This window comes from Paenibacillus sp. JJ-100, assembly GCF_948329825.1.
Lineage (GTDB): Bacteria > Bacillota > Bacilli > Paenibacillales > Paenibacillaceae > Paenibacillus.
The window spans coordinates 1,323,507-1,438,849 of sequence record NZ_CAOJCM010000001.1; the positions used below are offsets into that span (position 1 = coordinate 1,323,507).

The 115,343-nt window shown below is 44.2% G+C and carries 74 protein-coding genes and 1 pseudogene (2 of these 75 cut by a window edge); 52 read left to right on the plus strand and 23 right to left on the minus strand.

Annotated features, from left to right (window positions below; all coding sequences use genetic code 11):
• The 4 genes from PQG66_RS06150 to map all read left to right on the plus strand — a co-directional run.
• A protein-coding gene (locus tag PQG66_RS06150) for a beta-glucoside-specific PTS transporter subunit IIABC (protein ID WP_272036166.1) crosses the window boundary here: on the plus strand, window positions 1-561 show its 3' portion. The gene continues 1,356 nt to the left of window position 1, outside the view; 561 of the gene's 1,917 nt are visible here — the last part of the coding sequence; the start codon falls outside the window, past its left edge; the stop codon is at window positions 559-561.
• Between the two features lie 43 nt (window positions 562-604).
• Window positions 605-1,444: a BglG family transcription antiterminator LicT gene (licT, locus tag PQG66_RS06155; RefSeq protein ID WP_272036168.1), complete on the plus strand. Its 840-nt coding sequence runs from the start codon at window positions 605-607 to the stop codon at window positions 1,442-1,444.
• Window positions 1,445-1,459: 15 nt separating this feature from the next.
• Window positions 1,460-2,914: a glycoside hydrolase family 1 protein gene (locus PQG66_RS06160; protein WP_272036171.1), complete on the plus strand. Its 1,455-nt coding sequence runs from the start codon at window positions 1,460-1,462 to the stop codon at window positions 2,912-2,914.
• A 155-nt stretch (window positions 2,915-3,069) separates the two neighbouring features.
• Window positions 3,070-3,810 carry a type I methionyl aminopeptidase gene (map, locus tag PQG66_RS06165; RefSeq protein WP_272036173.1) on the plus strand — a complete coding sequence of 247 codons (741 nt, stop codon included), beginning with the start codon at window positions 3,070-3,072 and terminating at the stop codon, window positions 3,808-3,810.
• 163 nt (window positions 3,811-3,973) lie between these two features.
• Here the strand turns inward: map and PQG66_RS06170 are convergent, their stop codons facing one another.
• Window positions 3,974-5,185, minus strand: a complete 1,212-nt coding sequence (locus PQG66_RS06170) for an NAD(P)/FAD-dependent oxidoreductase (protein ID WP_272036175.1) — start codon at window positions 5,183-5,185, stop codon at window positions 3,974-3,976.
• A 150-nt stretch (window positions 5,186-5,335) separates the two neighbouring features.
• Entirely contained in the window at window positions 5,336-6,628 is a 1,293-nt protein-coding gene (locus PQG66_RS06175; RefSeq protein WP_442955041.1) for an alkaline phosphatase, read from the minus strand.
• A 498-nt stretch (window positions 6,629-7,126) separates the two neighbouring features.
• On the opposite strand from PQG66_RS06175, the gene PQG66_RS06180 reads away from it, so the two are divergent.
• The 9 genes from PQG66_RS06180 (at window position 7,127) to PQG66_RS06220 (ending at window position 20,994) form a co-directional block, all read left to right on the plus strand.
• Window positions 7,127-8,425, plus strand: a complete 1,299-nt coding sequence (locus PQG66_RS06180; RefSeq protein WP_272036177.1) for an NCS2 family permease — start codon at window positions 7,127-7,129, stop codon at window positions 8,423-8,425.
• Between the two features lie 365 nt (window positions 8,426-8,790).
• Window positions 8,791-11,169 (plus strand): glycoside hydrolase family 95 protein, encoded by a 2,379-nt coding sequence (locus PQG66_RS06185; protein WP_272036179.1) that lies wholly within the window; start codon window positions 8,791-8,793, stop codon window positions 11,167-11,169.
• A gap of 149 nt (window positions 11,170-11,318) precedes the next feature.
• Window positions 11,319-12,341 carry a LacI family DNA-binding transcriptional regulator gene (locus PQG66_RS06190; protein WP_272036182.1) on the plus strand — a complete coding sequence of 341 codons (1,023 nt, stop codon included), beginning with the start codon at window positions 11,319-11,321 and terminating at the stop codon, window positions 12,339-12,341.
• A 245-nt stretch (window positions 12,342-12,586) separates the two neighbouring features.
• Window positions 12,587-13,450, plus strand: a complete 864-nt coding sequence (locus tag PQG66_RS06195; RefSeq protein WP_272036523.1) for an ABC transporter permease — start codon at window positions 12,587-12,589, stop codon at window positions 13,448-13,450.
• A gap of 15 nt (window positions 13,451-13,465) precedes the next feature.
• Entirely contained in the window at window positions 13,466-14,353 is an 888-nt protein-coding gene (locus tag PQG66_RS06200; protein ID WP_272036185.1) for a carbohydrate ABC transporter permease, read from the plus strand.
• A gap of 53 nt (window positions 14,354-14,406) precedes the next feature.
• On the plus strand, window positions 14,407-16,050 hold the full coding sequence (locus PQG66_RS06205; RefSeq protein WP_272036187.1) for an extracellular solute-binding protein: 1,644 nt from the start codon (window positions 14,407-14,409) through the stop codon (window positions 16,048-16,050).
• A 16-nt stretch (window positions 16,051-16,066) separates the two neighbouring features.
• A complete protein-coding gene (locus tag PQG66_RS06210; protein WP_272036189.1) occupies window positions 16,067-17,425 on the plus strand; it encodes a glycoside hydrolase family 30 protein in 1,359 nt (452 codons plus the stop codon).
• A 168-nt stretch (window positions 17,426-17,593) separates the two neighbouring features.
• On the plus strand, window positions 17,594-19,228 hold the full coding sequence (locus PQG66_RS06215) for a response regulator (protein WP_272036191.1): 1,635 nt from the start codon (window positions 17,594-17,596) through the stop codon (window positions 19,226-19,228).
• 14 nt (window positions 19,229-19,242) lie between these two features.
• Window positions 19,243-20,994, plus strand: coding sequence for a cache domain-containing sensor histidine kinase (locus tag PQG66_RS06220; RefSeq protein ID WP_272036194.1), 1,752 nt, complete (start codon window positions 19,243-19,245; stop codon window positions 20,992-20,994).
• 188 nt (window positions 20,995-21,182) lie between these two features.
• On the opposite strand, the gene PQG66_RS06225 is transcribed toward PQG66_RS06220, so the two are convergent.
• From PQG66_RS06225 to PQG66_RS06235, 3 genes are all read right to left on the minus strand, one after another.
• The gene (locus PQG66_RS06225) at window positions 21,183-22,073 is read right to left on the minus strand and encodes a carbohydrate ABC transporter permease (RefSeq protein WP_272036197.1); all 891 of its coding nucleotides are present in this window, start codon (window positions 22,071-22,073) and stop codon (window positions 21,183-21,185) included.
• Between the two features lie 15 nt (window positions 22,074-22,088).
• Entirely contained in the window at window positions 22,089-22,979 is an 891-nt protein-coding gene (locus PQG66_RS06230; protein ID WP_272036200.1) for an ABC transporter permease, read from the minus strand.
• 72 nt (window positions 22,980-23,051) lie between these two features.
• Complete coding sequence (locus PQG66_RS06235; RefSeq protein ID WP_272036202.1) at window positions 23,052-24,647, minus strand: extracellular solute-binding protein; 1,596 nt, start codon at window positions 24,645-24,647, stop codon at window positions 23,052-23,054.
• A 409-nt stretch (window positions 24,648-25,056) separates the two neighbouring features.
• Here PQG66_RS06235 and PQG66_RS06240 point away from each other — a divergent pair, with 409 nt between their 5' ends.
• The 4 genes from PQG66_RS06240 (at window position 25,057) to PQG66_RS06255 (ending at window position 32,927) form a co-directional block, all read left to right on the plus strand.
• Window positions 25,057-30,975, plus strand: a complete 5,919-nt coding sequence (locus PQG66_RS06240; RefSeq protein ID WP_272036204.1) for an S-layer homology domain-containing protein — start codon at window positions 25,057-25,059, stop codon at window positions 30,973-30,975.
• Between the two features lie 196 nt (window positions 30,976-31,171).
• Entirely contained in the window at window positions 31,172-31,792 is a 621-nt protein-coding gene (locus tag PQG66_RS06245) for an NAD(P)-dependent oxidoreductase (RefSeq protein ID WP_272036206.1), read from the plus strand.
• Between the two features lie 121 nt (window positions 31,793-31,913).
• A complete protein-coding gene (locus PQG66_RS06250; protein WP_272036208.1) occupies window positions 31,914-32,669 on the plus strand; it encodes an SDR family oxidoreductase in 756 nt (251 codons plus the stop codon).
• Window positions 32,670-32,717: 48 nt separating this feature from the next.
• Window positions 32,718-32,927, plus strand: a complete 210-nt coding sequence (locus PQG66_RS06255; protein WP_272036210.1) for a hypothetical protein — start codon at window positions 32,718-32,720, stop codon at window positions 32,925-32,927.
• Window positions 32,928-33,001: 74 nt separating this feature from the next.
• On the opposite strand, the gene PQG66_RS06260 is transcribed toward PQG66_RS06255, so the two are convergent.
• From PQG66_RS06260 to PQG66_RS06270, 3 genes are all read right to left on the minus strand, one after another.
• Window positions 33,002-33,736, minus strand: coding sequence for an AAA family ATPase (locus tag PQG66_RS06260; protein ID WP_272036525.1), 735 nt, complete (start codon window positions 33,734-33,736; stop codon window positions 33,002-33,004).
• 90 nt (window positions 33,737-33,826) lie between these two features.
• Window positions 33,827-34,348 carry a DinB family protein gene (locus PQG66_RS06265; protein ID WP_272036214.1) on the minus strand — a complete coding sequence of 174 codons (522 nt, stop codon included), beginning with the start codon at window positions 34,346-34,348 and terminating at the stop codon, window positions 33,827-33,829.
• A gap of 243 nt (window positions 34,349-34,591) precedes the next feature.
• On the minus strand, window positions 34,592-35,365 hold the full coding sequence (locus PQG66_RS06270; RefSeq protein WP_272036221.1) for a helix-turn-helix transcriptional regulator: 774 nt from the start codon (window positions 35,363-35,365) through the stop codon (window positions 34,592-34,594).
• A 145-nt stretch (window positions 35,366-35,510) separates the two neighbouring features.
• Here PQG66_RS06270 and PQG66_RS06275 point away from each other — a divergent pair, with 145 nt between their 5' ends.
• Complete coding sequence (locus PQG66_RS06275; RefSeq protein WP_272036223.1) at window positions 35,511-36,932, plus strand: family 43 glycosylhydrolase; 1,422 nt, start codon at window positions 35,511-35,513, stop codon at window positions 36,930-36,932.
• A 97-nt stretch (window positions 36,933-37,029) separates the two neighbouring features.
• On the opposite strand, the gene PQG66_RS06280 is transcribed toward PQG66_RS06275, so the two are convergent.
• Window positions 37,030-37,932 carry a helix-turn-helix domain-containing protein gene (locus PQG66_RS06280; RefSeq protein ID WP_272036225.1) on the minus strand — a complete coding sequence of 301 codons (903 nt, stop codon included), beginning with the start codon at window positions 37,930-37,932 and terminating at the stop codon, window positions 37,030-37,032.
• A 183-nt stretch (window positions 37,933-38,115) separates the two neighbouring features.
• Between PQG66_RS06280 and PQG66_RS06285 the strand changes: the two genes are divergently transcribed.
• The 4 genes from PQG66_RS06285 (at window position 38,116) to PQG66_RS06300 (ending at window position 44,257) form a co-directional block, all read left to right on the plus strand.
• Entirely contained in the window at window positions 38,116-38,991 is an 876-nt protein-coding gene (locus PQG66_RS06285; RefSeq protein ID WP_272036227.1) for a fumarylacetoacetate hydrolase family protein, read from the plus strand.
• Window positions 38,992-39,053: 62 nt separating this feature from the next.
• Window positions 39,054-40,520 (plus strand): alpha-ketoglutaric semialdehyde dehydrogenase GucD, encoded by a 1,467-nt coding sequence (gucD, locus tag PQG66_RS06290; RefSeq protein WP_272036229.1) that lies wholly within the window; start codon window positions 39,054-39,056, stop codon window positions 40,518-40,520.
• A gap of 17 nt (window positions 40,521-40,537) precedes the next feature.
• Window positions 40,538-42,577: a YjhG/YagF family D-xylonate dehydratase gene (locus tag PQG66_RS06295; protein WP_272036231.1), complete on the plus strand. Its 2,040-nt coding sequence runs from the start codon at window positions 40,538-40,540 to the stop codon at window positions 42,575-42,577.
• 87 nt (window positions 42,578-42,664) lie between these two features.
• Window positions 42,665-44,257 (plus strand): glycoside hydrolase family 43 protein, encoded by a 1,593-nt coding sequence (locus PQG66_RS06300; RefSeq protein WP_272036233.1) that lies wholly within the window; start codon window positions 42,665-42,667, stop codon window positions 44,255-44,257.
• Between the two features lie 84 nt (window positions 44,258-44,341).
• Here PQG66_RS06300 and PQG66_RS06305 read toward each other — a convergent pair whose 3' ends face one another.
• Entirely contained in the window at window positions 44,342-45,910 is a 1,569-nt protein-coding gene (locus PQG66_RS06305) for an FAD-dependent monooxygenase (RefSeq protein ID WP_272036236.1), read from the minus strand.
• A gap of 121 nt (window positions 45,911-46,031) precedes the next feature.
• Here PQG66_RS06305 and PQG66_RS06310 point away from each other — a divergent pair, with 121 nt between their 5' ends.
• Window positions 46,032-46,694, plus strand: coding sequence for a TetR/AcrR family transcriptional regulator (locus tag PQG66_RS06310; protein ID WP_272036238.1), 663 nt, complete (start codon window positions 46,032-46,034; stop codon window positions 46,692-46,694).
• Window positions 46,695-46,914: 220 nt separating this feature from the next.
• Here the strand turns inward: PQG66_RS06310 and PQG66_RS06315 are convergent, their stop codons facing one another.
• The gene (locus tag PQG66_RS06315; RefSeq protein ID WP_272036240.1) at window positions 46,915-47,805 is read right to left on the minus strand and encodes a LysR family transcriptional regulator; all 891 of its coding nucleotides are present in this window, start codon (window positions 47,803-47,805) and stop codon (window positions 46,915-46,917) included.
• A gap of 119 nt (window positions 47,806-47,924) precedes the next feature.
• Here PQG66_RS06315 and PQG66_RS06320 point away from each other — a divergent pair, with 119 nt between their 5' ends.
• On the plus strand, window positions 47,925-49,082 hold the full coding sequence (locus tag PQG66_RS06320) for an MFS transporter (protein WP_272036242.1): 1,158 nt from the start codon (window positions 47,925-47,927) through the stop codon (window positions 49,080-49,082).
• A 214-nt stretch (window positions 49,083-49,296) separates the two neighbouring features.
• Here PQG66_RS06320 and PQG66_RS06325 read toward each other — a convergent pair whose 3' ends face one another.
• Together PQG66_RS06325 and PQG66_RS06330 are read right to left on the minus strand one after the other, a co-directional pair.
• Window positions 49,297-49,521 (minus strand): hypothetical protein, encoded by a 225-nt coding sequence (locus PQG66_RS06325; RefSeq protein WP_272036244.1) that lies wholly within the window; start codon window positions 49,519-49,521, stop codon window positions 49,297-49,299.
• A gap of 548 nt (window positions 49,522-50,069) precedes the next feature.
• Window positions 50,070-50,621 (minus strand): TetR/AcrR family transcriptional regulator, encoded by a 552-nt coding sequence (locus PQG66_RS06330; protein WP_272036246.1) that lies wholly within the window; start codon window positions 50,619-50,621, stop codon window positions 50,070-50,072.
• A gap of 162 nt (window positions 50,622-50,783) precedes the next feature.
• Between PQG66_RS06330 and PQG66_RS06335 the strand changes: the two genes are divergently transcribed.
• From PQG66_RS06335 to PQG66_RS06345, 3 genes are all read left to right on the plus strand, one after another.
• A complete protein-coding gene (locus PQG66_RS06335; protein WP_272036248.1) occupies window positions 50,784-51,713 on the plus strand; it encodes a ketopantoate reductase family protein in 930 nt (309 codons plus the stop codon).
• Window positions 51,714-51,862: 149 nt separating this feature from the next.
• Window positions 51,863-52,867, plus strand: coding sequence for an ornithine cyclodeaminase family protein (locus tag PQG66_RS06340; RefSeq protein ID WP_272036250.1), 1,005 nt, complete (start codon window positions 51,863-51,865; stop codon window positions 52,865-52,867).
• Between the two features lie 161 nt (window positions 52,868-53,028).
• On the plus strand, window positions 53,029-53,319 hold the full coding sequence (locus tag PQG66_RS06345; RefSeq protein ID WP_272036252.1) for a YfzA family protein: 291 nt from the start codon (window positions 53,029-53,031) through the stop codon (window positions 53,317-53,319).
• 218 nt (window positions 53,320-53,537) lie between these two features.
• On the opposite strand, the gene PQG66_RS06350 is transcribed toward PQG66_RS06345, so the two are convergent.
• The gene (locus PQG66_RS06350) at window positions 53,538-55,844 is read right to left on the minus strand and encodes a helix-turn-helix domain-containing protein (RefSeq protein WP_272036254.1); all 2,307 of its coding nucleotides are present in this window, start codon (window positions 55,842-55,844) and stop codon (window positions 53,538-53,540) included.
• A 345-nt stretch (window positions 55,845-56,189) separates the two neighbouring features.
• On the opposite strand from PQG66_RS06350, the gene PQG66_RS06355 reads away from it, so the two are divergent.
• From PQG66_RS06355 to PQG66_RS06380, 6 genes are all read left to right on the plus strand, one after another.
• Entirely contained in the window at window positions 56,190-57,104 is a 915-nt protein-coding gene (locus tag PQG66_RS06355) for an ABC transporter permease (RefSeq protein WP_272036527.1), read from the plus strand.
• Window positions 57,105-57,117: 13 nt separating this feature from the next.
• A complete protein-coding gene (locus PQG66_RS06360; protein WP_272036256.1) occupies window positions 57,118-57,999 on the plus strand; it encodes a carbohydrate ABC transporter permease in 882 nt (293 codons plus the stop codon).
• 34 nt (window positions 58,000-58,033) lie between these two features.
• Window positions 58,034-59,647, plus strand: a complete 1,614-nt coding sequence (locus PQG66_RS06365; RefSeq protein ID WP_272036257.1) for an extracellular solute-binding protein — start codon at window positions 58,034-58,036, stop codon at window positions 59,645-59,647.
• A 35-nt stretch (window positions 59,648-59,682) separates the two neighbouring features.
• Window positions 59,683-60,726 carry a Gfo/Idh/MocA family protein gene (locus tag PQG66_RS06370; protein ID WP_272036259.1) on the plus strand — a complete coding sequence of 348 codons (1,044 nt, stop codon included), beginning with the start codon at window positions 59,683-59,685 and terminating at the stop codon, window positions 60,724-60,726.
• A complete protein-coding gene (locus PQG66_RS06375) occupies window positions 60,723-61,715 on the plus strand; it encodes a Gfo/Idh/MocA family protein (protein WP_272036261.1) in 993 nt (330 codons plus the stop codon). The genes PQG66_RS06370 and PQG66_RS06375 overlap by 4 nt, the downstream gene beginning before the upstream one ends.
• 273 nt (window positions 61,716-61,988) lie before the next feature.
• Entirely contained in the window at window positions 61,989-62,876 is an 888-nt protein-coding gene (locus PQG66_RS06380; protein WP_272036263.1) for a methyltransferase domain-containing protein, read from the plus strand.
• Window positions 62,877-62,878: 2 nt separating this feature from the next.
• Here PQG66_RS06380 and PQG66_RS06385 read toward each other — a convergent pair whose 3' ends face one another.
• Window positions 62,879-70,507, minus strand: coding sequence for an Ig-like domain-containing protein (locus PQG66_RS06385; protein WP_272036266.1), 7,629 nt, complete (start codon window positions 70,505-70,507; stop codon window positions 62,879-62,881).
• Window positions 70,508-70,875: 368 nt separating this feature from the next.
• Here PQG66_RS06385 and PQG66_RS06390 point away from each other — a divergent pair, with 368 nt between their 5' ends.
• Together PQG66_RS06390 and PQG66_RS06395 are read left to right on the plus strand one after the other, a co-directional pair.
• The gene (locus PQG66_RS06390; RefSeq protein WP_272036268.1) at window positions 70,876-71,037 is read left to right on the plus strand and encodes a hypothetical protein; all 162 of its coding nucleotides are present in this window, start codon (window positions 70,876-70,878) and stop codon (window positions 71,035-71,037) included.
• Window positions 71,038-71,378: 341 nt separating this feature from the next.
• Window positions 71,379-72,824, plus strand: a complete 1,446-nt coding sequence (locus PQG66_RS06395; RefSeq protein WP_272036269.1) for a stalk domain-containing protein — start codon at window positions 71,379-71,381, stop codon at window positions 72,822-72,824.
• A 209-nt stretch (window positions 72,825-73,033) separates the two neighbouring features.
• Here PQG66_RS06395 and PQG66_RS06400 read toward each other — a convergent pair whose 3' ends face one another.
• On the minus strand, window positions 73,034-74,593 hold the full coding sequence (locus PQG66_RS06400; RefSeq protein WP_272036271.1) for a glycine betaine uptake BCCT transporter: 1,560 nt from the start codon (window positions 74,591-74,593) through the stop codon (window positions 73,034-73,036).
• A 295-nt stretch (window positions 74,594-74,888) separates the two neighbouring features.
• On the opposite strand from PQG66_RS06400, the gene PQG66_RS06405 reads away from it, so the two are divergent.
• A complete protein-coding gene (locus PQG66_RS06405) occupies window positions 74,889-76,118 on the plus strand; it encodes an MFS transporter (RefSeq protein ID WP_272036273.1) in 1,230 nt (409 codons plus the stop codon).
• A 222-nt stretch (window positions 76,119-76,340) separates the two neighbouring features.
• Here the strand turns inward: PQG66_RS06405 and PQG66_RS06410 are convergent, their stop codons facing one another.
• Window positions 76,341-76,898 (minus strand): TetR/AcrR family transcriptional regulator, encoded by a 558-nt coding sequence (locus PQG66_RS06410; protein WP_272036275.1) that lies wholly within the window; start codon window positions 76,896-76,898, stop codon window positions 76,341-76,343.
• A 283-nt stretch (window positions 76,899-77,181) separates the two neighbouring features.
• Complete coding sequence (locus tag PQG66_RS06415; protein WP_272036277.1) at window positions 77,182-78,384, minus strand: multidrug effflux MFS transporter; 1,203 nt, start codon at window positions 78,382-78,384, stop codon at window positions 77,182-77,184.
• 729 nt (window positions 78,385-79,113) lie between these two features.
• Between PQG66_RS06415 and PQG66_RS06420 the strand changes: the two genes are divergently transcribed.
• The 3 genes from PQG66_RS06420 to PQG66_RS06430 all read left to right on the plus strand — a co-directional run bounded on the left by PQG66_RS06420 (window position 79,114) and on the right by PQG66_RS06430 (window position 82,432).
• Window positions 79,114-80,358, plus strand: a complete 1,245-nt coding sequence (locus PQG66_RS06420) for a DUF418 domain-containing protein (protein WP_272036279.1) — start codon at window positions 79,114-79,116, stop codon at window positions 80,356-80,358.
• A 450-nt stretch (window positions 80,359-80,808) separates the two neighbouring features.
• Window positions 80,809-81,759, plus strand: coding sequence for a DMT family transporter (locus PQG66_RS06425; protein WP_272036281.1), 951 nt, complete (start codon window positions 80,809-80,811; stop codon window positions 81,757-81,759).
• A gap of 277 nt (window positions 81,760-82,036) precedes the next feature.
• The gene (locus PQG66_RS06430; RefSeq protein ID WP_272036283.1) at window positions 82,037-82,432 is read left to right on the plus strand and encodes a hypothetical protein; all 396 of its coding nucleotides are present in this window, start codon (window positions 82,037-82,039) and stop codon (window positions 82,430-82,432) included.
• 148 nt (window positions 82,433-82,580) lie between these two features.
• Here PQG66_RS06430 and PQG66_RS06435 read toward each other — a convergent pair whose 3' ends face one another.
• The 3 genes from PQG66_RS06435 to garR form a co-directional block, all read right to left on the minus strand.
• The gene (locus PQG66_RS06435) at window positions 82,581-83,900 is read right to left on the minus strand and encodes a gluconate:H+ symporter (RefSeq protein WP_272036285.1); all 1,320 of its coding nucleotides are present in this window, start codon (window positions 83,898-83,900) and stop codon (window positions 82,581-82,583) included.
• 125 nt (window positions 83,901-84,025) lie between these two features.
• Window positions 84,026-85,462: a four-carbon acid sugar kinase family protein gene (locus PQG66_RS06440; protein ID WP_272036287.1), complete on the minus strand. Its 1,437-nt coding sequence runs from the start codon at window positions 85,460-85,462 to the stop codon at window positions 84,026-84,028.
• Window positions 85,452-86,357, minus strand: a complete 906-nt coding sequence (gene garR, locus PQG66_RS06445; protein ID WP_272036289.1) for a 2-hydroxy-3-oxopropionate reductase — start codon at window positions 86,355-86,357, stop codon at window positions 85,452-85,454. Before garR ends, PQG66_RS06440 begins: the two co-directional genes overlap by 11 nt.
• A gap of 265 nt (window positions 86,358-86,622) precedes the next feature.
• On the opposite strand from garR, the gene PQG66_RS06450 reads away from it, so the two are divergent.
• The 3 genes from PQG66_RS06450 (at window position 86,623) to PQG66_RS06460 (ending at window position 94,956) form a co-directional block, all read left to right on the plus strand.
• Window positions 86,623-87,300, plus strand: a complete 678-nt coding sequence (locus PQG66_RS06450) for a GntR family transcriptional regulator (RefSeq protein WP_272036291.1) — start codon at window positions 86,623-86,625, stop codon at window positions 87,298-87,300.
• Between the two features lie 354 nt (window positions 87,301-87,654).
• Window positions 87,655-88,206 carry a DUF2569 domain-containing protein gene (locus PQG66_RS06455; protein ID WP_272036293.1) on the plus strand — a complete coding sequence of 184 codons (552 nt, stop codon included), beginning with the start codon at window positions 87,655-87,657 and terminating at the stop codon, window positions 88,204-88,206.
• A 327-nt stretch (window positions 88,207-88,533) separates the two neighbouring features.
• Complete coding sequence (locus PQG66_RS06460; RefSeq protein WP_272036295.1) at window positions 88,534-94,956, plus strand: fibronectin type III domain-containing protein; 6,423 nt, start codon at window positions 88,534-88,536, stop codon at window positions 94,954-94,956.
• A gap of 181 nt (window positions 94,957-95,137) precedes the next feature.
• Here the strand turns inward: PQG66_RS06460 and PQG66_RS25355 are convergent.
• Window positions 95,138-95,284 (minus strand): annotated as a pseudogene (locus tag PQG66_RS25355) (GlsB/YeaQ/YmgE family stress response membrane protein); the annotation flags it as partial.
• Window positions 95,285-95,493: 209 nt separating this feature from the next.
• Here PQG66_RS25355 and PQG66_RS06470 point away from each other — a divergent pair.
• From PQG66_RS06470 to PQG66_RS06490, 5 genes are all read left to right on the plus strand, one after another.
• Window positions 95,494-97,146: an extracellular solute-binding protein gene (locus PQG66_RS06470; protein WP_272036529.1), complete on the plus strand. Its 1,653-nt coding sequence runs from the start codon at window positions 95,494-95,496 to the stop codon at window positions 97,144-97,146.
• Window positions 97,147-97,220: 74 nt separating this feature from the next.
• Window positions 97,221-99,059, plus strand: a complete 1,839-nt coding sequence (locus PQG66_RS06475; protein ID WP_272036297.1) for a sensor histidine kinase — start codon at window positions 97,221-97,223, stop codon at window positions 99,057-99,059.
• A 21-nt stretch (window positions 99,060-99,080) separates the two neighbouring features.
• Window positions 99,081-100,634: a helix-turn-helix domain-containing protein gene (locus PQG66_RS06480; RefSeq protein WP_272036300.1), complete on the plus strand. Its 1,554-nt coding sequence runs from the start codon at window positions 99,081-99,083 to the stop codon at window positions 100,632-100,634.
• A 200-nt stretch (window positions 100,635-100,834) separates the two neighbouring features.
• Complete coding sequence (locus tag PQG66_RS06485; RefSeq protein WP_272036302.1) at window positions 100,835-102,883, plus strand: glycoside hydrolase family 16 protein; 2,049 nt, start codon at window positions 100,835-100,837, stop codon at window positions 102,881-102,883.
• Window positions 102,884-103,413: 530 nt separating this feature from the next.
• Entirely contained in the window at window positions 103,414-105,660 is a 2,247-nt protein-coding gene (locus tag PQG66_RS06490; protein ID WP_272036304.1) for a glycoside hydrolase family 3 C-terminal domain-containing protein, read from the plus strand.
• A 35-nt stretch (window positions 105,661-105,695) separates the two neighbouring features.
• Here PQG66_RS06490 and PQG66_RS06495 read toward each other — a convergent pair whose 3' ends face one another.
• Complete coding sequence (locus PQG66_RS06495) at window positions 105,696-106,919, minus strand: helix-turn-helix domain-containing protein (protein WP_272036306.1); 1,224 nt, start codon at window positions 106,917-106,919, stop codon at window positions 105,696-105,698.
• A gap of 149 nt (window positions 106,920-107,068) precedes the next feature.
• On the opposite strand from PQG66_RS06495, the gene PQG66_RS06500 reads away from it, so the two are divergent.
• From PQG66_RS06500 to PQG66_RS06520, 5 genes are all read left to right on the plus strand, one after another.
• Window positions 107,069-109,798 (plus strand): glycoside hydrolase family 78 protein, encoded by a 2,730-nt coding sequence (locus tag PQG66_RS06500; RefSeq protein ID WP_272036308.1) that lies wholly within the window; start codon window positions 107,069-107,071, stop codon window positions 109,796-109,798.
• Window positions 109,799-110,029: 231 nt separating this feature from the next.
• Window positions 110,030-111,457 (plus strand): MFS transporter, encoded by a 1,428-nt coding sequence (locus PQG66_RS06505; protein ID WP_272036311.1) that lies wholly within the window; start codon window positions 110,030-110,032, stop codon window positions 111,455-111,457.
• A 117-nt stretch (window positions 111,458-111,574) separates the two neighbouring features.
• On the plus strand, window positions 111,575-112,807 hold the full coding sequence (locus PQG66_RS06510; protein WP_272036313.1) for a cytochrome P450 family protein: 1,233 nt from the start codon (window positions 111,575-111,577) through the stop codon (window positions 112,805-112,807).
• 389 nt (window positions 112,808-113,196) lie between these two features.
• Window positions 113,197-113,955 carry an SDR family NAD(P)-dependent oxidoreductase gene (locus PQG66_RS06515; RefSeq protein WP_272036531.1) on the plus strand — a complete coding sequence of 253 codons (759 nt, stop codon included), beginning with the start codon at window positions 113,197-113,199 and terminating at the stop codon, window positions 113,953-113,955.
• Between the two features lie 191 nt (window positions 113,956-114,146).
• Window positions 114,147-115,343, plus strand: partial view of a sensor histidine kinase gene (locus PQG66_RS06520; RefSeq protein ID WP_272036316.1) — the 5' portion only. It continues 15 nt past the right edge of the window; 1,197 of the gene's 1,212 nt are visible here — the first part of the coding sequence; its start codon is at window positions 114,147-114,149; the stop codon falls past the right edge of the window.

The following is a 115,343-nucleotide window of genomic DNA, read 5'->3' on the forward strand; positions in this document are numbered from 1 at the left end:
GCAACAGCAGATACGGCAATCGATCCATCTGGTAAACATCCTGAATCTGGTGATTCTAATAAAGTAGAGACTATATTAGCAGCGCCAAAGAAAGAGAAACTTCATTCAAGACGGGTTGTTTTCTCCCCGATTGAAGGAGAGGTGATACCGTTAAAAGCGGTGAACGATGAAGCGTTTTCCCAAGAAGCGATGGGGAAAGGTATGGCGATTAAACCTGCCAAGGGGCAAGTCGTTGCTCCCTTCGATGGAACAGTGCAAACCGTATTTCGAACAAAACATTCCATCGGCTTGAAATCACTAGATGGCATTGAACTTCTAATTCACATCGGAATTGATACCGTCAAATTAAAAGGGCAACATTTCAATGTTATTGTCGAAGAAGGAGACACTGTGAAACATGGTCAACTTCTGATTGAATTCGATATGGAAGCCATTGAAAAAGCAGGCTTTGACACAACAACACCGATTATTGTAACAAACAGTGGTGATTATCTTGAAATCCTTGGACATGAGAAATCCGAACAAATAGGACATGAGACGCCACTTATAACCATTTTGTAATAATATGGGGTGAAATTCACCCTGAACGTAGAGGAGCATGGATATGAGAGTAGTTAAGGTTCTCAATACTAGTATTGTTTTGGCCAAACGTAATGACAGTAAAGAGGTTATTGCCATGGGCAAGGGAATCGGATTCAGGAGCAGGCCAGGGGACATCATTAACGAAAGTGAAATTGAAAAAGTTTACGTCGTTGAGAATGAAGGGATGTCCTCCGATATGACTGCGCTGATGAAAGAGACGCCGAAAGAGTATTTAATTTTGGCAGACGAAATCATATCCTATGCGAAACAAGTATTATCGCGGGATCTCAGTGATAATCTATACTTTTCGTTAACAGACCACCTTCATATGGCTGCCAAACGTTTCAAATCGAATATTACGATACAAAATCGAATGTTATGGGAAGTGCAGAAATTTTACCCACAAGAATTTCTCATTGGGAAGCAGGCACTGAAATTTATAAAAGATAGACTGGAACTTGATCTTCCTGAAGAAGAGGCAGCTAACATCGCCTTCCACCTGGTCAATGCACAGCAGACGGAGCAGAACATGAGCCAGGTCATGATGATGACAAACACCGTGAAGGATATTCTTAACATTATTCGTATTCATTATGGAATTGAACTGGACACCTTAAGCATTAACTATTCTCGCTTTTTAACCCATTTACAGTTTTTTGTTCAGCGATTACTGGAGAACACGATGCTTGAATCCAAAGATGATGAATTGCTTGAGCGAATCTCTAACAAATATCCAGAAGAAAGTAACTGTGTTTCCAAGATCAATAATTATATCGGCGCGAAATTTGAACGCTATATGTCTAAGGAAGAGAGATTGTATCTCATCATTCACATTAGCCGTGTGATGGACAGAGCGCATTAACAGGAGGATAATGATATGAAGACCACCAGAACTTTTCCCGAAGGATTTCTATGGGGCGGAGCTATAGCAGCGAATCAGGCTGAAGGTGCCTGGAACTTAGCAGGGAAAGGTGTTTCCACAGCTGATCTCGCTATGAATAAGAAGAATATAAGCAAGGGTGACTATAAAAAGCAAAACGCTGTGAGTTCTGAGGAGTTGGAAGTCGCTCTTCAGGATCAGTCTACCGTGAATTATCCGAAACGAAGAGGAATTGACTTCTATCATCGTTATCCAGAGGATCTTGCTTTAATGGGTGAGATGGGCATTAAAACGTTACGCACGTCCATTGCGTGGACACGGATTTTCCCGAATGGCAATGAAACGAATGCAAACGAAGAAGGTTTGCTTTTCTACGATCGCCTTTTTGATGAGATGATTAAAAATGGCATTGAACCTCTGGTTACCTTGTCTCACTATGAGATGCCGATGTATCTGGTCGATCATTATGGTGGATGGACATCCAGAGAGGTTGTTGATTTCTTTGTACGCTTCAGTACAACAGTATTCAATCGTTATAAAGATAAAGTAAAATATTGGATCACTTTTAATGAAATTGATGGCATCGTGCGTCATCCGTTTACCAATGGTGGTATTGTTCCAGATCGGTTCGAGAATGTTGAGCAAGCAGTATACCAATCGCTGCATCACCAATTCATTGCGAGTGCTTATGCGGTAAAGCTATGTCATGAGATAATTCCAGATGCCCAAATCGGTTGTATGCTGACAAGCCTGTTGCACTATCCTCACACATGTAATCCGCTGGATGTACTGGCTGCACATAAAAATAATCAATTTAATCTGTTCTTTACCGATGTGCAGGTGCGTGGTGCTTACCCAGGTTACATCGAGAGATATTTTAGAGAGCAAGGAATCATTATTGAAAAAGCTGAAGGCGACAGTGAGTTGCTAAAAGAGTATACCGCTGACTTCATATCATTCAGTTACTATAACTCCTTTGTGGCGAGTGCAGATAGTGAGGGGCTGGAAACGGTTAGCGGCAATACGATGGGCGGAGTGAAAAACCCTTACCTGCCTGTCAGTGATTGGGGATGGCAGATCGATCCGATTGGTCTAAGACTTGTGCTTAACAATCTGTACAGCCGTTATCAGATACCTTTGTTTATCGTTGAAAATGGCATTGGTGCTTATGATACCATTGAAGAGGACGGTACAATCAGCGATCCTTATCGCATTGAATACCTGCGTTCTCATATCGAACAAATGCATGAGGCTTTACTGGACGGTGTTGAAATTATGGGGTATACCGTCTGGGGAATCATCGATCTGATCAGCTATTCCTCTTCCGAAATGGAAAAACGCTACGGTCTGATCTACGTCGACCAGGATAATGACGGAAACGGCACGCTGGAGCGAAGACGGAAAGAAAGTTTCTTCTGGTACCAAAATTTGATTTCTAATAACGGATTATAACTAACGACAGAAGGGTGAACAACGGTTCACCCTTTTTATTAATAAATAATAGAATGTATGATTGCTTTTTCGACGCAAAATGTTGCAAAGTGAATGTATTTATGTTGGAATGAGATGAACGTTGACAATGAAGAAGGATCGTGAGGTAACTAGTTATGATTGCAAAAACTGAAGAAGATTTTAATGGGTTGAAAGAAATTGGAAGAATTGTAGCTTATATTCGAGATACGTTGGTTGAACGTACGGTTCCGGGTGTAACGACGAAAGAGCTGGATGATTTGGCTGGAGAACTGTTTGAGAAGGAGGGTGCAGTATCTGCTCCCATAAGTGAATATAACTTTCCTGGTTATACGTGCATTAGTGTGAATGAAGAAGTCGCTCACGGGATTCCGGGGGATCGGGTAATCCAGGAAGGGGATATCGTCAACATCGACGTTTCGGGCTCCAAAAACGATTACTTCGCGGATACAGGTATCTCATTTGTTGTTGGTCAAGGGGAGGAAATATTGACCAAAGTATGCAACGTAGCGAAACTGGCTTTTGAAGCAGGACTGAAAAAGGCTAATCCCGGCTCCAAAAAAAGTGGTATCGGCAAAGCCGTTTTCTTGACAGCTCGCCAGCACGGGTTGACGGTTATTCGCAATCTTACAGGCCACGGAGTAGGTCGTGCAATTCACGAAGCACCGGACCACATCTACAATTACAATGATACTTCGGATGATGAGTTGCTCAAAGAAGGCATGGTCATTGCCTTCGAACCCTTCATTTCTACTTCTGAAGAAGAAGTGTATCAAAAGGGAGATGGATGGACGTTTGCTACTAAAAACAGCCATGTCGCTCAGATTGAACATACGATCATCCTGTCGAAACAAGGGCCGATCATCATTACGCTGTAATTTCATGGTCCGATAAATAATTGAAAAGATTAACTGAAAAGCCGATTCCACATCAGGAATCGGCTTTTGACTTGTAGAACCGTTAAGCATAATACCACTTTGGTGCAAACTCTTTGCATTATTAAAGTTTCCATATTCGTGAAACGAATTAAGAAGTAGTTTTTTATACAAGCGGTCTGGTCTGCAAATACATATCCATATCCGGGCTGGAGCCGTGCAATATGTGATCCGTTACAATCTTGGCCAGCACGCCGTTATATACTGTTCCGTTGTCACCGTATGCCATAATCACATAACAATGCGGATATGACTCATATTGACCAATTACCGGCAGGCCGTCATGTGTCCCACCGTAGAATGCACCTAAGTAATATTCTGGTTCCACTTGAATCGTCGGAAATAGCTTGGTAAACTCGTTAATCAGTTTATCTTTACTTGCCAGAATTTTGGAATCCCTTGTTTCGGCGTAGGCTGTATCTTTATCCATGCCACCTATGATAATACGGTTATCTGGGGTCGTGCGCATGTAAACATATGGACGTGCTGTTTCCCATATTAATGTACGTTGGTACCACTGATCCAAGTCGGATACGGGTTTGGTAATAACAGCATAGGAGCTGGATAGTGTCGCATTTTTCTCCACCTTAAAATCTTGATCTTCGTACCCTGCGGCGATAATGACATGTTTGGCACGAATTTCTCTGCGTTCTTTCGTGTAGAAAATAGCTGAATCTGGTTCAAAACGTTTACCCGATATTTCAGTTTCCTCGTAGATTCGTACGCCTTCTGCTTTGGCTTTTTCCAAAAGTCCATATACAAATTTTAACGGGTTCATCTCCGCATCATTATAATAATAAAGCGCAGCTGATTTAGAGAAGGGGTATGCTCTAGATATACGCTGTTCATCCCACAATTCTACGTTAAATCCATGTTTCTGTAGAAGCGCATATTCTTCCTGTAATGATGGGATATCTTCTTTGTAACTAGCATAGTACAGACTGTCACGCCGAATAAAATCAGGTTCAATCGGAAGTTGACTGCTTATTTGCTCAATATGATTGATCGATTGCTCACACAGCTTCAGATGACGGGCGGCTATATCTTCACCGAATGTATGTTTCAAAGATACAAAGCTTTTCTCTCCAGCATACTGAATTAATGCAGTATTAGAGCTTGTGCTGCCTTCTCCAACCTTGCGCTTGTCCACCACAACAACGGATAATCCTTGATTACATAAAAAATGAGCACACTGTGCACCCGAACTGCCCGCACCGATAATCAGAACATCACAGACAATATTCTCCTCCAGCTTCGGGTAAGAAGGAGGGGATGCTACTGTGGTTGGCCAATATAATTTTCCGCTCTGCAGATCCATCTCGATCTCTCCTTAGATATATTCGGTACGTAGTATGGGCACTTTACTGGAAGTCAATACAATAAACCCCCTTTCTTTCAATTGAAAGAATAGGGGGCTGCATGAAAATAGATGAGATTTGATGAGTTATTTCACACATCTATTTATCTTTTACTTTGCTTTTTTCAAAATGTCGAAAATGACTTTAGCGTTATCCGTATTATCAATCAATCCAGAGAAGCGGTCACTTCCCGGACCATAAGCGTACACAGGTACATCTTCACCTGTATGGCCGCCCGTTGTCCACCCTGTGAAAGAACGGTTATTAATAATAGCTTCGATTGCATTGTCAATTTCGGTAACATCTGTACTTTGAGCAGCATCCTTCACGGATTGGATCTCTTCAGTTGTCAACTTGAGTTTGAGATATTTTTTCAGAGTTTCTTCAACAGAAGCTCCTTTGGCAATCTGAGCAGCCATGAAGTCAGGGGTACGTGTTGCGGCCTTGATTGGATCAACGAAGAAATTATATTCACCATCTTTGCCGAGTGTAAGGCCACCAGTAGAGTGGTCAGCAGTAGCTACTACAAGGGTATGACCATCTTTTTTCGCGAAGTCGATCGCTGCCTTGAAAGCTTTGGCGAAATCCTCCATTTCACTCATAGCTCCAACGATATCATTATCATGACCTGCCCAGTCAATCTGACTACCTTCTACCATAAGGAAGAAACCATTTTTGTTTGTTTTCAGGCGATCGATAGCCGAATTCGTCATCTCTGCTAGGGAAGGCGTTGCATTCGTACGATCAATATATTTATCCAGACCGCCATCTGCAAACAGACCGAGGACTTGTTTGTTTTTGTTCGCAAGCAAAGATGCACGGTCGGTTACATAACTATAACCTGCTTTTTGGAACTCTTTTGTAAGATCACGGTCTTTGCGAACAAAATTGGTTTTTCCTCCGCCCAAAAGGACATCAACCTTGTGTTTTCCATTAATCATTTCGTCGAAATAGTCGTTTGCAATAGCATCCATGTTTTTGCGGCTGATATCATGAGCACCAAAGGCAGCTGGGGTTGCGTGAGTGATCTCCGACGTGGCTACCAGACCTGTGGATTTACCGATTTGTTTAGCTTGCTCCAATACCGTTTTCACGGACTTTTGATGCGTGTCCACTGCGATTGCTGCATTATATGTTTTCACACCAGATGACATGGCAGTTGCTGCAGAAGCGGAATCGGTAACATTTTGCTTGTCATCATCAGGGTAGGTCATTTGAGCACCTACTAGATAAGGGTCAAACACCGTTTTTTCCATCATTTTGGTCGAAGGGTTATCTTTCATGTAACGGTAAGCAGAGGTATATGTAGTTCCCATACCATCTCCGATCAGAAAAATAATATTTTTGATTTCTTTTTTCTCTGGGCCTGCGGCATAAGCGGTACTTGCTTGTCCAACAGACAAGAGGGAAGAGGCTGATACAGCCAAGGTAAGGGCTAATGCTGGCCATGCTTTTTTGGTTAATTTCAAAATAATTCCTCCTTAGAATATATCAATATGAATGCATGAAGCTTTATTCATTTGTTGGTCCTTATGAAGATTAGCATCCATCTGTAAAAAAAAACCACTACAATTGTAAGATAATTGTAAAATAACATATGTCATAAATAGAGTATAATCACAAAATAAACGAATAAAATTAGTATTCAATCCGTAAATAGTTCGTAAATAATGTGAACAAGGACGTATTTTCATTGACAATGGGGCTCATATTTAATAAAATTCGAAATGGACATCAGGTTAGAAATAGAAAAGGTTATCCTATCTTTAATTCGGAGTTATACAGATCCTAATGACGAATATAGGAGCTTTAGAGATCAATTCCTATATGTGATTGGGATTTTTTGTTTTTCCTTTAAGGATTCGGGAAGAAAACTATGAAAGTTGGAGGCTGGCTTTAAGATGGACAACTGGTTCAAGCTCAAAGAAAGAGGCACCACCGTATCAACCGAAATTATTGCAGGTATTACTACATTTTTCACGATGGTATACATTGTAATTGTGAATCCTGGTATTCTCAGTGGCACAGGAATGAGCTTTAACGGGGTGTTTATTGCTACCATTCTGGCCAGTATCGTCGCAACACTAATTATGGGACTGTGGTCGAACTACCCGATTGTCATCGCACCGGGTATGGGGTTAAATGCGTTTTTCGCTTTTAGTGTCGTTCAGGGGTATGGGGTAACCTGGCAAACGGCATTGGGGGCTGTATTTATTGCCGGTATTTTGTTTATCATTCTTTCTCTCACTTCATTTCGTTACATGCTGCTTGATGCCATTCCTGCAAGCCTCAAACATGCGATCACAGCTGGGATTGGTTTGTTTATTACGACAGTAGGGTTGCAGAACGCAGGAATTATTGCAGATTCCGAATCGAATCTGATTACACTCGGAGATCTGTCCCAGCCTATGACTTATCTCACGATTATCGGTTTAATTATAACGGTTACACTTATGGCCTACAATGTGAAAGGGTATTTGTTCATAGGCATGGTGATTACCGCAATCATTGCCTGGTTCATGGGACTATTTGAAATGCCAGCATCGATCGTAGCTATGCCGTCAGGACTTGGTGAAACGGCGTTCCAGATGGATTTGGCGAGTGTCTTCTCCAATGGACTGTACACCATTATTTTCACATTTTTATTAATTACACTGTTTGATACAACAGGCACCATGCTTGGTGTAGCGGAGCAAGCGGGACTATTGAAAGATGGGAGATTTCCTCGTTCCCGCGGTGCACTCCTGGCAGATGCTGTCGGTACTACGACTGGTGCAATGCTTGGTACAAGCCCAACGTCGGCTTATATTGAGTCCAGTACGGGTGTTGCAGCAGGGGGAAGAACAGGATTGACGGCGGTAACGGTAAGTATACTGCTCGCAGTAACGTTGTTCTTCAGTCCGATCGTGAGTGTGATTTCGAGTATCCCGGCAATTACATCTCCGGCTTTGATTATTGTAGGTTTCTTCATGATCAGTGTGATCGGCAAGATGAACTGGAGCGATCTTGAGGAGGCATTCCCAGCTTTCCTGATTATTATTCTGATGCCGCTGACGCACAGTATTGCAACAGGAATCGGAATTGGTTTTATCTTCTACCCGGTGCTGAAGCTGCTTCGGGGTAAAGGAAAAGATGTTCATCCGATATTTTATATTTTTGCGATACTGTTCTTCATTCAACTTGTATTCCTTGACCACTAAGAGATGAGTTGGGGTAGCTGAACTATTGGCAAAGAGAACGGCTTCTTAAGAAGCGGTTCTCTTTTTTAAATGGTCTTACGAATTGAACGAAGATAATTCACCATACAAGTACCCCAGGCCTAGAAAACCCTCTAAATAGATAGACAGATAGATAGACACCCTCATTTTAGAAGAATGTTGAAAAGATATTTCGGCATAAAGAGAATGATATGGAATATTATGGATTACATGTCATTCGTTCAACCTTTTCAAATCATTTTTTGTTAAATATATATCTTCCCTTCACATTGAAAGATATAATGATTTTTGAACAAGTAAAACTAAAGTTTTTCTAAAAAATGAGTGCATTCGGAGGTAACGATCGCATGAATATTCAGTTTGGCTCTCCAGCCACCTATTGGGTTGAAGCACTGCCTATCGGCAACGGCAAGTTGGGCGGAATGGTCTTTGGCGGTATTGAAAAAGAACGGATTGCATTAAATGAAGATACGTTATGGTCTGGTTATGCCCAGGACTGGAACAATCCAGAAGCACGAGAAGTATTGCCTCAAATTAGGGAACTAATCGCCCGTAAACAATATGTAGAGGCAGATCTGCTCAGTAAAAAAATGATGGGGCCGTTCACACAGTCTTACCTGCCGTTTGGTGATCTAGAGCTTGTGATGGAGCATGGGCAGTCATATGAACGCAAATCTTATCAGCGTAAGCTCGATTTGTCCACTGGTATTGTAAGCGTTTCCTATGTGGTTGGCGGCGTGCGTTATGATCGAGAGATGTTTGCTTCCCACCCGGATCAAGCTATCGTCATTCGTTTGACTTCTAGCAAGGAGGGAAGATTGAACTTTCGCACTCGACTGAGCAGTCCGTTGAGACACGACACCGTAGCTGCGAATGATCAATACGAACTTTTTGGAACGGCTCCTGAGTATGTATCGCCCAATTATCATGATGTTGAAGTGCCAGTCCGGTACGGAGACGCCGCATCTAATCGTGGAATGTCTTTCCATGGCAGACTGGCTGTATCACATACGGGAGGTACGCTGCATACAGGCAACAGTGGACTGCAAATCATCGGTGCAACGGAAGCGGTCATTTATTTTACGGGAGCTACAAGCTATATTTCAACGCCGCAAGCCAGCGATACGATCATCTCGCCTGAAGCTAAAACTGTGGACGTCATTCAACAGATCACAGCACACAAGTATGCTGACTTGCGTAACCGTCATGTGCAAGATCATCAGGCGTTATTCAATCGTATGCAATTGCATCTCGGCGACAGTGTTGCTCCTCAGGACATGCCTACGGATGAGCGCATCGAGAAGTACGGCAGCAGTGATCCAGGCCTGGTCGAGCTTTTGTTCAACTACGGCCGTTATTTGATGATCGCTAGCTCCAGACCTGGCTCACTGCCAGCCAACTTGCAGGGCATTTGGAACCAGGAGATACGCGCACCGTGGAGTAGCAATTATACATTGAATATTAATGCTGAGATGAATTATTGGCCTGCAGAGACATGTAATATGGCTGAATTACACGAACCATTGCTTGATTTTATTGGCAAACTTGCAGAGAACGGACGGAAAACAGCTGAAGTGAACTATGGCGCTCGAGGTTGGGTAGCTCATCATAATGCGGATATCTGGGGACAAACAGCTCCGGTTGGTGATTATGGTGCTGGTGATCCGGTATGGGCACTGTGGATGATGGGCGGCGTATGGCTGACGCAGCATCTGTGGGAGCATTATGCTTTCTCAGAAGATAAAGATTTTTTGCAAGAAACGGGTTATCCACTGATGAAGGAGGCCGCTTTGTTCTGCTTGGACTGGCTCATTGAGAATAAAGAAGGCTATTTGATCACTTCACCATCCACATCACCGGAGATGAAATTTGTTGTGAACGGTGAACATGCGGCTGTCAGTGAGGCGACTACGATGGATCTATCACTCATTGCCGAGCTATTTGATAACTGCATCGAAGCAGCAGAAGTGTTGCAGACGGATGCCGAATTCGCAGAACTTCTTCGAGCGAAGAGAGAGCAGATTCTTCCTCTCCAGGTTGACGCAAAAGGGCGCCTTCAGGAGTGGAGCGAGGATTTCACGGAGGAAGACCCGCAGCACCGCCATGTATCTCACCTCGTAGGTGTATTCCCGGGACGACTGATTACACACAAAAAATCGCCTGATCTGATGAAGGCTGCTCGCACGTCACTGGAGATTCGCGGCGATGGGGGCACAGGTTGGAGTCTTGGCTGGAAAATTGGTTTATGGGCTCGTTTTGGAGAGGGCAATCGTGCAGAGCAGCTCATCTCTAATCTGCTAACCCTCGTTAAAGCCTCTGAGCCGGGCAAACATGAGCAAGGCGGCGTATATGCCAACCTGTTTGATGCTCATCCACCGTTCCAGATCGATGGGAACTTTGCAGCAACTGCGGGGATCGCCGAGATGCTGCTGCAATCTCATCAGGGATATCTGGAGTTCCTTCCAGCATTACCTGAACGTTGGTCTACAGGTTCGGTCAAAGGATTGAGAGCAAGAGGCGGATTCGAAGTCAGCCTACGCTGGGAGAACGGCAAGCTGATCGAAGCAGAAATCCTCTCGCATACAGGCAAGACATGTTATTTGCAGTCTGAACCTGGTCTAATAGTTCACCAAGGCGATACAGTTGTGCAAACCACCCCGGAAAAAGACGATCAAGTAAGCCTGTCCACACAAAAAGGACAAACGTATACCCTTCAATATGATTAGACTGGATAAAAACCCTGTACCACCGCTGATCTTTATGGGTCAGCGGTTTTCATTTTTAAAGGTGGAGCAGATAAGTGTTGTGTTGAAAACGGTTTTATGGTATTTTGAATTTACAATAAAAACGTTTTAATAGTAAAGGAATCTGATCAATGGGAAAAATCACAATCAAAGATGTAGCAAGAGAAGCTGGTGTTTCGATCTCTACTGTTTCAAACGCCTTAAACGGTGTCGATGTCCTGAATCCAGAAACGAAGTCTCATGTGCTCAAGGTGGCGCAGCGTTTGAATTACATTCCGAATCTGAATGGCAAACTGTTGAAATCAGGTCAGACGAAAATGCTTGGTTTTTTCACTACGAGTGTGTCAGGTCCTTATTTCTACAAGCTGGTTGAAGCCATGTCGCGTGAATGTGACCGTCTAGGTTATGGGCTGAATGTGTTTGTGACAAAAGATAAACATGTCATTATGAGCAATATTCTCGGTAGACGAGTCGATGGAGTGATCATCTATGAAGAGCTCCGAATAGATGAACAGGACATTCTATCGATGAAAAAAGACAAGATTAAAGCGGTCTTTCTGGACCGCATCTACGAGAGTGAAGGGATGGGAAGTATCATCTTTGACTCTTATGTAGCGAGCTATGAAGCAACGAAATATCTGATTGGGCTCGGTCACCAAAAGATTGCCTATATATCCGGCGTAGATGAGATGTTTGACAGCGCACAGCGTAGAGAAGGGTATCTGGCCGCCCTGCGTGAATATGAGCTTCCAATGGATGAAGACTACATCATCCAGGGATATTTCGAGGAAGAGGCTACCTACAACGCAATCAAATCATTCATTCATCTGCATGCAGGCAAGCTCCCTGATGCTTTTCTAGCTGGTAATGACCTGAGTGCAATAGGATGTATTCAAGCATTGAAATCCCACGGGTATGAGGTGCCAAGTGACATTAGTGTGGTCGGATTTGACGATATTGATATCGCAGCATATTATTCTCCACCGCTAACAACGGTACGCAATCAAATCGCTAGACAAGGTATTTTAGCGGTGACACAATTAGTCAATATGATTAAGGGAGAGGAACGGGGATCAGCGCATAAGCTGGCAGGAGAACTTGTCGTGCGTGGTTCAAGTCATGTGAGAATCAACCGGAGAGAGGCCCGCAAATAATGAATGAAGGACACTACTCCTCGGTTTATTTTTAATTCAGAGACAAGAGAAGGGAGTTTTTGGTCAGAAATAAAAACGTTTTTATGATTTTGAACCTAATCAGAGAGGAGCAACGCAATATGAGTCAGCTCACGACCAGTGCATCCCGTGAACAGAAGCCTCCTACGCCCGGCAGCAAAAAGTCATTCAAACTTCGTTTCAGAACGTTTTGGCTCGATTTCGCCAGACAGTGGGAGATTCAGTCCATGGTTCTACCTGGGATCCTGTTCATGATTGTTTTCTGTTACATACCGATCTACGGATTAACGATTGCGTTCAAAAATTACACCGTCATTGATACCTTGTCTAGTGCCCCTTGGGTGGGTCTGGATAACTTCAGAATCATCATGTCAGATAAATACTTCTGGGATGCTGTGGTGAATACACTTGGCATCAGCTTTTTGAAACTGGGGATCGGCTTTGTTATTCCGATTATTCTAGCGATCATGATCTATGAGTTAAACAGCGGACGATTCAAGAAATTCGTGCAAACGGTTTCATATTTGCCTCACTTTCTCTCTTGGATTGTACTAGGTGGCATGCTGATCACCTGGTTCTCCACAACCGGATTGTTCAACGAATTGCTCCTTGGGCTAGGAATCATTTCACAGCCGCAAAATATTTTACTGGATGCAGGGAAATACTGGTGGATCGCCACGTTATCCGATATCTGGAAAGAAGCCGGCTGGGGAACGATCTTGTACCTCGCCATCATGTCAAAGATCGATCCTACGTATTACGAGGCCGCCAAAATCGATGGAGCCAGCCGGATACGTCAGATATGGAACATAACCTTACCGAATATGAAATCGATCATCAGCCTGAATCTAATCCTGACCGTTAGTGGACTGCTCGGCTCCAATCTCGACCAGACACTTGTACTGATGAACTCGCAGAACCGTGAAAAGGCTGAAGTCATTAATTCCTATGTCTATCGTATGGGGATGTCACAGGGTGACTTTTCGTATGCTACAGCGGTAGGTCTGGGTGTTTCTATCGTCTCTGTAATCCTGCTCGTCACAGCAAACAAAATTACGAGCAAACTGAATGATAACCAGTCTGTGCTGTAGAAGGAGGTCTCCCTTGTGAATGGAAAAGTAGCCAAAGAAGATCTGGACAGCCGGATCTTTGATACTGTCAATATGATCCTGTTGCTGATCTGTACCATCGTCATTGTTGTGCCGCTCTGGAATGTAATCATCTCCTCCTTTAGCTCTGGCAAAGCACTTGCAGAAGGTGGATTCATCTTCTGGTCACCGGAGTTCTCACTAGAAAACTATCGGGCCGTATTCAATGATTCAAACATCTGGCAGGCATTCTTCATCTCTGTCTCCAAAACCACGATCGGTGTCGTAACACACGTATTCTTCTGTGCTATGGTCGGATATGGTTTGAGTAAAAAGTACTTGAAAGGCCGTAAGTTGTACGTAGCTATGGGCGTTATTACGATGTTTTTCTCCGGGGGGATGATTCCAACCTATCTCCTGATCAAGTCACTAGGTCTTTTGAACAGCTTTTGGGTGTACATTATTCCGGCTTTGTTCAGCTTTTTCGATGTTGTTATCCTGATGAATTTCTTTCGAAATGTACCAGAATCACTCGAAGAGTCCGCCAAGATAGACGGGGCTGGGGACTGGCATATTTTTCTCAAAATCTTCATTCCGCTGTCTATGCCGGCGATGGCAACGATCGCTTTGTTTAACGGGGTAGGACAGTGGAACGACTTTATGACAACCAAGCTTTATATTACAGACCAGTCTCTATACCCATTACAGATGATGTTATATGAAATTATCGTGCAATCCCAGACACAGTCCATGCAAAATATTGGCGGGTCTGTTGTGATCGAAACGACAACCAAAGGAGTGCAGCTTGCCACTATTGTGATTACGACATTGCCAATTGTGCTGATCTATCCTTTGCTACAACGATATTTCATTTCAGGAATGATGCTTGGGGCCGTTAAGGAATAACATGATGCTTATTGAAATCAACCATTTTCAACCCATGACAAGGAGGAGATTACATGTTTAATGTTCGCAGGCTGTTAGGCAAAAAAGGAGTTAAAGGATGTGCAGCTTTACTATGTGCTGTATTAATGGTTACGGGATGCAGTGGAGGTTCAGATGGTTCAGGGGAAGGAAACTGGGTTTCTATTGAGAACCGCTATACCGTTGATCCGGAGAAACCCGCATGGCAACTGGATCAGAAAGAAGAAGTGACGGATCTGACCTGGTATGTTAATGCAGATTGGTGGAATACCGATTTTGGCAAAGACGTCGTCACGAAAAAGATCAAGGAAGATCTAAATATTAACATCAAATTCATCACAGGAGATGATACCAAATTAAATACGTTTTTCGCCGGTGGAGATATGCCTGACATGCTGACAGTGTTTGATTCTAATTCCCCGGTTGTGAACAAGGCGTCTACCTGGGCAATGCCTCTGAATGATTTGGCTGAAAAGTATGATCCCTACTTTAACAAGGTTGCTGCTGCCGACACGATGAAATGGTTCCAACAGGCGGATGGCAAAACCTATGGATATCCTAATTATTCGAACACACAAGATGATTATGATAGCGGTAACATCCCAGCCAAAACAGCTTTTATCATCCGTAAGGATGTGTATGAAACATTGGGTAGCCCGGACGTGGGAACTCCGGAGCAATTCCAAAGTGTGATGAAGCAGATCAAAGATAAATTCCCGTCGCTCATTCCGTTTGGCTTCAACGCCATCGGTGAGGGCACAGGTTCACTTGGGGATGCATTACAGGATTTCATTGGCGTTCCACTCGAAACGGAAAACGGTGAATTCTATGATCGTAATCTGGATGAAGATTATCTGACTTGGTTGAAGACGTTAAACGCTGTGTACAGGGATGGCAACATTAGTGATGACAGTTTTGCAGATGACGGTACAGCTTTTGAGGAAAAAGTGAAATCAGGTAAATATGCTACATTGCTGCTGGACGGTACTCCTCAACAGGGCGGTAACCTACAAATTTTCATGAGTGACAATGAAGGCAAAGAGTACATGGCCATTGATGGGCCGCAGAGTACGAAAGGGAATGCACCAACGCTGAATCAGTCCGGCATTACAGGCTGGATGATTAATTTTATTTCCAAAGATGCTAAAGACCCGGCCAAAGCGATGCAGCTTTTCACCTATTTGCTCAGCGAAGAAGGGCAGATACTGATGAACTACGGTATTGAAGGAGAGACGTTTAAGAAAAAAGCTGACGGAACCGTGCAATTGCTTCCTGAGGTAAAAGACATGCAATTGCATAACGCGGATCAATTCAAGAAGGATTATCGTCTAGGCGAGTTTATGTTCTTCGGTCATGACCGTCATAAAGCGCTGAGTGCGGATGCCTTCCCGGAATCCATCAAACAGATGCAGGAGTGGGGCAAAGGCAAGCTGACACCTCATTTTATACTCGAAAATGTGAATCCGAACTTGGGCACACCGGAAGCTCGTGCGTTGTCCGCGATTAATACGAAATGGAACTCAACCCTGGTGAGCATGTTACGTTCGAAGGATGATGCTTCGTTTGATAACGCTCTTGCAGCATATCAATCATTCCTAGAAGAAAACCGCTGGTCTGACATTGTAAAGATCCGTAGTGAGAAGATGAAGCAGAACAAAGAGAAGCTAAGCATTGAATAAATAGGAGGCCCTCGCGATGAAAACCTTTACCATATTTAAAACAACGGGTGAGAATGAATTATTCCAGTCCATAAGTCTGGATCAATGCCGTCCAATCTCATCTACGAATACAGACCCTTTAACCGTAACTGTGCGATTGGATGATCGCCAAACGTACCAGGAGATGGATGGGTTTGGAGCATCGTTTACAGATGCTTCAGCATATCTCATGCATCAGAAGTTAACAGAGGAACAGCGTACGGAAGCGATGACACGTCTATTTCATCCTACAGAAGGCATTGGATTGTCGGTGATTCGCAACCCGATGGGTGCTTCTGATTACGCCCGTACGGTTTATAGTTACAATGATCTGCCTGACGATCTTACAGATCCGGAACTAGCCAAATTTAGCATTGCGCATGATGAAGCGGATATCATTCCGTTAACTCAGCAGGCACTTGAACTCAATCCCGAGTTGAAACTGTTCGCTTCCCCATGGAGTGCACCTGGCTGGATGAAAACCAGTGGCTCCATGATGACTGGAGAACTAAAGCCTGAATGGTATTCGGTATATGCTCATTATTTTGTAAAATATATTCAGTCATACGCAGCACATGGTCTACCAATCTATGCGATTACACCGCAGAATGAGGCTTTGTACGAACCTACGCATTATCCCAGCATGTTGATGCCAGCTGAAGCACAAGCTGATTTTATTCTGCATCATCTCAAGCCAGCATTCGTGCGTAACAACGTGTTCACGAAAATTCTCTGTTATGACCATAACTGGGATCGTCCAGATTATCCACTAACGGTGCTTGAGAAAGCTGGTGAAGCAGTAGATGGAGTAGCCTGGCATTGGTATGGAGGCGATGCGTCAGCGCAATCGACCGTATACGAGGCTTTTGCTGGAAAAGAAGTTCATTTCACTGAAGGTTCCGGCGGAGAGTGGATTCCACCCTTTGAACAGGCATTCTCCAATGTCATCCGAACCGGGATTCAGATCCTGCGTAACTATAGTAAGTCGATGATTCTGTGGAATATGGCGCTGGATGAACACAATGGCCCTACTGTACCCGGATTTGGTCGGAGCACCTGTCGCGGTATTGTACAGATTAATCAGCAGACAGGAGAACTCATCTACACGCTGGATTATTACGCGCTGGCCCATTTCAGTGCAGTAATTCGTCCAAGAGCAGTTCAGATTCAATCAGTCTCCAGCGATACTTCCGTATACTCTGTAGCCTTTCGCAACACGGATGGAAGTACAGCTCTTGTACTGTTCAATGATGGGCAGGAAGCCAGACCGATCCAGATCGAGTTGCAAGGTCAAGAGTTGCTATGTGTAAACATGGAGTCGAAATGCGCTATATCCATCATCATACGAAATGACTAATAATATCTTCCATGAAGATCGCCAAATCTGGCGATCTTTTATCTTTTTTATGACGCTTGGAAGGGGATTTCATGGATAAAGTCCGAATAAATTAGAAGACGGAAAACACACGCCTATGAATACCTGGAATGATGGCTCATAGATCAAAACTAACGTTGGAGGATATTCATGTATAAACTGCTGATTGTAGAGGACGAACTGCTGATGCGGGTTGGTATTCGTTCTATGTTGAACTGGGAAGAGTACGGCTTTTACGTGTCGGGTGAGGCCTGTAACGGGAAAGAAGCATTAGAGATTGCTTTAGAAAAAGTTCCAGATCTGATTATTACGGACATTCGGATGCCGGTCATGGACGGTTTACAATTTATCAAAGAAGCATCACAGTCGTTAAAGTACTGTAAATACGTCATACTGAGTAATTTTGATGAACTGCAATATGTGAAAAAGGCTCTAAAGCTAGGGGCTACGGATTACCTGATTAAAAGTGAAATCAATGAGCAATCACTCATCCAGCTTCTGAGGAGTGTTCGGAGCAAGCTTGAAAGTGAACAAAATCTACATCGTGATTCACCACATGTAAATTCGGATTATTATAAGAGCATCCGTTACCTCAAGGACAGCTTTTTCCAAGATATTGTAAGCGGATTCACGAATGAAAAAGAATTGAATAGCCAAGTGGCAGAATTACAATTTCGTATTCAATCCGAACGTCTGGTGGCTATCAAATTCATCGTTAATCATTATGAACAGCTCAAGCGAAAATACATTGAGAAAGGAGAAAAGTTGCTCCGCTTCTCGATCCTTAACATCATGGAAGAAGTCATTCCATCCCGCTGGGCAAAGGAAATCTTTGTGGAGAGCTCTTCTGAGTACTGGGTGGTTGTCAACGTAAATTCGGATATGGATTCGGATGTATATGGTGACCTGAATAAGCTGATCCGCAAAATCATGGCCTCGATGAAGGATTTTATGAATCTGTCCATTACAGCAGGTGTGAGCTCGGTAGTGTCCGGTTTCACCTCGTTACGGAGTGCGTGTCGGGAAGCAGAGTCTGCTCTTAAGGAGAGATTTTTTACTGGTGGCAATCAGATTCTACATGTTAAAGATGTACGTGAAGCACCGAGTAGGGAAGAAGTGGTGATCCTCTTAAACCCTGAGCAAGAACAGCATTTCATGAAGTGTTGTATCAGCAAGAATAGGGAAAGCGCCGAGTTGTTTCTGGAGGACATACGCACGAACCTGAAGAACATCCGAGCAGACGAGAATAGTATTCGCAAGCAATACATTACAGTGCTCGAAACGATGCATGCCCACTTGCTGAACACTACGTCACGGAAGAAAATTTTGATGACGGAGAAATCCCCCTATGAAATTGTACTGAATGGGGAGCATTGGAATGAAATACATCGAGATGTGATGATGCATATCACGGAAACGTTTAACGCCAGTGCTCCAGCTACGCACGAACTCAAATACACCGATCTCGCCACTGACATCATCAACACATATTATGCAGAGGATCTCTCGCTGCAGAGTGTGGCAGGCCAGATTAATGTTCACCCCTCGTATCTAAGTCGATTGTTCAAACAGCAAAAGGGAGAAAATTTCATCTCTTATTTAACCAGGACTCGCATTGAACACGCGAAGGCCTATTTACTGAGTAAAGAGCTGAAAGTATATGAAATCGCGGACAAAGTAGGTTATCACAACTACACATATTTCAGCAAAATTTTCAAAAAAACGACGGGCCTTACACCAGAAGAATATCGAGAACAACAGCACTCCCATATAACCCGCGAATAGAGGTGCACTCGGTGATGTTCAAGCGTCCTTTCCAGATCAGGCATAAGATTATTATCATCTGTATAACAGTCATTATATTTCCGGTATTTGTGATGACTATTAATTCTTATTATTCTTCGGAGCGATTGTTATCGCAAAATTACACCACATTGCTCAGTGACTTGACCAAACAGACGAATATTCGTATCGACGAGTTTCTGAAGGAAATTGAAAAAATCACTCTGCTAGCGAGCAATGGATTAAGTGATAGTTTATCGGCAACCCACGAGGGCAGTTTTCCAATCCAGGATTTTCTACGCATAAGTAATGAAAAAAACGAGATCGCCGCATATAACATTCTAATGAATTACATTATGATGAAGGATCGTGTGTTTTCGATCTATCTATACAATATGAACGGCGGACAAGATCTGTTTGTCAGTCCACATCAGCCAATAGACGCTACCTTCAACGTCAGAAATGAGCTATGGTTCAAGAAGTTTATGCATGACGATGAACGCACGATCACGTTGACGACCCGTATAGATAAACAATTAGAAAACAAAGTACTTGCCGTCTCCCACGCACGAAAAATTCATGATGTGACGAATGGAAAATTGCTTGGCGTGATTGTGGTCAGCATTGATATCAAGTTTATTGAGATCGTCAACCGTAACTTGCAGGAAGGTCTTCGATCTCGCTTCATGATTATTGATGAGGATGAAAAAATCGTATACAACGTAAACGACCAGTTGATCGGCACGTTGTTTCGGGATAACGTCCGCCCATCTGAGGCATACAATGTGGTGGTAAAAAGCCCGCTTAGTCAGCAAAAGTGGACCACGTATGTCTATATGCCGCTAGAAGAGCTGACTGCTGATGGAAAAATATTAGGCAGGAATCTGGTGACGCTGGCGATTGTGATGTCTCTTTTTGCTGCCGTCATTTCCATTTTTCTATCGCATGTGATCACTCGTCCCATTAAAAAACTGCTAAATAATATACGACTCGTCGAAAAGGGGCAGTTTGAACATGTGCAGGACATCCGGTCCCAGGATGAGATTGGTCATCTCTCCACCCGGTTTAATCGCATGTCTCATGAATTGAAACGAATGGTGGAACGAATGCAGCAGGAAGAGATCGAGAAAGCCGCGGCGGAGATGCGGGCACTGCATGATCAGATTAATCCTCATTTTCTGTACAATACGTTAGGCTCTGTGAAATGGATTGCATCCATGCAGCAGGCAGACAAAATTGTAGATATGACGGATGCACTCATCTCTATGCTGCGATATGCAACCAGATCGGATGGTAGTCTCGTTATGATTCGGGAGGAGTTGAATCACATTGGGCATTATGCGACCATTCAAAACGTCCGATATTACGGCAGTATTCAGATGAAGTATGAGATGGAAGAGAAGCTGCTAGATTATGTCATGCCTAAGATGATCCTGCAACCTATTGTGGAAAATGCATTCTTTCATGGTCTGGCAGAGATTGAAGAAGATGGGCTCATCACGATCCGGATTCGGGCTCAGCAAAAAGATATTTGTATTGAAGTCAGTGATAACGGGACAGGTATGGATCAGAGGACTGTATGCAGCCTGATGGAGGAAAGACAGGAAACAGGTAGTAGCAACCGGGGAATTGGATTATATAACGTGCAGCGCCGCATCCAACTTCACTTTGGTAAACCATATGGAATTCAGGTGAAGAGCGAGATCGGGAGAGGAACAACGTTTACGATTCTGCTGCCTGCGATAGCCAGTTCACCAACGAAAAAGTGAAGTGATGTAGGCTAGACTTTATGGATGATGAAAAAGGGCTAAGGAATCATGATGAAAATGATCCACAAAAACAAAGTAAAACCAGAGGACCTGCATGCAGCTTATTAGCTACAGATCCTTTGGTTTTTGTTTTTTCGAAGATCGATACTGGATTCAAACACTTCATCTAACTACATATCAGCTTGATTTCACCCTTTAACACTTCCTAATACCAGCCCTTTGGTGAAATACTTCTGAAGGAACGGATAGATGAGAAGAATCGGGATGGCACCCAGGAACATCTGAGCTGCACGTCCTGTTCTGGCATTCATCATGGATAACAGCTGGGTATAATCTGATCCTGATTTTAACATCATCTGCTCGAAGCTTTGAAGCAATGTCTGCAAATAACTCTGTAACGGATAATTAGCGGGATTGTTCATATAGATAATGCCATCAAACCAGGAGTTCCAATGACCCACAATGCTGAATAATCCGACTGTCGCGAGTGCAGGTTTCAGAAGTGGTAGCATAATTCGAATCAATACTTGTAAAGGTCCAGCACCATCAATAATAGCTGATTCTTCAATCTCTTCAGGGAGCCCTCGAATAAAGTTCATTAGAATAATCATGCTGAACACGGGAAGCGCTCCTGGAAGAATCAGAGACCAGATCGAATCGATCAATCCCATTTTCACCACAACCAGATAGGTAGGAATCAAACCTCCGCTAAACAACATCGTGACAATAAAAAAACCCATGTAGACATTACGACCCATAACCTTCTGTTTCGTTTTGGAGAGTGGATAGGCTGTCAGCACGATTAACAGCAAATTAACGGCCGTACCGAGAACCGTTCGCTGGATCGCAACCCACAAGGAAGAATAGAAAGCACCACCAGAAAGAGCAAACTCGTATGCTTTGGTTGTGAATTCGACAGGCCAGAACGTCACACTTCCCGCTGAGACCGCTGAACTGCTGCTAAAAGAGACGGCGAGCAAATTCACAAATGGCAGAACACAGAGCAGCGAGATGCTCAGCAGTATCGTATAATTCAGAATATGAAAGAGACGCCTGCTTATACTTTTGTCATGAATCATCCGAATACGCCCTCCTTAAAAGATACGGTAACCTGCCACGCGGTAAGCTAGAATGTAAGAGACAGCAACCAGGATGCAGGAGATGACTGATTTGAATAAACCGACAGCGGTGGCAATAGAGTATTGCGCCTGCTGTATACCTAAACGGTACACATAAGTATCAATAATATCCCCCGTCTGATAAACCACAGGAGAGTAGAGGTTGTAGATCTGATCAAAACCTGCATTAAGTACGTTTCCTAGTGACAACACAGTCATTAAAACAATCGTTGGCATGAGGAGCGGTAGGGTAATATAGAGCGTTTGCTTCCAGCGTTTGGCGCCATCAATGACAGCTGCTTCGTACAGTCCAGGATCGATGCTCGTTAGAGCAGCCAGATATACAACCGTACCAAAACCAAATCCTTTCCAAATATCGCTTACGATCATCGTCCACGGGAAAATAGAAGGGGTGCCGAGAAAAGAGATTGGCTTAACGCCAAACACACTTAAGAACGTATTAATGATGCCATTTGCACTTAGAATATCCAGCATAATCCCCGCCATAATGACCCATGAAAGAAAGTTGGGAATGTATACGAGGGTCTGGAAGGTTCGCTTAATCCCGTTGTGCATCACTTCGTTCAGTAACAGAGCGAAAATGACCGGCACCACAATGCCTCCAATCATTTTAAAAACCGACATATATAGCGTGTTCCAGATCGTTCTTACGAAGTTAGGCTGGTTAAATACGTGTGTGAAATTATCCCATCCGACCCATGGCGAGTTGAAGCCGAGACCGGGGTTGTATTTTTGAAACGCAATAATCAGTCCATAGAACGGAATGTAACTAAAGATAAATACCAGCACCACACTAGGGATTAACATGAGATGATAAGGACTTTGCTGCTTCCATTTTTTCAGCATTGCATTTCCTCCGTTCGGTTATCAAAAAGAGGGGTGAGAACAGGCTCACCCCCTTCAGGTCCCGGCAATCATTTATTTGCCGTATGCCTCGTTCACCGCTTCAATGGCTGTATCTCCACCAGCTGCGCGCCAGTTCTGTACCACCACGTCAAAGTAATCGATACTTTCGCTGCCCATAATGATTTTGGTAAAACCTTCGGTCAGAATATCATCCAGCGTTGTGCCGTAACTGGAGAGTGCTTCCGGGGTAACACCCCATAATGCAGTTTTGATGTAATTGCCGCTATCAAGCACTTTTTTGGCCAGACCGTAAGCATTTTTCGGAGCACCTTGTTGCAAATAATCACCCGTTGCTCCTGGTGTTGAATTCTTGATGAATTCAACGCTGTTGTTATATTTCTGCCACATTCCCGAAGTCGTCAGTCCGCTGGTATCCTTGGTTTCAAGAGCTTTGGACACCGCTTCGAATTGCTCATAATCCGAATTCGGATTAAGTACACGGAACGCACCAACCACATGGGCAATGTCATTGTCCAGCAGGGCGGACAACGTCTCTGGTTTTTCCTTGCCGTTACCTTCATCTACGATGTAGGCGTAGTCGTTTAAGATTTCAATGACCGCTTGCGGGTTGGCAGCATCCTTTTTCATAACAATATAATTGTTGTTAGCAAAAAAGATGGACTGTTTCGCTTCCTTGCCATCCACCGTTGGAATCAGATAGGGATAGAAGATCGCGTCTTTACCAAGATTCGCAATGGTATCTACGCCAGGGTTATAACCCCACCACTGATAATATGGCTGAATGCCCACTTTACCAGCAACGATGTCGGCATTCATGGCATTAAAGTCTTTAATGGCGAATTCCGGATCAATAATACCCCGCTTGTACCACTCCGCCCACTCTGCAAGTGCGTTTTTCATCTCAGGCTGAATGGAACCATAGGTCAGTTTTCCCGTGCTGTCTTCAATCCACATATCGGGATGTGCATTCCATGCAACGGCGAGCAGGTTGAGATAATCCAGAGACTGATCCACAGCGATGCCGTATCCGCCGTGTTTTTCCATGAATTTGAGCGCCATATTTTTGATATCTTCTACGGATTTTGGATCTTGCAGTTTAAGCTCTTCTTTCCAGTCGTTGCGGATCCAGATAAAGTCAGGCTGGTCAATTAACCCCCAGTGCATCTGCGGTATACCGTAGAGCTTGCCATCTTTTTTACCTGATTCGTAGCTGTCTGCATCCGCTTTCATATATCCTTTGAGACGGTCCGAGGCATGTTGCTCAAAAGCTTCAGTCAAGTCCATAACCATATCGGCCTCGATCAATTGGCGTAGCTGAGAAGGGTTTACGCGGAAAACATCGGGAAGTTCATTCGAAGAGATGGCGAGATTGAGCTTGGTTTCATATTCATCACTGACCCAGTCCGTCTTGACGTTAATGTTTAATTTCTCCTTGTATCTACGGGTCCAGACATTATTGGTAATGTCATCGCCCTTTGGATATTTCGCTGAACTGTATTCGGATGTGACCGTATGAATGGTAACTGCACCTGTGCCATCATCGTCCGCATCCGTCTGTGTTGTACCTTTACCGGTGTCATTACAGGCCGTAATTAACAATGCAGACATACTCATGGACAAGATCAGAAGCTTCATCTTTTTGTTCATTACCGTTCCCCCTCAAGTTCAAGTCATGGTTTAGGAATGTGTTACTTGAAGATATTGTAATGGAGAACGAGTGAAGGGGATATAAACGTTATTGACCAGATTCTGTATGATTTTTTACTCTAGAGGAAAACGGGGAAGCCAAAAGAGCATGTATCTTGCACTTATTTGAACTATGCTGCACTTTTTTGATCTGCGTGGAACACAAAAAAATATACATATATTTTCAGCGCACTTTGTGGCTATTCGATGTGCTGTGGTGTCTAATCTATTGTAATCCTGCATTCAGGAGCAATTGATGGATTAACTTTCCTTTTACTTATTTCATGTACCCCGCTAACAAATTCCTAATATCATAAATAATGTTTGTTTTTAGAACATTAAATTAGATAAAAAGGAGATGCGGGTATAATTGAGTAAACGAAACTTATTTCAACGCAGTGTTTCTATTGCCGTCCTTAGCAGTATGGTTATGGCAACGGGACTACCTTCCATCACAACGATTCCTGCTACTCATGCGGAAGCGCCATCATTTGCAGAGCAGAGTAATACTCTGACTAACCCGCCTTCCAACACTTCTGAAGTAGGTCAGATCGCAACGGATTCAACACCTGCAACGGAGCCATATGCCGTTCCTGAAACGGTATATGGCCCGAATACATCATTAACGCAGCAATCCACAGGGCCGGACCTCCTAATTACAGAGATGGTACCGGATACATCGAACCTGCCTAATTCAAGCACAGATGCGTATGAATATGTTGAGGTCTATAATAACACCGATCATGAGATCAATTTTAAAGACTATGTATTCTTCTATAACAATAAAGATACTTGGAAGCTTGATGCTGGGAAAGATGTCATTATTCCCGCCCGCAGTCCAATCGTATTCTGGATTATGAATGGCAGCAATCAAGGGTTGACTGCTGAACAATTTAACAGTAATTTTGGCACAACGCTGGTAGAGGATCAACATCTGTTCCGTATTCAGGGCGGGGGCGGAATGGCCAATGGAAACGCACGCTCAATTGTCATCCGAGACGTTGCTAATGAAAGCATCGTTTCCGCAGCCTATGAACCAGCTCACGTAAAAGCGAATATGGGTATCTTTTTCAAGCATCCTGCTAGTGGAACTACACAAATGACGGTTATGGACGACTCTGGGAAGCAACCTGGTACACCTGGAATAATCGATCCGCAACAAGCCGTTCCGCCTGTCGTAGACGAAGGTTCGCAAACCATTATAGAGCACTCTACACCCGTTGATGCATTACAGGTTCAAGATTTCGTGGTCAAAGCCCGAATCAAAAATTTGTCTACTGAAGCAGACGGGAGCAAAGCAGCAGTGAAGCTGTTATATAAAACACCATCTCAGAACAGATATACGGTTCTAACGATGTCTTCGGTCAATAACTCGGATGAGTATGCAGCCACGATCCCTGCATCGATGCTTGTTGAGCCACAGCTTTTATACCGAATTCAGACAGGCAGTGTAGAACAGTCTTATTCGGCATCCATTCAGATGGAATCGTATGACTCGTCGAAGACACCAACACTGCTCATTACAGAAGTTGTGCCCAACACAACGAATATGCCAGGGACATCCTCTGACGCTTACGAGTATATTGAGGTCTATAACAATACGGATCAGCCCATCCATTTTAAAAATTACAGCTTGTATTACCGTTACCCGGATAAAGGACCGACGGGAGATGTAGCATGGCGATCAGAAAATCCTGATTTTGTCATACCTGCTCAGGAGCCTGTCGTATTCTGGATCAAAAATAGCGCAAATGCCACGTACGACGAAACGGATTTCAATCAGTTCTATCAGACCAGCCTGGTTCCTAATGTTACGCTACATTCCATCCAAAGTGACGGTATGGCCAACTCAGGTCGCAGAGCTCTCGTCATCAAAAGCAACACAGGCAAAGAAGTTTCTTCCGCTTATTATGATGCAGATCAGGCGTATGAGACGGGTACAAAAGGGGATGAAACCAAAGAGAACAAAGCAATCACGTATACTTATCCTCTTAATGGCTCCGGCGTCATGATTAAATCGGGTTCAGGAGTTGCAGCGCCTACTCCGGGTAAGATTGATTTAAGTCAAAAGCCTTCTCAGCCGGTGCACGTGGAGCAGGATCTTGTTCCGCCAACGGTCACGGATATGACCAAAACTACATCAGTAGACCAGTCAAAAACATTGGAACTCATTGCCGATGCCAGAGACAATCGCGAAGTGACCTCCGTTGACGTATATGTTCGTTCGGACAAGGACACCGAGTTCTTACGTCGTCGTCTAACAGAGGATTTCAATGATACGATGTACCATTATACGTTATCGTCAGCTGAGCTTATCGGACGTAAACGAATTGAGTATTATTTTGTAGTCTCGGACGGCCTAAATGAAACTCAATCTGATACAATGAGTATCTCCATTACCGGAGGGGCAAGTGATGATCCACTTCGACTCAATGTTAAAGATCAAGACATCCTGCATGGAACTCACATCCTCAAAGGCACATCGCAGTCTAAGAGTACACCTGTTAAACTCCGGATTAATAATAAGCTCGTTCCCGAAAATTCAACCTCGGGTGCGCTGGAACATGATGCTTACTTTGTATTTGAAGCTGTGAATGTAGATTATTACTTTAAGAATTCAGTTACGATGGGACCACCTGAACTGGAGGACAAGACGATCCTCTATACCTTCATGAATCCTATTCCAACGTACACTACGTTATCATTCCCCATCGCTTCCGAGAAGCTGGTGCAGGGTGACAATGTAATCTACATCCGGGCAGGCTCCAAAACTTCGCCTTTTGATAAACGTCCGGAAGAAAATAAAGACGATTTCGAAATCAAAAACGTTAGACTTCTTCTAGCTGACGGGACGGAGATCTGGGATCCCGCGTATGCCGAAAAAGAAAAACAGATGAAAATGGGAGATTCTGTAGGTAAGAGCGAATCCATCGGTTTTCATTTTGAACTGAAAGCTGAGCAGATGAAAGCAACAGCTTATGCGTGGGACACAACTTCTGTACCTGACGGAACACATCAAGTCACGGTATCAGACGGCGGGGATGAGGTTACTGCCGAGGTGTTAGTCGATAATACGGCACCAGTAATTAAACCAACCTTGGAGGAAAATAAAACCTATCGTGGACCATTCGTCATCAATGCTCAAATAGAGGATGAGATCGCCGGTGTAGATCAGGTCACAGTGAAGCTGGATGGGAAAACTATTGATCTACCGTTACACACTTCCTCTGGAAAAATGTCTGCCGGCAAACATATTTTGCAGATTCAGGCGACAGACCGGGCGCAGAACACATCAGAGAAAACGGTTCAGTTTAATGTACCGGATGAAAACCCGCTTAAGCCTGAACTCATCAGTCCGAATCAGAATCAGACCAATGTCGGGACAAATGCGAATCTAACCGTTAGAGTCCAGGACCCCGATGCTGATTCAATGAATGTCACGTTTTACAAGGGATACCTCTATGACAGTCATCAGACTGACAGGTTCGCAGGTTACCTGAACACTTCCGATACAGAGCCTCCTAAACAGAAGATCCCTGTGGGAGAAAAGGCAATGGAAGCGGAAGATTATAAGAAAATTTCGGCGGTGGATGGGAATTATCTGGTGAACGACTCCATTGAGCAATTTCCTTATCAACGCTTTGAAGTCAAACTTGACCCATCCATCCGTAACACAGATCGTGTGGAGATTGAATGGCAAGGTAAATCTCTTGAAGGGCGTAAAGTCAGCTTGTACGCGTGGAGTGAGAAAGAAAGTAAGTGGAAACAGTTGGATCAGGTGATTGCAGGTGAAGAGGATTTCGGATTAAACAGCGTTGTTCAGGCAGGAGATTATGCTCATGATGGTACAATTCAGGTTATGGTACAAGATGAACTTGCAGAGCAGGTAAATATGGCAAGCAGTTCATCGCAACCTGAGTCGCAAGATGATTATGATTTCTCCTTTATCTGGATGTCAGACACTCAGTACTACTCTGAAAGTTATCCACACATCTATCAGAAAATGGTGAAGTGGATCACCGAACAAAAAGAAAAAATGAACATTAAATACGTCATTCATACCGGTGATGTGGTGGATGAAGCAGATCAGGAGTATCAATGGATCGAAGCTGATGAGAACATGAAAGTGCTTGAAGATGCTTCCATTCCGTATGGACTTCTTGCTGGTAATCATGATGTTGGACATCAGGATAATGATTACAGCAAGTTCCAGGAATATTTCGGCGCTCATCGTTTTGCTAACCAATCGGTATATGGTGATTCATACGAGAACAATCGCGGACATTATGATCTCGTTTCCGCTGGCGGGAATGATTTTATCATCGTATACATGGGTTGGGGGCTTGGAGAGAAAGAGATTGATTGGATGAACGAGGTTGTCTCCAGATATCCGGAACGGAAGGCAATTCTCTGTCTGCACGAATATTTGCTAGTCTCCAATAATCGTTCGCCGATCGCAGATCAAATTTTCGAGAAAGTGGTTAAACCCAATAAAAATGTGATAGCTGCCCTTTCAGGTCATTACCATGATTCTGAACTAAAAGTGGACCCGATTGACGATGATGGTGATGGCATTCCTGATCGTAATGTGTATCAAATGCTGGCAGATTACCAAGGTGCTCCTGAGGGCGGATTAGGTTATATGCGACTGATGCAGTTTGATATGAAAAACAACAAACTTCACATCAAAACATATTCGCCTTATCTGGATGACTATAACTATTATGATCCAGCCATCGATAAAGGAAAAGATGAGTTCAGTCTGGATCTTGGCTTGGCGCCAGCTACGAAACGCGTTGCAACAGACTATATCGGTGTCAAGGTCTATAGCGATGAGAAGATTGGGTCCAAAAATGATGTTGCAAGCGGAGCTCAGGCGACAGTCTCTTGGAGAGGCCTTCCAAGCAACAGCCAGCAACAGTGGTATGTCAAAGTGGAGGACGAGAACAGCGGTTCAGTATTATCTGATATATGGAGTTTCTATACGGGAACTCGTTCACCAGAAGAACCAGCACCAGGTCATGGGGGAGGAAACAACAACGCTCCTAATCCAGGAACGTCTATTGGAACACCAAGCAATGGTACGGCCGGAAGCAATAATCCAACACCGCCTCATCCAGATCAAGGCAAGCTCACACTAATCCGAAGCGAAGATGGAACTTACCGTGTTGAATCGTCATTGCTTGAGCAAGCTGTTGCTTCAGCTGCTGATGCGAACGTTACAATTAGCCTTGAAGTCAGTGACTCTAATCCTGGAGCTTCCTTTGATCTTTATCTCCCTGCAAAAGCAGTGAAGAAGGCAAAATCCAGTGGAAAGTCCATCCGAATTATCACACCAGCGATGCAGGTTACAATCTCTCCAAAAGCTATACCACAGCGCTTGGAAGATGAACAACAGCTGATCATTCGCCTAAACAGTTTGAAGGATGTAGACAACGTTAAAGCGAACTTAGATCTTCTGTCGACCCGTGCGTCGTACGTACAAACCGGCATTATGCACTCACTGCGTATGTTCATTCTCGAAGGTGATCGTGAAAGTGACATCCCAACCTTCGATCATGCCATTCTCGTTAAACTAATGTTAACCGCAGAACAATGGAAGAAGTTCCAATCCGAATATGCGGGAGTATATCGAGTTTCAGAGAATGGACAGAACGTCCAGTACCATGGTGGTACATTTAAGGACAATAGCGTAACTTTCGAAGCGGAACAACCAGGTGTATACACCATTATGGAGTACCGCAAAATGTTCGCTGATATGAAGACGTCCTGGGCAGCATCATATGTTGGCATGTTAACTGCGAAACATCTGATTCAGGGGATGGACAATCAAAATTATGGACCGGCCCTAAAAGTAAATCGTGGTGATTTTATCACATTGATTATGCGAGCGGCTGGAGTATCCTCAGATACGCAGTCATCAGCATATACAGATGTCCCGGCGGATGCGTATTTTGGATCAGCCATTGCAGAAGCAACTAAGCTTGGAATCGTGCAAGGATATGGAAATCTATTCAAGCCGAAGAAGTCCATTACCCGAGAAGAAGCGGCTGTAATATTAATGAAAGCCTCGAAGCTATTCCATATTCAAGATGCTGGTTCAGGAAAGACGACTACCCCATTCTCCGATAGGGATCAAGTATCCTCATGGGCAAAAGAAGCTGTAGAACGTGTAAATGAGCTGGGCATTATGACAGGAAAAGCCGGTCTTCGCTTTGATCCAAAAGCAGAAGTTACACGGGCAGAACTGGCTAAAATGGTGTATGAACTGATTCATCTCCAGAAGTAGAAGATATCGAATCGTAGAGCCATAGATACATCTCGCAAGTACATCAAAAGCCGCTGAAAAGCGGCTTTTTTTGTTCATACTCCATTGATTCAGCATTCTTGAGGATATCGTAAAGTTCCGGTATAGTACAAGTACATGTAACAGTAAGAGATATACTAAGGCGGATCGAGTGATTACAACATCAGGAGGTACATGAATGCACATTTTAATACTAGGAGCGACGGGAAGAGTCGGGAGTAAGGTTCTAACAACCGCTCTTCAAGAAGGTCATCACGTCACTGCATTGGTCCGTACACCGGACAAAATAAAACATCAGCATGAGCATCTGACGATTATTCAGGGAAATGTGCTGGAACTTCAAGATCTTCGCCGCGCCATACGTGGAGCAGAAGCGGTAATCAGTGCGTTGAATACGGATGGAGGAACTACACTTTCGGAGTACGTCCCTCTACTCATTGATGCCATGATGGAAGAAGGTGTACAGCGTATCATTACGGTGGGAACAGCGGGTATCCTGCAGAGTCGAACCGAGCCTGAAAAATTTCGGTATCAATCTAATGAATCCAAGCGCAAATCGACTCGTGCAGCCGAGGAACATGAACGAGTGTATCAACTGTTACAACAATCCACTCTGGATTGGACGATTGTGTGCCCGACATATTTACCAGACGGGGAACGAGTGGGAAACTACCGGGTAGAGCGTGATGTATTACCCGAGGGTGGCTCTAAAATTTCTGTTGGGGATACTGCGGAGTTTACCTATCGTCAACTCACCGATCACCAATTCGTGAACTCACGTGTGGGCATATCCTATTGAGATGGCTACGTTAGCCAGTAAGGCGACTACGAACTCTTGCAAACGATAACAGCTGGCGTGCTGCCGGATGTAGCTGTAGTTGTGAATGTCTACTTAAAATTTAATAGATAGAGGTGTAACGATGACTCCTGTTATAAGAAAGGTTGCAATCATCACGGGTGCCAGTGACACAAGAGATATGGGAAGTGCTTTTTGTCGCAAGTTAGCTTCTAGAGGAGTGGATGTTTTTTTTACACACTGGAAGGCTGATCCTGATTATATCATTGCATTACACAATGAAATCGAGGACCTGGGTGTCTGCTGCGCGTCAATCGAGATCGATCTATCCGACCGCCATGCTGCGCGTCACGTGTATGAAAGTGCCACAGAAAAGCTGGGGCAGCCTTCCATATTGATAAATAATGCGGCTTATGGTGTGAACACAGATTACAGCTCTTTTGATGCTGAATTAATGGACAATCATTATGCTGTTAATATGAGATCCACTTTCCTATTGTGTACGGAATTCGCTCGTGGTTTCGAAAAATCCAATCTGACATCAGGCAGAATTATTAACATGACGTCTGGACAAGACCTAGCACCGATGCCCGGTGAATTGGCATATGTTGCGACCAAGGGGGCGATCTCAGCCTTTACCAAGTCTTTATCCAGCGAGCTTGCCCCACTAGGAATAACCGTTAATGCTGTAAATCCGGGTCCGACCGATACCACTTGGATGGATGACTCCATTCGTCATTCCCTACTGCCTCAATTTCCACTGGGACGGATTGGAACACCTGAAGATGCAGCCAACATCATTGATTTTCTGGTCAGTGAGGCTGGAGCTTGGATTACTGGTCAGGTCATTCATTCAGAAGGTGGGTTTATGCGAGGGTAATTCATCTTCATTAACATGAAAGATTGGTGAGCTAAAATGAGTACATATATGATTGGGATTGACCTGGGCGGTACCAGCATTAAATCAGCAATTTTCAATATGGAATTCGAAAAAATCCACGAACGAAGCGATCCTACAGAAGCAATCAAAGGTCCTGACTATGTTCTGAATAAAATAGTAAAGATCTCACAAGAGATGATGTTATATGAGGGTAAAAAGGTAATTGATCATAATGCTAAAAAAGGAGGCAGCCACTAACGTTATTGTTTAGCTACCTCCTCGTTGTAGATCAGCAATGAATCGGCAATCAGCGGGGCTTCAGTCTGAATTCTTTAGTCCGCCTCAGATTCATCAAACAACTGCTGAATCATCTTATCCTTATTGTTCAGAAACTCCTTCATAATCAGATAATGATCTGTATCTTCCAATGTCTGAACCTCAATGCCATCAGAACTCAGGTTATATATTGTTGAATCTGGATACGCCATTAGAATGGGGGAATGAGTCGCAATGATGAATTGCGATTTCTGCTGCACAAGCTCATGAATTCGAGCAAGCATGGCCATCTGTCGAAGCGGTGATAGTGCTGCCTCAGGCTCATCTAGAATATATAGTCCTTGACCTCCGAACCGATGTACAAACGTAGCAAAAAAGGATTCCCCATGAGATTGCTCATGCAGCGATTTTCCTCCGTATGAATCTTTAATAGGACGTCCAAACGAGGGCCCACTATCGAGTTCATCAATCGTTGTCGCAAGATTATAATAACTTTCGGCTCTGAAGAAGAATCCATCCCTGGGTCGCTGAGTGCCTTTTACCAATTGAATATAATCATACAAGTCTGAATGTGTGGCCTTTGTAGAAAATGAAAAATTCATGGTCCCACCTTCGGGATTAAATCCCCATGAAACAGCGATCGATTCCATTAGCGTAGACTTCCCCATGCCGTTTTCACCAACAATATAAGTAACCTTAGGATGGAGATCCAGGCTATTCAGGTTTCGGACTACCGACAGGTCAAAAGGGTATCTATCAAAGGCTGGAATTCGATCACGCTTGAGCCTGATTTGTCTTAAGTAAAACGGTGATACGTTCAATTAAGTCACTCCCGATACATGTGTTTCTTATATTTAGCTTGGGCTTGCATCGTCTCACCACTATACGCTTACTTCATATCGATCTCGAAGTACAGATACGTGATGTAGTTCATGTCCTGTGATTACCCATGCGATAGAACGAGTAGAAGCTGGATAATTATTGGCAATCCCTCTACGCAGCCAGGCTTCCGGGCTAATCTGACGAAGCATCACGATAGTGGAGCGTCTGACCGCTGCATATTCTTCAGCAAGATGGTCAACAGTGTATAGATCAAAAGGGCGACCTGCCATAAATATATCCTGATCATATCCCGGAAGAGGTGTGGTATCCCCTCTAGCGATGCGAAGGAGGCGGGTGCTCATAATACGTTCATTATCAATAAGGTGACCGAAGACCTCTTTGATACTCCATTTTCCCTCAGCATATCGGTAGTTCGCTTGTTCCTCTGTTAATGATTGAATTGCTTTATGTACCTGCTGGCCTTGCTGTTCCAGTAGCTCAATCACGTTACCTTCGGGAGTAAGTTTGATATATCCTTCATAGAAGGAAGCATATTCATCTTTACCAGGTTTTTCGTTCATATCCAATCTCCTTTTTCTCCATTGAATTTTTAGTTTATTTTACCATTAATCATCATGGAACCGTAGAAGAAAATCAAAATATAGATTAATCAATGTGACTGCCCCCATAGCCCCATACAGGTCTCAACTTATTAGGATTGATCAATAAAGAGACAGCATACATCATTGTTTCCATCGAACCCAAACCTTAAATTTATTAGAAAGATATACGCTAATTCATCTCAAGCTGCATCACATCTTAGATTATTTCGAAAAATGAATCTGTTGCTTATATCGCTTAGGTGATACTCCAGTGATTTTCTTGAACTGCCGGCAAAAATGCTCCACATTGCGGTATCCGCATCTGTCAGCAATTTCAACGACCGTATAGTGATAATGCCTAAGATATTCCTGTGCCAAACGAATTCGACTGTCGATCACATCATCCATGCACGACACACCAAAGGACCGCTTATAAATGGATTGCAAGTACCCCGGACTGATATTCAACGTCTTTGCCATTTCAGCAACAGTCCATGGGTTACTCGGATCATTATGGATTGCTGTCCGGAGTTTCATGAGAGGATAATGCTGTGGGCTGATACTTTCTCGGACACAAGATTCTAGCATCTTATTGAAAAGGGTTCGAAGTAAATAATCGATCGATGATTCATAGTATTCGTTTTGAAAAGAATGCTCCGTGACAAGTAATTGAAACAGCTTGTGACAGTATTCTGGATCGTTTAGGGCGAATGGCTCGCCCAGCGGTAAGGAAGTTGCCGTAATATATAACTCGTCCGTTTGAAAACGAATCCAATCATTCACATATCGATCCGCACAAGCGCGGTAATATATTTTGTGATGAGGCGGATAGAGTACAGCACAATATGGCGGATATTCTTTCAGTTCACCATCGATCCAGAATAGAGCAGGACTCTGTGTAATCACTAACAACCAGCAGTCATGACCTTCTGGAATATCAAAAACAAAGGAACTGTGATGAGCGGCATCATACTCAACGTAGAATATGGTATTCATTGTTTATCACCTACTAGAATGTCATCGATTGTAAACGCTCTTATCAAGGCGCAACTCTTCTATATTATACGAGAGTTATTATCAGCACAACAGCACAAACTGTCTTCCGAATTAGATAAAACACTACATAAGGGGTGCTTAAAGAATGAAAAAACAAGGTCTAAATCCTTATCTACCTTCATGGGAGTACGTACCCGATGGGGAGCCGTATGTATTTAACGACAGAGTGTACGTCTATGGTTCACATGATCGTTTTAACGGACATGTGTTTTGCTTGAACGACTATGTATGTTGGTCTGCTCCGGTGGATGACCTTGGGAATTGGCGGAATGAGGGTGTAATTTACCGCAAAACGGGTGATCCGTTGAACCCGGATGGAGATATGTGTCTCTATGCTCCCGATGTCACTTTGGGGCCAGATGGTCGTTATTATCTATACTACGTGCTGGATAAAGTCCCAGTGGTATCGGTAGCCGTGTGTGATCAGCCTGCTGGTAAATATGAATTCTATGGTTATGTAAAATACACAGACGGTACCCGGCTTGGAGAACGAGAAGGGGATGAGCCGCAATTTGATCCCGGTGTGATGACAGAAGGTCAGCTTACTTATCTGTATACCGGATTTTGCGCACCAGGCGACCGCTCCAGACATGGTGCGATGGTAACCGTACTCGACGCTGACATGCTGACCATTCTGGAAGAACCCGCGTTTGTAGCACCAAGTCAGCCATATAGTGATGGCAGCGGATTTGAGGGACATGAATTTTTTGAAGCCCCGTCCATTCGTAAAAGAGGAGAAATGTACTATCTAATCTATTCCTCCGTCGTGATGCATGAATTATGTTACGCTACCAGCACATCTCCAACTCGAGGATTTGAATATCGAGGTGTTATTGTAAGCAACTGTGATATGCATATGGATACGTACAAACCTGCAGACAAACCCATGTATTATGGTGGCAATAACCATGGCAGCATCGTTGAGATCAACCGGGACTGGTATATATTTTATCATCGACATACGAATGGAGATGCATTTAACCGTCAGGGGTGCATGGAAATGATCTCATTTCATAAAGACGGATCAATTCCTCAGGTAGAAATGACTTCCTGCGGACCGAATGGTCAACCTCTTGAAGGAAAAGGAGAGCACCCTGCTTATCTGGCATGTAATCTTTTCACCTCAGAAGACCAACAGTACACGGGTGGCTTCGGTGCAGGTACATGGTTGGACAGCCGTTTTCCGATAATCACTCAGGACGGCAGGGACGGCGACGAAGAAACCGGATATATTGCCAATATGGTTGAATCTGCCACTGCCGGTTTTAAATACTTCGATTGTAACGGCATTCAACGGGTCACAATTAAGGTACGTGGATACTGTAACGGGTACTTTGAGGTGAAAACTTCTTGGGATGGTCCCGTTCTGGGAACAATACCAGTACACTTCACCAATGTATGGAAAACGTATACCTCATCAATAAGCATACCGGACGGTAAACAGGCTTTGTATTTCACATACCAGGGAATGGGTAGCGCAAGCCTGGCTTCCTTTATACTGGAATAACTAACAGAAGCAGCCACGAGTGATATTAATCACCTCTGAGCTGCTTTTTTACGTGAAATAGTGCTCATCGCAAAACATCCGTTTGCTCCACATCATGTCAATTACGGGTTACGGGATGCTGGGCACCCAATCGAAACTCACTTGGCGCGATTCCTGTCCAACGTTTGAATTGACGGCTGAAATGAGCATTGGTCTTATAGCCGAGCATCATGGCAATATGATCAACGTTCAGATCGGTCTGTTGTAACAAACGCTGCGCTTCGTTCAGAAGAGTTTCAGATAAATATTTTCGCGGTGCCCGACCATAAACTTCTCGAAAGATTCGGTTAACTTGGGACGTACTCATACACAGCGATTTGGCAATATCCTGAATCCAGGTTCGGTTACTTTCTTGAATCTCACCATGAAGATGGATATATCTTACCGAATCCTCAATGTGCTCAGCGATTTGGTGAGCAATTTCTTCTTTTCTGGACAATGGAATAGATGCATTCTGGGATAACTGTCCAACCAGAGAACCGAGCAACTCAAATACAGCGGCATGCACCTTCATCTGCTTGGAAGAGGATAAGGAATCGGACAAGTGCTCCGTAGCCAAGTCATATAAAGTAGACAAAACAGGGGATATTGCACTTACCATGCTTGAGTCAGCCGGGTAATAGGGATCTTTGGAGCGATTGAGTTCCCTACAGAAGGAGGTATCATGTACGCTGAAGTGAACCGAAAAATAGGTGAACCCTTTCGGACCCGCGCCCGTGCAGGAATGCGTCATCCCTGGCCGGATGAACAGAAGATCCCCCTTGGACTGATGGTATAGCTTACCATTAATCAACATGCTCATCTGACCTTCCATCATCCAGTGAATTTCATACATGGAATGTTCGTGGGATGGATACGTCCAGTTCGAATCTGCTTTTCTGGCATGCAATCCCATTAATTGAAACGACATGCGAACATCCGGTAGTCGGCCTACATATACGGCTTCTGAATGCTTGGTCACGGCAATTCAACTCCTTGTCATGTTTCGTTATGAACGATTCGTTGAACTTATACCCTCATCTTAACAGAAAAACAATGCGTGAAAAGGGTAAATCATCAGAGTGATTAGCACATCGTCATGAGGCATACACTCATGCTAAGGTAAACTTATCAACCCGAAGGGGAAAACAGGGGGCAAGCTTATATGCGAATTATTCGATTTCTGGATCGAGGACAGAAATGGCTGGCAGCCGTAACGGATGATGAACAAGTCTATCGTTTGCCGCAGGCCGATTTCATGACTTTAATCTATCAAGCAAGAGAGCAGGGATTAACTCCGCTAGAACTTGTTGAAAGCGCTTTTAAATCAGCAAACAAACTGACGAATGATTGGACAACTCTGCATATTGTGAATCCAATTGAAGCACCGGAAGTCTGGGCAGCAGGTGTGACTTACCAACGGAGCCGGGAAGCACGCAACTATGAAGCTACGGATGGCAAACTGGATGCAAGTACCTTTTACGATAAAGTGTACGATGCAGAGCGTCCGGAGATTTTCTTCAAATCCACAGCAGCACGAACGATCGGTCCGAATGAACCCGTCACGCTCCGTACGGATTCCCGTTGGCAGATTCCAGAACCTGAGCTTGGGCTAGTGCTTGCCGCCGATGCGAGCATTGTGGGGTATATTGTGGGCAATGACATGAGTTGCCGGGACATTGAAGGGGAGAACCCACTGTATCTGCCACAAGCCAAAATATGGCGCAATTCGTGCTCCATCGGTCCAGCGATTCGACTGGCGGAAACGGTACATAACCCATATGACCTCAACATCGTATGTGAGATCTACCGTGATGGGGAAGTGGTTGTAAAAAGTGAGGCCAGTACGGGGGAGTTAAACCGGAAGCTGGATGAACTGGTTTCCTTTTTGGCAAGAGATAATGATCTGTTTGACGGCACGGTACTGCTGACAGGCACCAATATTGTACCCCCCAATGATTTTACACTGGCCCCGGGAGACCGAATTGAAATATCAATCAGCAGCATTGGTACACTTGTGAATCCGGTCATTTCAAACTAGTTTCTTACTATTTGAATCTTACCGATTCAAGCTGAAATTCAATAATAGAGAGGATGAAAGCGATGAGCGCTTTTCAGTTAGAGCAGACCTATAACAATTATATTAACGGCGAATGGGTGAAAGCAGCGTCCGACAAAACAGAACCCAGCCTCAATCCCGCGAATCGAAATGAGATCGTAGGTCACGTGCCTGCCTCTGGCGTGGAGGACCTGAATCATGCTGTAGCAGCTGCCAAAACAGCAGCAAAGTCTTGGCGGAGTTTAACGGGTGCAGAACGTGGCAACTATCTTTTTCAAGCGGCAAATGCACTCGAACGCCGAGCGGATGAAGTAGCTGAAGCGATGACAAGAGAGATGGGTAAAACTTTCCCGGAAGCCAAAGGAGAAACGATGCGCGGCGTGGCAATCTTGAGATACTACGCTGGAGAAGGCATGCGCAAAACGGGTGATGTCATTCCGTCCACGGATCGCGAAGCATTGATGTTCACCACTCGTGTACCGCTTGGTGTTGTAGGCGTTATTGCACCTTGGAATTTCCCGGTCGCCATTCCGATCTGGAAGACAGCACCTGCACTGATCTATGGGAATACGGTTGTTCTGAAGCCGGCTCAGGAAACAGCTGTTACAGCAGCGAAAGTATTAGAATGTTTCGAAGAAGCGGGTCTCCCGGCAGGGGTCCTTAATCTGGTATGCGGCAAAGGCTCAGTCATCGGTTCCGCACTGGCTGAACATCCAGATGTGAACGGAATTACGTTTACAGGCTCGAATGAAGTTGGCAAACGAGTGGGAGCTGCTGCACTTGCACGCGGAGCCAAATATCAGCTTGAAATGGGCGGCAAAAACCCGGTTATCATCGCAGCAGACGCTGATCTGGATCTGGCTGTAGAGGGGACCATCAGCGGCGGTCTGAAATCAACGGGTCAAAAATGTACGGCCACTAGCCGCGTTATTATTGAAAGAAAAGTATATGATGCATTCAAAGAAAAACTCCTGTCGCAAATTGAGGGAATTCGGTTGGGTGACGGCATGTCTGCTGGAAGCTGGATGGGTCCATGTGCAAGTGAAGCTCAGCTTGACACGGTACTCAGCTATATCCAAAAAGGATTGGATGAAGGTGCAGTACTGCTGGCTGGAGGAAACAGACCGGACAATCCTGAGCTTGCAGAAGGCTTTTATGTACAGCCAACGGTATTTGAAGGTGTGGAATCCCATATGTCGATAGCTAGGGAAGAAATATTTGGCCCAGTACTCGCCTTAATGCCTGTAGATTCCATTGAAGAAGCGATAGCGCTGGCTAATGATAGTGACTATGGATTAAGTGCCTCCATCTATACGCAAAATGTCGGGTCCATGCTTACGTTTATCAAGGACATGGATGCCGGACTTGTGAGAATTAATGCAGAAACAGCTGGTGTTGAGCTACAGGCTCCATTCGGTGGGATGAAAATGTCCAGTTCCCATTCCAGAGAGCAGGGACAAGCGGCTGTTGAATTTTTCACCGCGATCAAAACAGTCTTTGTCAAGTCTTAAACTGCAGGGAGGGTCTCATGTACGAACAGATCGAGTCGATTATGGGAGAAAATGAGTCTGTATCAGGGGGAAAAACATCCGATTCGGGTGAAAAGGCTTCGGATCTGAGTCAGAAGCAGTCTGACCTTTTCAAAATTACAGCTCATGCTCCAGGAGTATCAGGACGTCTGCCTTTAACGGATGATTTACTACGAAACGCTCCGAGCGGTGACTTGTTCGGCATGTCTCAGAATGTGGGTATGGGCTGGAAGCCAGGAGATTTGAACGGAAAACAGTATCTGATCCTAAGTACGCAGGGCGGAATCCGGAATGAAGATGGCAGTCCTGCAGCGCTTGGTTATCACACAGGTCATTGGGAAGTAGGACTTCTGATGAAGGCAGCAGCAGAAGAGTTCTCCAGCCGAGGAGGCATCCCGTTTGCCGGTTATGTCAGCGATCCTTGCGATGGTCGGTCACAAGGAACGACAGGCATGTTCGACTCACTTCCGTACCGAAATGATGCTGCAATGGTCTTTCGCAGATTGATTCGATCCCTGCCTACACGAAAAGGTGTACTCGGTGTAGCCACATGTGATAAGGGGCTGCCCGCCATGATGATTGCCCTCGCAGGTATGCCGCATCTGCCAGGCGTGATCGTTCCGGGCGGTGTGACACTTCCGCCTACCGATGGGGAGGACGCAGGTAAAATTCAGACCATCGGTGCCAGATACGCCAATGGAGAGTTGTCCCTTGAAATGGCTTCAGAGTTAGGATGCAGGGCTTGCGCTACACCAGGCGGGGGATGCCAGTTTCTCGGGACTGCGGCAACCGCCCAAGTTGTGGCTGAGGCCTTGGGCATGACAGTGCCTCATGCCGCGCTGGCCCCTTCGGGGCAGCCCATCTGGATGGAGATGGCAAGGCAATCTGCACGGGCACTGATTAGCATGGAGAGCCAAGGTATGAGTATGGCCGACATTGTTACCGATGCCTCCATACGGAATGCTATGGTCGTGCATGCGGCCTTCGGCGGATCGACCAATCTGCTGCTCCATATCCCTGCGATTGCTCATGCGGCTGGTTTGACACTACCTGATGTGCAGGACTGGATTGAGGTCAATAAACATGTTCCAAGACTGGTCAGTGCATTGCCGAACGGTCCTATCTATTACCCGACCATTCGGGTTTTCCAAGCTGGGGGTGTACCCGAGGTCATGCTTCATCTTAGACGCCTTGGCTTGTTGGATGAATCTGTAATGACAGTAACAGGCGCGTCTTTGGGTCACGTACTGGATTGGTGGGAGTCGTCCGAACGTCGTCAAATGATGCGGAAGCAGCTTCAGGAAAAGGACGGAATTGATCCGGACAGCGTCATTATGAATGCAGAGCAGTCCCAGCGTCTCGGAATCTCTTCGACGGTGACATTTCCTACAGGAAATATTGCTCCAGAAGGCTCCGTTATCAAATCCACATCAATTGACCCGGATGTTCTGGATGCAGATGGTGTATACCGTCATCGGGGAACAGCGAAGGTGTTTACTACCGAACGTGAAGCCATCCGTGCAATCAAGACAGGCGTAATCGTAGCAGGTGACATCATCGTGCTGCTTGGGCGCGGTCCTTCGGGAACCGGTATGGAGGAGACGTATCAGCTTACTTCTGCACTCAAACATCTTTCATTTGGAAAATACGTTTCACTCATCACCGATGCCCGATTCTCTGGTGTCTCTACCGGAGCATGTATTGGTCATGTTGGTCCAGAAGGGCTGGCAGGAGGGCCGATCGGCAAGCTGCGAGACGGTGATCTGATTGACATCGTCGTGGATCGAAACACGCTGGATGGAAGCATTAACTTTGTGGGTGAGGTAGGGATGGAGGTTTCCCCTGAGGAAGGTGCCTTTATTCTGGCCCAGAGGCCGTTTCACCCAGATATGCAGCCAGATGAAGCATTGCCAGATGATACACGCTTATGGGCGGCGCTGCAATCTGTTAGTGGAGGCACGTGGAGAGGCAACGTGTACGATGTTGAACGGATTATCACTGCGCTGGAAGCTGGTAAAAAAGCGCTCGGTTGGTTATGAAAAGAGACACTTGGAATACTGGCACCAAATTCGCTGACTCATCTGTACCGATGTACGTTTATTACTTTTTACCGGAGGTTTCTTTACATGACTACGATCAATCACATGATCACGAATCCTGTTCTCCCCGGTTTTCATCCCGATCCCTCCATATGCCGGGCAGGGGAGGATTATTATATCGCCACATCCACCTTCGAGTGGTTCCCTGGTGTACGCATTCACCACTCCAGAGATCTGGTTCACTGGCGGGCGCTGCCTTCACCGCTGACTCGAATCTCTCAGTTAAACATGAAGGGAAATATTAATTCAGGTGGCGTATGGGCTCCTTGTCTCAGTTATGATGACGGTTTGTTTTATCTCATATATACCGATGTGAAGAGCAGGGTAGGGGCTTTCAAAGATACTCACAATTATCTTGTGACAGCAACGGATATCGAAGGGCCTTGGTCCGATCCGATCTATTTGAACAGCAGCGGTTTTGATCCATCCTTGTTCCACGATGAAGATGGGCGCAAATGGTTGGTCAACATGATCTGGGACCACCGCAAAGGCAAAAATCGCTTTGCAGGCATTGTTCTGCAGGAATTTTCGGTTCAGGAACAAAAGCTGGTCGGACCCGCAATTAACATTTTCAAAGGAACGGAACTTGGGCTGACCGAAGCGCCGCATCTATATAAACACAATGGCTACTACTATCTGGTTACAGCTGAAGGCGGAACCGGTTATGAGCATGCCGTTACGGTTGCCCGTTCTCGTACGTTACAAGGTCCCTATGAAGTTGATCCGAGCAATCCGATACTCACTTCACAAGGGAGGGCGGATTTGGACCTGCAAAAAGCTGGACACGGAAGTCTCGTTATGACGCACACGGGCGAATGGTACATGGCACACCTGGTGGGAAGACCCGTTCAGGGCAAACATTGCATCCTGGGGCGTGAGACAGCACTACAACGCTGTGCTTGGAGTGAAGACGGTTGGCTGAGACTTGCGAGTGGGGATCGATATCCAGAATTACAGGTGGAAGGCCCAAAGCTTGAATTACATCCATTCGAACCACCAATGGAGATGGATCATTTTGAAGAGACAGAGCTTCGGCACGACTGGAATACCCTTCGTATCCCGCCTGACCCGACCTGGGTTACTCTGACGGAACGCCCCGGTTACCTACGTCTGTATGGATTGGAGTCGATGAGTTCAACACACCACCAAAGCATGCTTGCTCGCAGACTACAGGCTTTCGAGTGTGAAGCTGAGACGTGTCTGGAATTCGAGCCAGATCATCCCCAGCAGATGGCAGGACTGATTCTCTATTACGACACTCAGGACTATCTGTACCTTAGAGTGACGTATCATGAAGAAAAAGGACTGTGCCTAGGCATCATTCAGTCTAGATATGGGGTGTATGATGAGCTCTTGGAAGAAGATATTCCATTGCAGCAGGGTAATCGGATTCATCTCAAAGCGGTTATTGATCATGATCGTGCGTGCTTTTACTATACGTTAAAAGATAACCTATCATCGTGGATTCAGGTTGGTGAGTGGACGGATATTACGCATCTATGTGATGAATCGCCCGAATACATTCGGTTTACGGGAACCTACATTGGTCTTTGTGTTCAGGATCTCGGTGGAAGCCGCAAACATGCCGATTTTGATTATTTTCGTTATACACTGTCGTAAAGAATGAAGAAGATGGCTCCTGATTGTCGGGGGCCATCTTTAGGTTGAGCATTAGGAGCTTGCACCGGATAACTTGCTAATAAATTAGTTCGTATGATAAATAGAGTTGAGGTACTGCATAATCCATGCGCTGTCCTCCATGGGAATGCGTAGTGCGATGTAACCGTCGGGACGAATTAATATAAGCGTTTCGCGTGTAACATCGTAGATCCGATAGGCATTTCCTGCCGTGTCGATTATGCTCTCTGTCCCCTCCGCATGTGATGGCATAATGCAATGCACATGGAGTTCGTCTGAGATGAATTCCTGCAAAGACGGGTGATCTGTGCGGTCTACAAAGGCCAGAAGAGTCCAGTGCGTGCCGCGTAACAGGTCAAAAAGACTCCCGTTGAATTCTGCACCTTGCAGGCCCTTGGCATCCGGAGCACGATCTCCGGGTAGTGAACGAGTAGAGCTGGTTTGAACAGAAGGACGCGTAAGAGAACTGGACCGATAGGAAACAAGCAGCCCACTCGTCAGATCATCGGATATGGTGCTTAAGGATTGAGATAAGGCAGCATGTTCGGTTGCAGTCCCTATAATCGTTCCCATCTTGTTTGTGCTGTCCTCAAGTACGGCTTGAGCCACGAGACGACGTTCTTCATCATAGGTGTCAAGCAAGGCGGTATTCGCTCCGCGTAGAACAGATGCTAGCTTCCATCCCAGGTTGTATGCATCCTGTATCCCCGTATTCATGCCTTGCCCGCCTGCAGGCGAGTGAACATGAGCGGCATCGCCAGCGAGGAAAACCCGGCCTACACGGTAAGATTCCACCATGCGAACGTTGATACGGTAGATGGACAGCCAGGAGGCTTCTATGAGCTGAACATATCCAGCACCTGCCCGCCTTTCAAACATGGTCTGGTACACTTCTAGCGACGGAATTTCCGGTTCAATGATATGTGGTGGAATGGTAGCTTGCAGTTGCCAAATATTAGAATTCGGTAATGGTGTTACCCCGAGCATCCCCTCAGGAGAAGTCCAGATATGGATATGATCACGATCCAATCCTTCCAATCGTACGTCACCAAGATACCACCGCTCCTGGTCGTGTGTCTTCCCAACCAGTGGCAGATGAATAAACTTACGGATATTACTCTTGCCACCATCAGCACCAACTACATAACGAGCACGAATTAGCTCTTCTCCTTGTGGTGTATGAACGGTTACTTGTACATCTTCCAAGTCCTGAACAAGTCCTATGGCTTCCACCCCTAGGTCAATTTTACCGCCAAGCATCACATATCGGTCACGTAGAGCCTTCTCCACATCGAATTGAGCAATCCAGACCGGATCCGGGTAAGATGATCCAAGTTCAGCACTAGCTGTGACGGTAATAGAAGGCTTATCTAGACTTCTGCCATCCTCTGTATAGTAACGAACAGGTAAATCTACGACACCTATGTCCATAATGTAACGAATTGCCTCCAAATCATCGACTACTTCAAGTGAACGAGGCTGAATTCCTTTGGCACGAGATGCTGTGTTATACAAGGTGCTTCGTTCAATAATGCGATGGTTTACGTTTCGGCGAGCAAGATCGCAGGCAAGTGTAAGCCCTGTTGGTCCTGCCCCAACAATAAGAACATCAACATAGGACTCCGGCGTTTTCATGAATAGATTCCTCCTTGAACATGGGAAGATGTAGGTTACAATAACTACACTACACCGTACAGTGTAGTTTGTAAAGTGGAACTCATTTTTGATAGTATACCTATAGGGGGGGAAGCTTAGGATGGATAAGATGGATAATACAGAAGACAAAAAAATCCGCAAAGGCTCTTCTGAAAAAAGAGCTAGCATTATTGCGGCAGCACGAGAATTATTTCTAACAGATGGGTTTGATCGTTCTAGCGTTGATGCGGTCGCAGCAAAAGCAGGAGTTTCCAAAAGGACCGTTTATGATTATTTTGGTGAAAAACAGAACTTACTGGTTACTGTTGTGGAAGAAACCAGCCGGGCAGTTCTAGACATGATCGATCAGGCGATATCAGATTACCTCTGGGAATTCGAGGACCTAGAGCAGGCTCTTATCATGTTCTGTGAACAATTCGCAGCTTCTGCGAACGGTTCTTCTGATTACAGTGCTCTGATCCGTTTAACTACGGTAGAAGCCGCCAATTTGCCTGTCTCGTTTTTAGAAAAGCTCGACAGCGCAACGGAAGAGGGGATCATCAAGAGGTTTACCGAGTTTGGTCAAGCCGGACTGCTGGATGTGCCCAATCCTGAAATGGCTGCAAAACACTTCGCTGCATTAACGTTCTTATTGGTATTTAATCAGCGCACTTCGCAGAATGAACAAATCAAACAGATCATCTCTGGAGGGGTACAAGTCTTCCTTCGTGCTTACGGACACCCCAACATACATACCAGAAAAAATGTTGATACGGAGGGTTAACTTTGTATCAACATTTTGTTGAAGGGCATGTAGAGTACACTGTATAACAGTTCGATATAAGTTAAGGAATTACATTTGCGAGCAAGCGTGGTGGAATGCCGAATAAAATAATTATCCCATTAGAAACAGAATTAATTAGACTCGCAGACTTGGCTAAGGCTAAAGCTAATGCTATCGCGTATTGAAACCACGTCCCAGCTGATCAGGGGAATGCAGCATCTCATTCTGCTCTGGATTTGAAAAATTCAATCAGCCAGGCTGACAACTGTTGCTGTGCTTTGCTGATAAATCGGTCTGCATAGTATGTCAGTTCCATGTGGCGAACAGGTACAGGTCCGGCAATCGGTATCGTTACGATATCTTCCCATCCCGGATGCTGCTTCAACAACCCTCTCGGCTGTATAGTGACACCTATGCCAGCAGCAACAAGCTGCAGCAGCGAGGAGGCGGACCCTGCCTCCATAACGGTCGCTAATTCCAAGCCCTGTTCCCGGAATACTTCATCTACCAAGTCTCTGCCGATATATCCTTTCGGATACATAACCAGAGCAAGCTGTGTCAATTCTTCGAGGGTGATTTCTCGTCTCTTCGCCAGCTCACTTGATGAGTGAACAAACACTTCATAAGGCTCACTTCCCAGTGGAATCTGAACTAGCCGTTTATCTACAGGACCACGCAGCCCAACACCAAGATCCACTTTATGGGCCAGAACTTCGTCTCTCACATAGATCGTTGAGAATGCCTGTAGTTTGGTGTCAGGGTACAACGTTTTGAATTCAACAAAGAGCGGAACGAGCTGAAAATCAAGATCAGAGGGCAGTACAGCCAGCCGAACCGTTCCACGCTTTTCCGATAACAACTCTTTAATCGCATTTTTTGCATCTAGTTCAGCTTGAAGCATTTTCATACCATATTGATGAAGTAGTCTCCCAGCTTCAGTTGCCACGACTTTTTTGCCAATCCGGTCGAACAGGGGCATACCCACTTCTGCCTCAAGAAGACGAATCTGCTGGCTCAGCGTGGGCTGGGAAATGCCCAAATTCTCGGCAGCCTTCGTGAAATGAAGATACTCATAAACAGCCATGAAATAGGTGATATTCCGGGTATCCATTTTTTCTCCTTCATAAACGATAGTATTTTACTATCATAATAATATTAATTATTGGATTGATCAATGAATAGGGCAAATGTATACTCGAAGTTACTTCAATAAGAATGAGGAGGGGGAGAATGGTGAAAAAATCATTCTATGCATTGGCTCTATTTCTCGCGGCATTGAACTTGCGTCCGATCATTACCTCCGCGGCATCCATGATCGGTGTAATACAATCCGAGTTAGGTATAAGCGCATTGACAGCCAGTCTTTTAACAACACTGCCTGTCCTGTGTATGGGAGTTTTTGCGCCTGTAGCCACGAGGCTCAATCAGCGGTTAGGTCTGGAAAGAACTCTTTTCATATCGCTGCTTCTCATCACGTTGGCCACTGCACTTCGCGCTGTCGATGTGACGGTTACCATACTGCTTGCTACAGCTTTGGTAGGTGGAATCGGCATCAGTTTTGCTGGCCCACTGTTATCCAGCTTTATCAAAAAGTATTTTCCAGGTAGTCCCGGTATGGTTAGTATCTACTCTGTCTCCATGACAGTTGGAGCCGCACTGGCTTCAGGATTGACCGTTCCCATCTATAATCAGAGTAAACATAATTTTTTACTCGCTCTATCCTGCTGGGCTGTGCTGGGAGTTGTGGCTCTGATCTTCTGGATCGCGTTCATTCGAAAAAGACAAACTTCTGGGAGTACAACCCAACGTCTCCGATTGCCGCTGGGGAACAAAAAGGCAATTCAAATCACTTTATTCTTTGGCTTTATGTCCAGCATGTTTTACAGCTTGACTGCCTGGATATCCCCAATTGCTCTAAGCTTTGGTTATAGTTCGCAATATTCAGCGATGCTTCTTACTCTGTTTACACTGATTCAAGTACCTGTCGCGCTGCTTATTCCGAACCTAGTCAATCGATCAGGGAAGCTTAAAATGTGGCTGGTTTTGTGCAGTGTGTCTGAACTTATAGGTCTCGCATTACTGTTGTCACCTGTTCCAATGCTGCCAGCTGTACTTTTTCTGGGTATAGGTGCAGGTGGATTATTTCCTCTGGCTCTAATGCTGCCTATAGTGGAAACAGATACGGTTGAGGAGGCGGGGACCTGGGCCGCAATGTCACAGATGGGGGGATACACCATGGGGGCTTTCGGGCCGCTAGTCATCGGGTGGATCTTCGATCTCAGTGGACATTTTAACGCTTCGATTATTGCGATGCTGGTGATTGTTGTACTTATGATCAGTGTCCAGCTATCGATATCTATGGGAAGAAAAGCTGCAGAAGGATCTTAAGAAACGTAAAAGAAGCAAGAAATTACAATGCGCGGTATTCGGCTTTAATCTGCATAACAGCCTGAATCACCGCAGGTTATCGTAAGGGAATGACTTGCGGTGTACAGGTTAACCAAAGGGCAGCTGCTGCCTAAACTAAACCATTATCGTTATATAGACATGTATAATATAGTCTCTTATTTATGTAATTATTTACTCGAAACTTGTAACAATTCTATTGTTTTCTGGCCTTCATAATTGCTTTCCCTATCGTAAATACGAAGAAAATAAGAACGTACAAAAAGATGAGAGAACTTCCTATCACGCCTACCCCTGCCCAGACTCCAGCTTCAAATATTTCTATTAAAGAAGTCGGATTAGAAATAAGCTTAATCAAAATATTCAATACATAGATAACTGCTGTTGTTATCGCAGCGTCTTTTAAAGTTTTTTTAAACATGATAATTCCCCTCTACTATGGATTCTATTAATTATTACACTAATCTGCTATCCCTTAAATCCGTTCTGGAAAACAAACGTATAGTCAGTCTACAACAGGTTGTGGTGAGAATTCCACTTCATCAGAGTTTTTCGAGAGATTACGAGTCATAAACAAAGTTCGATTACAAAGATATCGTTTTGAACAAGTGGATTGGTAAAAAAAGTAGAAAATAACCTTTATCTTACCCCGCATTTGAAGTAGGATATATAATCATGTTCTTCAATGTTCTGTGTTTTAAGAAAGGAAAGTTACAATGATGACAATCATTTATTCAACTATTACACTAGTCTTACTGTATTTCATTATTAACACAATCGTTCATTCAAGCTTTACCCACCGAACAGCACATCGAATGAAAAAACAATTCGAGAAAAACATAGATGAAAGTAACTATCATAATGATTATTATATCGATTAAAACGTTTCGTATAGAAAGCTTGTTTAGCAGGGAACAAAGCACAGATAGTGTCCATTCAAGTGTGAAAAAGGCAATGAACGAGAGGGTGCTACCATAGCTGGAGTCTTGCTTCCAGTATTTTTTTCATCTGCTCAACCATCTCTTCAAGTGTATAAGGCATCGATTCAGCGATCCACCACTCAATCAAGCCGGTAATGGAAATAGACAGAAACTGTACAAGCACATCCCTGTGAATCTCGTTGTCCAGTTTCATCTGGTTTACTACAATAGTGATGTTACCTTTAATCATTTGTGTCATACGGTATCTGAACGTTGGAGTGCCTTTACTCGTAATCAACACACGATAAATGGCCGCATGCTCCTTTAGGTAAGCGAAGGCCCGAATAAGTAACTCGGGGGACAGTTCGGCGGTTAGCCCTTCCTCTGGTATACAGCTTTCAATAAGCTGCATTAGATATGTCTCCACGCTCTGTTCGAGCAGATCATACTTGTCAGTAAAATGCAAATAAATTGTGCCGCGATTGACATTCGCTCTGTCGGCGATCCCTTGAATGGTGATCTTCTCAAACTCCTGCTCTTCCAGAAGCCTGATGAAGGCTTGCATAATCATATGTCTCGTTCGTACGATGCGTCGATCCACATTTCACCTTCTTTCTGAACAAATTCAATGTTCGTTGTTCATTTCTCAACAATAACCAAAGCAATTAACCATTGTTCTTATATGAGCCTCAATGATAACTTGATTGTAGTGTACAGTTGTTAGATATTCAACATCTGTTCATTATAAGAGGAGGAGACCATATTGAACATACTTGTGTACGGTGCAGGTGTGCAGGGAAGTTATCTGGCACATGTGTTGATAAGAGGTGGCCACGATGTGACCGTGTTAGCAAGAGGAGAGCGAGCCAGGCTATTGGAAAATAAGGGTATCGTTATTCGGCACTATCTTCAGCGTAAAACAACAATCGACCGGGTTCGTGTAATTCGTTCTCTAGAACCAAGTGACGTGTATGATTTGATTTTCGTCGTTATGAAATACTCAGACTTCGAAGCGGTTCTGCCGATACTCGCTGCCAATAACAGCCGCCATATTGTACTGATTGGTAATAATATGGAGACTTACGCGATGCAAGATTATCTGAGCAAAAATGGACGCTCACCTAAGCAAGTCGCGTTCGGGTTTCAGACTACCGCAGGTACACGTACTGACGAGCACGTCATTTGCATCCGCAGTGGTCATGGACAGATGGTTATCGGGGGGTTAGATGGTACGATTCCTTTTCGTCCTCTGTTAGAGCAGGCTTTTATCGGAACGAAATACAAGCTTAATGAGAATGATCAGATCGATGCTTGGTTAAAAAACCACATGGTTATGATTGTGCCTCTGACCATGGTTATTCTGTTCCACCAATTTCAGATGAAGCAGGTTGTTCGTGACGATAAGCGATTGCGCCAGTTGGTAGCTGCAATGGGGGAGGGTTTCCAAGTACTCGAATCGTTAGGATACCCACTGATACCTGCTAAGCAAGCTTCCTGGATTATAGGTTATCCTAACGTCATCCGCAGGGCACTGAAGATTTTTTTCTCACTCCCAGTTAGCCGGCTCATTGATGGAACGCCCGTGGAACTGAACGCGTTAAATAATACGTTTGCCGAGTGGAGGGCAATGTCGAATGTTCCTACACCGCACTGGGATGCATTGGAGGCGGAATGGCAAGCAGGGATTAGTTAAAGACTGAAGAGGCAATTCAACGTTAAGGCATTGATGTACCCATGTGAATTATCTTTGTAGTGTTGAGTCTCACTCCTACTAGAACCTATGAAATAAAAGAGGGAGGAGATTCAACGCTTGCTTTTTTGATGAAGGAGGAGGACAACTAGATGAGATTTTTAAGTAATGAACACGTACGCCAAGGATTACATATACCACAAGTTATTGATCTCGTAGAAACGGTCTACAGAGCTAGAAGTGAACATAATACGGAGACATGGCCTACGATCTTTTATGATTTTGTTCCAGGTGCAGCAGATATGGACATCAAATCCGGATATGTAAAGAGTGCGAAGATATTCGGACATAAAACAGTCACATGGTTTGCTGAGAACGAAGCGAAGCAAATGCCTACCCTCATGGGTCTTATCAATGTTTTTGATGCAGAAACAGGTAAACCTATAGGGATGACCGAGGCTTCATTTATTACAGGCATTCGTACAGGAGCATCGGGTGCGATTGGAGCAAAGTATTTAGCTAGAAAGGATTCGGAAACTCTTCTTATCGTAGGATCAGGTAATCAAGCCATTTTCCAAATAGCTTCTGCTTTATGTGCATTTCCGAGCTTGAAAGTGGTTCGTGTTGCCGCTAGAGACTTGGAAAAGCTGAGGACTTTTGTTGATACGATACCAACTCGGCTTCAAGCTGAATTTGGAGTGAACACGGAAGAAGTTACTTTTCAAGCAGCTGATTCTCTTGAACAAGCTGTTAAAGCAAGTGATATCATTATCACCGTGACACCATCAAGAACGCCAATCTTGAAGAGAGAATGGGTGAAACAAGGCACACATATCTCTTGTATGGGGGCAGATATGGAGGGAAAACAAGAGATTGATTCCAGTCTTGTGTCAGAAGCCAAGGTTTTCGTAGATGATAAAGAGCACTGTATGCAAGCGGGTGAAATTGAAATCCCACTGAAAGAAGGCAAGGTTCTAGAGAGTCATATTTGCGGTGAGATCGGAGATTTAATTGCAGGGAACATAGAGGGAAGAACCTCGGACGAACAAATCACTATTTTTGATGCTACAGGCATGGCGATTCTGGATATTTATGCTGCGAATATAGCCCTACAAATGGCAGAAGAAAAAGGTTTCGGAGTCAAAATTGAAATGTAAGATAGAAGAAGGATGTAGTGTAATCTCGATTGCAACATTTCTAGCCTTTATTCCGTTAGTTTAAGTATAAAATATAAATATTTTGGAACTTAATCCCTTAATATTTATATTAATTTTATAATAGGTATAGAAAATAGTATTTAGCAAAGGATGAGATTACATTGGTTACGAAGCAAAAAACGGTCCCATTTTTCAAGAGGTACTGGGTATACTCTATTGGTGTGTTTTTGTTGTCACAGCTATTCTTTATTAGTTCTGAAGCGACCGGTTGGATCCTGAACTACAGAGATTTTAGTGGAACCGTTTTGGGAAGAATTCAGGACTCCACGTTGTTTACAACATGGTTTAATTTCTACGAAACACCTCACTATAACCTGCTTACCGTCTTCTTTGGCATCTTTTTTCTTGTTCCAGGAGTGGTGAGCGCGGTCACAAAGGGGTTATCTCGCTAATTGAGAAAGACTAACTATTAGGACCAAATGTAGTACTAGAATTCATAACAGATTTCGTAACAGATTTCCACACCAGGCAGACCCATATGTCTTGAACAAGGTTCGACTGAAGTCTGACGAGATACATACGTTTCACCCTTCAAAGAAGATTACAGGACGACTGTAATCTTCTTTTTTAGTGGGCGACACCTCTGAACGAGCACACTGCTGAGACAACATCAGTTTACGGGCTTTTGCTGTCGGTTCATTTCAATCAAATGCTGTTTTCGGTAGGCGCCCGGTGTTAAACCCGTCGTTTTTTTGAAAATGCGATTGAATGAAGTAATGTTATGATATCCCACCTGGATACTAACTTCATTAATGGTCCAGTTCGTTGTCGCTAGAAGTTCACAGGCTTTATTCAATCGGATTTTTTGCAAATGTTCGCTAAAATTAACCCCCGTCTTTTCTTTGATATAAACGGAGAGATATGTCGTCGATAGATTCAGCCGCTCCGATAGATACTCCAGCGAAATATCCTCCATATAATGAGTCTGAATGATCTGGTAAAACATAGCGATGACGGGTTCCCCCAGAGAAGGAGTGTTACGATCACGCATAATTGCAGTATAGGCGTATAAGATGTGTCTGAAAGCCATCTCATAATCTGCAAGCGAATGACAATCCCTCAGCATGTCCTCCCAATCTTTCGATGGTATCTCCGATCCCTTGAAAGGCAGCTGTTGCTCCATACATTTCACAATATGATGCTTAATGGATAGACCCAATTGTCTGAATTGGAGTACGCTTGCATCTTTATTTCTGTAGTTAACGAGTAATTGATATATCCACTCCAGGCAGGCCTCTTCATCCAGTGCTTGCAGAATCTGGTCTAGTTCGCGTCCGCGTTTTAATAAAGGCTGATCCAATTCAGGCAGGCGACGTGCTTCGCTGATGAGTTGAGTTTCGTCCAGCAAGCGAGCTTCTGAAGCCAAATCTCGGAGTTGCTGATAGGATTCGCTGAATCTGGTCGGTTGATCCGTAGCAGGAAGGGTGCATATCGTCACGACATAGTATTCTTTTTCCTCATCCAAAGTTGCTTTAAGCTGTTCAAGAAGTTCTCGCAGCTCCGGGATGGAAGGTTCTTTTAATACGGAGACGATCTCGTTTTTTTCCATTTGAAATGTATGATTGGCACGAAATCTCTCTTTTGTTTGAAGATGAATGTAATCCAGCAATTGACGCACCGCTCGTTCCCGATCAAGAGGCATCGTGCCATCTTCAGATATGCGAAAACGAATATCATAATACACGATCTGATAACTTCCTCCGTCTGCCAGAAAATCGTTCCACTCACTAAGGTCAGTATTAATATTTTTCAGCTGGTTCATATAAGAGTAGTTAGTGAGAATGGTGTTCTGACGATTAAGCTTGGTAACAATGATTTCTTTTTCTTTTTTTAGCTCAGCCATCTTGCTCTGAATAAGATCAAATTCCCAGATTTCGGTCTTTTCCGAAGAGACGTCAACCTTCTCTTGCAGGGAGGTACGATCCAGCAGTGAAGACAACATATGTTTGACAGGCGTGTGCAATCGGCGGCTTAGATATAGAGAGACAAGTGTAGCTATTAAGAGTGAAGAAATACAGATAAGAACCATGTAACTAGTCAAGCGTTGTAATTGATCGGCAATGCGGTTATCTGTCAGCGATGTAATATATGTAAGCCCGTCAGAACCGTTTGATTTGAAATAATATCTTCCATTTTGCTTGTGGACCATCTTTCCTTCCTGAAAAACGGGAACCGTTACACCTTCTGCATGTGAACCAGGACCAGCCGAATGATACAGAACATTCCCCTTTGGATCGGTGATCGTCAAGCTGTGTACTTCCGTAGAACCGAAAAAAGACTGAACCGCTTTCTGGATATCGATCATAGCGATAATCTGATAGGAAGCATTCGGATTCTTGAATGTATAAGGAATCAGTTGTCCACTTTCGGGAGAACCAGCCTTCATCTGGAAAGAAGCCGCAGGCGAGATCAGAAATGTATCTGGCTTCTCTATGAGTCTGTTCCAGTACTCTAATGGGTAGGTTTTACTGTAGTAGGATGTGTTGAACATGTAATCTGAGCTGCCACTGCCTGATTTACCGAATGCCAGTCGTTCTGAGGGGAAATGCACAATAACATCTTCTAGTAGAAACAACGAATTGTACACATAGCCCCGAATGTCCGATATAACCTCTTTCGCTTTCAGGTAGTCTGCCTCTTGAAATCCTACACGATGGAGCTGCCGATTAAAGGTGACGAGATCTGGATTATTGTACAAATGAAACAGCATAATCTGAATTTGCTCCATATGATTCGAGAAGCGTTCCGCAGTGTTATTCGTCTCATTACGACTGTTTTGAACGATTTCTTCCTGAAGGCCCGTTTTGAATACATAATAAATCAGAATATAAAACAAACAGAACAATGAAATAATTGCCAAAAAACTAACAAATATTTTGAAAAACAGCGTCCGTTTTTTATTCCTCATCCAGTTCATAAGACAATCCCTCATTTTCACTCTTCTAGTAAAACAAAGATCATCTGGCCCATTTTACGCGCGAAATGTTAAAACGCAAGAGTTGATATATGATCGTAATGTAAAAAGAGAATATCCCTTTTTTGCGAAAATAGATGCTTTTTCAGGGAAAATCACGATATAGGTAAAAATCACAAGGAAAGACTAGGTTCTCAAAAACGGTTTATACCCAAAAGCGCCGAAGATCTGTAACATTCGATGTGCAGCCGAGCCGATCATGATCAGGCTGGAGAGAAGGGGGGATTACTAGTTTTGGAACAGACGACGTCCGTCAATGTACAGGGACACGGGGGTCGGGAGAGTAGAATGCGTGCCCAAAAATCCCGGTTCCATTCCATTCGTAAAAACTGGGATTTGTATCTGTTATTTTTACCGGTCATCATTTACTTCGTTCTATTTCATTATGTGCCCTTATATGGCGTTCAGATTGCCTTCAAGGATTTTATCGCGAACAAAGGCATCACCGGAAGCGCATGGGTGGGTTTCAAACATTTTGAACGGTTCTTTGACAGCTTTTATTTTTGGCGAATCATGAAAAACACACTTGGTATCGGTATGTACGAATTAATTGTAAGCTTTCCCATTCCCATTCTTCTTGCGTTAATGATCCACGAAGTCAGATCGAGTAACTTCAGGAGATTTGTACAGACCGTGACCTACATGCCTCACTTTTTATCGACTGTCGTGATGGTAGGTATGATTATGATTTTCTTGTCTCCTGTCAGCGGATTAGTCAATCAAGTCATTACTGCTTGGGGTGGAGAAGCAATTTCATTCATGACGGAACCCGGCTGGTTCAAGAGTATATTTGTGTGGTCAGGGGTATGGCAGACGATGGGGTGGAGCTCAATCATCTATTTGGCAGCACTTGCCGGGGTAGATCCTCAGCTCCATGATGCAGCTAAAGTAGATGGCGCAACCCGACTTCAACGCATCTGGCATGTTAATATTCCAGGCATTGCTCCAACAATGGTCGTGCTATTAATTCTTAATGTAGGGTCCGTCATGGGCGTGGGGTTCGAAAAAGTGTTCCTTATGCAAAATGCATTAAACATGGAAACATCCGATGTTATTGCGACCAACGTATATCGTAGCGGTATTTTGGGAGCGCAGTACAGTTATTCCGCTGCAGTTGGTCTGTTTAATTCAGTCATTAATTTTATTTTGCTGCTAACCGTTAACCGGATCGCTCGTAAAGTCAGTTCAAACAGCCTATGGTAAGGGAGGTGATAGAGTGGCACAGAGTCGTGGAGACCGGGTTGTTGAATGGGTGATTTATACCATCCTCGCACTGGTTTCAATTGTCGTGCTGTACCCTGTTTTTTTTGTGGGGATTGCATCGATCAGTAATCCTGAGAGCGTCATACGTGGTGAAGTATGGCTGTGGCCTCGAAACCTCTCGCTGTTTGGTTATGAGCGTTTGTTCGCAAATAGCGAACTGATGAAGGGTTATGGTAACACCTTGTTATATACGGTTGCCGGAACCCTGCTTAATTTGATGATGACTATTGCGGCAGCATACCCGTTGTCTAGGCCCGATTTTAGAGGTAGAACCATTTTTACCGTTCTGATCGTGTTTACGATGTTTTTTAGTGGGGGGATGATTCCAACCTATCTGCTCATCAAGGATCTCGGGATGCTGGACACCTTCTGGGTCATGATTATCCCGTCGGCGTTATCCGTATGGAATATGCTGATCATGAAGACATTCTTCCAGAGTTCCATTCCGAACGAGATTCAGGAAGCTGCTTTTATGGATGGATGTTCGAACTTAAAGGTGTTGGTACGGATCGTTTTGCCTTTGTCGGGCCCGGTACTTGCGGTCATGGTTCTCTTTTACGCAGTAGGGCACTGGAACAGTTATTTTAATGCCTTGATCTATTTGTCAGACCGTGACAAGTATCCGCTGCAGTTATTTTTACGTGAAATACTGGTTCAGGGGCAGATGCAAGAGATGGTAGACATTAGTAACGATTCCCTGGCCAGAAGCATGATGGATGCCGAAGCGATCAAGTATGCTGCTGTCATTATCACCAATCTTCCCATGTTCATTTTGTATCCGTTTCTACAGAAATATTTCATAAAAGGAGTCATGATTGGTGCAGTAAAAGGGTAGATTCTACATCATTTTATAAAGGGAGTGCGTGAGGATGTTGTTTAAAAAATGGGGCAGTTTGACCTTATCCATTGTAATTACAGCAGGGTTACTGGCTGGATGTAGTCAAGAAAATGCGCCTGCAGAGGAAGGGCCTGATAGACTGGCCAATCTTAATGCGACAGGCATGCCGGTCGTGAAGGAACCCATCGAGCTAGATTTTTTCACAGGCAAATCAACTACGAACGGGAGCAAATTTGAAGAAACATTGATCTGGAAAACGTATAGAGACCTGTCCAACGTTAACGTGAAATTCAATCTCGTTCCGTTTGAGACACTCACCGAGAAGCGTAATCTGGCTCTCGCCGGCGGAGATTATCCGGATGTATTCTATTCGGCTCGTGTGACTTCCGATGAATTAACACGTTACGGTGCGCAGGGTGTATTTATTCCGCTGAATGATCTGATCGACCGATATGCCCCCAATTTTAAACGATTGATGGAGCAGTACCCTGATATTCGTAAAGGCTTGACGATGCCAGATGGCAACATCTATTCTATGCCGTCATTCTATGATCCTGCCCTGTTGTCTATGTTAATTGGTGCACCGCTTTGGATTAATGAAGATTGGTTGAAGCAATTAAATATGGAAGAACCGGATTCTATAGAAAGTTTCTATGCCTATCTGAAAGCGGTCAAAACGACCGATCTGAATGGAAACGGTAAAAATGATGAAATTCCATTTAGCGCAACAGGCATTACTGGCATTATTGACCATGTTAAAGGCGCATGGGGGCTAGGCAACCGCGGGCTTGGACACAAGCTTGTTGATGTGGAACCAGGCACGGGTGAGCTACGCTTCACTAAGACGTTACCTCAGTACAAGGAAGTGCTGCAATACGTGAACAAGCTCCATCAGGAAGGACTGCTGGATCCGGAAATATTCACGTTGGATGGCGGAGCACTGAATGCCAAAGGTCAGGCTGGAACACTCGGTGCGACAACCGTTCCTAATCCAGAAACGGTGATGGGACAGAAGAACTTTATCGGTCTCGGAGCCCTCAAAGGACCTGATGGAGAACAACTCTATTCTCATGTGAAAGTGCCTATGGTACATGTCGGAGCCTTCGCTATTACAGATAAAAATGAGAATCCGGAAGCAACGATTCGCTGGATGGATCATTTCTACAGTGATGAAGGAGCGCTGCTCTACTTTATGGGAAAAGAAGGAGAGACGTATGAGAAGGATGCGGAAGGCAATCTGCAATATACGCAGGATATTACAGCGAATCCGGACGGACTGACTCAGGATCAGGCTCTAGCAAAATATTTCACCTGGCTGGGCGGAAGCTATCCGGGCCTGGTGAAGGAAGATTATTTTAAAGGTTCAGAAACATTGCCGAGCTCTCTCCAAGCTGCAGACAAGGCGAAAGATCACGCTGTAGAAGACATTTGGTATAACTTTAACTTCACACAGGAAGAATCGGAGTTCATGTCTTCGATCGGCAAAGACATCCAAGATTACGTGACCGAAATGGAGGCAAAATTTGTGAATGGCAGTGCAAGTTTTGATCAGTGGGATGAGTACGTAACCGTTCTAAACAAGATGGGGCTGGAAGAGTATATGAAGGTATATCAGGCAGCCTATGAGAGATATAAGACGGAATAATGAAATAACTGGACTACATGAAGGAGGGACAAGCTGTGAGAGTTGCCGTTCTGGGATGCGGAACGATGGGATGGGTCCATGCAAGAAGTTATGCGAAGCTGAAAGAGATTCAACTAGTTGGCGTATGTGATGTGGATAAGGAGGAAGCAGACAAGCTTGCCGCTGCGTGCGGAACTACGGCATACGAGCGTTTCGAGGAAATGCTGAGCGAAGTCTGTCCAGATGTAGTGAGCATCTGTCTACCAACGCCTTTGCACTGTAAGTATACGGTTATAGCTGCTGAAGCGGGGGTTCATGTCATTTGTGAGAAACCGGTTAGTTCAACGGCTAAAGAAGCCGAGATCATGGATGTCGTTTGTCGCTCCAATCAGGTTCGTTTGTTGATTGCTCATGTCGGTCGCTTTTTCCCAGCCTACGCTGATGTAGCTCAGCAGGTGACCGCAGGGGTCATAGGTAAGCCCGGAGTGGCTCATTCCAGACGGATCGGTCCCCATCCAGGACTGCTAAAGAACTGGTACAACGATGAGCGTGAGAGCGGTGGCGTCATCATGGATCTAATGATCCATGACATCGATTATATGCGCAGTGTACTTGGAGAGGTGCTTACCGTATATGCTCAGCGAAGAACCTTTACCCATCTGGATTATGCTTGGGTAACCTTGAAATTCGATCAAGGGGCGATTGCCAATCTGGAAGGCATGTGGGGATATCCGGGTCCTTTCCAGACCGCAATGGAATTTGCAGGAGACCAGGGAGTCATTCGTGCGAATTCAGACGAAACCAATTCCGTAATCATCCGTCAATCCGGGTTGTCAACAGATTGTAATTTATTGGATATCCTCGACGTTACCCGAAAGCATGAACCTCTTCATCTACGTAAGAGCCCTGAGCTTCAATCTGCGTATGTTCGGGAATTGTCTCATTTCATCGAATGCATACAGTCGGGGTCTCAGCCGGATGTCACATTCCATGATGCTTGTATGGCCTTCAAGATAGCACAAGCTGCTATCGAATCTGCTCATACCGGAATACCTGTAAACGTTAAGGAATATGAAAAAAAGGGGGGATTCCCCGTATGAAACGCTTGCGTATTGGTATGATCAGCTTCGCTCATCCTCATGCCTCTAGTTATTATAGGGAGCTAGCCAAGATTCCCCATGCAGAAGTGGTCGCGATTGCCGACGATAACCAGGAGCGGGTTAAGAGTCTGCTGGAACAAGAACCTCTCTCGTATTACGAAAACTATCGCGAGATGCTTCAGCTTCCAGATATCGACGCCGTCATTATCTGTTCAGAAAATGTGAATCATGCAAGCATGGTCATGGAAAGCGCCAGAGCCGGCAAACATATACTATGTGAAAAACCGCTAGGTGTCAGTATGGATGAAATGAAGATTATGATCGAGCTCTGTTCGAAATATGGGGTAGAATTGATGACGGCCTTCCCTTGTCGATATTTACCTGCTGTAATGGAGACGAAAAGAGCACTTGAACGAGGCGATATTGGACAAGTTGTTGCCGTGAAGGGCTATAATCGTGGAACAGCACCAACAGGGTGGTTTGTGGAACCTGGCTTATCCGGAGGCGGTGCCATTTTGGATCATACCGTTCATATCGCTGATCTACTTCATTGGTTGTTTAACACTGAACCGTTAGCAGTCTATGCGGAACAAGGGCAGATGCGTGGCGATCTGGAAGTAGAAGATTCGGGCATGGTGCATATTGAATTCGATCAAGGGATGATGGCCTTAATTGATACAAGCTGGTCGAGAAACAGAAGCTATCCATTCTGGGGAGATGTGAAACTGGATATCATCGGTACAGCGGGCGTGATACATATGGATGCTTTTGCACAGACGAATGAAGTATACAGCGATCACGAGGTCAAAAGTAGATGGAGCTACTGGGGAGAGCGTATGAATTACTACATGCTGGAGGATTTTGTGGATGCAATTATCGCTAAAAGCGTTGTTCCAGTGACTGGAGAAGATGGTCTGCGAGCTACTTCCATTGCCTTAGCTGCGTACGAATCCATCAAGAGTAAGGGCAAAGTGGTGCTACAGAGATAAGAGAAACTAAATCTAAACTACTGTAGGTACCCACTTCAGAAGTGTAGTGATATCTGAAACAAAATCTATTCTAAGAAGTCGCTATTAGCGGCTTTTTTACTTTTGTAGGACCAAGCACTTCTTAATGAAACAGCTAACGAGTAAGGTTAGGACGGGTTTTGAGAAAATACACCGGGTGAATGACTTATACATTGCTGTCCCAAGTTGAATAGAATACTGGATAAGCCGAAACAAAAGGAAGTGATCCGGTTGAGAATTGACTTGGGAAATGGAATGAATAAACACCACAATTGTATTGGCATCGACCGCGTTCTGTATGAATCTACAGATATAGTTCACGACTATAATTTGCCGATTCCTTTGAAAAACAACTCTGTTGATATGGTCATGTGCTCTCACAGTTTGCAGTATGTAAACGATCTGGCTCAGGTGATGCAGGACATCTACCGAATATGCAAACATCGAGCCATTATCTGTATTGTTGCACCTTATGCACATGCCACTGTTCATATGGCCAATCCTCAATTTAAACAATTTTTCAATGAACACTCACCCAAATTTTGGACGAATTGTCGTGATGTGAATGTGCCCGTGGATGGTGAACTGCCGTTTGACCCCGGCGGATACTTGACTGAACGACAGGTTTTTGAACCTTGTCCGGTCGATTTTCGTCTGCTCCGGATGGAGTTTTTTTATTTTCCTGCATACCAGGGCTTATACAATGAAGTGGAGCTGAGTCTACTGAGACAATCACAGCTTAACGTTGCTTATCAGATTATGTACCATCTGGTGGCGATCAAAGAGCCGGTGTCCGATCAAGAGTTCGCTGAAATATCCAAAGCTGCTATTCTGGAAGAGCCTGATTATATCAAGAACCAGCGACCCATACTTGGTGAGGATGATGAAACAGATGATCAACGGGAGCAACCTTTCAACCTAGATCATTTGCCTTCTTTTTCCTATGAAAATAACGATGAACATGTAGTACCTACCAAACAATCTTCAGAGCAAGAAGATGGCCCGATTGAACAACAAATCCCCTCGCCGACTAAAGCCAGCAAGGGGAAGAGACGCTCAATTTCCATCACCAAAACACGATTAGCTAAACGGAAATTGGATCGCAGAAAAAAGAAGAAGCGGAGAAATTTACGTATAAAGTGAGCTTACTCATCATCATCAGCGATAATTCTGACAGATATATTAATTGTGTAAACCGCTCCCGTTTCCGTAGTAACGACGATAGTAAAGGTAATCGTTCCCGTAAAGTTCGTATTCGGCAGCAGGCTGAATGAACCGTCTTCATTGAGTGATAACCTTCCGTTCTGCGGTGCTCTAAGAACTCTTGCTCGAATGATTCGCCCGATACGCAGTGAATCCAGATTGGAGAATAGTGTACGATTTTCTTCACTTCTCAGATTTAAGGTGAGGGTTGAATCGCTTCCGATATCTGTTCCTGTATCCGTTCCAGCTAGCGTACCGCCTGGCAATGTTCCCGAACCCGGCAAGCTGGAGGAAGCTTTGACGTTTACCGTTACGTTATAGAGCACAATCGTCCCTTGTGAATCCCTATAACGGATAACAAATCGATCAGTTCCCACATAATCTCCGTTAGGTGTATAAACAAACGACCCATCTGCTCCAAGCGAGATAACGCCGTGATTAGGTCCAGTACCCAAAGCGTAAAAACTTCCCGAACCAGGAGCTGCACTTCTTACAGGAACACCTGATACCGTTTCAATCTGTGCATTAATCGTTAATGGGGCATTCGGAATACCAGGAGCTAATGGATTAACAGGTGTTACCAGGGGAACTGGCGAACCTGCATACACAACGACTGAAATAGTAGATGTTGAACTGCGGCCGAGAGTGTCGGATACAACCACGGTGAACGTTTCCGTTCCAGAGAAATTCAGGTTCGGCGTATAGGTGAACTCGCCCGATAGTGTAAGAGACACTGTACCGTTAGCTGGTGATGTTCCCAGTGCATAGACAAGCGGCAATTGATCTGGGCTCGTTGCCAAAACCTGGCCCGTTACCGACTGACCTTGAATGGTTCCGATACCGATATCCGTAGTTTCAGGTCCACCTCCGGTACCAGATAAAACAGTCACATTAACCGGAACAAGTGTCATCTGACCTCCGGTATTCATTGCGATAACCGTGAATGAATCTTCCCCTACGTAACCCGGGTTCGGCGTGTAGGTAAATGTTCCATCAGGGGCGACAACAGCTGTCCCATGATTCGGCGAAGCACCTAGTGAGTATGTCACCGCCAGGCCCGAAGGATCGGTTACCGTTACAGTACTTGTTACACTCTGTCCGGATACCGTAACCACATTGACTGGGGGCCCGACAGGTGTATCTGCAATGACTGTCACCGTAACAAGCGCGATATCGTTAAGTCCGTAAGCATCAGTGACAATGATCGGGAAAGAGTCTGTACCCAGAAATCCTGGATTAGGCGTATATGTGAACGTACCATCCGAATTCACAATAGCCGTTCCATTTGTTGGAACAGGTACATACAAGGTGTAAATGAGTGCCGTGGTGTCCGGATCGACAGCCGTAACTCGACTTGTAACTACCGTGTTAATTGGCGTGATTACTGAGACATCCGAAGCAACCGGTGGAACGGCAATAACCAGAATTGTGACTGTCCCTGTCGTTGAAGCTCCGTTCGAATCTGTTGCAACAACAGAGAATGTATCCGTACCAACGAAGGCCAAATTAGGTTGATACGTAAACGTGCCATCTGGATTGACGGTTACCGTTCCGTTTACCGGAAGTAAACTTCCGAGTGCAGTCGTCACCGGAATTCCCTCAGGACTTGTTGCATTGAGTTGGCCGCTGATTGGTGCATCTGCATTGGTTGTAAATTGCGTACTGCTAATCACTGGCGGTAGAGCCGGGATCGAGATTCTAATAGTAGATACTGCACTTCCGCCATTGTTATCGAATACCCAGACCGTAAATGAATCCACACCAGCAAAGTTCGGATTAGGAGTGTATATGAATGAACCATCCGGATTAAGATCAATCGTCCCATTGGTTGGCAACGATCCGAGTACATACGAGAGTGTATTACCGCTAGGGTGGGTAGCAATAATCTGACCATTCAGCGGTGTATTCAGCGTGCCGATCAAATCCTGATCCTGAGTCACTGGCGGCTGATTGATAACATTAACTAGAACTGTAGCTATAGCCGTTCCACCAAAACTATCGCTAACGATTACAGTAAACGTATCTTGCCCCACATATCCTGGACTCGGGGTATACGTGAAGGTCCCTTCCGTGTTCACGATAACTGATCCATTGGCTGGCGGAGAATTCAAGTTGAATGTTAACGGATTACCAATCGGGCTTGTTGCTGTCACCGCGCCGGATACCGGAACATCCTCCAATGTTGTCACGATTGCACCTACAGCAACCGGTGGAGGATTGTTTACAAGAATAGTTACTGCCCCAGTTCCGATACTGCCTACGATGTCCGTGGCTTGCACGGTGAAACTGTCTGTACCCACAAATCCTGGATTCGGGGTATAGGTGTAAGCCCCATCGGGGTTAACTGAAACTGTGCCATTTCCAGGAGGTGACAGTAAAGTTGTCGTTACCGGATTACCTACCGGATCAGAAGCTGCAACTTGGCCTGAAACTGGTGTATCCGGGTTGGTACTTACCGTTTGATCAGTGACAACTGGGACAATTGCAGCCACATATACGGTGATGACGGACGTGGATACACCACCCCGTGGATCTGTTACGGTCACCGTGAAGAAATCGGTACCGACGAATCCGTTGTTTGGCGTGTACGTGTAACTCCCATCTGCATTGAGCCCAACTGAGCCGTTAACAGGTGAAATCCCGAGCACATAGGTTAGTGGATCACCATCGGGATCGATTGCGATGACAGTACTGTTAATAGGAGTGGATTGGGTGGTGTTTAGTGTTTCATTTTGTGCAACTGGTGGCTGATTCACAACTTGAATGGTTACCGTAGATACGGCTGTACCGCCTCTTCCATCGCTGACTAGTACGGTAAAGGCATCCTGACCTCCAAATCCAGCAGCTGGTGTGTACGTGAATGTACCGTCCGGATTCACCACTGCGGTACCATTAGCAGGAGGAGAGAGCAGACTGAATGTGAGTGGGTCACCGGCAGGATCGATGGCGAGTACTTGACCGAAAACCAAAATGTTGATATTGGTGGTCAAGTCGATATTGTTGGTGACTGGAGGATCATTGGTGACCGTAACAAGAACAGGCGCTGCGTCTGAGCCTCCAAGACTATCGGTTGCCAGAACCGTAAATGAATCAGCCCCAACATACCCGGAATTCGGTGTGTACGTAAACGTACCATCGGTATTAAGCACAACGCTACCGTTAACAGGCAGGCTCAGCAAGGTGAAGGAAACAGACAATCCTTCGGGGTCAGTAGCCGTGACAGCTCCGCTTGCAGGTGTGTTCTGCGGTGTAGTTACTGTTGTGCCCGTAGCCACTGGCGGTTCGTTGAATACATTGACGGATACTGTGGAGAGTGCGGTTCCTCCTTTACCATCATTGACAAGTACGGTAAAGCTATCCGGGCCGACATAACCGCCGTAAGGTGCGTACGTAAAGGTACCGTCTGCATTAATAACAACTGACCCGTTTGCCGGAATTGAATTCAACGTGAATGTAAGCGAGTTGCCATCTGGGTCGGTAGCAGTCACTGCACCTGCTACAGGAATGTTAGCTGGTGTGCTGAGCAGAACATCCTGGGTCACTGGCGGCTGATCAATAATGTTTACTGTGACGATAGATGTTGCCGTACCACCGAGGCCATCACTCACAAGTACTCGGAATGTGTCAGCTCCTACAATGCCAGCATTTGGTGTATAGGTGAACGAACCATCCGGATTCAGAGTAACTGTACCGAGGCTCGGTGCTGATGTAACGGTATACGTCAGCGGGTTACCATCTGGATCGGTAGCTGGAATCTGTCCACTGACCAGCGTATTTTGTAAAGTCTCAACAGTAAGATTTTGAACAACTGGCGGCTGATTATCCACGTTAACTGAAACGGTGCTTGTCACCGGAATACCGCTACTATTGGTGATGGTCACAACGAATGTATCTGTGCCTACGAATCCAGCATTTGGTGTGTACGTAAAGGCACCTGATGTAGCAACGAGTACGACGGTTCCGTTAAGCGGTGGCGTCGTTAAGGTATAGGTGAGCGTTTCACCTTGAGGATCCGTAGCCGAAATCTGTCCTGCAACAGGTACATTGGTATTGGTGTCCACCGTTATATCTGACGTTACTGGTGGAGAAGCAGGCACACCGATTTGCACGTTTGATGTCGCAGTACCACCTTTACCATCACTCACCAATACGGAGAAATTGTCTACACCGAGAAATCCGGCATTCGGCGAATAGGTAAATGTTCCGGTTGCCGGATCAAGCACTAGCGTACCGTTGGCAGGTGGAACAGACACTGTATACGTTAGTGTATTTCCATCCGGATCGGTAGCCGGAATCTGTCCATTCAATGGTACATTAAAATTGGTGGACAATTGTAAATCTTGCGTAACTGGCGGCTGGTTGATGATATTGACAGCTACAGATCCAGCGGCTGTGCCGCCTTTTCCATCGCTAACCAGTACGGTGAACGAATCAAGACCTACAAATCCGGTTACTGGCGTATAAGTGAAACTTCCATCTGCATTGACTGTAGCTGTGCCGTTGCTTGGCGGGGATTGTAATGTATATGTGAGCGGATCCCCATCAGGGTCTGTGGCCTCGACTTGCCCACTGACCGGAACATTCTGCAGTGTTGAGAGCGTTTGATTGTTTACGACAGGTGGACGGTTGGCTACAGCAACCGTAACGACAGACACAGCTGTTCCACTGCGATCATCACTGACAAGTACAGAGAATGTATCGGTTCCAACATATCCTGCAGCAGGCTGGTAGGAAAAGCTTCCGTCTGGATTCAGCGTAACCGTTCCATTCGTTGGCAGCGACAACAAACTGTAGGTAAGTGGGTCAGCATTCGGATCGGTTGCGATTATCTGACCAGTTACTGGTGTGTTTTGCAAGGTAGAGAGTGACTGGTTACTAGTTATAGGAGGCTGATTGAGTACGTTCACAGTTACAGTTGCAATAGCAGAAGCGCCTGATGGGTCTCTCACAATCGCAGTAAAGGAATCTGTACCTACGAATCCTGTATTCGGGCTATAGGTGAACGTACCGTCCGGGTTAACTATGGCAGTGCCGTTCGTTGGTGCGGAGTTTAGAACATAGGTCAATGGATCGGCATTCGGATCCGTGGCTACAATCTGTCCAGATACCGGAGTGTTACCTGGTGTGGTCAACGTTTGATTTTGAGCAACAGGTGGCTGGTTGATGACCTGAATCGTAACGTTACTCAGAGCCGTTCCACCGCGGCCATCACTGACCAGTACAGTGAACGAATCTGTACCTACAAAGGTAGCATTTGGTGTGTAGGTGAAGGTGCCATCCGGGTTGACTACGACCGTGCCATTCGTTGATGCTGTATTTAAAGTAAAAGTTAACGGGTCGCTATTGGGGTCCGTCGCAACAACTTGACCTGATACAGGCACGTTTTCAGGTGTAGTCAGATTGACGTTTTGGGTTGTTGGTGGCAAGTTCACTACAGTAATGGTGACAGTTGATACTACAGTTCCACCGCTCGGATCACTGACGAGCACAGTGAATGCATCTACTCCGATAAAACCGTTAATTGGTGTATAAGTGAATGTACCATTTGAATTTAAAGTTGCAGTACCATTCGTTGGTTGAGAATTCAAGGTATACGTTAACGGGTCGCCATCTGGATCTACACCTATAACTTGACCAAATACAGCAATATTTTCAGGAGTCGCAAGATTCACATTTTGCGTTGTAGGCGGACGATTCACGACCTGAACGGTTACTGTGGAGATGGCCGTTCCTCCGTTTGGATCACTTACAATGACTGTAAATGAATCTGTTCCGGCAAACCCCGGATTCGGTGTATAGGTGAGTGAACCATCCGAATTCACCGTAACGGAACCATTGGCTGGTGGAGAATTCAGAGTATAGGTTAACGGGCTGCCATCTGGATCTGAAGCTGTAATCTGGCCGTTAACGGCTGTGTTTTTATTCGTGGTCAGATTCAGATTCTGAGCTACTGGTGGACGATTAGTAATAGTAATGGCTACTGTGGATACTGCTGTACCCCCCAAGCCATCGCTAACAAGTACGGTGAAGGAATCTGGACCGACGTAACCTGAATTCGGAGAATAGGTAAACGTTCCGTCGGCATTTACAATAACAGTTCCGCTTGTTGGAATAGAATTCAGGGAGTAGGTGAGTGGATCGCCATCTGGATCGGTTCCCGTGACTTGATTCGATACAGGTACATTTACATTGGTTGTATACGAATAGTTCGGAACGGTTGGTGGACGGTTGTTAATCGTTACATTGTTACCATTAGATTGGGACCTCCCCTGGAATGTTGGCCCGCCGGGAAGGCTCTGGAAGGTGTAAGTCAGATTGGCTACATTGGACTGTGTTGAACCTGAAGGGCGTGAGACAATCTGTACTGAATATACAATTGTCACTGTCTGACCTGGAGCAATCACACCCAAATTCAGTCCAGTCACTGGACTTGCCCCTGGTTGCGGTACATTGTCCACGGACAGACTGTTGGGAACGAAGCTCCCCGAGCTGGGAAAACTGTCTTGTAAAAAGACGAGTGTAGCTGCGGCAGTACCTTGATTCGCTGCCGTGATGGTATAACGAATAGTCTCACCGACCAAAGCAGAAGTGACATTAGATGTTTTATTAAAGACAAACAACGGAGCATTTACATCCACTTGTAATCCTAGACTGTTCACCAAATATTGGTCTCCGGTTGACAAGAGTCTGATTACTGCAGAAGTTTGAGAATTAATAAGTTGAGGAGTTACATCCACATTCGTAATGTCCCATCCTTGTCTAGCGCCAATGACTGATGTTCCCGGGCTGCTATTCAGGTTACCAAACGTTCCGTTAGTATTAAGCACACCCTGGTCATTGTTGATCTGAGATGCAAAAAAGTTGTTTACTGGATTGTTAGGACCCGATATAGGCACAAGTGTATTGACAGTAGGACCAAAGAGGGCCTGGTCACCAACAATCTGAGGATCACCTTCACAGGCGCTCACCATCAGACGCCCCGTAACGTTCCCTGTAATTGGTGTGGCAAAACCGCTGATGGAAGCTGTTGCAGCACCAATCGTAGCATTGACAATCTCTCCACCGACAAAAATACTCATATTTCTCGAGGGGAGAGAGGGATTGGAATAAGCGACGGCGAGAGTCCATCCGGCAAAGTTGGTATTATTTTCAGTGGCTGCAACCGTACCCGGAATTCTTGCCGCTATATAAGTACCTGCACCTGCTTGTTGGACAAGTGTTGTAACATTCGCAGAATTGACATAAAAATTGGCTATTGGTGCTGTGTTCACAGCAGTTGCTGGATCTGGAGCTACTGAAAACGTACCAGCTGGAGTCGTGAATGTAATCGGATTGGGGATGGCTCCGCTGACGTTCTGATTGCCATAGTTGTAACTTCCCGCCCAGATCAGTTCGGCATACAATACCGTTGATTCTGGGGGTAAACTCAGAATAGCAGCAGAAGAATTCTGTGTGTAATTTAATGTTGTTCCTAGGGGGAAGTTACCTGCTTGAGAAGATGTATTTAAAGTGATGAAGGCACCAATAGAACCTACATTTCCCTGATTATTTTGGTTTGCTACTTTGTTCAATCCCACGGTGTTACCTGTAAATGTAATAGCTCCATTCATAGTTGTGTTATATCTCAAAATAAAAGCCAAAGATGAATTCACCTCCAAAAGAAAATATCTATCGCGGAAGTGTATTCAAAGCCCAGATTGTACCATTACATATTTTTGGAAACGATTTGTGATGCCCAAACGATTGGTTGCTGATATGTTCGGAAAGAATTAGCTAGAAGACTAGAATAGGATATACAAGAAAAACCTTTTACAAAACTTTACAGTCCGTTATAATACAATCATCTAGTGGATTAGCCAGCAAAAAAGGCGAAATGCTGTAATTACGATTCGTCAAATATTCACCTGCTTCTTACATCATAAATATCGGAGGTATGATCATGGTCAAAAAGAAAGTTTCCAAAGCCCTTAGTGCAGTTTTAATCGTTTCAATGCTGGCTACTGGCTTGGTAGTATCTATCCAAGGTAAAACAACGTTAGAAGTAGCGAAGTCAGCTGGAGAGAAAAAGGTCGAAGTAATTAAAGCTATTCAGAGCGCTTGATGCTCAATTGTATGGAGTTATACGACTCCAAAAGTGGTAGCTATGAAAGAAAAAACAAATAGAGCAATTCATGAACTTCAGCTTGGTTAACCTAGCTGAGGTTTTTTATTATTTGAAAATACAATGATACATCATTTAAGGATTCATTTGCTCTGGAATAATAGATGCTAGATAGACGGGTAAGAAAGAGAAAGGGTAGGTTCCTGTTCATCTTTAAGCCGAAATCAAGACAAATGGTTTTGTGCAGGTGGGTATCTTAGCCGCAACCTTTCAAGGGAGAGTGCGTTAATAGTATGTAGACATACAATCAGACAACTAGAATAAGGTGAGGATGGGGTAGAATGAATAAGTACTTATCAGGTGTAATTTTATCCATTGTCGTTGGATCTAGCCTGACTGGATACGCACCAGTAGTGCAGGCGGAACAGACAGCAATAGTGCAAGCACCGACGGAAGTCAGTTTTCAGGACGAGCAGCTGAAGAAAGCAATTCAAAAGGTATTAAACAAAAATGAGAACGAAGTGATACTTCAAAAGGATATGGAAGGGTTAACTTCAGTTAACCTATATGGAAAAGAAATTAAGAGTCTTGATGGCTTGCAATATGCTTCGAATCTAAAATATGTGAGTTTAAATCATAATAAAATCGCGGATCTATCGCCTCTCAGCACATTAACGAAGCTTAAAGGAATCAATCTTAATCATAATCAGATCACGTCAATTGAAGCTTTGTCTTCTTTGACAGCGTTGGAGGAATTGCAGCTTTCGGGGAATCAAATTGATTCTATTGAGGTGGTGAAGCAGTTACCGATGCTGAGATTTTTGGAGGTGAATGATAATAAAATCACCGATATTTCAGCGTTGTCATCAGCAAAACATTTAGAAGTGCTGGAACTTAGCAACAACCGAATCGCAGAGGTCGACTCTATCGTCAAATTACCTAAATTGATCTATCTGAACATTGCTAACACTAAGATCTCTGACTTAAGCTTGTTGAAGCCACTTTCCAATAACCTTCGCGTACTAAATGTTAGTGGGAATCAAATTACAGATCTTCGTGATTTAGAAGGAATGACGAAACTCACGGCCCTGTACGCGGAAAATAATTATATCAAGGATATAACTCCTCTAAAGAAGATGAAAAATCTATCATCGTTAAATCTTCGTTCCAACTTGATATACGATCTTGATCCATTAAGATCTCTTACAATGATTAATAACTTGTATTTGGATAATAATCGGATTTGGAATATTGATGCTCTTAAAAACCATAAATTCGATACCCATTATGACACAGGTGCATTACTATACGGACTTACTTTAAAAGGAAATTATTTAGATTTGCGGTCTACAACCAAATCGTATCAGTTGCTCCAGAAGCTTGCCGGAGACGGACATCAACTTAATCAATCCAAAGCTCAACGTCTGGTGATAGGAAGCACTACCGCCTATGTAGGAGAGAGCAGCTATAAGATGGATACTGCACCGTTCTTTCATAACAATCGCACCTACGTACCCGTTCGTTTTGTGGCCGAGCGCCTCGGAGCAAAAGTAACTTGGGACAAGAGTAAGCAAGAAGTGATGATCACAAAGGAGAATACAACGATCCGTTGGGGAATAAATCAGAAGAAGGCCATTGTAAATGGAAAAGCCGTCATGTTTGACACTACACCATTGTTGAAGAAACAAAGAACGTTTGTTCCTGTTCGGTTTGTGTCAGAACTGCTTGCAACCGACGTCGAATATGTGCCGAGTTCCAGATCCGTACTTATCTTTGAGAAGAAATAAACCGTTCGATAGAAGGTCATGCCGCAGCGCGGCATGGCTTTTTTACTATTGAAAGTATAGCTTCATGACAGGAAAACAAATTCAGATCATTCATCATTTTTGAGCTATGAAATCATCTAATGATTCAGTCACATGAACTCTTGTCAAAAGAAAGACCGCTTCCCAGAATACGTTGAGAAACGGTCTTTAATTCTGTTTTTTCAAATTACTCATTGCCTTTCAGGCATTTCATTCAGTAGGTTTTCTTGTGTCGCCAGCAGTCGTTTCAGCTTTTGGCGCTGTCGTTTTTCTTTCTGACGACGATCTCTGTCCTCCGCTTGCAGAGCTTTGAGAAGAGAGATACACATGCCTATAAGGACAACAGCGAAGGGAAGTGCAGCCACAATGGATGCTGTCTGAAGGCCGTTTAACCCCCCGCTGATCAGCAGTACGACCGCGATAGCAGACTGCAGAATTCCCCAAGTTAATTTTACTTTATTACTTGGGTCCAGCTTACCATCTGAAGTCAGCATACCCAGCACAAAGGTAGCCGAATCAGCGGACGTAATAAAGAAGATCATGATCAAAATTGTGGCAATGAATGCAACGATCGTACTCAGAGGTAGCTGCTCCAGCATTAGGAATAAAGCAGTAGTCGCATCTTCCTTGACTGCCTCTGCCAGATTGACTGCATTAAACAACTCCATGTGAAGTCCTGTCCCGCCGAAGACGGAAAACCAGATAAATCCGAAAAGGCTAGGGATAAGCATGACGTAAATAACAAACTCTTTTACAGTTCTTCCTTTGGATACCCTAGCGATAAACGTACCAACAAAGGGAGCCCAAGCGATCCACCAAGCCCAGTAAAATAATGTCCATGCCCCAATCCAGGTTTCTTTCGAGAATGGCGTCAGTCTTAAACTCATGTTCATAATATTCTGCAGGTAGTTACCCAAGGTTGTTGTGAATGTGTCAAAAATAAACGTAGTCGGTCCAGTGACCAATACAAACATCATCAATAACAGAGCGATCACGAGGTTGGTGTTGCTCAGAATTTTAATTCCTTTATCCAGTCCCGAGGTTGCCGAGATCAAAAAAAGTACGGTTACTACTGTAATAATGACAACCTGAACCATCGTAGAGTTAGGAATACCGAATATGTGATTCAGCCCGCCCCCGATCTGAAGTGCGCCTAATCCAAGGGAGGTCGCCACGCCAAAGACCGTGGAGATGACTGCGAGAATATCAATAGCCTTACCAAGCCAGCCTGCGGCAAGACGCTCACCAATCAGAGGAATGAAGGTGGAACTGATTAATCCTTTATATCCTTTCCTGAATTGGAAGTAAGCCAGCGCCAACCCGATGACGGTATATATTGCCCAGGGATGGAGCCCCCAGTGGAAAAAGGAATAACGCAACGAAAGTCTTGCTGCTTGTGCCGTTCCGGCTTCTGCTCCTTCGGGTGCAGATAGATAGTGGGACAACGGTTCAGCAACCCCCCAGAAAACCAGCCCAATGCCCATACCGGCACTAAATAGCATGGACAGCCAAGAAACCGTTGAATATTCCGGTTCATCATCGTCATCCCCCAGCCGGATACTCCCGAATCGACTGAATGCTACATAAAAAGAAAAGATGAGAAAGAACAATGTAGCAAGCAAGTAAAACCAGCCAAAATTGTGGATGGAAAAGTTGTATGCAACGTTAGCTACATCCGATAGCTGGTTAGGAGCGACGGCTCCCCATATTGCAAATAGTGCAACGATAATAATTGTGATTGTAAATACCATGATGAAACCCCCATTATGTAAGCTTTAGCTAACTATCCCTTATTATGTGCTAGTCCAGCTTGAAACCATGCGAAACACCAGCTGTTGATAAAATAAAACAAACCGACGTATCTTGAAACATTTGTCGGTTTGATTGATTTTTTCAGTGTATTATATAATACGAGAAATATTCGAATGTAAGTCGAAGACATCGGTCAATTGTGTTTTGTGCTAAACAGAAGGGCTCAGAAGAGAAATGATACAATATTTGCAAAGATCATTTAGACTTTAAAACCTTGGTATAAGGAAGTTAAATATGAAAAACAAAAACAATCATGCTTCAGGCAAGGGCAGCATATGGTCAAGAGCTTTCATTAGCATTTTCATTATCAACTTGATTCTGAATCTAAGTCAGTTTATGACAACTGCTCTGATTCCAAAATATGCTGCTCACTTAGGTGCAACCGCTACCATTATAGGAATGGTAACCAGTATGTTCGCGATCACCGCTCTTGGTGTTCGACCAATCGTTGGTCCGACCACTAGTTATTTTAAAAAGAATCAATTGTTAGCTGTATCTACAGGCATAATTATTCTTGCGTTTATCTGTTATGGATTAGCAAACCATATTACCGTAGTTGTAGTGGGGCGTTTGCTACATGGAATCGGTATGGGATTTCTGGCTCCGCTTAGTCTAGCCTTAGCAAGTGATGCCTTGCCAGAAAGCCGAATTGCTTCGGGTATAGGTGTGTTCTCAATGGGTCAGGCCATTGCTACTGCTATAGGTCCATTGCTTGGCTTAGAATTAGTTCAAACTTACGGATACAGTGCTACATTCTTTATCAGTGCAATAGGGACGAGCAGTGTACTTATACTATCCCTAAGACTGAAAACAAAAGCCCCAGAACGGAACAAAACATTCAAGATTTCACTCTATAACATCATTGCACCCGAAGTAATTGTTCCTACGGTTATCATGTTTTTTTTGGCAGGTGCCTTTTCCTGTATTAATTCATTTATTTTGATATATGGGGCCGCACTTGATGTTGATGAGATCGGTTTATTTTTCACCTCTTATGCAATAGGTTTGTTATTTACCAGACCCATAAGTGGGAAACTTAGTGAAAAATATGGACTAAGCACAACCATTATTCCTGGAATTATCATATTTGCTTTGTCATTTATAGTGATTAGTTACTCCAGGTCGCTTCCTATGTTTATCGTTGCGGGAGCAATCTCTGCGTGTGGTTATGGAATATGCCAGCCTTCCATTCAGACCCTCTGCATGAAGCTTGTATCCAGCGATAGACGTGGAGTAGCCGGTAATACGAACTATATAGGCGTAGATACGGGTTATTTGATCACGCCGTCCCTCGCAGGCTTCATCGTATCTGTAGTACAAAGTAATGGAGGAAGTGAAGTTGCTGGCTATGCCATAATGTATCAGGTGATGACCATTCCGATCCTTATAGCTCTGGCCATTTTCTTGCTGAAGAGAAAGTCTTTGAAAGAGAAGGAAGCTAGTAGCAATCTATCCTCAATATGAGGGCGTAGGACCGCATGGAAGATGGAACGTGAACATCTTCCATTAGAAGTCGCTAATTTAGCGGCTTTTTTCATCTATACATAACGTGAGTGAATTATCTTATTGGTCATTAAACTCTATAGCTGTGCAACTTGCTGAGTCATAGGTGCTTCAGAAAGAGGTGTGCTAATCATGCTTCGGAAGTAGTCAACTAAAAATAACAATAGTTATATGTTTATGCGACTATAGACTTCTTTCTAACAACGTACCCACTTGCTTTGCCATAACTTTCGGAGGAAATGGCATTTCATTTTTAATCCACCACTCAATGATCCCAACATATGCTTTTCCGGCATACTGCAACATAATATCTTCATTTAATTCGTTATTCTTCCCACTTTCTCTATCAATCTCATCTTTAAATCCTTCCATGAAAGAAGCAAGTAACCGAGTTCTAAAAGAGGATGGTGCCCCTTTATTCTCTTTGCTAGCTAACATAGTCGAGAAAAATAAATAGTTAGCCTCAAAATATTCGAAATAGGGTACGAGAGCATCGGTCCATTCCATCTCACATGCCCATTGATCCATAGCATCTAATTCGTTAAGATGTGATTCAATCAGTTTATCTAATAAATCATACTTATCGTGATAATGAAGATAGAGGGTCCCGCGATTTACATTTGCCTGATCCGCAATATCTTGAATCGTAATGTCGTCGAACTTCTTTATAGACATCAGTTCAATAACAGCCTTTTTCAATGATGCCTGCGTTTTTAAAACTCTACGATCAATATTCGTCATTTTGATATTCACCTAACTTCCTGAGATGATCCACACTATGAAAATGATTAAAACGATTAAATACACTGTCCATATTCAACAGTTGTGCTTAAGGTATTATTGTCCAATTTTAATTTTATAATAATAGACATCCGTTGAATAAACAATCCGTTTTGCTTATTTTATGAGTATATAATTGTAAAACAACTGAGAACCAAGAGGTGCGCTAGAATTAGAAAAAGAGAGTACCCATTTGATTGCTAAAAGGGCACTCTCTTTTTTGGTAACATCAGGGGGACACAATCTATTGAGCTGCGGAATCCGTTCTTTTCACGAAAATTACATAACAGATTACAGCCAATATGCTTGACATAAAAATTGTAACTCCGAATGGCACTGCCGAATGTTCTCCTGCAATTCCTACCAGGGGCGAAGAGATTGCACCTAGTGCATATTGTAACGAGCCTAACACCGCAGCAGCACTCCCCGCAATATGACCTTGTGAAGACATTGCAAGCGTAAATGAAACTGGACCGATAATTCCAATAGAAGATGCAAACAAGAAGATCGAGATAAAAAGAATAATGAATGGCCCTTTAGCCAAAACCACAATCAGAATGCCTGCTGTCGTTATTAACGCTAATTTTAATCCAATACGAAAAATAAAACGTTCGTCCACACGACCGGCCGATCTTTTAACAAACTGGGATCCTAATATGATAGCCAGGCCATTTAAAGCAAAGAGAATAGAAAACAGTTGGGGTGAAATACCGTACATATTCTGGTAAATGAATGGAGTGCCTGCAACATATGCAAAAACACCAGAAAACAATATACCGTTAACAAGCGCGTATCCCATAAAACTTCGATCTCGAAGTAAAGAACCATAGTTTCTCAATACTTCCTTGAAGTTGCCAGGAAGACGCTGCTCTAAAGGCAGGCTTTCTTTAATCCCCCAAAAGGTCATACCTGTTATAAGCAGTCCGATAAACCCTAGAAAAATAAATACGCCGACCCAAGAGGTATATGTAGTCACTGCACTGCCGACCGTAGGTGAGATCAAAGGTGCAATGTTACTGATCATCGTCAAGAGGGACATGAATTTTACCATCTCGACTCCGCTATACCGGTCACGAACGATTGCACGAGAGATTACGATTCCAGCAGAAGCGACAAATCCCTGGATGAACCGTAAGACAATAAAAATGCCGATACTTGGGGAAAAAGCACATGCTAGAGAAGTCAAAAGATAAAGCATCATAAAAACGAGTAAAGGTTTACGTCTCCCGTGAACATCACTTAAAGGTCCTGTAACAAGCTGTCCTAAACCTAATCCTAACAAACTAGCCGTCAAACTCGTTTGAATCATGGATGCGCTTGTATCATAATAATCCGTCATTTGTGGTAGCGATGAAAGGTACATATCAACTGTAAATGGTCCTAACGCTGAAAAAGCGGATAACATCAAGGCGAATAGTACAGGGTGGGTATTGAATTTTATATTCATCTCGCAAACTCCTCTTATTCTTAATTGGCAGAAATATTAACTTATAAATTCAATTTGTTGAACATATTGATAAAATCCTCCATAAGGTTATATAGAAAAGACATCTGTTTCTTTATCAACAGATGTCTATAAATCTAAAATATATGATCCATTAATACAAGATATATAAATCGTTAATTTGTTCGGAATTGTTGTCTTAACGACAATCCTGTCGAAATTGTTCATTATCAGACAGAGTGAAGTGAGAAAAGAGTGCTTCGAATGCAGAGGGCTTAGTGCGTTTGAAGCTTAAATAGTAAGTTTAGCAAAACATAACTGACCAGTCCGTAAACAGCTGACACTGGTAAAACGTGTTTAGAACCAACACTTTCAATAACGTTTAATAATGGGGACCATTAAGAATAAAATGGTACACTTCTAACTTCTTTATCTGACGGGTTAGGATTTGGATAGTGATCGGATCTTGATTATCTTGAATTCAATTGATGGATGAGGCTATGGGGCCAAACAGACTGTTTGAGTACAATAGGATTGAAACCATTGAATACCTCCTTCGTATAAACCATCATACATAATTGGGGGAATAAGGAATTAGTCTATGAGGGGGATTATTTTACGAAAGAGCATATAGTGGGTATCATTGACTTTGCTTTGCAGGAAACAGCACTATTAATGAACCTACAGCGTACATTCAAAACCTGATGTTACATTGAAGATAGAGGTGATTTATTGAACACATTAAATGCACGCGTTCGATTCATTGACGGATTGCGCGGATTCAGTCTGGCCGGTATTGTGCTAGCGAATATGCTGGCTTTTCAATATGGGCTATTTGGCCAAAGTGAGCCTCAACTGTTTGGGATTTCTGGAGCAGATCTTGCTTTTCACTCGTTCCTGTCAATCGCAGTTGTAGGGAGTTTTATGCCTATCTTTGCATTTATGTTCGGCTTCGGAATGATTAAGTTGTCAGAAAGTCTCCAGTCAAAAGAATTACGACCGAAGTGCCATCTGGCTCGCCGTTTTCTACTCCTACTAGGTATTGGCATGTTGCACTTAACCTTTCTATGGGAAGGTGACATTTTGGCGTTTTACGGCGTACTTGGATTCTTCCTGCTAATATTTCTAAACCGGAAACCAAAAACACTGCTAGTCTGGGCGACACTTTTACTCGCAGGAGCAGGATTGCTTGGACTCCCAGCTACAAATCCATCTGACCCACTCACTAACATGTCAACGCAAATGGAGAATTATATCATCCAGAGCAAGGACGTGTACACCAACGGCAGCTACTCCGAGATTATAAATTTCAGTAGTAATGTCAGTCCCTTTGGTGATGATTTAAGCGGAATGTTCGTTCTGCTGATCATTCTATTAGCCCCGCTCGTTACGGTGCCAATGTTCTTGCTAGGTATGCGCGCAGCAAGAATCGGAACCTTTAATGATCTCCAATCCATGAAGCGTACTTATTCCCGCCGTGCAGCTATTTTGATCCCAATTGGGTTACTGCTGAAAGGTTTCAGTGTATTAGCGCCCCAATACGGTGCGGAAGGGTGGTTCGGTATCGGATTAGGCAGTACCCTAGGAGGAACATTACTCGCCCTTGGATATATTTACGGCAGTGCTCTACTATATGTGAGGATAAGCCGTTCAAACCTTGTGCGTAGATTTGAAGCAGTCGGCCGTCTATCGCTGACGAATTACTTAATGCAAAGTGTAATCTGCACTACGATATATTATGGTTATGGCCTTGGGCTGTTTGGTCGTGTTGGGGTGTTCTTAGGAGCAGTCATTGCAATCGCTGTCTACAGTATTCAATTGTGGCTGAGTCCGTTGTATTTAAAGAAATTTCGCAATGGACCGGTCGAATACCTTTTACGGATCTGGACATATCTTTCATGGAAAGGGCAGCCAAGAACCAAGAAAAGAAAGCATCAAAGTTTAGAAGATAATGTGTCCGGTATAAACGGATTATGAAATGCTGTCGAAATGGAATAAAGCTGTCGAAGAATAACAACACGCATGCATCGAAGTCGCTACTTTAGCGGCTTTTTTATTTATCGTTATCAGTTCCTGTCCCGAGCCAAAGACATGAGCCTGTAACGATTACTGATTAGGTACATATCTAATCCGTTATTGTCTGTTAGTTCATTAAGCTAATATGCAGGATAGTTTCATAATGCTAGTTAATTTTTTTCTAATACAATTCGTTATCTATTTTTACACTAAAAACACAATTAGGAAGTACAATTATGCAATTGTAGTCACTTTTCGTATCGATTGGAAGTTAATGTTCATCAAGCATCCTCCATCGCTAAGCCTTGCACCCATTTTGATAGATTAACGAGAAACCCACCTTTTGGTCAATTAACATAACGCTATAAATGAGATATAGATAACGCTATATATCAAAAGGGAGATTATCAGATGAGCCGTGCAGTTGCTATTTGGATTGGAGTCTTTGTTACTTTTCTTTGGTCATCGTCGTATATATTGAACAAATTAGCTTTTGATGAAGGAATTAGTCCTTTTATGCTGGCAGGTTTGCGTTATGCTATTGCCGTGATCGTGATATTTCTTCTTTCATTCTTCTTACAACGAAGTAAGAAGAGGAGAGATCAACACTATACAGCAACTAAGGGTCCTGACACGAAATTGAAAATGCCGCACTTTATCTTACTAGGTATAACCGGGTATTTAATGGCCCAAGGGTTACAATATGCCGGTCAATATTTTATCTCTCCCACCCAAACCAGTATGATGCTTAGCATAGGTAATAATTTATTCATTATTCTTTTAGATATATTGTGGTTGCGTGAAGTTAAAAGTCGAGGAATTTTCATTGGCGTTTTCGGTTTAATCGTTGGTATTACTTTGTATTATTACCCTTGGAATTTTGAGACAGGAGCTTTAATTGGCATTGGTCTAGTCCTGTTATCATCCATTGGTTATTCTATACATTTGATGGCGAATCGTTATTTTATCTCACACAGTATGGCTCAAGCAAAACATCTTGTTTTACGGCCAATGCTTATAGGGGCTTTTTTCATGGTATTTATAGGTTTTTTGCAGGCCGGTATCCCAACAATATCTCTTAAACTCTTGACTCTTTTATTGTGGCTTGGAATTATCAATGGTGCCTTTGCTTTCTATTTATGGACTTCGATTCAAAAAACATTACGAGCATATGAAAGCAGTGTTCTTAATAACTTAGTCTTGGTTCAAGTTGCTGCTCTTGATGTGATCGTTCTTAATCAGAGGTTGAGTATTCTTCAAATTTTTGCTTTGATTTTGTTATTAGCTTCTGTTTGTTATATATCGCTTGAACCAAATTTGAAAAAGCTTCGGACTAAGAACGAGACATTATCGTCGTCATAGATTTTTATGAGTTTTTTCAAATAGAAAGCTACTAACAGGTAAGGGAAGGGAAGATAAGTAAGAAAATTAGCGGTCCAAGTGGCTGCCTTTTTTTCGTTAAGACAATTGCAACAGTAGCTTTAGTACCCATAAGAAATATAAAGCCAGCGTGATGTGTCCGTTATGGGAACCCCGGATCAAACTTCACAAAGTCCAAAATGTTTCGTAAAACAAAGCTTTACATATATTAGTTGTTGTATAATCGTGGTAGACATAGATATGTGAGGAGAGAGAGAGTTTGCATAAAAAGATAAAAAGTAACTTATTCTACCTAGCTGCGGGTATTTATCTCGGCATTGCAGTAGTAGCATTTATTCCATGGATTGAAATGAACTCAAAAATAACTGCATTTACAAGTATCATTGCACTGTTAATAACCATCTATGACTCTTCCAAGGTCAGCTTTAGTATATCCTTAACAGAGGGAAATGCACGAAAACAAAAAGTCCATTATGGGTTTATGACATTCATGAGAGTATTGATGATAATCTCGCCATTCGCCCTGTTGTTTTGGATTAATTATGAGAATGATGAAGAAGTTCTTGCAAGAATAAGTAATTATGTCACTTTTGCCGCCATTGGGATCGTATTTTTTACTAGAGGAATGGAAGTCAAAAGTCAAAGCGATCAATAAATGAAGCAATAAATGCTCTTTAGATAAGATTAGGCGTAGCCCAACTCCATAAAGATACATCGCACGCTCTGGAGCACAAGCAAAAAGAGTCAAAGCAGCATGCAACTCTGCTTTGACTCTTTTTGCACCTATAGTTAAGGTAAATGCGTCACATGAACATGTCCAAAATCAGGACACCTGCGAGTCCAACCAAGGAGATAATCGTTACCATAACGGACCAGGTTTTTATCGTTTTACCTATGCTTAGATTAAAATACTCTTTGTAAATCCAGAAACCTGCATCATTCACATGAGAGAACGTCACACTACCTGCACCAGCTGCCAGAACCATGAGTTCCGGACTTACCCCCGTAGCAGCAACCAACGGTGCAGCAATACCAGCTGCTGTCATACCAGCGACAGTTGCTGAACCTACAGCAATTCTCAAGATGGCTGCGATTAACCAAGTCAGTATGAGAGGAGAAAGAGTGGAGCCTGCCATAAGATCAGAGATATATTTGTCAATATGACTGTCGATCAAGACTTGCTTGAACGCACCACCACCAGCAATAATGAGAAGGATCATTCCGATTCCGCTTACAGAATCACTCAAAGATTTCATGATTTCTGGCATTTTTTTGCCGAGATTCAATCCAAACGTGAAAATGGCAACAATGACAGAAATCAATAAAGCCACATTCGCATTACCAATGAAATCAGTCACTGGTGAGATAGCTGAACCAGGTGCAAGGATTTGTACAAACGTTTGGAGCGCTATCAAAATGACAGGTAGAAGTGCCGTGAAAAGACTGATTCCGAATTTAGGAAGCTCTTCTTCCTTGAATTCTTTCGGATCAAACAGCCCTTTGGGGATGTCGATCTCCAAAGCTTCTTTTTTGAAAAATTTAGTATACACTGGACCTGCAAGAATAAATGCCGGGATACCAATAAGAATACCTAGAATCATCGTTAATCCGATATTGGCTCCAAAAACATTAGCAACAGCTGTCGGACCAGGGTGCGGAGGCACGAATCCATGCATCGTGATAAGTGCTGCAATAACTGGCATTCCTAGATACAGCACGGGCACACGTGCAGCTCTGGCGATGGTAAACACCAATGGAATTAAAACCACGACTCCAGTTTCGAAAAATAAAGCGATTCCAACAATAGCAGCTGTAATAACGGCTGCCAGCTGCGTTCGTTTCTGGCCAAAAGCGCTGATCATCGTTGTAGCAATGCGCTGTGCACCGCCGGAATCGGTCATCAATTTCCCGAGAATACCTCCAAAGATGATAATCATCGTTAAATGACCAAGTGTTCCACCTAAACCGGATTGGATGGACTCAATAGCCTGGATCGGTGTCATTCCTTCCAGTACTCCAACAGCCAAGGACACAATAATTAATGATATGAAAGCGTTTAACTTAAAGGCCATCATTAAGATGAGTAGTAGAACAACTCCAATGGTAACGGAGATAATAGGCATATGTTTTCCTCATTTCTGAATGATCTTGATTCTAAGACCAAATGCAGGGAGCGCACGGTTGTTACATTTATGGATCAATCCAGTGCTACTCCTTACGTTCTGGTCTTACTAAACCTGTACTTCAATTACTTCGTGCTTAACATTTCAACGACTTCTCTAAGATCCGTTTTGGTACCCACGTTACCCGGAAAGATGACATAAGAGATGCCCGGGAACTTACTTTCATTACCCGTGGTCCACACGGGAATACCTGGCCGAATCTGTCCGGCAACAGTAGCTCTTTTGACTTCAAGACCGTTGGTTCCAATATCGCTTGAGGTAATGCCGCCTTTTGCAATAATATAGGCTGGTTGTACTTTCAAACGTTTCACAATACTCGTAACTGCATCGGAAATTTGAACGGACAGCTTTAACTCATCTTCTTTTCTGTCCTCTCCAAGATCTAATCGCTCCCGTTTGGTATAGACTGCCACATTTTTACCCTCAAGAATCAGTTTATTAGTCGTTTCAACAACTCTGTTCAGTTCGCGCTCGAATTGATCAGGTTCCAGAACAAGGTGCACATTAAACTCGACAAACTCAACTGCACTTGACTTCTTCAGCTCTTCGAGCTGTTCCGTTGTTTTTTTGACGTGTGATCCAATGATAACTAATCCGCCATGATTGTTGTCGCCACTCATCATTTCTGCACGCGTAAGCAGACTTCTGTCGCTAATGCCTCCCATGACCTTGGTCAATGCAGCAGCACTTCTAAACATAAAATGTTTACCTTTGTGGATAGCTCGAATCAAAGCGATAGTGAAGAGCTGTACATCGGTATAATCAACTGCATTAACAATGACTTTATTAAAATTCTCAACATTCAACAACTGCTGTTCAATCAGATCAATGTTCATGCTGCGCAGGCTTTCAAGCGAGATATAAGTCATATGTTCGGCCTGATATTGACCGTTCGACTTTTCTTCAGCCCATTCGCCTAAATGTGATCGAGTGTAACCGAAGGTGCGGTCCTTCGCAAATTCAGTCTCTCCAGCAGGCACGAGTTCCGTATCATATTGAACATAGTGAACATTATCAATAGTGAAGCGTCCGCCTTCTTTGAAAAAGGGGAGAATGATCTCACCATCAAACTGGTTATCCGACTTCTCTTCAATTGTATCTTTCAACACTTCCGTCTCTAACGGATAGTGACCTCTTAACGTAGAATCTCCACGGCTAATAATCGTAAACTTGCGATTATTTTTCTTTGCAGCCTCTACAATATTTGCAGCAATCTCCTCATGGGCCTTAGATGTCTCAGCGGCGGTAAATCCACGTGAGTTCGTAAGAATGAAAAACATCGAATGCTCTTCTTTGAAACCTCTGTCGATGCTTTCCAGCGACCAATCCGTGTAGACCGATACACCGTGTACCGTCTGCACACCCGTTGGATCATCATCGAGTACGATAATTTTGTGATCCAATCCGTTAAGCTCTTTTTCAAGCATTTGCTGAACAAGGGAAGTATCTACAGAAGGAATGTTATTAAAGACTTCTTCAACAGATCGATTATTATTTTGCATGATCAAGACCCCTTACTTCAACATTCGCTAATTTTTCATAATACTGCACGATCCCACCGTGGTCATCCATCAGTTTTCCGTCAACCTTCAGTGCATGGAACATCTCTAACAGATGACTGGATAGGGGAAGAGGCACGCCAATCTCATGTGCTGTCTCCATGACATTCGTGATATCTTTCATGTTTATCGCAATCGTGCCACCTGGAGCAAAGTTTCGTTCCAAAATCAGCGGAACTTTGGCGTCCAGAACCGCACTTCCTGCTAAGCCGCCTCGAATAGCTTGGTACATTTTCTCAATATCTATACCCGCTTTCGCTGCCAGAACAAGTGCTTCGGACATAGCAGCAATATTCAAGTTAACGATGATCTGGTTCGCGAGCTTCGCTGTAACTCCGCATCCACTATCCCCTACAAGAGTGACTGCTGTTCCCATATCAAACAACACCGATTTGGCTTGCTCGAATACGCTTTCTTTTCCGCCCACCATAATGGCCAGAGTACCATCAATAGCTTTGGGTTCCCCGCCACTAACCGGTGCATCCAGAAAGCCAACTCCTTTTTTGGCAGCTTCTTCTGCCAGAGCGATGGAAACAGCAGGAGTGATGGAGCTCATATCGATAATAATCGATCCTTCTTTGGCTCCGGATAGAATGCCATGTTCACCTAAAACAACAGCCTGCACATGCTGAGAAGCAGGAAGCATCGTGATAATAATGTCCGAGTTCTCAGCGACTTCTCTTGGTGAGGAAGCTGCCGTAGCACCGGAGTCTATCAATATCTGAACCGCTTCCTGATTGAGATCATTCACGGTTAATTCATGTCCTGCTTTTCTGAGATTTAGAGCCATCGGTTTGCCCATAATCCCCAGTCCAATAAAACCTACTTTTTTAGCCATGATGTTGTCCTCCTAAACTTTTTTAAAACTAAACTATGTTTATGTCCATGAAAGGATATTGTTCTGCAAGCTGTATCACACAACATTAAAGCAGCTTGACGAACAAATATAATAATGAATCCTTACAGCAACCGCTTACATCGTTGTTTGCGTTATCATTGTATACTAAAAATATAAAATTGTATACATTAAAATCTTATTTTGTATACAATTTTTGAGTTTTAGTATATTTTTATCGAGGAGTATCTTATATTGGAATGCTTTTATGAACATTATTTGGTACTATATTGATATTAGAAATAAAACTGAGGTGAAGTTAGTGCATGAAAATAGTAGTTCACGACCGGCGTATCATCAGTGTTATGAAATTCTCCGAGACAAGATATTGAATGGTGAGCTTCCTAGCGGTCAGAAGATCGTTGAAGAAAAGCTGGCTGCAGAGCTTGGTGTTAGCAGAACACCCATCAGGGATTCGATTCGCAAGCTTGAGAACGAGGGGTTAATTCATCAGAAGAAAGTAGTTAAACCTACTGAAAAGGACCTACGTAATTTATTTAATGTTCGAATCTTACTTGAAGGGTACTCGGCCAGATGCGCGGCTAATTTCCTGAAAGATAATGAGATAGAAGAACTATACAAGTATGTAGAGATCGGAAGATCAGGAACGAAAGATGAGATCATGGCGGCCAATGAAAGTTTCCATAACGATATTGTAAAAGCGAGTAACAATCCACTCATGATCGATATTATTGATCGGATGCAGGCTATTATATATCTGTTCCGAAAAACAGTTGTGATCTATAATCGTCCGCATCTTATTGATGAGCATGAGGAAATTTATAATGCAATAAAGTCCAGAGACGGAGAAAAAGCAGATACTTTGATGAAAAAACATCTAGAAAACGATCTGAACTTTTATTTGCACGTCATGAGCAATCAATAAGGTTCAATGGCTTCAACTCATTATGATGAGGTATATCGAAATATTGGAATAAAGAATGATACTCGGAGGGAGAATATGGAGAGAAAAGGGGGATTCTATTTACCATTTATGGTGTTATCCCCTCATCGTAGACATTAAAAAAAGAGGACATGCCAATGTTGAGGTACACATATTCAACATATTCCTATTGGAGCCGCTAATTTAGCGGCTTTTTTTTATTTTATCGGTGTAAGTTATAATCCTTCTATTCCGCTGTAAAGTTGAGTTAAATTATAAAAATATTAAATTAAATACAATGATTTGTCGATAAACTTTATTGGAGAATTAATAAAACCAAATATTGGGGGAATATGTTTGCAAAATGTAGTAACGAACAGAGTAGATCAGGAAGAAATACAGAACGAACGAGTAGAAAAAGTAGAATGGAATAAAAAAGTTCATGGACCTAGAGGAATTGGTGGTTGGTTACTTGTCGTCTTTATAGGATTGCTTCTTTCATTACTGACAGTAGCGATTCATTTATTTAACATAACACTACCAGCATTATTTTCAGACTCTACGATTGTACGGTTTGAGACAAGTTACAATGCCGATTGGACGATCTATTTGACTTTCGATGCTGTGTTTAAGGGGGGCTTCGCCCTTTACTGTTGCTATGTTATTTTTAGATTTTTGCAAAAAAATCCGATTGTACCGCGTTTAATGATCATTTTATATTACGTGAATCTGATAGGTGTAATCATCGAAACATGCTTACTCTTAACGACTGTCGAGGCTGTTAGCGATAATTTCAATTTTTCATATTGGTCAATTGCTCAAGCTCTTGCCATATGTATAATATGGATTCCTTATTTTAAATTGTCTGATCGTGTAGATAACACATTTTCGGATTGTTGGAAATCCTAGAAAGAGAATACATAAGAATGCCTTGCGTCAGATACTTAATATAGTTGGTAGCCATTATTTACTCTTATTAATCCAGAGTTTACGTTGTCTAACAACTTGCCCACCGGCAATCGGGTCAGCAGTCTCCAAAAGGTCGATGTTCAAAATCTAATTTACTTAGAAGCAATAAACTGCTATATTTTAAGTAATTGCATATTAAGAACGGCGAGGAAGCACCTCGAACATAGGTACAGTCTATGTTCGAGGTGCTTTTTTTCGTTCTAGCCGAAGTAGTGTGCAACCGCTATACAGTGTTCTTTGACAATTTTATATATGGAGGTTAAATTCATGTTTCAGAAAAAAGGAACTCGATTACTGAGCGTTTTGCTTTGTACAACATTGATTACATCAATGCTTTCTATTGGAACGAAGACGGCATTTGCCGCTGCAGCTACGCCTTCTCTAAACGCTTACCATTCGGGAAATCATGTGAAACTGGAGTGGGGCGTAACGATGCAACCTCCAGACATCTTAAGTCAGACCTCCTTTGAGTCGGGTCAAGAGATCCCAAATCTGCATTGGTCGGGTATAGGGAATCAGTCAGTAGTTGCAGCCCCTGGTGGAGGTAATGCGCTTAGAGTAACAGACACCATGTCAAATCACACTGGTAACCTCATTAACTTTCCTGTAACACAGTCAGACTGGAGTGTTAGCCAATTCAAAGGTAAAAGTTTGCCAGGGGGCTCAGCTATTAGTATTACATTCCGAGCCATGGCAACCGGGGGAAACTTCTCGCAATTCTATTTCACTGCCGCTACTGGTTGGTACAAGAGGGGATACAACCTCACCGATACTAACGGAAAATTCGTAAAATTTGGACAGACCGTTGATTGGCGTAACCCACCAGACACAATTGCTGCATATGTTGATGGGGGTATAATTTCCTTAGTTGATGGTGATGTGGTAGTAATGGTTTCATCTCGCGATCAGAATTACAGTTATGGAGTGATGCTGTATCAATGGGATGATACAAATAAAATTTTTAGAAAGGCTCCTACTAACAACGCTCCATGGGGGCAAGTCCTTCCTAATGGACAGACATTTGCATTTAAGAATGAGATATTCAACTATGGAGATCAAATTCTGCGATACAACGAAGGGGGCGTTGGCTTTCCGGTCAGGCAAATCGCAAGCGATGGTGTTTGGACTACCTACAGTTTAAACACAGTATTACCAACCAATGATGAGTATGATTATATGACATACGGCATTAAACCGATGCTGTTCTGGCAGACCAACGGAAGTTTGTTTGTCGATGACATTACTTTTGGCTATGCGTCCCAAGTTAATTTATATAGGGACGGGGAGATGATCTATAGCGGTTATTTGTCTGACTTTGATGACACCACTGCCGTAGATTTGGAGGGGCCGAAACCTGTGACACTTTTGAATACCGTTGTATCAAATCGTTATCCTCAGATAACATGGTCGCCGTCTTCAGGGGATAACGGTACAACATACAACTATCAAATTCGAGCTGTCGCTCCAAGTGGGTCGTCACCCCTGTCAGCAAACAAACCTGTTACCGTTACCTCAGGAGTTAAGGGGTACTCCATCGTTGTCGATACTCATCCAACAACCGTACCAGATAATACAATTGAGACAACGGGTACGATCTACTCATGGCCGAATCAAGTGTCGAGCAACTTCTATGTTCACATTGCTGCGGTAGACAACCAAGGGAATATCTCTTCGATCGTGCACAAGCAATACACGGACACCATTGCACCTTCCCTCTCTGTTACTCCAAGTACGACCTCTTGGACTTCAGGTAACGTGACGTTGACAGCGAGTGGATCAGATAGCGAAACAGGGATTCATTCGTTGCAGCAGCCTGATGGAACGTGGACGGAGGGAGGTACGGCTTCGGTTGTAGCTACGGACAACGGGGCATATACCTTCGTAGCGAAAGATAACGCGGGGAACACCAAGAGCCAGAGCTACACGATAACGAACATTGACAAAACGGCACCTGCACAGCCGACCCTTACGCTGAATCCATCCGGATGGAGCAATAACATTGTTACAGCGACCCTGACTCCAGGAACGGATACGCAGAGCGGCGTGAAGAAGAGCCAGTACAAAATCGGTAATGGGGCCTGGACGGACTATGTTGGACCCTTCTTAGTCCGCACCGAAGGGCAAAACGTCATCTCGGCACAGACCATCGACAACGTGGGTAACGTGAGCACGATGGCGACCGCCACGGCATCGATAGACAAAACCGCTCCAAACGTCCCAACCTTGACGATGAGCAACGCGACATGGACGAATCAGGACGTAACCTTCACGATAGCCGATGGGAATGATACTGGCTCTGGTACAGCGAAAAGCCAGTATAAGGTAGGTACGGGAGGGGTCTGGACGGACTATGTTGGAGCGGTGTCCCTCTCTCAAGAAGGCGTAACGGATATCTACGCTCGTTCAGTTGATCGGGTCGGTAATGAAAGTTCGACGGTACAGGGAACAGCCCGGATCGACAAAACGCCGCCAAGTGATCCGAGCATCACGCTCAGTGATTCGACGTGGACTCCGACCCCCGTTACGTTCAACATTGGCGGTAGCAAGGACGTCAACTCGGTGTCGTACGAATACAAGCTAAACGATGGGGCATACACGGTTGGCACGAGCGGTACCGTGACAGCTAAGGGGAAGACAACCCTGACTGTACGGGCCAAAGATGCCGTGGGGAATGAAAGCAACGAGATCACGAGGACCATCTGGATCGACAACGCAGCTCCGACGATTACAATCACCCCGAACGCACAGGACTGGACGGCTAACGATGTGCCGGTAACCATCGCCTATGCTGATACTGAATCGGACATTAATCCGAATAAGCGGTTTTATAAGTTGACTAGTAGCGCGGAAACCCCTAGCAGCTGGAACGCAGCTACAAGTGATAACTTATCGATGACGATCCAGGAGGAGGGCACTTGGTACGTTCATGCGAAAGCAGAGGACTACGCTGGCAATACCTTCGACACCGTTTCACAGGCAATCCGGTTACAACGAAGTGCCAGCATTCCCGGCAACGTACGGGTAACGCAGGTGACGGAAAAGACAGCACAAGTTGCTTTCGATTTACCGGAATCCGTCTACCCGGACGGCTATAGTTATGATGTGACCAACGAAACGACAGGACAGACCTGGACACTTCAGCATCCGAATCATACGATCACGGACACGGCGCTGGAGGGGGGCAGGGTCTATACCTACACGGTACGAGCCAGCAACCATGTGGGTCAGAGCGCCAAGAGTGCTCCGGTCACGGCGCTAACGCTGCCAAAGGCTCCGGAGAACATCCACATCGATGTGGTGGGAACCCACTACGGCATAGCGGCCGTGAGCTTTGATCCGGTGGAGAGTGCAACAGGCTACCGAATTGTAGTGAAGGAAACGGGCCATACCGAGGTCTATAACCAGTCGGTGACCGATACAGTCTACCAACCCATCGGCAATCTGAGTTCCGGGACCTTGTACCATATTTCGGTGAGTGCCATCAACGCTTCGGGCGAAGGGGCAAGTAAGAATGTGAGTTTCAAGTCGCTGCCGTCCGCGCCAGGGAACTTCAAAACGGCGCAGGTGGGAGAACGCGACATCCTCCTCTCGTGGGATACGGTGACTTCGGCTACGTACTATAACCTATCGAGAGGCGGGGTGCCCATCTATGGAGGGGAGCCGCGGACCAGCTACCACGACACATTATTGGAACCTGGAACGTTCTATCCCTATGAGCTGTATGCAGCTAATGAAACCGGGGTAGGCGGCGCGAGTCAGTTTAGCACGATCACGCTACCAGCACAGGTCACGAGCTTGCAGGTGTCGAGCCCAACCGCTTCAACGCTCTCCCTCCACTGGGATGATATGAAGGGCGCTACCCAATATGTCGTTGATCTCAACGGGCAGCGGTATCAAACTGTGCCGAGCGACACTACAATGCTGCGAGTGAACGGACTGACACCGGGAACGCCGTACACCTTTGAAGTTCATGCCGAAAATGCAAGTGGTTCGGGAGCGAACGCTACCGCAAGTGGCCTCACGATCCCCGAACAAGCTACCGGATTGCATACGACAGGTACTCATGAAACAGGTACCACCTTAAGCTGGGACCCGATTACCGGAGCTGATCAGTATCGCGTGACAATCAACGGCAAGACCGTTGAAGTGGCCGGGACCTCCTACAATGTAAATGATCTGGAGGGTAGCAAGACTTACAGCTTTTCCGTAGAGGCAGGTAATGCATCCGGATATGGGGAGAAGGCAGAAGCAAGCTTCTTGACCGCTCCGTATGCTCCCGGCAACTTCCAGGTGACCACGACAACCGAACATACAGTCGGCCTGAAATGGGATGCTGTGCAAACAGCGAGATTCTATGAAGTGAGCATCGACGGCCAAGTCGTAGGTAACCCCACTGCACCTGAATTCCAAGCAATGGATCTGGAGGCTGGAACAACGTATGAGTTGACAGTAAAAGCCGTGAATGCCACAGGGACCAGTAAGGCAACCCCGGTAACCTGGATGACCAAGCCGTCTGCACCGACAGGTGTAAAGTCGGTACTCGATGCGTACAAAGCGGAAGTCACTTGGGATTCAATGCAGGGAGCCGTAGAGTATGTGATTGAGGACGGAAGCACGGTGTTATACCGTGGAACTGACACCAAGACCACACTGACGGGACTCTCGGACGGAACGATGTATCATTATACGGTCCGTTCGTTGAATGTAAACGGCATCTCATCGGAGAAGACGAGCTTTGACCTCCTGACCTTGCCAAGGAAGCCCGTAGAGCTTGGAACGACAGATATTCAGACGAAGCAACTGACGCTGGATCTGAGCAAAACGCAAGTGGTGGGCGCCGATCAGTATCTGATCGAGCGTGACGGAAAGCGACTGGCTTCCATCGCCACAACCAAACGAGCGTACACGGATAAGAACCTTTTGCCGGGAACGAAGTATACATATGCTGTCCAAGCGAAGAACGCTTCAGGTGTAGGTGAGACAGCGACGTATGTAGTGACAACTAAAACGTTAGCAGTAACTGGATCAGGCATCAAGGTGATGCCAGAAACCCATGCAATAGGGGTGACGTGGAATACCGTACCTGGTGCAGTCTCCTACCAAATCAGGAACACAGTGACCGATGAGGTGTACAGCACATCTAGCAGCAATGCCGTTCTGATGAATTTGCCAGATGGTGCAAAGGCAACCTTTGAACTGATTGCCATCAATGAAAGTGGCGTAGAATCGGAGGCTACGATATTCGGAGCTATGACCAAGCCGGTAGCACCGGCAACGGCGAAGGTAAGCAGGGTCACGGATACGACCATTACACTGGACCTGTCAGGAAGCGCAGTTCGCGGTGCAACAGAATTCATCATCGAGCGTGATGGAAAAGAAATTGGCAGAACAGCAGCCGACCAGATTTCATTCCAAGACCACAGACTTTCTCCGGGCAAGACGTACACCTACGTAGTTAAAGCTGCGAATGAATCGGGGAGTAGTGATGAAGGATTCTCAGTGAAGGTACAGACCCTGCCCGCCACGGTGAAGAGCTCAGCCAAGCCAGGAGAAGTAACCGAATCCAGCATCAGTATTTCATGGCAAGCTGCTGAAGGAGCAGACGGGTACCGCATCTTGATCGGGAACCAGGTCTATACCGTAACAGACCAAACCTCGATCACGATAGCAGGGCTGGAGAGCGCGAAGACGTACGACACTGTACGTGTAGTGCCGTACAATGAAGCCGGAGACGGCGAAACGATTGCGGTTCAGAAAGCTGAAACGCTACCCAGCGGCGAATTCACGGTCGAAGCTATGGCGAAAAGCACGCACGAGCTGGAGTTCAAATGGATACTTGCATCCCCGAATGAAATCTTTGTCCTGGCCAAGGAAGGCAAGGAAGTCTACCGCGGGAAGGATCGATACTTTGTGCTCGGTAAGCTGCTGGCATCGACTGACGTAGCGATCCAAATTTGGACCGAAAATGCAGGTGGTGCAAAAAGTAAAGTGGAAACCGTTCGTGGACGAACGAAGGCAGAAACATTTTCGCCAAGCAGTGGTAGCGGTACAACGACACCAAAATCAGTCCCAACGGTGCCGCCAAATGAGCCGCAGCCGACGCTAGAACCGAAATCGACACCCGAGCCCAATCCAGCGAAGCAAGTACGCTTCATAGATATCTCATCCACGTTTAACAAAGAGCAGATTATGTACCTCGCTCAGCAGGGAATCGTGTCTGGGGTGAGCCCAACAAAGTTTGAACCTAAACGTCCGATTACCCGAGCGGAATTCACCGCCCTGATTGTACGGATGATGGGCATCCAATTAGAAGCATACGAAGGGACGTTTAAGGATGTACATGCAGAGGATTGGTATGCACCGTATGTGGGGACGGGCTTGTCACAAAAGGTGATTACGGGCATGGGTCAGAGTATCTTTGCGCCAAACCAAAATATTACCCGAGAGCAAGCCTCGGTCATTCTGGCCAACGTAACGAAGTCCATCAAAGGAATCCGCCCGGAGGACAGTCAGATCTTTACGGATCACGAGCGGATTTCATACTGGGCAACGGAGAAGGTGGAATATCTGTCTGGTCTACAGATGATTAATGGTTATGAGGATGGAACGTTTCGTCCGCTGAATGATCTGACACGAGCGGAAGCCGCAGCGTTGATTTATCGCCTGAAGAATTTCCTCGAAGTGAAGTAAGATGATCTAGATGAGGGAGGTTGCTAAAAAAGCAGCCTTCTTTTTTTTGCAATAACATGCAAGCAGAACTAAACGTCCACCAGATTCCCAAGATGATGATCATCCATAAGTCTTAAAAATCATATTGCAAAACACATTAGGTTTACTTTTCAGCCTGTCGACGTCTTCGGAACGCTCACCACGGGCCCCCTTGGCCTCCCAGTTCGTACCCTAACCATGATCCAAGAAAGCCAGCAATGATAATTCAGAGTATGCCTCCAGGCACGTCCAGTCCAGTCAGATTTACACTCAACCAGCCAATTAGCCCACCGACAATAAGTATCCAGATTTAGATAAACGAATTGGTCTCCCTTCCATTGATTTATTACAAGTGATGTTTCGTTAGAGGGAATGTTGCGGATCATCTCAGAATCGATTGCTATGCCATTTCCATTTTAATACAAGGGTAGTAAAATCGGTTGTAATACCACTAGTATGAATACTGGTGCAGATGGGAATTGGAGATGGCCAGTATAGAAGGGAGGCGCTTAGGTGTACATGTTTCGAAGTCCTTTTATTTTAGCCTTGTTGTTGATATGTCTGATGTCAGGCTTGACTGCTTGTTCTGAGTCAGAGCAATCGGAAGATAATGGTGCTTCGACAAAGGCTGACTTCACGGAAAAGAGACAGAACCTTAATCTGAATCTGGAAGAACCGTCATGGAAGCTGGATACCAGCCCCGTAAATCTGACGTGGTTCGTTGGAGCCGAATGGTATGGGCACACTTGGGGCGAGAGCCTGACTTCCAAATATGTCACACAAAAAACAGGGGTCAATATTGAATTTGAAGTATCAACTGGTGAACCAAGCGAGATGTTATCACGGATGTTGACGACCGGAAGTCTACCGGATTTGATAACCATCGGCTCCTGGGAGAGTGCGGTTAACAAACTTCGGGAGGCTAATCTCATCTATGCCCTGGATGAGCTAGCCAACCAGTATGATCCTTACTTTTTCAAGGTAGCAGGTGATGGTGCTCTACAATGGCATAGGCAGGAAGACGGCCATACCTATGTCATTCCCAATGATGCGTACAGTCCCGAACAGATGCGTTCAACCGGCTTGACAGGAGCGAACCAAACCTTTCTCGTACGTAAAGATCTGTATGAGTCGATGGGCAAGCCGGACCTTAGCACACCGAAAGGTTTTCTAAATGCATTGCAATTGCTGAAGAATCAATATTCTGTTTATAAAGGCCAGCTGATCAGTCCGTTTTGGGCACAGGGGAATACATCCTATGGGATGACCGAATATTTGCAAAATCTACTTGCGATCCCCCATGAACAGAACGGTAAAGTATACGACCGAATGACAGATCCCGATTATATACAGTGGCTGAAAACATTTCGTACCGCTTACGAGCAGGGCCTGATTAATGTTGATTTTATGGTCGACTCCAGTGCACAGGTGCACGAAAAAACCAAACATGCCCAATATTTTATGATGATTCGGGAATGGACAGACATATCGGAGCTAAATTCGAAATTGGAAGTCCTTACGAATCAGAGTTCATACTATATTGCTGTAGATGGACCCCGGAGCAGCAGGGGAGAATCCGCCAAACTGTTCCCCGGCAGCATGGATGGCTGGATGGTTACGATGATTAGCAAATCCACGAAAAACCCTGAACGAGCCATCCGATTTTTGACCTATCTGGCCAGCGAAGAAGGCCAAAGGGATTTATTTTTGGGCAAAGAAGGCGAAACCTGGGTGATGGAGAACGGCAAACCGCAGTTGACGGCGGCAATGATCCAGTTGCATGATACGGATCGGGAGCGGCTGGAAAAGGAATATGGCATTATGGATACCTACTGGATGCTACGAAACCCTGCTTTCGTTAACCAGTGGAGACCAGAGAATGCCCCATCCATTAAACAAATGGAGGAGTTCGCCAACCAACAGGCCGATCTGGACAGCGGCATCTATAAGGGACTAGATCCTGTGGGTGATTCCGATATAGCGTTAGCCTGGTCACGTATTTCTCAGAATTGGGAAGAAGTGCTGCCAGAACTGATTACAGCGAAGGATGAAGCTGCCTTTGACAAAATTTTCGAAAATTTTTTGATACGTCGTGTGAACTACGGCTTTAATCAGGTGATGGAATATCGCCAGGCTGAACTGGAACTGCGGAAAGCCAAGGTAGCCAGATAACCATTCTCTAATACATTGTTACCTATTAGATAACTAGTAATATATGGTATAACAAAGGTGGTGAATACATCAGAATGAAATACCTACTGACGAGATTGAGGAAGCTTTATCGCAATGCCCGTATATCCCAAAAGCTGTTTTTGGCATTTAGCCTGATGATTGCCATACCTGTTATTTTGATATCCTTTGTGTATATCCGCATGCAAGAAACCCAGCTCTATAAGGACGCTATGGCAACGGGCAACAGCCACGTTTCATGGCTGAATGAACAATTACGCAGAAGAATGGACATGATTGAGAACGTTTCCAATACGGCCCTCACTCAAAAGTCATTTGTGGATTTTATTCATTCCAATATGCTTGTGGATGGACTGCGTCTGGTGAAGTTTAAGCAAAACCAGTTTGAGCAAATGCTCAATATCATTCAAAGCAATGCGATGATCAGTGAGCTTAGCTTTTACGTCGATAACCCAAACTTGTATGAAATCTGGCCTGAAATCTATCATTATAAGAAATTTTGGCCTCAGGATTATTGGGTAAAGCTTCGGGATGAAGGTGGTGCGGCTTACCGTTTATTTTCTTTTAGGGATGGTGAACACACATTATCCTACTATCGTCTGGTTCGCCTTCAAGGGCAGGAGCAGAAACGCCCTAGTATTATGGAAGTGCGTGTCCCGCACAGTATGTTTTTCAGCGACCTGCTTCAGGAGAGCAAGGGGGACTTCTTTTCGGTGTTGATGAACGCAAGCGATCCTCCCCAATATGTCTACAATCCCCAGCATGAGTTTTCTGAGAAGTACGGGCAGGGGCTGGAGGAGATTCTTGGCAGTATTCATCGCCAGTTGGATATATTGCCGCAGGAAAGCCCGCTTCAGGTTAAGGTGGGAGATCAGAGCTTCTATGCATTGTATCGATACATCGCTCCATTGAACACTTATGTGGTCGATATTTCTTCCCATCAGGCATTGATGGAGGGGCCGCGCAGTTGGTATGCATTTGTGGTAACGATTACATTATGTGTATTGCTGCTGATTATGCTACTCGTATCCCAAACGACGCGGCGTATTTTCCGGCGATTGGACAGCGTACTGGTTTCCATGCGTCAGGTACGGAAAGGCGAGCTGGATGCAATGATAGATACAGGCCTTGATGAAAACGAAAGAGGAGATGAAATCGATGAGGTGGCAATGAATTACAATAAAATGTTACATGAGGTCAAACGTCTAATGACACAGGTCGTGGATAAGCAGTTAGTTGCCAAAAACGCACAGTTGCACTCCCTGCATTCGCAGATTAACTCCCATTTTTTATATAACGCCCTGGAATCGATCCGTATGGTGGCAGAGGTACAGAGGCAGCCTGCTATAGCCAAATCATTAGTGTCGCTCGGCTCCCAGCTACGTTACAGCATGCAATGGCGTAGCGATACCGTTGCTCTTCGTGAGGAGCTTGCCAATATCCAAAGTTATATTGAATTTATCAACTTTATGGAAGGCGGCAGTATCGTTATGACGGCGAATCTTCCTCAGGAGATCCTTCGCTACGCCATTCCCAAGATGTGTATGCAGCCCATCGTTGAAAATGCAGTTCATCACGGGGCACCTTCAGGCGGCAGGGTATCTATAGAGATCACCTTTTCTGTGGAGAATGACAGTCTGCTTTTCATTAACATAAGAGATGACGGAGAAGGGTTAGAGCCTGAGATGTTACACCATCTTCAGGCAGTAATGCGGAGGGAATCGGATACGCCGATGGTTACTAGCAGGAACGGACTTGGTTTGGAAAACGTGAATAAGCGGTTGCAGCTTCATTATGGCAAAAATTGCGGTCTTTGGATTGATAGTGTGCAAGGTGCATATACCTGTGTAACGATACGCTTGCCTTGGGAACATGTAAATCTTGGAGGGTGGTAGGGTATGATTAATATCCTGATTGTGGACGATCAAAAACACATTCGTGACGGCCTGCAGGCCATGCTACATCAATTTCCTCTGGAACTGAACAACATATACTGTGCCGCAAGCGGGATTGAGGCGCTGTGCCTATTGCGGCAGCATTGCATTCACATCGTTATTACCGATATTATGATGCCGGATATGGATGGGTTGGCACTCATGGCTCAAACCAAAGAGGAAAACTTGGATGTGGAATACCTCATTATCAGCGGTTATAGTGATTTTACATATGCCCAAAAAGCGATCGGGCTTGGGGCAAAGGGCTACTTGCTAAAACCTTTAAAGCGAGAGGATCTGCAAAATTCCCTGGAGCATGTATGGAAAGAGATCCAGACACGGCAGGCACTCACGCATAATATGCAGCATGTAACCCGTCTCGCCCAAGAGACCGATCGGAAAGAATTAAGAATGTTTATGCAAGGTGCGTTAAGTGATCACGCATGGATTCTTCAGATTGAGGAACAAAATGATGCGTTATGGCGTAATTATCGCCTAGTCCTGATGCGGGAAGAAGTTTGCCTTAACCAGCCCGGAGCCAGCAGCGCCCATAGCATGGAAGCCATTGCTTATCGTGTGTTTGGCAGACAAGGTTGTATTTGCCTGCAACATCGCCCATACCTGATCCTTGCGGTGGATGCGTCCATAGATCCAAGTGTTTTACCTGCAGCGATCAAGGAAGGAAAGATCAATGCCATAACGGCCATGACTAACCCGATTCAGGGGTTAAAAGAACTACCAGACAGCTATACCCAAGTGCTTGAGCTCTATCGCCACAGTTACCTGTTTCCTGATCAATACAGTATCTTACCAGCACATATTGAGCACATGGAGCAGCAGTGGCAACTTCCCTATGAGGACTTATATGAACTGTTCCAGTCGGTTGGAACAGATAACAGTGGAACAATTACTCAGGGTATTTCTGCACTATTTCACAAAAAGGTGCTGCAACGCTATTCTATTCGCTATACGCAACAGCTCTGTGCTGCGACCGTTCAGATGATGGAGGAATACGAACGAGTTATCCGCCCTTATATGGGGGAAGAAGAGCTGAACCTTGAATCATTGCGTAATCTCTTTGATTATCAAGGGATGCGTGATTATATACAAGCACTGCAACAGCAGCTGCTTCGGCTGAATCAGTTATATTATGACTATAAGTGCAGCTATCGCCATTCGCAGGATCTAAATGAAGCCATTCGTTTTATCCACGAGAGTTACCACAAACCGCTGGACCTCGCGATGGTATCCAATCATGTATCGCTTAATTATGCTTATTTTTCTAATCTGTTTAAGAAGAATATTGGTAAAGGTTTTGCTGAATACCTACGAGATGTGCGTCTGGATAAAGCGCGGAAGCTTCTCGCCGAAACCGATCATAAAATTGTTGAGGTGGCTGCTATGGTTGGCTATGATAGCTACAAAAGCTTTACACGCGCGTTCCGACTTGTAATGCAGATCCAACCCACAGAGTACCGACAGATGATGCGGCAGAAGGCAGAGCACGAAGCTCATTACAACAACGCTATACCATGAAATAGTATAATCAAACGGACAATCTCCCATGTTAAATATGCCAATTGAATCAAAAGCCAAAAAAATGGGATACCACAAAAACAATTGTACCTTTTCAGCAAATTAACCTATTCGATAGAATAGAGATATCCCCCATGTAAGCGATTTCCTTAATACACATGGATTGGGAGAAGCTATTATTCTATTATAGGAGGGCAATTATGAAACGATCTCGCTTTACGGAGAAACAGTTTATGAAAAAGGTACTCGGTATGTTCCTTGTGGTTGTAATGCTGGCTAGCATTGGCATACTGCCAGCTTCAAAGGTTCACGCAGCGGAAACTACCGTAACCTCTATGGAGTACTTCTCACCAGCAGACGGGCCTGTTATTTCAAAATCAGGGGTTGGCAAGGCCAGCTACGGATTTGTTATGCCTAAGTTCAATGGAGGCTCCGCGACATGGAATGATGTTTACAATGATGTGGGTGTTAATGTGAAAGTAGGCAACAACTGGGTTGATATCGACCAGGCAGGCGGATATATCTATAACCAAAACTGGGGACACTGGAGCGATGGCGGGTTCAATGGCTATTGGTTCACCCTCTCGGCAACAACCGAGATTCAACTGTACTCCAAAGCGAATGGTGTTAAGCTGGAGTATCAACTTGTATTCCAAAACATCAACAAAACAACCATCACAGCGATGAATGCAACACAAGGTCCACAAATCACAGCAAGTTTCACAGGCGGTGCAGGCTTTACATATCCAACGTTCAACAATAATCCTGCGGTCACTTATGAAGCTGTTGCGGATGATTTGAAGGTGTATGTCAAACCTGTTAACAGCAGTACTTGGATCGATATTGACAATAACGCAGCCAGCGGCTGGATCTACGATCAAAATTTTGGCCAATTCACTGATGGCGGCGGCGGGTACTGGTTTAACGTGACGGAGTCGATCAATGTCAAATTGGAATCAAAGACTTCTTCGGCTAACCTTGTTTATACCATTACGTTTAATGAACCTACAAGAAATTCATATGTCATTACGCCATACGAAGGAACAACCTTCACAGCAGATGCAAATGGTTCCATTGGGGTTCCGCTTCCGAAAATTGATGGGGGAGCGCCAATTGCCAAAGAACTGGGTAATTTTGTATATCAAATTAACATCAATGGGCAATGGGTTGATTTGAGTAACTCCAGCCAGAGCAAATTTGCTTACTCCGGTAATGGGTACAACAATATGTCCGATGCCAATCAGTGGGGATACTGGGCCGATTACGTCTATGGCCTTTGGTTCCAGCCAATCCAAGAAAATATGCAGATCCGTATTGGATATCCGCTGAACGGACAGGCGGGTGGAAATATTGGCAACAATTTCGTCAACTATACCTTCATCGGCAATCCAAACGCCCCGCGTCCTGATGTATCCGATCAAGAGGATATCTCAATCGGAACACCAACCGACCCGGCAATCGCGGGCATGAATCTCATCTGGCAGGATGAGTTTAACGGAACTACGCTGGATACAAGTAAATGGAATTATGAAACAGGCTATTATCTCAACAATGATCCTGCTACTTGGGGATGGGGGAATGCAGAGCTTCAGCACTACACAAACAGCACCCAAAATGTATATGTACAGGACGGAAAGCTGAATATCAAAGCCATGAACGACAGCAAATCTTTCCCTCAAGACCCAAATCGGTATGCACAATATTCTTCAGGAAAGATTAACACCAAGGATAAACTGTCCTTGAAGTACGGCAGAGTCGATTTTCGTGCCAAGCTTCCTACAGGTGATGGTGTATGGCCAGCACTGTGGATGCTTCCAAAAGATTCGGTGTACGGCACTTGGGCTGCATCAGGTGAAATTGATGTTATGGAAGCGAGAGGCCGTCTGCCTGGATCAGTAAGTGGTACCATACACTTTGGTGGACAATGGCCTGGGAACCAGTACTCGGGCGGCGATTATCACTTCCCGGAGGGGCAAACGTTTGCCAATGATTATCATGTATACTCGGTAGTCTGGGAAGAAGACAATATTAAATGGTATGTGGACGGCAAGTTTTACTATAAAGTCACTAACCAGCAGTGGTATTCCGCAGCTGCACCGAATAATCCGAATGCGCCTTTCGATGAGCCGTTCTACCTCATTATGAACTTGGCAGTCGGCGGAAACTTTGACGGCGGCCGTACTCCGAACGCTTCCGATATCCCCGCGACGATGCAAGTGGATTATGTACGCGTGTATAAAGAACAGTAATGAAACAGCTGTTTCCGCGATTAACAAGCCGTTAATCTGATTAGGGAGGCTGAACAGGGGAATTTATGATAATTAAAACATTGTTGTTAAAGCGGCAGATTTAAATAACATTTGTTTCTTCATAATAAGGTACGCGGAGATATAAAGAGATGATTTATTAAAAAAACTCGCTATGCATAATTGTCGAGGGACAAGAACAGATTCCCATTGAAGTCGCTATTTAAGCGGCTTTTTTTATTTCATCGGTACAAGTTCGTGTCCCAAGCCAATGAAAGAACATGTTCCTATTTACATACGAAAACTAATCTAAATTCGTTAAAAGTTCTTGTCCTGGGCTGGGGTTAATTACACTGTTTCATTAAATGGTGTAAACAATGAACTGGTTTAAAAAGTATTTACGAAGTTCACATCATAAATAACATATTATTTTTCCAAAAAGCAAACTATTTTACCATATATTTAGGAGCATTTAATCTACTCTTATAAAGTAATCAATTTCATTATCTATAGTTACCAACGGAGGAGAGCGAATGGATCCTAATTTGAAAGAAATGATCAAGCAAATGACATTAGAAGAAAAAGCAGAACTCTGCTCAGGTAGAGATTTCACGAATACCAATGCCATTGACCGTCTTGGGGTTCCCTCTATTATGATGTCAGATGGGCCTCACGGACTTAGAAAACAAGACGGGACTGCGGACCACCTAGGTATAAACAAAAGTTTACCAGCTACCTGCTTCCCATCCGGAAGTGGAGTTGCCTCATCGTGGAATCGTGAACTTGCCCATACGATGGGGACAGCACTCGGACAAGAAGCACAAGCAGCTGATATTTCGATTGTTTTGGGGCCTGCTGTGAATATCAAGCGTTCCCCGCTGTGTGGCCGAAATTTTGAATATTTTTCTGAAGACCCTTATTTATCGGGGACTTTGGCAGCTAGCTATATTTCAGGCGTACAAAGCCAAGGCGTGGGTACTTCTATCAAACATTTTGCTGTAAACAACCAGGAATATAAGCGTATGTCTGTCGATGCAGTGGTGGATGAACGGACTCTACGGGAAATTTATCTTGCAAGCTTTGAACATGCAGTGAAAGAGGCAGAGCCATGGACCGTCATGGCCGCTTATAACAAAGTAAATGGTGAATTTTGTTCCGAAAACAGCCGGTTACTGACTGAAATTCTCCGGGATGAATGGGGATTTTCGGGCGTAGTGGTCTCGGATTGGGGAGCTGTCAATGAACGGGATCAGGGACTAGCTGCCGGTCTGGAACTGGAAATGCCCTCCAGTCATGGTGCGGGAAGCAAGAAAATTATTGAAGCTGTTCAATCGGGAAAGCTGAGCGAAGAGGTGCTGGATCAGTCTGTTGAGAGATTGTTGTCACTTGTATTCAAAGCTGTAGATAGCCAGCGGAAGTCAGTATCGGTTGATGTAGAGGCACAGCACCAATTGGCCAGAAAAATGGCAAGCGAATGCATGGTCCTGCTCAAGAATGAGGAGAGCATTCTACCTCTAAACACCGAAGATTCCATTGCAGTTATCGGAGCATTTGCGCAGCACCCGCGCTACCAGGGCGGCGGTAGTTCACATGTTATACCAACGAAGCTGGATAACATCTATGAAGAAATCCTTAAAACAGCCACTGACAGTGCAAACCTCTCGTATGCGGCCGGTTATACATTGGACGAAGATGTTGTAAACGAAGAACTGATCCAAGAAGCAGTAGCTGCCGCAAAGAATGCACAGGTTGCAGTTGTTTTTGCCGGGCTGCCTGAACGTTATGAGTCCGAAGGTTTCGACCGGAAACATCTTCAATTGCCCGAAAGTCACAGAACTTTAATTGAAGCAGTCGCGGAGGTTCAAGAGAACATTGTTGTTGTATTGAGCAATGGAGGTCCCATTGAAATGCCTTGGCTGGATAAAGTTAAGGGTGTATTGGAGGCATACCTTGGAGGTCAGGCTTTGGGCGGTGCGATCGCTGATATTCTCTTTGGAAGCGTAAATCCAAGCGGGAAACTGGCTGAGACATTTCCTAAAAAACTGATCCACAATCCGTCGTACTTGAATTTCCCCGGAGACGGCGAGACTGTCGAATATCGAGAAGGTGTTTTTACTGGCTACCGTCATTACGATACAAGAGATGTTGAGCCTTTGTTTCCATTTGGCTTCGGTTTAAGCTACACCCAATTTGAATATAATGATCTACAGGTCAGTCATAAACAGATCAAAGATACCGACAGTGTAGCGGTTTCAGTAACAATTAAAAACACGGGTGAAACAGAGGGAAAAGAGGCCGTTCAGCTATATGTACGTGATGTGGAATCAACGGTCCCACGTCCACTTCAGGAATTGAAGGGGTACGCCAAAGTTTCACTTCAGCCTGGTGAAGAGACCACTGTACATTTTGAACTGGGCAAAAGAGCCTTTGCTTTCTACGATGTTAAGCTGAAAGACTGGCATGTGGAGACAGGGAAATTCGACATTATGGTCGGAAAATCTTCAAGAGAGATTGAACTCACTGAAACGATCGAGGTAGAATCGAGCGTAATAGTTACCAAACCAATTACTAGGCATTCCACATTCGGTGAATTACTGCAGCATCCCGTTGGAGCTGAAATTATGGCTGCGATGGGGCAATATGACGGGAATGGAGCAGGATTGGGTGAGGGAATGCAGGAATTAATTATGGGTACCACATTGCACAATGCAGCACTTATGAGCAACGGTCTGTTCACAGAAGAAACACTTCAAAGTATCTTATCCGCTGTTAACCGTTGAATGAATGCATCGTTAGAATAAGCCCGCCATCGGGCTTATTCCTCTAACATATGATGCGTTTGTTGATACTGCTTAGGGGTTCTACCTGTGTGTTTTTTAAAAATCTTGGTGAAATAACTTTGATCCGTAAAACTCAAAAGAGATCCGACTTCAGAAAGCGGAGTTCTTGTAAATTGAATCATATGTTTAGCTTCCTCAATTTTGATCTGTTGAATATATTCATTCACGGGAACCCCCACTTCTTTTTTAAATAGTACAGACAGATAGTTTGGGCTAATATCGGCATGTTCAGCAATTTCGTCGTGTGTAATTTTGGAATAACGGTGGTTATATATATAATTTTTGCAGAGTGTTACGATTTTAGAATGCTGTGATTCTTTAACCTTAGAGACTTTCTCGGTTAACGAAAAAAATGCTTCCAAACAACATTGATCGATTTCTTTATCGGTCCGTAGTTCCTCGAGTCGCTGTATGTAGAGATCACTTACCGAAAAAGCAATCTCCGAATAGAGACCCCCGTCGATTGCTGCTCTGGCTGCAAGAGCTATTCCGATGATGCCAAGATTCTTTTTAGAACGGATATGACTTGATTTGGACAGGACTCCTGTATTTTCATGACCAAGTTGTGTAAAGTCTTTAAGCATGTCCAATTTACCTTCCTTGACAATCGTCAACAGTTTTTTTTCATTCAGTGGGTTGTGATGGAGCATCTCATCATAGCCATTTGAAGAATTTATGGGACCTTGTATTTCTTTTTCTATGATGAGCGTACCACGCAAATAGTCCTGTAATACATCTTCAGCCTTGATCAATTCATGATTAAACATTTGATTAATCAAAATCGTGATGTTGATTAGCCTCTCATGGTTTATCACAGGAACAGATTGATAATAACGATATACTTGTTCCCGGTTCGCAAAGAGATGTGTGTCATTGATAAGCCCATTTATTTTATGTTCAATCAAAGTAAATGGAAGGGAAGGTCCTAAAATGATGGTTCCTTCATCGTTCAGATCGTTACCAATACGAATGAGAATGTAGTTCTCAAAAAACATTGTTCTTACAACAGATGGATCTTCTTTACATATGGATGGATCAAAACCCAACACTGAAAAAAAGAATTGTTTATCATTTTTGTACAGCGGATTAAGTATTCGATTACCCAGCAGTTCGAATTGAACCTCTCCGGTGGAACTTACATAGAAAATGGACATATCAAAGAGTTCTGCAATAAGTTTACATTGACGTTTTAGATCCATTTTGTGTTTGGCTCCTTTTAATCATCTAATCACATCAAAATTATAAAATTACAATGATATTACCATATTGTATGAGGAGAATTCATTATGATAATTTAGTAAGCGTTAACATTTTGGTGTGAGATCTATGTTGAAAGGTGGGTTATCTCATGGAATTAAAGGATTTCCGGATTGAATACATGCAAAACCCGATTGGGCTAGACACAATAAACCCAAGATTCTCATGGAAATTAGGTTCGACTGATCAGGACGTTATGCAATCCGCTTACCGAATAAAAGTGACACAAGATCTGCAGAAAGTCTGGGATTCTGGAAAGAGGGATGAAGACGTCTCCGTTTTAGTGGAATATGCTGGCCCTCGTTTAGAGGCCTCGACTGTGTACCAAGTTCAAGTCGATGTTTGGGATAACAAAGGTAATCACGCAGCCATGGAAGGACATTTTGAGACCGGCTTGCTGGAAGGCAGCAACTTTCAGGCCGAGTGGATCACACATCCATTCCAGAGCGAAGAAAGTGCCCCACCCGTTTTTTACAAAGAATTCACCGTCGAAAAGGAGATTCAGCAAGCCCGAATTTATACGACATCCCTCGGAGTTTATGAAATTACTCTCAATGGGACGAGAGTAGGAGAAAACTACTTTGCACCTGGATGGACGAATTACAACGAGCGCTTGCAGTATCAGACTTACCGTTTGGACGGCATGTTAGAGAGTCAGAATAAAATAGAGATTACGGTGGGGAATGGCTGGTATAAAGGCATATTTGGTTTTACTTGCGCTCCGAACCATTACGGGGATAGAGTCGCTGCACTTGCGGAAATCCACATTGTCTATACGGATGGGTCAAAAGACATCATTGCAACCGACAAAAGTTGGCAGGTGACTACCGGACCTATACGTTCAAGTGAAATTTACATGGGCGAGACTTACGATTCTTGTTTTGATGAAAGTCAGTCCTTCCAAGTGGAGACGATCTCATTCGATAAAAATCGCCTTGTTGCTCAGGAAAGTGAACCTGTCAAAATCACAAAAAGGCTTCCTGCACTTCAATTGATTACTACTCCTAAAGGAGAATGTGTCATTGATTTCGGACAAATCCTTACGGGGTTTGTAGAGCTTCGAACAAAAGGGCGAAAAGGTCAAACGATAACGATACGGCATGCTGAAGTCCTTGATAAGGAGGGAAATTTCTATCCAGATACGTTAAGGCAGGCGGTATCCATTGATCGATTGATCTGTAACGGTAAAGATCAAATTTTCCGTCCTCATTTCACTTTCCACGGATTTCGCTATATCGCCATTGAAGGGATAGATGAGATCCAGCTTGATCAATTCACAGCTTGCGTATTGCACTCACATCTGGATGAAACAGGCAGTTTCGTGACCTCCAATGCGATGGTGAACCAATTGCAAAGCAACATTCAGTGGAGCCAAAGAGGCAACTTTCTTGATATACCGACGGATTGCCCTCAACGAGACGAGCGCCTAGGGTGGACAGGAGATGCACAAGTATTTGCTGGGACAGCTGCGTTCAATATGAACGTTGCCTCCTTCTTCAAGAAATGGCTGCGCGACCTTGCCTCTGAACAGACGGAGGAATATGGGGTTCCCCATGTTATTCCTAACATTCTTGGGAATCAGGAAGGTGCTGCCGCTTGGAGTGATGCCGCTGTTATTGTCCCTTGGGTCATGTACCAAACCTATGGAGACCTTCGCTTGCTGCGAGAACAATACGACAGCATGAAGGGGTGGATTGATTATATTACTGCACGTTGTGGAGCCAATGGATTATGGCAGACTGGTTATCAATACGGGGACTGGTTAGGGTTGGACAAAGAGGAGATTAGTAACGATAGAACAGGGGCTACAGATATTTATCTGGTGGCAAACGCTTATTATGCCTATTCGACCGAACTTGTTGCCAGAACGGCCAAACTTCTGAACAAAACCGAAGATGCTTTACGTTACGAAAAATTGTATAGCGAAATCAAACAAGCCTTCAATGTAGAATATATCTCTTCAACCGGCAGAATGGTCAGCGAAACACAAACGGCTTGCGTGTTAGCTCTACACTTCGATCTTGCCGAGGAAAGATACAAGGATCGGATCCGAAAGACGCTTGAAAACAATATTGCAAAACATAAGAACCATCTCACGACAGGATTTGTTGGTACTCCATATCTGTGTCATGCCTTATCGGACAATGACTTGCATGACCTTGCCGGCACTTTGTTTTTAAAGGAAGATTTTCCATCCTGGCTATACGCCGTGAAAAAAGGGGCTACCACGATATGGGAACGGTGGAATTCAATTCTACCCAATGGTGATTTCGATACATCTGGTATGAACTCCTTAAATCATTACGCCTATGGTTCGATTGGTGAATGGATGTATAGAAAACTCGCAGGAATTAATTCAATTGAAGCAGGTTATAAGAAGATTCTAATAAAACCTCAATTCATCCAAGGAATCAGTTCGGTAGATGCTACTTTTGATTCAGTCTACGGAGAGATTAAAAGCTCTTGGTCATGCAGAGCAGGCAAAATTATTGTAAATGTAACTATACCAGCAAATACAACAGCAATTATTGTGCTGCCTGAGAAAACAGTGCCTGTGGAGGTTGGTTCCGGATCTTACAGCTTCGAATATGCGACGGAAACGAGTCTCGAAAGAGAACGGTTTACGATGGATTCCACTCTCAAAGAGATTGTGGAAGAGCCCACAGCAGTTCGAATGTTAAACGAGCACGCTCCCGGTATGCTGGATCACCCGATGATCCAATATGCATATGATTTTTCTGTAAGCGAACTGCTGGCCAATACCCCTGAGGAGACTGAACAGTTATTTAGAAGAGTCATTCAAATGCTCAATGCGTCCTAGGTTTAAAGGAAAAAGGTTTGAATATAGAAGGCGCTGCCGAAAACGAGCAGCGCCTTTTCCTATTACAGAAATTCTTTTTTTGAAGAATGAAATATTAGTGCATAAAAAATGCAGAGTCCCGACATGAAAATACTAAAAAGATAATCAATCTACCATATTTATGAATTGATGAGGACTAAAATATTATTTGAAAGCGTTACCATTCAGTGCATGAATTAAGGGGGAACAGCAGTGAAAGTAGAGCGGGAAAACTATAATCCACCAGTTGTAAAGGGAGTTAAAAAGTCCAAAGCATTAGGTCTTGATGCCCAAGGAATCCAGAAAACAATGCGCCCTTACCATTACTTAGGTGACGGAGTAGCGCAAGTTGCCTTAAACTCCATTAGCGGACTGATCGGGATGTTAACTTATTTTTATACAGACAAGGTAGGTATTGCAGCTGCCACAGTAGGTACGATAATGCTCATCACCAAACTAATCAATGCAATAGCGGACTTGTTGATGGGTAGAATCGTTGATGCGACAAAATCCAAATATGGAAAAGCTAGACCTTGGATTCTATGGATGGCTCTACCCACAATGGCATCTATCATATTACTGTTCACAGTGCCGGCGGAGGCATCTTCAACTGTAAAAAGCATCTATGCTTTGTCTACAGTTGCCTTCGCTTCGGCCATTGTGTATACGGGAATTGCGATCCCTTTCGGAAGTTTGATGGCGATGCGTACCAGAAGTGTAGAAGAACGCGGTAAAATGGGCCTTACCCGCACAATCTTTGGATATATTATAGGGATGATTATCTCTATCGCATTAATTCCAATAACCAATATGCTTGGTGGGAGCCAAAAAGCATGGATTATCGTTGCAGTTGTATTGGGTATTCTATCTTTCATTTCCTTAATCCTGACCTTCTTAGCATCCAAAGAAAATAATATTGGCGTAAGTATTGTTGAAAGCGATAACATTCCTTTCTGGGAAAGCATCAAGCTCTTATTCCAGAACAAATACTGGGTCATCATGCTGTTTGCTCAGTTATTGATCAACATGTTGTATACACTTAACGGTTCAACAGGAATCTATTACACCAAGTATATCCTCGGAAATGAAGACCTGATCGGAATCATGGGGGCAGTTGGATTAGTTCCAGTTTTTTTGGGATTTGTTATGGTGGGACCCATGATCAAGAAGTTCGGACTTACTAGAACAGCACGGATAGGTATGATTCTTGGCATTGCTTCATCACTTATTCGTTGCTTCATGCCATATAACTTTATTGCAGCTTTAGTACTTGGCGGTATTGCTACACTGGCAACCATTCCAATGATGGCTGTGGGCGGAGTGTTGGTGAACAACACCGTGGAATACGGTGAATGGAAGACAGGTAAACGGTTAGTTGGGATGGTTAATAGTGCGAACAGCTTTGGCATTAAAATCGGTACGGGTCTGGCCGCCGCGATGATCGGCTGGATTCTTGCAATGGGCAGCTACGACGGAGCGTTAGTAACGCAGGCAGATTCAGCGATTACCAGTATTCTGATTCTGACAGTATATCTTCCTTTGGTGATATTCGTTCTTACGTATATCTGTTTGCGCAAGTACGACTTGGATGAGAAGTATCCTCAAATTGTTAAAGAGTTGGAAGAACGCTTGAATCCTTAGGATGATAGAGGTTATTGCGTATTACTGGAATTAAATGAACTTATTTGAAAATGAATTACTATATATATAGTTTTAATATTGTATTGATATTATTACTATCATTTAAGGAGTGATGTTATGTTTACTAATGAAAATCAAGGTCGTTCCAAGTCCAAAGTAGATTTCTTGGACCATTCTTTCATTCAGCAACCTTTCCCAGTCTACGAAAAACTTCGTACCGAAGAGCCTGTTCATCGATTACTACTGCCTAGTGGACATGTTGCCTGGATGGTTACCCGATATGAGGATGCTGTCAAAATTTTGCAGGATGGTCGCTTTGTAACCGGAGTTCTCGATGACAGTTACGATGCAATGGAGGAGACACTTCCTCCGCATAAGACGATTATTTCAAGGAATCTGATCAGTGTTGGCCCAGAAGATCATCGTCGACTGCGGCGCTTGATTCAGAAGGCCTTCACTCCCCGAATGATTGAGAGGTTGCGGGGGAGAATCGTGGAAATAAGTGATGAATTACTAGACAAGATTCAGGCAAGAAATACTCGGGAGTTTGATTTGATCGAGGACTATGCCTTCCCGCTGCCCATTATCGTTATTTGTGAAATGCTAGGTGTTCCGCTGAAGGATCAAGACAAATTCAGAACCTGGTCCAACACCATTATGGAGGGTGTCAGCAATCCGCAGATGAACCTGGAGAGCGATGAAGTGATGAAGGCTTTTGTGAATTACTTACAAGAACTGATCTCGGAGCGGCGCAACCATATTCAACAGGACCTCATCAGCGATCTCATCAGCATAGAGGAAGAAGGCGACAAACTAACAGAGCAGGAGTTATATGCACTTGTGTTCGTACTCATAATTGCAGGACATGAAACCACAGTGAATCTGATTGGGAACGGCATGCTGGCTTTGCTGGAACATCCACAGCAAAAGCAACTACTTATGGATCATCCGGATCTGATTCAAGCGGCTGTCGAGGAAGTGCTACGATTTAATGGGCCAGCTGAAATAAGCAATGTACGCTGGACTACAGAAAATGTTGATTTTCAAGGAAAACACATTCGCCAAGGAGATATGGTGCTTGTTGCTTTATCGTCAGCGAATCGGGATTCCAGTCAATATGAAGAACCCGATACGTTTGACATTACTCGCAAAGTCAATGACCACATTGCTTTTGGTAAAGGGGTTCATTATTGTCTTGGCGCTCCACTTGCGAGACTTGAAGGCGAGATTGCGATCAACGCTTTACTGCACCGGTTGCCGGAGATTCGCTTGAATACGGATGCGGAACTGCTGGAGTGGAGGCCAGGCATGATCATCCGGGGACTCAAAGCTTTTCCGGTCGCATACTAATTTCTACTTGTGCGATTGATTTTCTGTCATTTAAATGCTTAGAACAATGCCCAGATGGATGATACAGATAGAAATAATAGAAATGACCCAAAATTTTTTAATATATTGGAGAGATGAACCTAATGAGCTTTGATGAGAATACCCGAATTGGTGAATTATTGAACAACGCAGAATCGTTTGCTGTACTGGAAAAGCATTTGCCGGAATTCGTGAAGGAACCAACGTTCAAGATGGCCACTAATTTTACGTTGGATCAACTAGCTGCATTGCCTCAAGTAGATATTCCTTTGCCTACACTTCAGATTGTGAAGCAGGAACTGGCAGCCATTGAGTTTGAAGCAACAGTACAGAAGCAAGACTTTGGTGCACCGACAGGAAATAAAGAAGGTATTTCTCTGGAAGGTAAAGTGATCGTTGTTACGGGAGCTGGCAGTGGAATTGGAAGAGCCAGCGCGGTGATTATGGGATCACGCGGAGCGAAGCTTGTATTGGTTGATTACAATGAGCAGACAGGGGAAGAAACGTTAGCACTGGTTCGCGAAAATGGCGGAGAGGCTACTTTTATACAGGCTGACGTATCCAAAGAAAGCGATGTTCAAAACTATATTCAAAAAGCAGTAGAGGCCTATGGAAAAATTGACGTGGCATTCAACAATGCGGGCATACTCCAGAAATTCCAACGCTTTCAGGATATCTCCGAGGAAGAATATACACGGATCATGGATGTGAATGTAAAAGGGATCTTTTTAGGCATGAAATATGCCTTGCAGCTTATGGATAAGCAGGGATACGGACATGTCATCAATACTGCGTCCACTACGGCTATTCGTGCCGAACACAGTCTGGCTGCATACACCGCAAGCAAGCATGCCGTTGCAGGTTTGACCAAAGCGGCGGCCATTGAATATGTACGAAAGGGTATTCGTGTCAATGCCATCTGTCCAGGGGGTGTAGCTACAACATTGACGGCTGCGGTTCCGCAATCGCTGCAGGAGAGCGGCTACGTTCCTGAAGAGTTTCCGAATATGCGGATCGGACGTTATGCAGAACCTGATGAACTCGCCCAGATCGTTACGTTTCTTGCATCTGATTATTCAAGTTACATGACAGGGTCGATCATCATGGCAGATGGTGGCATCACACTCTAATCATTCACTATAGGAACTGTCTGGAGAGAGTACCCTTTGGAAAGTTTCGCATAATTCTTCAAAGTTATCGTCCATAAGTCTAACTTGTGGACGATTTTCATTACAAAAAGGGATGTACGAAAGGGCATGTACGATCGTACATCTTTTTGGTCGTGATTTGGACTATAATGACTTATACAAGAGGTGATTCCATGAAAATAGTACGGAAGAAGACCAAGCTGTCCGGATTAAATGAAGAAACGGAACCGATTGCGTCTTCACGTATTCCGATAATGATTTGGCTTTGGCTTGTTGCCACGGCTACTTTGATCTTACAAACCATGTCAACCCCTATATTAGTACCCAGTATTTTCTTTGTAGCTGCAATGTTAACTCATACCATGGTGTACTGGGAAGTAAACAAAATTATACAACGATCCAAATTGCTCTATATCCTTCTTCAAGCAGGGTTAATTTACGGAAGTGCAATGTTAATGCCAGATGGAATGCCTGCTGTGTTGATCGGTTTAATTCCGGTGTTGATAGGACAGACCTTTGCCATTTACTATGAAACGACAAAAATAGTGCTAGTTGCGTTTGTATTATATTTATTATTCTGCACGGTAACCCTGTTTACACGATCTGGTACGGATGTTGCCTTGTTAATTCTATTACTTTTAATGATGATCGTTGTAGTGGTATCCTATGCGGTGCTTTTCTATCGTCAGGTCAATGCCCGTGTTAGAACATTAACGTTTCTGCATGAGCTGGAGAAGGCTCATCAAAAAGTAGAGGAATTAACACTAACAAGTGAGAGACAACGTATGGCAAGAGATCTGCATGATACATTAGCTCAAGGACTCGCCGGCATTATAATGCAGCTAGAGGCCATCGATGAGCACATGAATCGAGGAAGCTTTCCTCGCGCGCACGAGATTATTCGCAGTTCAATGGGCCAAGCACGCAAAACATTGGCTGATGCACGCAAAGCCATTGATGATCTTCGAACCAAGGCAACACCGGCTATTACCTTCGGAGAGGCAGTCCAGGAACAAATTCAACGTTTCCAACAGGCGACCGGAATCGAGATCATTTTGGAGGGGAATGCTCCTAGTCTCATATCCAAAGTAGGAATGGAGCACGTATTGCACATTTTAAGTGAATCGCTTATGAACATAGCCAGGCATGCCCAGGCAACGAGCGTAACCATTCACATGGCTATAGAGAAAGAAGATTTCCATCTTATAATACGAGATAACGGAAAGGGCTTTAGTGTAGACCGAATCGGAAAACAATCCGGACACTATGGCTTGATCGGGATGAATGAACGTGCCAGATTGATAGGTGGCAACATTGAAATTGAAAGCGGAAAACAAGGAACGACTATTTTGTTCCGCGTTCCACTTGAA

Coding starts and splice junctions, on each gene's coding strand:
- licT (WP_272036168.1), top strand. CDS start 605: ATGAGAGTAGTTAAGGTTCTCAATACTAGTATTGTTTTGGCCAAACGT.
- PQG66_RS06160 (WP_272036171.1), top strand. CDS start 1,460: ATGAAGACCACCAGAACTTTTCCCGAAGGATTTCTATGGGGCGGAGCT.
- map (WP_272036173.1), top strand. CDS start 3,070: ATGATTGCAAAAACTGAAGAAGATTTTAATGGGTTGAAAGAAATTGGA.
- PQG66_RS06170 (WP_272036175.1), bottom strand. CDS start 5,185: ATGGATCTGCAGAGCGGAAAATTATATTGGCCAACCACAGTAGCATCC.
- PQG66_RS06180 (WP_272036177.1), top strand. CDS start 7,127: ATGGACAACTGGTTCAAGCTCAAAGAAAGAGGCACCACCGTATCAACC.
- PQG66_RS06185 (WP_272036179.1), top strand. CDS start 8,791: ATGAATATTCAGTTTGGCTCTCCAGCCACCTATTGGGTTGAAGCACTG.
- PQG66_RS06190 (WP_272036182.1), top strand. CDS start 11,319: ATGGGAAAAATCACAATCAAAGATGTAGCAAGAGAAGCTGGTGTTTCG.
- PQG66_RS06195 (WP_272036523.1), top strand. CDS start 12,587: ATGGTTCTACCTGGGATCCTGTTCATGATTGTTTTCTGTTACATACCG.
- PQG66_RS06205 (WP_272036187.1), top strand. CDS start 14,407: ATGTTTAATGTTCGCAGGCTGTTAGGCAAAAAAGGAGTTAAAGGATGT.
- PQG66_RS06210 (WP_272036189.1), top strand. CDS start 16,067: ATGAAAACCTTTACCATATTTAAAACAACGGGTGAGAATGAATTATTC.
- PQG66_RS06215 (WP_272036191.1), top strand. CDS start 17,594: ATGTATAAACTGCTGATTGTAGAGGACGAACTGCTGATGCGGGTTGGT.
- PQG66_RS06220 (WP_272036194.1), top strand. CDS start 19,243: ATGTTCAAGCGTCCTTTCCAGATCAGGCATAAGATTATTATCATCTGT.
- PQG66_RS06225 (WP_272036197.1), bottom strand. CDS start 22,073: ATGATTCATGACAAAAGTATAAGCAGGCGTCTCTTTCATATTCTGAAT.
- PQG66_RS06230 (WP_272036200.1), bottom strand. CDS start 22,979: ATGCTGAAAAAATGGAAGCAGCAAAGTCCTTATCATCTCATGTTAATC.
- PQG66_RS06235 (WP_272036202.1), bottom strand. CDS start 24,647: ATGAACAAAAAGATGAAGCTTCTGATCTTGTCCATGAGTATGTCTGCA.
- PQG66_RS06245 (WP_272036206.1), top strand. CDS start 31,172: ATGCACATTTTAATACTAGGAGCGACGGGAAGAGTCGGGAGTAAGGTT.
- PQG66_RS06250 (WP_272036208.1), top strand. CDS start 31,914: ATGACTCCTGTTATAAGAAAGGTTGCAATCATCACGGGTGCCAGTGAC.
- PQG66_RS06255 (WP_272036210.1), top strand. CDS start 32,718: ATGATTGGGATTGACCTGGGCGGTACCAGCATTAAATCAGCAATTTTC.
- PQG66_RS06265 (WP_272036214.1), bottom strand. CDS start 34,348: ATGAACGAAAAACCTGGTAAAGATGAATATGCTTCCTTCTATGAAGGA.
- PQG66_RS06270 (WP_272036221.1), bottom strand. CDS start 35,365: ATGAATACCATATTCTACGTTGAGTATGATGCCGCTCATCACAGTTCC.
- PQG66_RS06275 (WP_272036223.1), top strand. CDS start 35,511: ATGAAAAAACAAGGTCTAAATCCTTATCTACCTTCATGGGAGTACGTA.
- PQG66_RS06285 (WP_272036227.1), top strand. CDS start 38,116: ATGCGAATTATTCGATTTCTGGATCGAGGACAGAAATGGCTGGCAGCC.
- gucD (WP_272036229.1), top strand. CDS start 39,054: ATGAGCGCTTTTCAGTTAGAGCAGACCTATAACAATTATATTAACGGC.
- PQG66_RS06295 (WP_272036231.1), top strand. CDS start 40,538: ATGTACGAACAGATCGAGTCGATTATGGGAGAAAATGAGTCTGTATCA.
- PQG66_RS06300 (WP_272036233.1), top strand. CDS start 42,665: ATGACTACGATCAATCACATGATCACGAATCCTGTTCTCCCCGGTTTT.
- PQG66_RS06305 (WP_272036236.1), bottom strand. CDS start 45,910: ATGAAAACGCCGGAGTCCTATGTTGATGTTCTTATTGTTGGGGCAGGA.
- PQG66_RS06310 (WP_272036238.1), top strand. CDS start 46,032: ATGGATAAGATGGATAATACAGAAGACAAAAAAATCCGCAAAGGCTCT.
- PQG66_RS06315 (WP_272036240.1), bottom strand. CDS start 47,805: ATGGATACCCGGAATATCACCTATTTCATGGCTGTTTATGAGTATCTT.
- PQG66_RS06320 (WP_272036242.1), top strand. CDS start 47,925: ATGGTGAAAAAATCATTCTATGCATTGGCTCTATTTCTCGCGGCATTG.
- PQG66_RS06325 (WP_272036244.1), bottom strand. CDS start 49,521: ATGTTTAAAAAAACTTTAAAAGACGCTGCGATAACAACAGCAGTTATC.
- PQG66_RS06340 (WP_272036250.1), top strand. CDS start 51,863: ATGAGATTTTTAAGTAATGAACACGTACGCCAAGGATTACATATACCA.
- PQG66_RS06350 (WP_272036254.1), bottom strand. CDS start 55,844: ATGAACTGGATGAGGAATAAAAAACGGACGCTGTTTTTCAAAATATTT.
- PQG66_RS06355 (WP_272036527.1), top strand. CDS start 56,190: ATGCGTGCCCAAAAATCCCGGTTCCATTCCATTCGTAAAAACTGGGAT.
- PQG66_RS06365 (WP_272036257.1), top strand. CDS start 58,034: ATGTTGTTTAAAAAATGGGGCAGTTTGACCTTATCCATTGTAATTACA.
- PQG66_RS06375 (WP_272036261.1), top strand. CDS start 60,723: ATGAAACGCTTGCGTATTGGTATGATCAGCTTCGCTCATCCTCATGCC.
- PQG66_RS06380 (WP_272036263.1), top strand. CDS start 61,989: ATGAATAAACACCACAATTGTATTGGCATCGACCGCGTTCTGTATGAA.
- PQG66_RS06390 (WP_272036268.1), top strand. CDS start 70,876: ATGGTCAAAAAGAAAGTTTCCAAAGCCCTTAGTGCAGTTTTAATCGTT.
- PQG66_RS06395 (WP_272036269.1), top strand. CDS start 71,379: ATGAATAAGTACTTATCAGGTGTAATTTTATCCATTGTCGTTGGATCT.
- PQG66_RS06400 (WP_272036271.1), bottom strand. CDS start 74,593: ATGGTATTTACAATCACAATTATTATCGTTGCACTATTTGCAATATGG.
- PQG66_RS06405 (WP_272036273.1), top strand. CDS start 74,889: ATGAAAAACAAAAACAATCATGCTTCAGGCAAGGGCAGCATATGGTCA.
- PQG66_RS06410 (WP_272036275.1), bottom strand. CDS start 76,898: ATGACGAATATTGATCGTAGAGTTTTAAAAACGCAGGCATCATTGAAA.
- PQG66_RS06415 (WP_272036277.1), bottom strand. CDS start 78,384: ATGAATATAAAATTCAATACCCACCCTGTACTATTCGCCTTGATGTTA.
- PQG66_RS06425 (WP_272036281.1), top strand. CDS start 80,809: ATGAGCCGTGCAGTTGCTATTTGGATTGGAGTCTTTGTTACTTTTCTT.
- PQG66_RS06435 (WP_272036285.1), bottom strand. CDS start 83,900: ATGCCTATTATCTCCGTTACCATTGGAGTTGTTCTACTACTCATCTTA.
- PQG66_RS06440 (WP_272036287.1), bottom strand. CDS start 85,462: ATGCAAAATAATAATCGATCTGTTGAAGAAGTCTTTAATAACATTCCT.
- garR (WP_272036289.1), bottom strand. CDS start 86,357: ATGGCTAAAAAAGTAGGTTTTATTGGACTGGGGATTATGGGCAAACCG.
- PQG66_RS06450 (WP_272036291.1), top strand. CDS start 86,623: ATGAACATTATTTGGTACTATATTGATATTAGAAATAAAACTGAGGTG.
- PQG66_RS06460 (WP_272036295.1), top strand. CDS start 88,534: ATGTTTCAGAAAAAAGGAACTCGATTACTGAGCGTTTTGCTTTGTACA.
- PQG66_RS06470 (WP_272036529.1), top strand. CDS start 95,494: ATGTTTCGAAGTCCTTTTATTTTAGCCTTGTTGTTGATATGTCTGATG.
- PQG66_RS06475 (WP_272036297.1), top strand. CDS start 97,221: ATGAAATACCTACTGACGAGATTGAGGAAGCTTTATCGCAATGCCCGT.
- PQG66_RS06485 (WP_272036302.1), top strand. CDS start 100,835: ATGAAACGATCTCGCTTTACGGAGAAACAGTTTATGAAAAAGGTACTC.
- PQG66_RS06490 (WP_272036304.1), top strand. CDS start 103,414: ATGGATCCTAATTTGAAAGAAATGATCAAGCAAATGACATTAGAAGAA.
- PQG66_RS06495 (WP_272036306.1), bottom strand. CDS start 106,919: ATGGATCTAAAACGTCAATGTAAACTTATTGCAGAACTCTTTGATATG.
- PQG66_RS06500 (WP_272036308.1), top strand. CDS start 107,069: ATGGAATTAAAGGATTTCCGGATTGAATACATGCAAAACCCGATTGGG.
- PQG66_RS06510 (WP_272036313.1), top strand. CDS start 111,575: ATGTTTACTAATGAAAATCAAGGTCGTTCCAAGTCCAAAGTAGATTTC.